The 112227-nt window shown below is 63.1% G+C and carries 106 protein-coding genes and 2 pseudogenes (1 of these 108 only partly in view); 37 read left to right on the top strand and 71 right to left on the bottom strand.

The annotated features are described in order from the left end of the window. The 18 genes from ACTHN9_RS02830 to ACTHN9_RS02745 all read right to left on the bottom strand — a co-directional run. On the bottom strand, nucleotides 1–876 hold the 5' portion of the coding sequence (locus tag ACTHN9_RS02830; RefSeq protein ID WP_440535227.1) for a hypothetical protein. It extends 111 nt beyond the left edge of the window; only the first 876 of its 987 coding nucleotides appear in the window; its start codon is at nucleotides 874–876; the stop codon falls past the left edge of the window. A 102-nt stretch (nucleotides 877–978) separates the two neighbouring features. Further along, the gene (locus tag ACTHN9_RS02825; protein WP_440535226.1) at nucleotides 979–2019 is read right to left on the bottom strand and encodes a hypothetical protein; all 1041 of its coding nucleotides are present in this window, start codon (nucleotides 2017–2019) and stop codon (nucleotides 979–981) included. A 267-nt stretch (nucleotides 2020–2286) separates the two neighbouring features. Beyond that, nucleotides 2287–2820, bottom strand: coding sequence for an inclusion body family protein (locus ACTHN9_RS02820; RefSeq protein ID WP_440535225.1), 534 nt, complete (start codon nucleotides 2818–2820; stop codon nucleotides 2287–2289). An 87-nt stretch (nucleotides 2821–2907) separates the two neighbouring features. Further along, nucleotides 2908–3462, bottom strand: a complete 555-nt coding sequence (locus ACTHN9_RS02815) for an AidA/PixA family protein (protein ID WP_440535224.1) — start codon at nucleotides 3460–3462, stop codon at nucleotides 2908–2910. A 71-nt stretch (nucleotides 3463–3533) separates the two neighbouring features. After that, on the bottom strand, nucleotides 3534–4181 hold the full coding sequence (locus ACTHN9_RS02810; protein WP_440535223.1) for an AidA/PixA family protein: 648 nt from the start codon (nucleotides 4179–4181) through the stop codon (nucleotides 3534–3536). After that, complete coding sequence (locus tag ACTHN9_RS02805; protein ID WP_440535222.1) at nucleotides 4151–4765, bottom strand: AidA/PixA family protein; 615 nt, start codon at nucleotides 4763–4765, stop codon at nucleotides 4151–4153. Before ACTHN9_RS02805 ends, ACTHN9_RS02810 begins: the two co-directional genes overlap by 31 nt. 48 nt (nucleotides 4766–4813) lie before the next feature. Further along, the gene (locus ACTHN9_RS02800) at nucleotides 4814–5386 is read right to left on the bottom strand and encodes an AidA/PixA family protein (protein ID WP_440535221.1); all 573 of its coding nucleotides are present in this window, start codon (nucleotides 5384–5386) and stop codon (nucleotides 4814–4816) included. 95 nt (nucleotides 5387–5481) lie between these two features. After that, on the bottom strand, nucleotides 5482–6039 hold the full coding sequence (locus tag ACTHN9_RS02795; protein ID WP_440535220.1) for an AidA/PixA family protein: 558 nt from the start codon (nucleotides 6037–6039) through the stop codon (nucleotides 5482–5484). A 160-nt stretch (nucleotides 6040–6199) separates the two neighbouring features. Further along, nucleotides 6200–6550: a hypothetical protein gene (locus tag ACTHN9_RS02790; protein WP_440535219.1), complete on the bottom strand. Its 351-nt coding sequence runs from the start codon at nucleotides 6548–6550 to the stop codon at nucleotides 6200–6202. A 34-nt stretch (nucleotides 6551–6584) separates the two neighbouring features. Beyond that, nucleotides 6585–7163: a flagellar transcriptional regulator FlhC gene (gene flhC / locus ACTHN9_RS02785; protein WP_440535218.1), complete on the bottom strand. Its 579-nt coding sequence runs from the start codon at nucleotides 7161–7163 to the stop codon at nucleotides 6585–6587. A 17-nt stretch (nucleotides 7164–7180) separates the two neighbouring features. Next, complete coding sequence (flhD, locus tag ACTHN9_RS02780; RefSeq protein WP_440535217.1) at nucleotides 7181–7501, bottom strand: flagellar transcriptional regulator FlhD; 321 nt, start codon at nucleotides 7499–7501, stop codon at nucleotides 7181–7183. 448 nt (nucleotides 7502–7949) lie between these two features. After that, a complete protein-coding gene (locus ACTHN9_RS02775) occupies nucleotides 7950–8102 on the bottom strand; it encodes a hypothetical protein (RefSeq protein WP_440535216.1) in 153 nt (50 codons plus the stop codon). Next, the gene (gene cydB, locus ACTHN9_RS02770) at nucleotides 8080–9081 is read right to left on the bottom strand and encodes a cytochrome d ubiquinol oxidase subunit II (protein WP_440535215.1); all 1002 of its coding nucleotides are present in this window, start codon (nucleotides 9079–9081) and stop codon (nucleotides 8080–8082) included. Before cydB ends, ACTHN9_RS02775 begins: the two co-directional genes overlap by 23 nt. Nucleotides 9082–9133: 52 nt before the next feature. Next, nucleotides 9134–10525, bottom strand: coding sequence for a cytochrome ubiquinol oxidase subunit I (locus ACTHN9_RS02765; RefSeq protein WP_440535214.1), 1392 nt, complete (start codon nucleotides 10523–10525; stop codon nucleotides 9134–9136). A 419-nt stretch (nucleotides 10526–10944) separates the two neighbouring features. Next, complete coding sequence (locus tag ACTHN9_RS02760; protein WP_440535213.1) at nucleotides 10945–11223, bottom strand: BrnA antitoxin family protein; 279 nt, start codon at nucleotides 11221–11223, stop codon at nucleotides 10945–10947. Then, nucleotides 11207–11500: a BrnT family toxin gene (locus tag ACTHN9_RS02755; protein WP_440535212.1), complete on the bottom strand. Its 294-nt coding sequence runs from the start codon at nucleotides 11498–11500 to the stop codon at nucleotides 11207–11209. The genes ACTHN9_RS02760 and ACTHN9_RS02755 overlap by 17 nt, the downstream gene beginning before the upstream one ends. A gap of 230 nt (nucleotides 11501–11730) precedes the next feature. Continuing rightward, the gene (treA, locus tag ACTHN9_RS02750; RefSeq protein WP_440535211.1) at nucleotides 11731–13365 is read right to left on the bottom strand and encodes an alpha,alpha-trehalase TreA; all 1635 of its coding nucleotides are present in this window, start codon (nucleotides 13363–13365) and stop codon (nucleotides 11731–11733) included. Nucleotides 13366–13807: 442 nt separating this feature from the next. Next, on the bottom strand, nucleotides 13808–14008 hold the full coding sequence (locus ACTHN9_RS02745) for a DUF3562 domain-containing protein (RefSeq protein ID WP_440535210.1): 201 nt from the start codon (nucleotides 14006–14008) through the stop codon (nucleotides 13808–13810). 576 nt (nucleotides 14009–14584) lie between these two features. On the opposite strand from ACTHN9_RS02745, the gene ACTHN9_RS02740 reads away from it, so the two are divergent. Together ACTHN9_RS02740 and ACTHN9_RS02735 are read left to right on the top strand one after the other, a co-directional pair. Continuing rightward, nucleotides 14585–14995: a response regulator gene (locus ACTHN9_RS02740; protein ID WP_440535209.1), complete on the top strand. Its 411-nt coding sequence runs from the start codon at nucleotides 14585–14587 to the stop codon at nucleotides 14993–14995. Nucleotides 14996–15247: 252 nt separating this feature from the next. Further along, entirely contained in the window at nucleotides 15248–16873 is a 1626-nt protein-coding gene (locus ACTHN9_RS02735; protein WP_440535208.1) for a PAS domain-containing hybrid sensor histidine kinase/response regulator, read from the top strand. A 32-nt stretch (nucleotides 16874–16905) separates the two neighbouring features. On the opposite strand, the gene ACTHN9_RS02730 is transcribed toward ACTHN9_RS02735, so the two are convergent. Beyond that, nucleotides 16906–17532, bottom strand: a complete 627-nt coding sequence (locus ACTHN9_RS02730; protein WP_440535207.1) for a glutathione S-transferase family protein — start codon at nucleotides 17530–17532, stop codon at nucleotides 16906–16908. Between the two features lie 106 nt (nucleotides 17533–17638). Between ACTHN9_RS02730 and ACTHN9_RS02725 the strand changes: the two genes are divergently transcribed. Beyond that, nucleotides 17639–19291, top strand: a complete 1653-nt coding sequence (locus tag ACTHN9_RS02725) for an ATP-binding domain-containing protein (protein WP_440535206.1) — start codon at nucleotides 17639–17641, stop codon at nucleotides 19289–19291. A gap of 571 nt (nucleotides 19292–19862) precedes the next feature. Next, nucleotides 19863–20159, top strand: coding sequence for a YodC family protein (locus ACTHN9_RS02720; protein ID WP_440535205.1), 297 nt, complete (start codon nucleotides 19863–19865; stop codon nucleotides 20157–20159). A gap of 62 nt (nucleotides 20160–20221) precedes the next feature. Here ACTHN9_RS02720 and ACTHN9_RS02715 read toward each other — a convergent pair whose 3' ends face one another. Continuing rightward, nucleotides 20222–20533 (bottom strand): superinfection immunity protein, encoded by a 312-nt coding sequence (locus ACTHN9_RS02715; protein ID WP_440535204.1) that lies wholly within the window; start codon nucleotides 20531–20533, stop codon nucleotides 20222–20224. A gap of 184 nt (nucleotides 20534–20717) precedes the next feature. Between ACTHN9_RS02715 and ACTHN9_RS02710 the strand changes: the two genes are divergently transcribed. Next, a complete protein-coding gene (locus ACTHN9_RS02710) occupies nucleotides 20718–22178 on the top strand; it encodes a M20 family metallopeptidase (protein WP_440535203.1) in 1461 nt (486 codons plus the stop codon). A gap of 93 nt (nucleotides 22179–22271) precedes the next feature. Further along, a complete protein-coding gene (locus ACTHN9_RS02705) occupies nucleotides 22272–22850 on the top strand; it encodes an NnrU family protein (protein WP_440535202.1) in 579 nt (192 codons plus the stop codon). A gap of 76 nt (nucleotides 22851–22926) precedes the next feature. Here the strand turns inward: ACTHN9_RS02705 and ACTHN9_RS02700 are convergent, their stop codons facing one another. The 3 genes from ACTHN9_RS02700 to ACTHN9_RS02690 form a co-directional block, all read right to left on the bottom strand. Further along, nucleotides 22927–23640, bottom strand: a complete 714-nt coding sequence (locus ACTHN9_RS02700; RefSeq protein WP_440535201.1) for a DUF2968 domain-containing protein — start codon at nucleotides 23638–23640, stop codon at nucleotides 22927–22929. 190 nt (nucleotides 23641–23830) lie between these two features. Continuing rightward, nucleotides 23831–25042 (bottom strand): winged helix-turn-helix domain-containing protein, encoded by a 1212-nt coding sequence (locus ACTHN9_RS02695; protein ID WP_440535200.1) that lies wholly within the window; start codon nucleotides 25040–25042, stop codon nucleotides 23831–23833. A gap of 89 nt (nucleotides 25043–25131) precedes the next feature. After that, a complete protein-coding gene (locus ACTHN9_RS02690; RefSeq protein ID WP_440535199.1) occupies nucleotides 25132–26373 on the bottom strand; it encodes an MFS transporter in 1242 nt (413 codons plus the stop codon). A 111-nt stretch (nucleotides 26374–26484) separates the two neighbouring features. On the opposite strand from ACTHN9_RS02690, the gene ACTHN9_RS02685 reads away from it, so the two are divergent. Then, entirely contained in the window at nucleotides 26485–27411 is a 927-nt protein-coding gene (locus tag ACTHN9_RS02685; protein WP_440535198.1) for a LysR substrate-binding domain-containing protein, read from the top strand. Here ACTHN9_RS02685 and ACTHN9_RS02680 read toward each other — a convergent pair. The 3 genes from ACTHN9_RS02680 to ACTHN9_RS02670 all read right to left on the bottom strand — a co-directional run bounded on the left by ACTHN9_RS02680 (nucleotide 27408) and on the right by ACTHN9_RS02670 (nucleotide 32953). Continuing rightward, entirely contained in the window at nucleotides 27408–28805 is a 1398-nt protein-coding gene (locus ACTHN9_RS02680) for an MFS transporter (protein WP_440535267.1), read from the bottom strand. The genes ACTHN9_RS02685 and ACTHN9_RS02680 overlap by 4 nt on opposite strands. 224 nt (nucleotides 28806–29029) lie before the next feature. Further along, complete coding sequence (locus tag ACTHN9_RS02675) at nucleotides 29030–30781, bottom strand: S53 family peptidase (RefSeq protein WP_440535266.1); 1752 nt, start codon at nucleotides 30779–30781, stop codon at nucleotides 29030–29032. 459 nt (nucleotides 30782–31240) lie between these two features. Beyond that, nucleotides 31241–32953, bottom strand: a complete 1713-nt coding sequence (locus tag ACTHN9_RS02670) for a S10 family peptidase (protein WP_440535197.1) — start codon at nucleotides 32951–32953, stop codon at nucleotides 31241–31243. 145 nt (nucleotides 32954–33098) lie between these two features. Between ACTHN9_RS02670 and ACTHN9_RS02665 the strand changes: the two genes are divergently transcribed. Further along, nucleotides 33099–34166: an AI-2E family transporter gene (locus ACTHN9_RS02665; RefSeq protein WP_440535196.1), complete on the top strand. Its 1068-nt coding sequence runs from the start codon at nucleotides 33099–33101 to the stop codon at nucleotides 34164–34166. Between the two features lie 57 nt (nucleotides 34167–34223). Here the strand turns inward: ACTHN9_RS02665 and opgC are convergent, their stop codons facing one another. The 4 genes from opgC to ltaE form a co-directional block, all read right to left on the bottom strand. Then, nucleotides 34224–35315, bottom strand: a complete 1092-nt coding sequence (opgC, locus tag ACTHN9_RS02660) for an OpgC domain-containing protein (protein WP_440535195.1) — start codon at nucleotides 35313–35315, stop codon at nucleotides 34224–34226. Nucleotides 35316–35561: 246 nt separating this feature from the next. Continuing rightward, the gene (locus tag ACTHN9_RS02655; protein ID WP_440535194.1) at nucleotides 35562–36467 is read right to left on the bottom strand and encodes an RNA polymerase sigma-70 factor; all 906 of its coding nucleotides are present in this window, start codon (nucleotides 36465–36467) and stop codon (nucleotides 35562–35564) included. Nucleotides 36468–36571: 104 nt separating this feature from the next. Continuing rightward, nucleotides 36572–37342: an arylamine N-acetyltransferase family protein gene (locus ACTHN9_RS02650; protein WP_440535193.1), complete on the bottom strand. Its 771-nt coding sequence runs from the start codon at nucleotides 37340–37342 to the stop codon at nucleotides 36572–36574. A gap of 66 nt (nucleotides 37343–37408) precedes the next feature. Next, nucleotides 37409–38440: a low-specificity L-threonine aldolase gene (gene ltaE / locus ACTHN9_RS02645; protein WP_440535192.1), complete on the bottom strand. Its 1032-nt coding sequence runs from the start codon at nucleotides 38438–38440 to the stop codon at nucleotides 37409–37411. A gap of 124 nt (nucleotides 38441–38564) precedes the next feature. Between ltaE and ACTHN9_RS02640 the strand changes: the two genes are divergently transcribed. Beyond that, nucleotides 38565–40073: a PLP-dependent aminotransferase family protein gene (locus ACTHN9_RS02640; RefSeq protein ID WP_440535191.1), complete on the top strand. Its 1509-nt coding sequence runs from the start codon at nucleotides 38565–38567 to the stop codon at nucleotides 40071–40073. A 3-nt stretch (nucleotides 40074–40076) separates the two neighbouring features. On the opposite strand, the gene ACTHN9_RS02635 is transcribed toward ACTHN9_RS02640, so the two are convergent. From ACTHN9_RS02635 to ACTHN9_RS02605, 7 genes are read right to left on the bottom strand one after another with little or no spacing between them, the layout of a single operon-like run. Next, entirely contained in the window at nucleotides 40077–41150 is a 1074-nt protein-coding gene (locus ACTHN9_RS02635; RefSeq protein WP_440535190.1) for a 2-aminoethylphosphonate aminotransferase, read from the bottom strand. Nucleotides 41151–41162: 12 nt separating this feature from the next. After that, nucleotides 41163–42335, bottom strand: coding sequence for a phosphonopyruvate decarboxylase (gene aepY, locus ACTHN9_RS02630; RefSeq protein ID WP_440535189.1), 1173 nt, complete (start codon nucleotides 42333–42335; stop codon nucleotides 41163–41165). Continuing rightward, nucleotides 42332–44029, bottom strand: coding sequence for a phosphoenolpyruvate mutase (aepX, locus tag ACTHN9_RS02625; RefSeq protein WP_440535188.1), 1698 nt, complete (start codon nucleotides 44027–44029; stop codon nucleotides 42332–42334). Before aepX ends, aepY begins: the two co-directional genes overlap by 4 nt. Beyond that, nucleotides 44026–44790, bottom strand: a complete 765-nt coding sequence (locus ACTHN9_RS02620; protein ID WP_440535187.1) for an NTP transferase domain-containing protein — start codon at nucleotides 44788–44790, stop codon at nucleotides 44026–44028. Before ACTHN9_RS02620 ends, aepX begins: the two co-directional genes overlap by 4 nt. Before the next feature lie 51 nt (nucleotides 44791–44841). Beyond that, nucleotides 44842–45846 carry a flippase-like domain-containing protein gene (locus ACTHN9_RS02615; protein ID WP_440535186.1) on the bottom strand — a complete coding sequence of 335 codons (1005 nt, stop codon included), beginning with the start codon at nucleotides 45844–45846 and terminating at the stop codon, nucleotides 44842–44844. Continuing rightward, on the bottom strand, nucleotides 45843–46679 hold the full coding sequence (locus ACTHN9_RS02610; protein WP_440535185.1) for a HalD/BesD family halogenase: 837 nt from the start codon (nucleotides 46677–46679) through the stop codon (nucleotides 45843–45845). Before ACTHN9_RS02610 ends, ACTHN9_RS02615 begins: the two co-directional genes overlap by 4 nt. Continuing rightward, nucleotides 46664–47353 carry a CDP-alcohol phosphatidyltransferase family protein gene (locus tag ACTHN9_RS02605; RefSeq protein WP_440535184.1) on the bottom strand — a complete coding sequence of 230 codons (690 nt, stop codon included), beginning with the start codon at nucleotides 47351–47353 and terminating at the stop codon, nucleotides 46664–46666. The genes ACTHN9_RS02610 and ACTHN9_RS02605 overlap by 16 nt, the downstream gene beginning before the upstream one ends. A 217-nt stretch (nucleotides 47354–47570) precedes the next feature. On the opposite strand from ACTHN9_RS02605, the gene ACTHN9_RS02600 reads away from it, so the two are divergent. From ACTHN9_RS02600 to ACTHN9_RS02590, 3 genes are all read left to right on the top strand, one after another. Beyond that, the gene (locus ACTHN9_RS02600; protein ID WP_440535183.1) at nucleotides 47571–48020 is read left to right on the top strand and encodes a hypothetical protein; all 450 of its coding nucleotides are present in this window, start codon (nucleotides 47571–47573) and stop codon (nucleotides 48018–48020) included. 351 nt (nucleotides 48021–48371) lie between these two features. After that, nucleotides 48372–49538, top strand: coding sequence for a porin (locus ACTHN9_RS02595; protein WP_440535182.1), 1167 nt, complete (start codon nucleotides 48372–48374; stop codon nucleotides 49536–49538). A gap of 195 nt (nucleotides 49539–49733) precedes the next feature. Next, the gene (locus ACTHN9_RS02590) at nucleotides 49734–50486 is read left to right on the top strand and encodes a 2-keto-4-pentenoate hydratase (protein ID WP_440535181.1); all 753 of its coding nucleotides are present in this window, start codon (nucleotides 49734–49736) and stop codon (nucleotides 50484–50486) included. A gap of 16 nt (nucleotides 50487–50502) precedes the next feature. Here ACTHN9_RS02590 and mdcH read toward each other — a convergent pair whose 3' ends face one another. The 8 genes from mdcH to ACTHN9_RS02550 all read right to left on the bottom strand — a co-directional run bounded on the left by mdcH (nucleotide 50503) and on the right by ACTHN9_RS02550 (nucleotide 57698). Continuing rightward, a complete protein-coding gene (mdcH, locus tag ACTHN9_RS02585; protein WP_440535265.1) occupies nucleotides 50503–51456 on the bottom strand; it encodes a malonate decarboxylase subunit epsilon in 954 nt (317 codons plus the stop codon). Beyond that, complete coding sequence (locus ACTHN9_RS02580) at nucleotides 51456–52139, bottom strand: malonate decarboxylase holo-ACP synthase (RefSeq protein WP_440535180.1); 684 nt, start codon at nucleotides 52137–52139, stop codon at nucleotides 51456–51458. The genes mdcH and ACTHN9_RS02580 overlap by 1 nt, the downstream gene beginning before the upstream one ends. 30 nt (nucleotides 52140–52169) lie before the next feature. Continuing rightward, complete coding sequence (gene mdcE / locus ACTHN9_RS02575) at nucleotides 52170–52991, bottom strand: biotin-independent malonate decarboxylase subunit gamma (protein ID WP_440535179.1); 822 nt, start codon at nucleotides 52989–52991, stop codon at nucleotides 52170–52172. Continuing rightward, a complete protein-coding gene (locus ACTHN9_RS02570) occupies nucleotides 52988–53929 on the bottom strand; it encodes a biotin-independent malonate decarboxylase subunit beta (RefSeq protein ID WP_440535178.1) in 942 nt (313 codons plus the stop codon). Before ACTHN9_RS02570 ends, mdcE begins: the two co-directional genes overlap by 4 nt. Next, the gene (locus ACTHN9_RS02565; protein ID WP_440535177.1) at nucleotides 53926–54237 is read right to left on the bottom strand and encodes a malonate decarboxylase subunit delta; all 312 of its coding nucleotides are present in this window, start codon (nucleotides 54235–54237) and stop codon (nucleotides 53926–53928) included. The genes ACTHN9_RS02570 and ACTHN9_RS02565 overlap by 4 nt, the downstream gene beginning before the upstream one ends. Next, nucleotides 54225–55079: a triphosphoribosyl-dephospho-CoA synthase gene (locus tag ACTHN9_RS02560; protein ID WP_440535264.1), complete on the bottom strand. Its 855-nt coding sequence runs from the start codon at nucleotides 55077–55079 to the stop codon at nucleotides 54225–54227. Before ACTHN9_RS02560 ends, ACTHN9_RS02565 begins: the two co-directional genes overlap by 13 nt. A 75-nt stretch (nucleotides 55080–55154) precedes the next feature. Then, complete coding sequence (gene mdcA, locus ACTHN9_RS02555) at nucleotides 55155–56816, bottom strand: malonate decarboxylase subunit alpha (protein ID WP_440535176.1); 1662 nt, start codon at nucleotides 56814–56816, stop codon at nucleotides 55155–55157. A 63-nt stretch (nucleotides 56817–56879) separates the two neighbouring features. Then, entirely contained in the window at nucleotides 56880–57698 is an 819-nt protein-coding gene (locus tag ACTHN9_RS02550; RefSeq protein ID WP_440535263.1) for a GntR family transcriptional regulator, read from the bottom strand. A gap of 149 nt (nucleotides 57699–57847) precedes the next feature. Here ACTHN9_RS02550 and ACTHN9_RS02545 point away from each other — a divergent pair, with 149 nt between their 5' ends. Beyond that, nucleotides 57848–59146, top strand: coding sequence for an MFS transporter (locus ACTHN9_RS02545; protein WP_440535175.1), 1299 nt, complete (start codon nucleotides 57848–57850; stop codon nucleotides 59144–59146). A gap of 175 nt (nucleotides 59147–59321) precedes the next feature. Here the strand turns inward: ACTHN9_RS02545 and ACTHN9_RS02540 are convergent, their stop codons facing one another. The 20 genes from ACTHN9_RS02540 to ACTHN9_RS02445 form a co-directional block, all read right to left on the bottom strand. After that, the gene (locus ACTHN9_RS02540) at nucleotides 59322–59894 is read right to left on the bottom strand and encodes a glycine zipper 2TM domain-containing protein (RefSeq protein WP_440535174.1); all 573 of its coding nucleotides are present in this window, start codon (nucleotides 59892–59894) and stop codon (nucleotides 59322–59324) included. 183 nt (nucleotides 59895–60077) lie between these two features. Beyond that, a complete protein-coding gene (locus ACTHN9_RS02535; protein WP_440535173.1) occupies nucleotides 60078–60392 on the bottom strand; it encodes a DUF4148 domain-containing protein in 315 nt (104 codons plus the stop codon). A 151-nt stretch (nucleotides 60393–60543) separates the two neighbouring features. Then, nucleotides 60544–62085: an SH3 domain-containing protein gene (locus tag ACTHN9_RS02530; protein WP_440535172.1), complete on the bottom strand. Its 1542-nt coding sequence runs from the start codon at nucleotides 62083–62085 to the stop codon at nucleotides 60544–60546. 181 nt (nucleotides 62086–62266) lie between these two features. Then, nucleotides 62267–63175, bottom strand: coding sequence for an ATP adenylyltransferase family protein (locus ACTHN9_RS02525; protein ID WP_440535171.1), 909 nt, complete (start codon nucleotides 63173–63175; stop codon nucleotides 62267–62269). A gap of 83 nt (nucleotides 63176–63258) precedes the next feature. Then, on the bottom strand, nucleotides 63259–63537 hold the full coding sequence (locus tag ACTHN9_RS02520; protein ID WP_440535170.1) for a hypothetical protein: 279 nt from the start codon (nucleotides 63535–63537) through the stop codon (nucleotides 63259–63261). A 64-nt stretch (nucleotides 63538–63601) separates the two neighbouring features. Further along, nucleotides 63602–64567 (bottom strand): type II secretion system F family protein, encoded by a 966-nt coding sequence (locus ACTHN9_RS02515; protein ID WP_440535169.1) that lies wholly within the window; start codon nucleotides 64565–64567, stop codon nucleotides 63602–63604. 41 nt (nucleotides 64568–64608) lie between these two features. Further along, nucleotides 64609–65586 (bottom strand): type II secretion system F family protein, encoded by a 978-nt coding sequence (locus ACTHN9_RS02510; RefSeq protein WP_440535168.1) that lies wholly within the window; start codon nucleotides 65584–65586, stop codon nucleotides 64609–64611. 49 nt (nucleotides 65587–65635) lie between these two features. Further along, complete coding sequence (locus tag ACTHN9_RS02505) at nucleotides 65636–67003, bottom strand: CpaF family protein (RefSeq protein ID WP_440535167.1); 1368 nt, start codon at nucleotides 67001–67003, stop codon at nucleotides 65636–65638. Between the two features lie 42 nt (nucleotides 67004–67045). Continuing rightward, nucleotides 67046–68257 carry an AAA family ATPase gene (locus ACTHN9_RS02500; RefSeq protein ID WP_440535166.1) on the bottom strand — a complete coding sequence of 404 codons (1212 nt, stop codon included), beginning with the start codon at nucleotides 68255–68257 and terminating at the stop codon, nucleotides 67046–67048. Between the two features lie 23 nt (nucleotides 68258–68280). Continuing rightward, on the bottom strand, nucleotides 68281–68745 hold the full coding sequence (locus ACTHN9_RS02495; protein WP_440535165.1) for a TadE/TadG family type IV pilus assembly protein: 465 nt from the start codon (nucleotides 68743–68745) through the stop codon (nucleotides 68281–68283). Further along, nucleotides 68742–69248, bottom strand: coding sequence for a TadE/TadG family type IV pilus assembly protein (locus ACTHN9_RS02490; RefSeq protein WP_440535262.1), 507 nt, complete (start codon nucleotides 69246–69248; stop codon nucleotides 68742–68744). Before ACTHN9_RS02490 ends, ACTHN9_RS02495 begins: the two co-directional genes overlap by 4 nt. Nucleotides 69249–69289: 41 nt before the next feature. Further along, nucleotides 69290–70531: a pilus assembly protein TadG-related protein gene (locus ACTHN9_RS02485; RefSeq protein WP_440535164.1), complete on the bottom strand. Its 1242-nt coding sequence runs from the start codon at nucleotides 70529–70531 to the stop codon at nucleotides 69290–69292. A 28-nt stretch (nucleotides 70532–70559) separates the two neighbouring features. Then, nucleotides 70560–70880: a hypothetical protein gene (locus tag ACTHN9_RS02480; protein ID WP_440535163.1), complete on the bottom strand. Its 321-nt coding sequence runs from the start codon at nucleotides 70878–70880 to the stop codon at nucleotides 70560–70562. A 22-nt stretch (nucleotides 70881–70902) separates the two neighbouring features. After that, on the bottom strand, nucleotides 70903–72717 hold the full coding sequence (locus ACTHN9_RS02475; RefSeq protein ID WP_440535162.1) for a type II and III secretion system protein family protein: 1815 nt from the start codon (nucleotides 72715–72717) through the stop codon (nucleotides 70903–70905). A 135-nt stretch (nucleotides 72718–72852) separates the two neighbouring features. Then, entirely contained in the window at nucleotides 72853–73695 is an 843-nt protein-coding gene (gene cpaB, locus ACTHN9_RS02470; RefSeq protein WP_440535161.1) for a Flp pilus assembly protein CpaB, read from the bottom strand. Between the two features lie 36 nt (nucleotides 73696–73731). After that, nucleotides 73732–75132 (bottom strand): ATP-binding protein, encoded by a 1401-nt coding sequence (locus ACTHN9_RS02465; RefSeq protein ID WP_440535160.1) that lies wholly within the window; start codon nucleotides 75130–75132, stop codon nucleotides 73732–73734. A gap of 93 nt (nucleotides 75133–75225) precedes the next feature. Further along, the gene (locus ACTHN9_RS02460; protein ID WP_440535261.1) at nucleotides 75226–75762 is read right to left on the bottom strand and encodes an A24 family peptidase; all 537 of its coding nucleotides are present in this window, start codon (nucleotides 75760–75762) and stop codon (nucleotides 75226–75228) included. Between the two features lie 78 nt (nucleotides 75763–75840). Further along, the gene (locus ACTHN9_RS02455; RefSeq protein ID WP_440535159.1) at nucleotides 75841–76071 is read right to left on the bottom strand and encodes a Flp family type IVb pilin; all 231 of its coding nucleotides are present in this window, start codon (nucleotides 76069–76071) and stop codon (nucleotides 75841–75843) included. A 136-nt stretch (nucleotides 76072–76207) separates the two neighbouring features. After that, nucleotides 76208–76378: a Flp family type IVb pilin gene (locus tag ACTHN9_RS02450; protein WP_440535158.1), complete on the bottom strand. Its 171-nt coding sequence runs from the start codon at nucleotides 76376–76378 to the stop codon at nucleotides 76208–76210. 107 nt (nucleotides 76379–76485) lie between these two features. Continuing rightward, nucleotides 76486–76656, bottom strand: coding sequence for a Flp family type IVb pilin (locus ACTHN9_RS02445; protein ID WP_440535157.1), 171 nt, complete (start codon nucleotides 76654–76656; stop codon nucleotides 76486–76488). 1074 nt (nucleotides 76657–77730) lie between these two features. Here ACTHN9_RS02445 and ACTHN9_RS02440 point away from each other — a divergent pair. The 8 genes and pseudogenes from ACTHN9_RS02440 to ACTHN9_RS02405 all read left to right on the top strand — a co-directional run bounded on the left by ACTHN9_RS02440 (nucleotide 77731) and on the right by ACTHN9_RS02405 (nucleotide 85746). Beyond that, nucleotides 77731–79065, top strand: coding sequence for a glycosyltransferase family 87 protein (locus tag ACTHN9_RS02440; RefSeq protein ID WP_440535156.1), 1335 nt, complete (start codon nucleotides 77731–77733; stop codon nucleotides 79063–79065). A gap of 1 nt (nucleotide 79066) precedes the next feature. Next, entirely contained in the window at nucleotides 79067–80122 is a 1056-nt protein-coding gene (locus tag ACTHN9_RS02435) for a glycosyltransferase family 2 protein (protein WP_440535155.1), read from the top strand. 35 nt (nucleotides 80123–80157) lie between these two features. Then, nucleotides 80158–80370: pseudogene (locus tag ACTHN9_RS02430) on the top strand (methyltransferase domain-containing protein); the annotation flags it as partial. 40 nt (nucleotides 80371–80410) lie between these two features. Next, entirely contained in the window at nucleotides 80411–80953 is a 543-nt protein-coding gene (locus tag ACTHN9_RS02425; RefSeq protein WP_440535154.1) for a GtrA family protein, read from the top strand. 9 nt (nucleotides 80954–80962) lie between these two features. Beyond that, on the top strand, nucleotides 80963–82198 hold the full coding sequence (locus ACTHN9_RS02420) for a glycosyltransferase family 87 protein (RefSeq protein ID WP_440535153.1): 1236 nt from the start codon (nucleotides 80963–80965) through the stop codon (nucleotides 82196–82198). 1184 nt (nucleotides 82199–83382) lie between these two features. Then, on the top strand, nucleotides 83383–84825 hold the full coding sequence (locus ACTHN9_RS02415) for a sigma 54-interacting transcriptional regulator (RefSeq protein WP_440535152.1): 1443 nt from the start codon (nucleotides 83383–83385) through the stop codon (nucleotides 84823–84825). Between the two features lie 127 nt (nucleotides 84826–84952). Next, entirely contained in the window at nucleotides 84953–85381 is a 429-nt protein-coding gene (locus ACTHN9_RS02410; protein WP_440535151.1) for a DoxX family protein, read from the top strand. A gap of 92 nt (nucleotides 85382–85473) precedes the next feature. Continuing rightward, entirely contained in the window at nucleotides 85474–85746 is a 273-nt protein-coding gene (locus ACTHN9_RS02405; protein WP_440535150.1) for a hypothetical protein, read from the top strand. A gap of 98 nt (nucleotides 85747–85844) precedes the next feature. On the opposite strand, the gene ACTHN9_RS02400 is transcribed toward ACTHN9_RS02405, so the two are convergent. After that, nucleotides 85845–87290 (bottom strand): MFS transporter, encoded by a 1446-nt coding sequence (locus ACTHN9_RS02400; protein ID WP_440535149.1) that lies wholly within the window; start codon nucleotides 87288–87290, stop codon nucleotides 85845–85847. A 567-nt stretch (nucleotides 87291–87857) separates the two neighbouring features. On the opposite strand from ACTHN9_RS02400, the gene ACTHN9_RS02395 reads away from it, so the two are divergent. From ACTHN9_RS02395 to ACTHN9_RS02370, 6 genes and pseudogenes are all read left to right on the top strand, one after another. Further along, nucleotides 87858–88172, top strand: a complete 315-nt coding sequence (locus ACTHN9_RS02395) for a hypothetical protein (RefSeq protein ID WP_440535148.1) — start codon at nucleotides 87858–87860, stop codon at nucleotides 88170–88172. A gap of 11 nt (nucleotides 88173–88183) precedes the next feature. Then, entirely contained in the window at nucleotides 88184–89827 is a 1644-nt protein-coding gene (locus tag ACTHN9_RS02390) for a DUF2334 domain-containing protein (protein WP_440535147.1), read from the top strand. 238 nt (nucleotides 89828–90065) lie between these two features. Then, nucleotides 90066–91280 carry a non-hydrolyzing UDP-N-acetylglucosamine 2-epimerase gene (wecB, locus tag ACTHN9_RS02385; RefSeq protein ID WP_440535146.1) on the top strand — a complete coding sequence of 405 codons (1215 nt, stop codon included), beginning with the start codon at nucleotides 90066–90068 and terminating at the stop codon, nucleotides 91278–91280. A gap of 108 nt (nucleotides 91281–91388) precedes the next feature. Continuing rightward, nucleotides 91389–93343, top strand: a pseudogene (locus tag ACTHN9_RS02380) (glycosyl transferase family protein). After that, the gene (locus ACTHN9_RS02375; protein WP_440535145.1) at nucleotides 93343–95034 is read left to right on the top strand and encodes an NfrA family protein; all 1692 of its coding nucleotides are present in this window, start codon (nucleotides 93343–93345) and stop codon (nucleotides 95032–95034) included. Before ACTHN9_RS02380 ends, ACTHN9_RS02375 begins: the two are co-directional and overlap by 1 nt. Before the next feature lie 36 nt (nucleotides 95035–95070). After that, nucleotides 95071–95958: a hypothetical protein gene (locus ACTHN9_RS02370; RefSeq protein ID WP_440535144.1), complete on the top strand. Its 888-nt coding sequence runs from the start codon at nucleotides 95071–95073 to the stop codon at nucleotides 95956–95958. Between the two features lie 10 nt (nucleotides 95959–95968). On the opposite strand, the gene ACTHN9_RS02365 is transcribed toward ACTHN9_RS02370, so the two are convergent. Together ACTHN9_RS02365 and ACTHN9_RS02360 are read right to left on the bottom strand one after the other, a co-directional pair. Then, nucleotides 95969–96877 carry a hypothetical protein gene (locus tag ACTHN9_RS02365; RefSeq protein WP_440535260.1) on the bottom strand — a complete coding sequence of 303 codons (909 nt, stop codon included), beginning with the start codon at nucleotides 96875–96877 and terminating at the stop codon, nucleotides 95969–95971. A gap of 329 nt (nucleotides 96878–97206) precedes the next feature. Then, a complete protein-coding gene (locus ACTHN9_RS02360; RefSeq protein ID WP_440535143.1) occupies nucleotides 97207–98112 on the bottom strand; it encodes a dihydrodipicolinate synthase family protein in 906 nt (301 codons plus the stop codon). Between the two features lie 203 nt (nucleotides 98113–98315). Between ACTHN9_RS02360 and ACTHN9_RS02355 the strand changes: the two genes are divergently transcribed. From ACTHN9_RS02355 to ACTHN9_RS02330, 6 genes are all read left to right on the top strand, one after another. Further along, on the top strand, nucleotides 98316–99302 hold the full coding sequence (locus ACTHN9_RS02355) for a 4-hydroxyproline epimerase (RefSeq protein ID WP_440535142.1): 987 nt from the start codon (nucleotides 98316–98318) through the stop codon (nucleotides 99300–99302). Then, nucleotides 99299–100429 carry an NAD(P)/FAD-dependent oxidoreductase gene (locus ACTHN9_RS02350; RefSeq protein ID WP_440535141.1) on the top strand — a complete coding sequence of 377 codons (1131 nt, stop codon included), beginning with the start codon at nucleotides 99299–99301 and terminating at the stop codon, nucleotides 100427–100429. Before ACTHN9_RS02355 ends, ACTHN9_RS02350 begins: the two co-directional genes overlap by 4 nt. After that, on the top strand, nucleotides 100419–100703 hold the full coding sequence (locus ACTHN9_RS02345; protein ID WP_440535140.1) for a 2Fe-2S iron-sulfur cluster-binding protein: 285 nt from the start codon (nucleotides 100419–100421) through the stop codon (nucleotides 100701–100703). The genes ACTHN9_RS02350 and ACTHN9_RS02345 overlap by 11 nt, the downstream gene beginning before the upstream one ends. Next, the gene (locus tag ACTHN9_RS02340; RefSeq protein WP_440535139.1) at nucleotides 100700–101980 is read left to right on the top strand and encodes an FAD-dependent oxidoreductase; all 1281 of its coding nucleotides are present in this window, start codon (nucleotides 100700–100702) and stop codon (nucleotides 101978–101980) included. The genes ACTHN9_RS02345 and ACTHN9_RS02340 overlap by 4 nt, the downstream gene beginning before the upstream one ends. 57 nt (nucleotides 101981–102037) lie before the next feature. Further along, nucleotides 102038–102808 (top strand): helix-turn-helix domain-containing protein, encoded by a 771-nt coding sequence (locus tag ACTHN9_RS02335; protein ID WP_440535138.1) that lies wholly within the window; start codon nucleotides 102038–102040, stop codon nucleotides 102806–102808. Between the two features lie 291 nt (nucleotides 102809–103099). Next, complete coding sequence (locus ACTHN9_RS02330) at nucleotides 103100–104566, top strand: hypothetical protein (protein ID WP_440535137.1); 1467 nt, start codon at nucleotides 103100–103102, stop codon at nucleotides 104564–104566. A gap of 28 nt (nucleotides 104567–104594) precedes the next feature. On the opposite strand, the gene ACTHN9_RS02325 is transcribed toward ACTHN9_RS02330, so the two are convergent. Further along, nucleotides 104595–105887 carry an NAD(P)/FAD-dependent oxidoreductase gene (locus ACTHN9_RS02325; protein WP_440535136.1) on the bottom strand — a complete coding sequence of 431 codons (1293 nt, stop codon included), beginning with the start codon at nucleotides 105885–105887 and terminating at the stop codon, nucleotides 104595–104597. 109 nt (nucleotides 105888–105996) lie between these two features. Continuing rightward, nucleotides 105997–106917, bottom strand: coding sequence for a class A beta-lactamase (bla, locus tag ACTHN9_RS02320; RefSeq protein WP_440535135.1), 921 nt, complete (start codon nucleotides 106915–106917; stop codon nucleotides 105997–105999). A gap of 105 nt (nucleotides 106918–107022) precedes the next feature. Here bla and gcvA point away from each other — a divergent pair, with 105 nt between their 5' ends. Continuing rightward, complete coding sequence (gene gcvA / locus ACTHN9_RS02315; RefSeq protein ID WP_440535134.1) at nucleotides 107023–107889, top strand: transcriptional regulator GcvA; 867 nt, start codon at nucleotides 107023–107025, stop codon at nucleotides 107887–107889. 13 nt (nucleotides 107890–107902) lie between these two features. On the opposite strand, the gene ACTHN9_RS02310 is transcribed toward gcvA, so the two are convergent. Beyond that, the gene (locus ACTHN9_RS02310) at nucleotides 107903–108817 is read right to left on the bottom strand and encodes a LysR substrate-binding domain-containing protein (protein WP_440535133.1); all 915 of its coding nucleotides are present in this window, start codon (nucleotides 108815–108817) and stop codon (nucleotides 107903–107905) included. A gap of 273 nt (nucleotides 108818–109090) precedes the next feature. On the opposite strand from ACTHN9_RS02310, the gene ACTHN9_RS02305 reads away from it, so the two are divergent. From ACTHN9_RS02305 to ACTHN9_RS02295, 3 genes are all read left to right on the top strand, one after another. Then, a complete protein-coding gene (locus ACTHN9_RS02305; RefSeq protein WP_440535259.1) occupies nucleotides 109091–110038 on the top strand; it encodes a DUF1338 domain-containing protein in 948 nt (315 codons plus the stop codon). A gap of 77 nt (nucleotides 110039–110115) precedes the next feature. Next, entirely contained in the window at nucleotides 110116–111357 is a 1242-nt protein-coding gene (locus ACTHN9_RS02300) for a PLP-dependent aminotransferase family protein (protein WP_440535132.1), read from the top strand. Nucleotides 111358–111495: 138 nt separating this feature from the next. After that, nucleotides 111496–112227: aldehyde dehydrogenase family protein (locus ACTHN9_RS02295; RefSeq protein ID WP_440535131.1), on the top strand; the 732-nt coding region annotated here is incomplete at its 3' end.

Here is a 112227-nt window from a genome sequence, read left to right as displayed (position 1 = left end):
CGAGGATTGCGGATAGCAGGCGTCGATCGCCTTCTGCATGAGCACCGTCAAGCTGCAAATCGACCTCATGATGTTGCCGAACTCGTCGCACAGGGGATTGGGACTCGGAGCCGGGCCGGGGCCGGGGATGGGGGTCGGGTTCGGGTTCGGAAGGGGGATCATCGACAAGTCGAGACGGGTCGCGGCGTCTATCCTGTCCGGATCTGTCCAGCCCTGCCACATGCTCGTCAGCACGGTGAACGCGCTGCTGTTCATAAACGTGCACTGGTACCGGCCGGTTTGCGGATCTTGTACGAGCATCCCGGGCGCGAGTGCGTTCGTCCCGTGAGAGAGGCTCGTCGGCCAGAAAACGTGCGTGCAGGCGAACTCCTTATGCGCTGGCATGTGTTCCAGCGGGTGAGGGATGACTTGCGGCCAGCCGGCCTTATCGATCCCCACCGCTGCGCTCAAGTGCACCGCACCCGTCAAGAGATCGGTCGTTTGTCCCTTGAGCGATACGTGCGCCTCGATCGGGTCGTGCGCATGGAGGGAGATCGTGCCCGCGTCTTCGATTGCCGCGCAGATGGTGCCCGAGAATCGCGGTGACTGGTTGTCCTGGGGCAACGGCAGAATGAAGTAGTTGCCTTGCATGCCGTGCGACCACTTCTTTTGTTTGAAGTTGTTGACCGCGCACTGGCCGCCTTTGAAGAAGATGAATTGCCCGATCGTATCGTCGCGACAAACGGCATCGAGGTCGCGGTCCATGCCCCAGGCCGCGAGTTCCGGCCAGATCGTACCGATCGGGAGGGTTTGCTGCACCTTTTGTGCGAAGTCGTCGACGATGATGCAGTCGCTTCCGCTGAATATACAGAGTAGTGTGCCGTCCGAGTTTGCCATTTTGTTTTCCTAGATCGGTACGCGAGGCTGAGCAAGCCACTGGCTCAGAGGGCTCCCGCCAGCCTCGAATCGTGATGTCGACGCAGATGCAAGGACAGGCGTCTATTTGCCTTGCGGGCGCACAGGCCCGGGCCCCACGATTACCGGGTTTCCGCCCGACTGTCCGTGGCATCCGCAGGGACGCTTTGTGCCCGAACTCGAGCATCCGTCGGGATACGGCTGCGTCGGCCAAGACGACTGCGGATAGCATGCGTCGATCGCTTTGTGCATCAGGACGGTCAAACTGCAGATCGTTTTCATGATGTTTCCGAGTTCGGCGCACAGCGGATTGGGCAGCACGGGGCCCGGCGGGAGCGGAATCGGATGCGGGATCGGCGTGGGCGCGGGGAGCGGAGTCGGCTTCGGATTCTCGTAAGACACCGGATCGGCGCGCGTTGCAGCTTGGATCGGATAGGCGTTGTCGTCGTATTCCGAATACAAGGTTTTCAGATGCATGGCGCCCGTTACCCCGGTAAAACCGGGCACGTTTCGCTGGTCGAACGTGAATTTGTACTGGCCGTCGCTCGTGTCGTGGACGATGAGGGCCCGCTCCAATTTATCGTCCCCGGCAGGACCGTAGGCCTTGAGTTCGGCCACCAGGGTGGAGGCGACCAACGTCTGGGTGTTCGTAAGCTGCCATCCGTCCTTGACGATGTCGCCGTATTCGTTGTTGAGCTGGACTTTGCCCGTGAAGGGGTCTTGCCCGGCGATTTTTCCGTTGACGAATTTCGTTCCCTTGTACAGCGCGTAGTATTCGTGCGCAACGCCGGTGCTGGCGGCGGTGAGGTCGCTGTAGAAGGCGTCGCTGTCGCCCGCCGGGAGATTGGACGCGGAGGCGTTGAAGTAGTCTTTTATCTTGCCCTGTATCCACTTCTTCGAGCTGTAATTAAAAAACGCGCATTCGTCATGCTTGAAAAATGCGACGGAGGTGTGCTCCGGGCAATAGTAGGCCGCATCCAACTGACTGTCCATGTTGTAGGTGGAAAGCGTCGGCCATAGTTCTTTGATTGCATAGACGTTCTGTAGTTTTGGCGCAAAATCGTCGATGATGAGACATTTGTCGTTGCTGAAAAGACAAAGCAAGGTACCGTCGGGCGCTGGCATTTTTGTTTCCTCGAAGATGTACTGTTGACGTGCGTGACGCAATCCGTCGGAATCGCCATGTGGGATTCTTTGTTTATTGAATTCGGTTTGGCTATGTCCGGAACGCGAACGGCAATGAGACGATGTTTTCGGGATTGCCGATCAAAGATAGCGGAAAATTGTTTTAAGAGGTGGGTGTTTCGTTACGGCAATCGACGAAAGAACTAGTCAGGGAATGGAGTATTCACTATTTGTAAATTGGCCTGAAACCATAGCGAAGACGGCCGTTCACTGAACCACGATTCCCGGATCCCAGGAGTAACAGCCATAGAGTGTCTGCTTCTCTCGATGACTATCGAGCCGGAAGACGGCAATGTGCAAGTAGAAGTATTCCGTGCCGACGTGACTTACTTTTGAGGCCAGGCTCACGAACGTGCTTGGCGAATGAGTGACGGCTAGCGCGCCCGCGCTGGGCACGTGCCTGACAGCGCCAGGAACCGTCACTGCGCTCGTCTGAAAATTGTCGAAGACGTAGTCGCTTGTTTTACCGGGCGGGTCCCAATGTTGGATGCGATACGCTATGACAGCGTCGTCCGAGTTGGCCGAGATCGACATCCCACGAAAACTCACCGTGTCGCCCTCCGTTGCCTTGACGATGAGATCCGCCGTCGCTTGCTTATCGACGAGATGGGTTGCCGCGCAGATCATATAGAGATCGTCGTGTGCGATCGTCGTGGGATTTGCCGGGTCCTTGCTCGGATTGAGATATGCCGTTTCCAAATGATGCGTGTCGACGACGACCAGAATGTTGATGTCCGACATGATTCGCTCCACGGGAGGTCGAAACAACGTGCAGACGATGCACCTGCACCAAGGTGAAGAATACGATTGGAAGTCGTGATGAAACGCCTAGCCCACTGCATATCGGTTCTTCCCGGGAATGTCGATGGCCGGGTCGAGCGAGAGTATGCCGACGCGGGTGCCCGTGCTGTCGAATACCGAAAAGGTAATCTTGTAGGTCACGTGTCCGGCGGCTTTGACCTGTGCCTCCATGCAAAAATCGTCGACTGTCTTTGCGACGATCTTGCCGTCCGCGAGCTGGACGGCGATGGAACTGCTGTTCGCCACCGGCTTGGCATCCGAGACGACGGTCGGGGCGTTAAACGTGAAGGGGTGGATGAAACACCGATGCTCGAAGCCGAGCGTTAGCCCGGCGACGCGAAAGCGAAGGTAATCGCCCGCATCGGCCTTAACGTCCAGGTAGTAGCCTCCCTCGTCGGCGGTTTCCCCCTGGCCGCGTACCCCGTAGGACGCTCCAAAATTCACGTCGCTCCAATCCGTGAGGAAGAAAATGTACTTTTGAAAATTTTCGAGGATAGTGACCTGAGATCCACTGATGGAATAACTTTTGTCGCTAAGAATGCCGCCGATGTCGGCGAACATCGTGACGTTGATCACCTTCATGCGCGACTCCTTCGAATGAGACACACGCCAGGGATTGTTGCTTCGATATGATCTATTCGGCGGAATCAATCTCAAGAAATGGAATAGGCGGACGCGCCGGGCCAACTCGCGTAAAGGTAGGTGGAAAATCCGCCGATTCGAGTGGCGTTGCTATCGAATATAGAGAAATGGATCGTACATTGATCCGTGCCCGTTTTGTCGCCAACGGTCAGTTCCCAGTAATCGTCGAAGGACTGCGCCGGTGCAGGCGCGCCGGTGGTCGCTTGCAGGGCTGCCGCAACGGCGTCGCACTTGTGGCCGGTGACGGTCACATTGGCGTAGTAGCACGTGATCGACTGAATGAAACATTGATACTTGAACCCGGCGCTCAGGGACTGAGTACGCAGCCTGATCTTGTCGTTAGCTTCGGCCCGGATGTTCAAGTTGACGCCACCTTGGAGGTTCAGATTGGAATTGGCGGTTCCGGGCCAATAGGGCCCGGCATTCAGATTGTCCCAACGGGTCAACCCGAATACGATGTCTTGGCCCGAGGTCGAGGCATCGTAGTAGGCATTCGGGCTATAGAATGAATCTTTGATAAGCCTTTCTATGTCGGCTATGTAGGTTACGTCGATATTCATGGTGGCCTCTCCAAAGGATGTCATGTCGGCACCGCGCTCGACGCGTTGCCGCCGCTTGCCGCCAAAGCCTAGGGTTGCACCATGTACCAGAGCGAACACACGAAGCTTCCACGAAGCGCGGCCTTGTCGTCGTAGATTCGAAATTTCATGTTGGCGGACGCTAATCCCGTTTGGATCGCCGTAAATTCCCAACAGTTGTCGATGAGCGGCACCGGTTTGACTTGATCGAGCGTGGCAACGGTTGGGTCGATAGCCGTGGAAGTCGATGTACGGCGTTCTTGTGTCGGCGGTGTGATGCAAAGGTCACCGCTGGCGATATCGATTTGCTCGATGAAGCACTGGTTGTCGCGCTGCAAGGCCAAGCTGGTCGTCCGTAGACGGAGAATATCGCCGACCTTGACGATGACGCGCAGATCGTTGCTGGCTTCTATTGCGTCTTGGTTGGTGGTTTTCGCGATGTTGTCTGCCGGAGCGAGTAAAAATAGGTAGGATCGGCCGCTGTATTTGAGCGCTATCCATGTGTCGTTGGCGGTGCCTTTATCGGTGCCGGCGTTGCCCGAGCCGGCGTTACCCGAGCCGGTACTCGCCGGCGTCGATTGTGTCGGTTGAGCGGGTTGCGTGCTGTGATCCTGAAGAATTTTTACGGGATCGAATACGACGGTGCAGTCGACGACGGTTGGCATGATGGCTCCGCTGAAATGTTGGCGTTGCGATAACGATTAACAGTCCGGTCACGTGATATACGGGTCGTGCGAAAAGATGCCTCGATGCGATCCATCGCTATCGACGATGGCGTACTGCACGTTGTAAGGTTGCCGAGTCGTGCCCACAACCACAGACTCCCACCAGTAATCGTCGGCGACTACCGGCGCCACGCGGCGCGGTGCGGTCGAGCCCGCGCCCGCCCCGACGCAGGCGTAGGTCACCCTTTCGATTCGCGGTTTAGGGGGCGTGACGAACTTCCAATCGGTCCAACCTTGTATCAGTGTTAACGACTGGAGATAGCATCGGTGCTGAAACGGCGACGATAGGCAAACTGCTCGCCATCGGATGATGTCGCCCACGTCGGGTTTGAGATTTAATGAATAGCCACCTTCTTGTTGATCTTGTACCCCTATCGGGTCCTCCATGTATGGGTCGAGATCGATGTCCTTATATTGATCGACGCTTGCCCAATAACTCATCAAGAACACGTAACCTCTTCCGGAATTCTTAAGGTCGACGGGGGTGTACCCATTGGGTTTGTGGTCTCGGAGGATGCTTTCTGCATCGACCACTACGAGTATCGGTATAGTTTTCGACATGGTTGATCCTTCGAGAACGATCGGCCGACAAGGCGAGCGCCTCGATTTTTTGGAGGTTCAGGTCGGTATGATAGGCGGCGATAATTTTCGGGCGATCAAGGATTGATCTTGATTTTCGATTGAAAACTATATCCGCCCAATCTGTGGGCTGTGTGATCGTAAATGGAGAAATTTAAAGTGAGGTTCACTGTGCCTGTACGTAGCATCGTCGCTTCATGGTAGTAGTCGGCTTCCGAGATGCGTAGATACTGAGTAAAAGGCGGCACTGCGGGATTCATGTCGGTTGAGCTGACCGAACGACAGACATCGTTCGGCTGTGTCATGCAATGGGGCGACGAGTCGGCGACGATTTGGTCGATGAAGCATTGATAGTCGCTCCGCCATCCCAAGGGTGTCGAGCGAAAACGGGCGACGTCGCCCACCGTGATGACAAGCTTGACGTCGTCGCCGCCTTCTTCCTCCTGATGGTCATGCGCTTGCTGCGCGCAGACCTCGCTTGCATCCGTGCTTTGTGCGATATCCGCGAAGGAAGTGACCGCGAATACGTAGCCGAGCCCATCGTTCTTGAGCGGGACGTATCCATCGGGGTTGCCGTGGTCCCTCATCACGGCGACGGGATCGATGGCGACCAGCGCATCGATGATTTTCGGCATTCCGCACTCCTCGCGAAGATATAACTTGGCTGGCGATCGGTAGCCGTAGTTTTACCGAAAACGTCACGTGATGGACGTACGAATCGCACGTGCAGTCAGGGCGTGCCGAGCGAATCTCACATGCTGACGATATCGTCGATTGACGCGCTTTTAACCGGCTTCATTTCCTGTCCGCGCGTGGCGATTCCGGTGCGGATCGTCGCCGAACGTCTCGGCCAGGCATTCGACGAAGCGGCGCACGCGCGCGGGAATGTGCCGCGTGCTGGGATACACCTGCTTGCAGGTCGAATTCGGCCGTACGGTAGCGGGGCAGCACTGTTGCGAGTTCGCCGCGCGAGAGCGTATCGCCGAACGCGAACGACGGGCCATAGGCGATCCCGCTGCCTGCCGGCGCCGCCGCCACGAGCATCTGCATATTGTTCGAGACGAGCCGGCACGGGCCGTCGATCGTATGGGCGCGGCCCCTCGTATCGACGAGCGTCCAATCGCCGGGCGAGACGGCATCCGTCACACGGCGAAAGGCGCGAAGCTAGGGGAGTGGGGTATCAAGCCGCGTGGGCGGCTTGCGCGGCTTGTGCCGCTTCGGCGTCGTGCTTGGCGGCGCTGGCGCGTTTGGTCTTGCCCGCGCGCGATGGCGGCTGGCACGCGCCGCAGACGACGTTGTTCTGGAGATCGTGCCGATGGGCCACGAACTTGCCGCCGCAGCGGCAGCACGGCGTCAGCTGCAAAATGTCCGCATCGAAAAAGCGCACGAGGGTCCAGGCGCGCGTCAGATCGAGTACGGGCTCGGCGTCGCTATGCTTGCAGTGCTCGAGATAAAGACGGTAGCCCTTCGTGAGCGCGTCGAGATGCGAACACCCGGCTTCATGCTTGAGGAAGACGTAGGTGTTGTAGAACAGCGAGGCATGGATGTTCGCGAGCCACGTCATATACCAATCGGCCGAGAACGGCAGCATGCCCTTCGGCGGCGACACGCCCTTGATCTCGCGGTACAAACGGATCATGCGATCGCGCGAGAGCGTCAGCTCGCTCTCGAGCACCTGCATGCGCGCCCCGAGTTCGATCAGCGCGATGGCGCGGAACACCTCTTGGGCATCTTCCGTCAGGCTCTTCTTCTGGACCATGGCGCGTTCCCGTCAATTCACGCGAACTGCTCGGCCGGCTGGCTGGCGAGCAAGATCGCAGTGTGCGTGGCGGCCACTTCGGCGTTCTTCGCGGTTTGCGTCAAAGCCGAGAGCATCGCATGGTCGTTGAAGCGAAAAAAGCACAAGAGCTGGTCGGAGGAAGCCAGCTTCACGCTTTGCGCGAGCGTTAGCCCGGCCAGCAGATCGGCCAACTCCGACGACAAGCCCAGGCGGAACATCCCGATGGCCTTGTCCTCGCGCAGCATGCGTTGCGCGAGCATGATGTACGACAAATTAATTTCGCGGATTGATTCCAGCGTCTCGCTGCTGCGGTCCATTTCTCACGTTTCCGAAGCCCCGTTGACCCGGTCCGGTATTTTCTACCGTGTAATTTTGTCGCTCGCGGGGACGTTATCGTTTGCGTTTCCCCGGTGCGCCCTTTGATACAGCTCGTTACAACTTGTAACACCACGGGGCCCATTCTAAGAACGGCTTTTACCGAAAGCAATCCCTTCCTAATAAAATGTAGGAAAAAAGCACTGTTAGGGTTTTCGGCAATTTTTTCACGTTCTTGTAACAAGAAAACTTGACCGATATCAATCAGGGGTTTGCCCGTAGAAAACGGGTGCGGAAGGGCGTTTTACATCGAAATGAAGGCGATTTGAAAGGATGGTGTTGTCGGCGAGTAAAAATTGCCATTCCTACCGATCGAGCAGGTCGAGGACCCTGTCGTCGGTCCCGGGCGTGAGCCGAGCCGATGCGCCCGGGCCGAATGCGGACGGCCCGCTACTTCGAGACGGCGAACAGCGTCGCGTTCATGAATAGCTTGAACGCTTCGCCGATCAGCACGGCGCTGCCCACGCCCATGCACCACAGCAAGACGAACCACACCCAGCTCGGTAGCGCCGCGCGCCGCTTAGTGGTAGTGATGCTCGCCATGGCGCACCTTTCCGCGAAAGACCCAATAGCCGAGCATGGTGTACGCCACGATGATCGGCAAGATCACCACGGCACCTGTCAGCGTGAACGTGAGGCTGCGCTCGGGCGCCGCCGCTTGCCAAAGCGTGACCGACGAGGGGATCGCGTACGGCCATAGCGTGGCGAGCAGGCCCGCGTAACCGAGCACGACGAAGCTCGTCGCCAGCACGAACGGCCGGGTATGGTGGCGATCGTTCGCGGCCCGGCGCATGAGGTAGGCGCAGATCGCGACGAGGAACGGGGCCGGCAGCATGCGGTGAAACCACTCGGCGCTGAACCAGCGTGCCGCGACGCCGGGTTCTTGCAACGGCGTCCAGATGCTGACCGCGACGATGAAGGCGATCAACACGAGCGTGAGCGGCCACACGAGCCGATGCAAGCGCCGTTGCAGGTCGTCCTCGGTTTTCGCGACGAGCCAGCAGCATCCGAGCAGGGCATACGTGGCGACGACACCGAGCCCCGTCAGCAGCGTAAAGGGTGTGAGCCAGCCGAATGCGTCGCCGGCGAACTCGCCGTTCGCAAGCGGGATACCTTGGACGAACGCGCCGAGCGAAATGCCTTGGAAGAACGCCGCGCCCGTGGAGCCTCCGATGAACGCGAGGTCCCACAAGTGCTTCGTGCGCGAGGCCTTGCCGCGAATCTCGAACGATACGCCCCGCAAGATCAAGCAAGCGAGCATCGCGACGAGCGGCAGATAGAGCGCCGACAGTACCGTCGCATACACGAGCGGGAACGCACCGAACAGCGCGGCGCCGCCGAGCACGAGCCAGGTCTCGTTGCCGTCCCAGACCGGCGCGACGGTGTTCATCATCAGATCCCGTTCGCGCTCGTCGGGAAAGAGGGGGAAGACGATTCCGATGCCGAGATCGAAGCCGTCGAGCACGACGTAAAAGAGCAGGCCGAGCGCAATGATCGCGGCCCAGACTAAGGTGACATCCATGGTAATCCTCGAATGACGAAAGGTAGGTATCGGTGGGCGTGTGTCGCGCCGGCTACGCCGTCGTCGCGGCGAGTTCGCGCCCGCCGCCGGGGTGCGACGCACGTGCGTCGTCGTCTGTCGGCGCGCGCTGGGGGCCGGCATGCATCAGCTTGAGCATGTAGTAGATGCCGGTGCCGAACACGAGGAAATACACGACGACGAACGTCATGAGCGAAATGCCCACCTGTTGCGTGCTGAGCGGCGATATCGCCTGCGACGTGCGCATAACGCCGTAGACGACCCATGGTTGGCGGCCTACTTCGGTGGTCACCCACCCGGCCAGCAGTGTGACGAAGCCGCTCGGACCCATTAGGAGTGCGAAACGATGGAACCAGCGCGTATCGTAGAGCCGGCCCCGGCGTTCCAGGACCCAGGCCGTGACGGCCAGCACGATCATGAGGATGCCGAGGCCGACCATGATGCGAAAGCTCCAGAAGACGACGGTCGAATTCGGGCGCTCGTCGCGCGGGAACGACTTCAGCCCGCGAATCTCGCCGTCCCACGTATGCGTGAGCAGCAGGCTGCCCAAATGCGGCACGGACAGCGCATAGCGCGTCGTTTCGGCTTGCATGTCGGGCAGGCCGAACAGATTCAGTGCGGTGCCGTTCGTTTCGGTATCCCAAAGCCCTTCGATCGCGGCGATTTTGGCGGGCTGGTAGCGCAGCGTGTTCAGGCCATGCTGATCGCCGACGAATGCCTGGAGCGGAGCCAGGGCGAGCAACATCCACATCGCCATCGAAAACATCTTCTTGACGGCCGGATCGCGCCGGCCCTTCAGCAAGTGCCAAGCACCGGCGGCAGCGACAACGAGCGCGGCCACGAGGAACGCGGCGAGCGTCATGTGAACGAGACGGTAGGGGAACGACGGATTGAAGACGATTTGGAACCAATCGAGCGGCACGGCGCGGCCGTCTTCGATCGCATAGCCTTGCGGCGTTTGCATCCAACTGTTCGAGGCCAGAATCCAAAAGGCCGACATCAACGTGCCGATCGCCACCGTGAGCGTGGCGGCGAAGTGCGCGCGCGGCCCAACGCGTTTCCAACCGAACAGCATGATGCCGAGAAAGCCGGCTTCGAGAAAGAAGGCCGTCATCACTTCATAGGTCAGCAGCGCACCCGTGATCGGCCCCGCGAATTTCGAGAAGCCGGCCCAATTCGTCCCGAATTCGTAGGCCATGACGACGCCCGACACGACGCCCATGCCGAATGCGACAGCGAAGATCTTCGACCAGAACAGGCACAAGTCCTTGTAGTAGGCTTTGCCGGTTTTGAGCCATCGCCATTCGAGCACGGCGATGAAGCTCGACAACCCGATACTGAGTGCGGGAAAGACGATGTGAAACGAAACGGTGAAGGCGAATTGAATGCGCGCAAGATCGAAGGCGCTGAACGGAGACGATTCCATAGCAAATACCAGTACCGGTGACGAGCGACGCGCGCCGGCCGTTGTCGACGCGCACTGCATGAGCAGCCGGTCGCAAGCGTAGATCAGCGAGGGAAAAAATGCTGCACCGCGTATCGAGTGCGGCATGCGCGCGCGGTGCGGCAATTTACCGTATCGACATGCGTTAACGCGCTGACGAAAAAGCGAAAAATCGGTGCGATGCAGCACGCGGCCGATGCGGCGCAAGGCGCCGTGTGCGGCAATAGACCGCGGCAGGGCGTGCGGCTAACTTGATGCAAGTCGGCTGCGACCGCGGCGCTCGAGTGGTCGCGCCGGGCCAGGTGCTCGTCGGGCCCGCGACGCGCGATCGTGAGGGATGCTGAAGGTTCGCGTTGACGGTATCGACGATGGATGGGCCGTTCGTGTCGTGACGGACCGCGCTATGCCAGGCGATGTTCGTCGAGCCACTCGCGCAGCGCATTGTTCATCCGGGTTTGCCACCCCTCGCCGGTCGTTCGGAACCGTTCGATGATGTCGGCATCGTAGCGCACCGTGAGTGCGACCTTCGGGTGCTCGAGCTTCGGCCTGCCGCCTCGCCGCTTCATTTGCGCGAACTGGACATCCGAGGGCACGAAGGTATCGGGATCGGCAGCGATGCCGCGTTCGATTGCCGCGTCTTCTTCGGGCGTCGGGATATACAGCTTAGGTTTGCTCGACATAACGTTTGACCTCTCTCGAATTTGCCTTGCGCAGGCTGATGACTCGGAATGTGCTGCCGCGCTGCGTAAACACCACGCAGTACAGATACCCCTCGATTTGCGTGTAGCCGATTTCGCGCAATTCGCCGTAATCGCGACGATCGTCCGGTGTACACCAGACCTGCGACCAGTCGATCGATTCGGCAAGCCTGAGCGATACGCCGTGCTTACCCCAGTTGGCTGCGCTCTTGGCCGGATCGAAGGTTGTACTGGCGGTTATTGTAGTTACGAAAAACATAGTACGCAAGCCTTATTTGTAGTGACGGAAACGGGCGGCTTGCGCGGAGTGCATTCCCGCGGCGCGCCGTGGGCGCGCGGTGCGCGGGTGGACTTCCGGCTTGGGAGCAGGCACGCGAAACCGCCGTGCCCGAGCATAGGCATCTCATTGGGGGCGTGGCGCCTGCGCGCGGCGACGTTGGCCGTCGGGCCGATGCAAGCCGCGCCGCCGCGCGCGAACGAAACCGGCCGTTATTCGCCCGGCGCGTACAGGTCGAGCAGCTTCAACGTGACGCCGTTGGTCCAGCCGAAGCCGTCCTGCAACGGATATTCGCCACCGCCGCCGCCGCCCGCATTCGGGCCTTCCACGACATATTTCTCGACGAGCTTTTGGTCCGATGCGTAGACTTGCTTCACGTCGGCGAGGAATCGGGTGCCGACTTCTTCGGCGAATCGACGATCCCCATAGTGCTCGGCACCTTTAATCGACAGCCAATGCAAAGGCGCCCAGCCATTCGGCGCGTCCCATTGCTGCCCGGTTTGGAGCGTTGTCGTCGCCAACCCGCGCGGCTCGAGCAACTGAGCGCGCACCGTGCGAATCGTTTCGACGGCGCGGTTGGGCCAAGCCGCGCGCACGGCAAGCGGGTACATGGCCGCGGCCGATACGCTGCCGCTCGGCTGGCCCGTGCGCCAATCGTAGTCGCCGTAATACCCCTTGGGATTCCACAAGTATCGATTGATCGCGTAAGCGCGCCGCTCGGCCTTTTGCACGTAATCGGCGGTGCAGCGGAACTCGCGCGAGAGCGCGCAGGCTTTGGCGATCGTCGCTTCCAGCGAGAACAGCAGGCTATTGAGATCGACGGGGACGATCGACGTGGTGCGGATCGTCGCGAGCGTTCGGCCGTCGCCGAGCCAGCGCGAACTGAAGTCCCAACCCGATTCGGCGGCGGCGCGCAGATCGCGATAGACCTCCTTCGGATCGCGGTTCGGTGCTTGCCTGGCCGTCGTGACGTCCTCGTAGTACGACTCGTCGCGCGGTGTGTCGCGCGCGTCCCAGTAGCGGTTCAACACCGTACCGTCCTGAAGTACGACGACGTTGCGCGTCGCCTGTCCGCGCGGCGTGGCGTCGGCGCCCTTCATCCAGTAGGCGTATTCCTTCTTCAGTTCGGGCAGATACTTTCGATAGACGCCGTCGCCCTCGGCCTTGGCGGCCAGTTGCACCATGAGGCCGAAGAAGGGCGGCTGCGAGCGGCTGAGATAGTAAGTGCGATTGCCGTTCGGGATATGACCGAACTGATCGATCTCGTAGGCGAAATCGTCGAGCATGTCGTCGACGAGGTCCTCGTTTCCCGATTCCTGCAGGCCTAGCATCGTGAAATAGGTGTCCCAGTAGTAGCCCTCGCGGAAACGTCCGCCGGGCACCACATAGGGCTTAGGTAATGGGATCAGCGAACTGTTGGGCGGCACGTCGGCGGCCGTCGTTGTGCGTGTGAGTTTCGGCCAAAGCCAATCGATATGCTCACGAAGCGTTTGCCCGCTAGGCGGCGTAATGACGGGCTCGCTGGGTAGGGTGAAGTGCGCGAGTACAAACTGCTTCAAGTCGAAATGGGGTAGGCCCTTCGATTGTTCGTACTGCTGAACGATCGCAGTGGGGTCGCCGTTGGGCACGGCATCGACGAACGTCTTCTGATCGGGAAAGATTTGCTGCATCTGAACGGCAACGAACAAGTCGCCGTAAAGTTCGGACGGCGGTGGCGGCAGCGTCGAGGCCGCTTCGGCGCGACAAAGCGACGATGCGGCCAGGCCTGCCAACAGCATCAGGCCGGCGATGCGGGACACGCGCGTGCGCGCCGTACCGGGACGATGGACAAGGGACGATTCGGACATGGCTCCTCCATGGAGTGGGATGGTTCGTTCTTGGTCCCCTCGTTTTCGATGCCGATCGACAGACGCCGCCCCCCCCCGCGGCGGTTCGGCGATTTTGCACACGCAGAAATCGAAAGAAAAATGGATGGGAAAATACTGGCGCCGCAAATGGAGTATTTCGATTTTGTTGCGGATGAGAATAGACGGTGTTGTCTATATGGCGATCGGTCGATGCATACGATAGTGAAACGATGCGAGGATCGATTGCGTTCGAGCCGGTAGGCGCAGTGGGACGCAAGCTGGCACGTCGAAATCGCGCTGGCTCGGAGGGCGTGGGAGCACCATCGGCGGCGGGCAGTGCGAACTGCCGCGGCGGCGATAAAACGAAGACACGGCAAAACGGCAGCAAAAACGGGAACGGCGCACCTATGCGGCACGCCGTCGCACGATTACATCGGAAGAATCAGTGGCGGTTTTGCCGGCGCTGGCTGCGCAGGTCTTCGCGCACGCGTTTGGTTACCAGGACAGGGAGGTAATCGGTGATGCGAGCGCCGTCGCTGAACGCTTGCCAGGTCTGGGAAACCATTGCCGATACGGTCTCGCGCGGGGCGCCGGTGTCGCTTGCGATCGACTGCACCAGCTCGTCCACGTTCGGTTGAGTCATCTTGGATCTCCGCGTGTGGGGCGAGGCGAATGAGTGCCGCGCACCTCCGGCTATTTAAGACGATCTCGGCCTTGATGCCAATTGAATTGGCCTATCGAAGCTGCGATGTTGCGTAGCAGGAGGAGGGCCGGCGGTCGGCCTGGCACCGATTCGGGGCGCGCCGACGCGATCGAACTCCCGGGGCACTCGCGCTAACGATCAGGCGCCCGGTGCATCCCTTCGAGCCCATTGCCTCCCTCGATCGCCCGGGCCGAATCTTGGATGCGAGGGGATGTCACGCTATCCGACGGCGAGCCGTCACGTAAAGGGTCGGGCCCAAGCGCGGCCAATGTCGCTTGCCAACCGGCTCGCTCGGACATTACACAGCCGCAATGCGCCAAACGGATGCCCTGCGCGTGTTCGTGGCTCGCGTAATGAAAGTCATCGTCGTAACTTGACATCGTGGTATCGTCCGCCCCGACTCCCGCCACGGCGTCTGCACGACGCCCGTCGGCCGGCCGAATTTCGCGTGCAACTTCCGCGAGGGTGAAACGGTCCGAGGAGCTGGCGTAGGTATCGATAGCGACAACGAATAGTATGAACGGACTGATGAGACTCGAACAGGTGACGGTGGTCGTCGTTGAGGACGACCCCTCCAGCAGAGAGTCGCTTGCAATGGTGCTGGAAGCCGAGGGGGCGCGGGTTGTGGCCGCGGCCGATGCCGAGGAGGGCGTGGAGGCGGCGTTGCGGATTGCGCCCGACGCCGTTATTTGCGACCTCGATTTGCCTGCCATGGACGGCTTTTACCTAATCCAGCGGCTACGCGACGACGAAATCCGTAACGACCGTCCCCCTGCCGTGGCGCTCGCCCTCACGGGTCACGCCGACGAAGCCTACCGCCTGCGAAGTATCGGCGAAGGGTTTCATCACTTCATGAGAAAGCCGGCCGAGCCCGAACGGCTCGTCGCGCTGCTTGCCGACGCCGTTGCGGCACGCGCGATCGGCTAGCGCCCCACGCGAGCCGCGGGCCACCGAAGTTTTTGCAAAAGCGATGTCAAAGTTGCTCGCGTAACGACCGATGCGGACGCGGCGTTTCGCTCGGGCGGGCTAACGCGGCGATGCCGTCCTGGCGGGACTTCGATCCGCTCGCGAACGCACTCGCCCGAGCAGGCGCAGCGCGCGCGTAGGCATGGGATGTGCTTTGAAGAATCCCCAGCGGCAACTCCATGTCGCATTTTCCAAAAACGAAACGCCGCCGTTATGCGTCCGGATAGCTTCGCCAGCGATAGCCAGGTTTTTTCGCCGCCACCCGAACCGGTGGTGACGTCCGAAGAACGTCTCCGGATTCTGCTCGAGTCCGTTCAGGACTACGCCATTTACTTGCTCGACGCGAACGGCTGCATCGTCAGCTGGAATAGCGGTGCCGAGAAGATCAAGGGCTACGCCGCGCAGGAGGTGCTGGGGCAGCATTTCTCGATGTTTTATCCGCCCGACGATGTCGCGAAAGGCACGCCGGAGGCCGAGCTTGCTACTGCCGCGCGCACAGGCCGCGTGGAAGACGAAGGCTGGCGCGTGCGCAAGGACGGCACGATGTTCTGGGCGAACGTGGTCATCACCGCAGTCTATGAAACGGACCCGGCGGGCCCCGCCGACCCGACACAGCGCGACGAGCCGCGGCTGCGCGGATTCGCGAAAGTCACGCGCGATATGACCGAACGCAAGCGGCTGCGCGAACTCGAAGCCGCGAGCCAGCACATGAATGAGTTTCTGGCGACGCTCGCGCATGAATTACGCAATCCCCTCGCGCCCGTCAGCAACGCGCTCAGCGTGATGATGCTGGAGCCGCTCGTCAGCCCGACGCTGCGGCAGTGCCGCGACATGATCGATCGACAGATTTCGCACCTGACCCGGCTCGTCGACGATCTACTCGATGCCGGCCGCGTGACGACCGGCAAGGTCGCGCTGCGCTTGGAGCCGGTAGAACTGTCGGACGTCGTGGTGCGGGCGATCGAGATGATTCGCCCACATGTCGCCTCGCGTCAGCAATCGGTCGAAGTGCGCGTGCCGCCGACGGGCATCGTCGTCAACGGCGACGGCACGCGGCTGGTGCAAGTCGTCCAAGGGCTGCTGAACAATGCGTCGAAGTTTTCCGAGCATGGCGGGCGAATTGGCGTCGAGATCGACAAGGTGGGCGCGTTCGCCCGCTTGCGCGTCTCCGATGAAGGCTGCGGCATCGACGCCGCGGCACTCGATTCGATCTTCGATTTGTTCGTCCAAGCCGATAATCGCTTCGAACGAAAGGAAAGCGGGCTGGGGATCGGACTGACGTTGTGCCGCTGGCTCGTGGAGATGCACGGCGGATCGATCGAAGCGACGAGCGATGGCCTTGGGCGCGGCGCCACCTTCACGGTGCGCTTGCCCTTGTTCGCCGTGCAGGACGCCGCCAACGACGAAGGCATGCGCGCCGATACGCGCGGCCGTGGCGAATCGGGAACGTTAGCGGTGCTCATTGTCGACGACAACTGCGATTCCGCGGACAGCATGGCGATGCTGCTGCGTATGAAGGGCCACCGCGTGCAGGTGGCGTACAGCGGCGCACAGGCACTCGACGCCGCCACCCGGGCGGAGCGGATCGACGTCGCGCTGATCGATCTGGCGATGCCGGGCGCCGACGGCTTTGCCGTTTTACGTCAGTTGAAATCGACGAAGGCGCTCGGCGATGCCTGCTTCGCGGCCATGACGGGATTCGGTCAAGAAAGCGACGTCGCGCGCTCGCTTGGTGAAGGCTTCGATTTGCATCTGACCAAACCCGTGCAACTGCCGCTGCTAGATGCGCTGCTCGAGCGAGCCGGAGAGCGGGCCGGAGAGCGGCGCGCTCAGTCGTGAAGCTTTGATGACGCTTCGACGCGCGTGCGGGCTCAAGTCAGAGGCAGATCGATGTACTTCTTGAAGCCGGCGCGCTGCGTGAGCCGCTGGTACCACCGCTCGAGGCTCGGCATCGGCGGCCGGTCGATGCCTTCGACGCCGAACCAGCGCTTAGCGAACGCACCCAGCACGATGTCGGCGATCGTGAACCGGTCGCCTTCGGGGTGAAAGCGCCCCTGCAGATGCCCGTCGAGCACTTTCCATCGCGCGATCAGCGTTTTCAGGTTGGCGGCGAGCGCTTCTTTATCGCGCTCGTCGGGCGGCGTGCGCACGAGCGTCAAGAACACGGGACGCTCCGCGGGCGCCAAGGTGGAGAGCGACCAATCGAGCCAGCGGTCGATGCTCGCGCGCAGTTGCGGGGCGGCGGGGTAGAGCGAACTCGACGCGCCGTATTGCATGGCAAGATAGCGCAGGATCGCATTCGACTCCCATAGCACGAACGAGCCGTCCACGAGCGTGGGGATTTGTCCGTTAGGATTGAGCGCCCGATAGTCGGGATCGTTGACGCGGCCGAACTGCAAGCCCGCATCGACGCGCTCGAACGGGAGGCCCAACTCGTCGCAGCACCACAGCAGCTTTTGTACATTGACCGAGTTGGCTCGTCCCCAAATCGTCAGCATTTGAACTTTCCTCCGGAAGAATGCGGTGTCGTCCAGGCATGGGCGGGTGCCGCGCGGTTTGTACAATACGCCGAATTCAAAACGTCAAAGCGAGGATTAACCCGCCATGGCACGCCTTATTCCCGACGATTGGAAGCATCTCGCCGCAACCGGCGCCGCCGAACGCGAACGCGAAACGCTGGCGCTGCTCGAGCAGGCGCTGCCCGACGGCTATACCGTCTATCACGGCGTGCATTGGACTCGCCTGAATCGGGCTTTCTCCGTATTCGGGGAAGCCGACTTCGTGATCGTGAGCCCCTCGGGGCGGTTGATGCTCGTCGAGCAAAAGGCCGGGTTCCTGCGTGAGACGCCGAAAGGTCTCGTGAAGGTGTACCTGCAGACGGAGCGCAATGTTTCGGTCGAACTGGCGCGGACGGTCGAAACGCTGCACCGGCGCTTCACGGCGGCGTTCGGCGCGGGAACGTACTGTATCGAAGCGCTGCTGTTTTGTCCCGACTACATGGTCAAAAACGCCGCGATCGCCGGGGTGCCGCCGGAAAGTATTGTCGATGCGACCCGCAAAGAGCGGCTGGTTTCCGCGATCTTGGCAGCGCTGCCCGCCGACGAGCCGAAGCTGCCCAGCGCCGCGAAGATCCATCATTTTCTGGCGGACGAATTGGCGCTGACGCCCGATACGAGCGCGCTGGTCGGGCAGGCGGGGACGCTCGTCACGCGCCTGTCGGGCGGCTTGGCGACATGGGCACGCAAGCTGACATTCTCGCCGTTTCGACTGCGTGTGATCGGAACGGCCGGTTCCGGCAAGACGCAATTGGCCGTGCAAGTGATGAAGGATGCGGCGGCGAACGGCAAGCGCGCGCTTTACGTGTGCTTCAACCGGCCGCTCGCCGACCACATCGCGCGTGTGGCGCCCGAGGGGGCGCGTGTCGCGAACTATCACCATTTGTGCGATTGGGTGGCGCGCGACGTCGGCGCCGTGCAGGATTTCCGCGCCCCCGACGTCTTCAAACGGCTAGAGGCGGCCTTTGCCGATGCGCCGATCGGGGATCGATGGATTTTCGATGTCCTGATCGTCGACGAAGGGCAAGACTTCCAGGAGTCATGGGTCGAGGCGCTGTCCCGGCTCGTCAAGCCGGACGGCGCTTGGTGGTGGTTGGAAGATCCCTTGCAAAACCTCTATATGCGCGATCCCGTCGCCCTGCCGGGGTGGACCGTGCTGACCGAAACGACGAACTACCGCAGCCCGCGCGACATCCTGGAATTCGTGCGCGAGAAAGTGGGCGCGGCGGTGCCTCGCGCATCGAACCTCGTCGCCGGCAGCCCGTTCGACGGCTCGCAGATCTCGATCGCTTCGTATGGCGAAACCCACGACGAGGCCGTGCTCGAAGCCACCAAGCGGGCGATCACGCAAGCGCTTTCTTTGGGCTTTCGCAAGCAGGACATCGCTGTGCTTTCGTTCCGGGGGCGGGAGGGATCGGCGCTGACCGCGCTCGAGCATTTGGGGCCGCATCGATTGCGCAGCTTCACGGGCAAGTACGATTTGTTCGGCAACCCGGAGTACCGCGACGGCGACGTGCTGCTCGAATCGATCTATCGGTTCAAGGGACAGTCGGCGCCGTGCGTGGTCTTGACCGAAGTCGACTTCGACACGTTCGACGAGCGCGCCGCGCGCAAGCTATTCGTCGGCGCCACGCGGGCCACGATGAAGCTGATCGTGGTGGGGTCCCGGCGAGCTTGCTCGATGTTGGGGATGCAAGGCTGAGGGCGCAGCGATTGTCTGACGATCGCTTGTTGGGCCGTCGCAGCCACCATGTCGAGATCGAAGGCGTCGGTTCGAAGATAAATCGGCCGACGCAGAAAACGTTTTCATTCGTAGTTGAGAATTCAATTGCCGATCCGTCTTCGAAGGGGCGTGATGCAATGCGCAATTGATCTCGATCAAAGCGATCCACGGTTTTTATTTTAACGTCTTGCTTTTTCTCCACGTCGTCGATTCGCCTCCTCCAGACATTCGTGAGGTAACGCACGGACGGCTGGACAGCCTTTCCCCGGTTTTAAAAAGTACGATTGTTGCATTTAGAAGGCTGTCCGTCCCTCAATAAATTGGAAAACGATTTCTCTCGACTTGGCTGCTCCAATTTGAAATTCCTTCTCCATGTTTTCCCCTAAAACCGCTTGTAGAATAAAAATTCTATTGTTAGTCTCTCCTTGACCTCGGGCGTATATCGAGGCGATGAATGAGCAAGCAGGTTCGTATTGACGGTCCGTTTGCTACCGCACAATTGACTTGCCGTTCCCTGCGGAACGGTTCGATGTTTCCCGACGGAGTACACATGTCGACCGCTACTCGTGACCTGGTTGAGCAGTTTTGCGTAGGCGATGTCGTCACGCTGAAGGCGGGCGGCTCGCGTATGACGGTAACGGCCGTTTGCGGCGATACCGTGCTGTGCCAATGGTTCGACGAATACGGCGAGTTTCGGCAAGCGGCGTTTGCGCTCGATGCACTGGGGCACGAGCCGCGCTCGATTTCACCGGGGCTCGTGCATGTGCGCCGTTACGCCGCCTCCATGGCGGGTTCGGTCGCGGCCAGCCTGCCGTTCGTCCAGGGCGTGCTAAAACCGGGCATGTGACGCACGGTGGCGACGCGTTCGCGAGAAGTTCGCGAGAAGTTCGCGAGAAGCGCCTGCGGCCCCTAGCGGCGAGCGCTGCCCTGCTTGGCCGCGCGCCGGTCCACGCGCGCCATCAGCGCGGAGGAAAAGGCCGCCATCCTGACTAGCCGGCGCTTGGCCGCCACGTCGCGCGCGAGGCCCGGCGGCGGATTCGGCACATGGGCCCAGACCAGCGCGAGCAGCCATCCCACGACCGTCCAACCCATGCACGCGTTGAAGAGCGCGAGCGTGAGGATGTCGTGGCGTTTGCGATGGTCCGCGATGATGGCCGGCAAAAAGTAAATCGCCAGCGCAAACACCACCTCGACGACTTGTAGGGCAATCCGATCCAGCATGATGCTCGCCTCGAGAGTGGGGTGTGACACATTGTCGCGCTTTCCGCGTTTCTTTGCTCGTCGGCTCATTCCTCGGCTTGTTCGTCTAGTCGTCGGCGCGCTCGCTTTCGCGCTCGCTGAGCTGGGGTTGCCCGCCCGGCAATCGGGACTATCATGTGCGCTTTCACTGCCAGAGCCGACCGCCATGACCGCCCTTGATGCGAAGCAGCAAAGCGCCTCGATCGATCGCTCCGCCTTGACCGAGTTCGTCGAGCGCAAATGGAACGACGAGATCGTGCCCGCGCTGACCGATTACATTGCGATCCCCGCCAAGAGCCCCGCATTCGACGCCGATTGGGCAAAACACGGATACCTCGAGCGCGTCGTCGCCGACGCGGCGACTTGGGCGCAAGCGCAGCGGGTCCAGGGTCTCAAGCTCGAGATCGTGCGTTTGCCGGGGCGCACGCCCGTGATCTTCTTCGAGACGCCGGCGACACGCTCGGGCAGTACCGAGACGGTGGTGCTCTATGGGCATCTGGATAAGCAGCCGGAGTTCGATGGTTGGCGTCGGGACCTCGGGCCGTGGACCCCCAAATTGGAGGACGGCAAGCTATATGGCCGCGGCGGTGCGGACGACGGCTACGCCATCTACGCCAGCATGACCGCGATTGCCGCGCTCGACGCGCAGGGGATCGAGCGGCCGCGCTGCGTCGGCCTCATCGAAACTTGCGAAGAATCGGGCAGCTACGATCTGCTTCCTTACGTCGATGCGCTGCGCGACCGGCTCGGCGAAGTCGGGCTGGTCGTTTGTCTCGATTCGGGGGCCGGCAACTACGACCAGCTTTGGTTGACCACTTCGCTACGCGGTCTCGTAGGCGGATCGCTCGAAGTGCAGGTGCTCGACGAAGGCGTGCATTCGGGCGGGTACGGCGGCATCGTCCCGTCGAGCTTTCGCATCATGCGGCAATTGTTCGAGCGGCTAGAGGACGCCGCCTCGGGCACTTTATTGCCCGCCGGTTTTCATTGCGACATTCCGGCGAGCCGGCTGGCGGAAGCCCGCAAGACGGCGGAGATCCTTGGCGACGAAGTGTGGAAAGCCTCGCCGTGGGCTTGCGGACAGGACGGCAAGCCCGTGTTGCCCGTCACCGCCGATCCCTATGAAGCCTTGCTCAATGCCACCTGGCGGCCGTCTTTGTCGGTGACGGGCGCCGAAGGGTTGCCCGCGCTCGCGAGTGCGGGCAACGTGCTGCGCCCGCGCACCGCATTCAAGCTGTCGCTGCGGTTGCCGGCACTCGTCGATGCGGCGCGCGCCGTCGCCGATCTGAAGGCGTTGCTCGAACTCGATCCGCCTTACAACGCGAAAGTGACGTTCAAGCCGGACGCGGCGGCCTACGGCTGGAATGCGCCCGAGCTGGCGCCTTGGCTTGCGACCGCCGTCAACGAGGCCTCGCGCGATCACTTCGGTGCCGACTGCGCGTTCATCGGTCAAGGCGGCACGATTCCGTTGATGAACGTCTTGCAGGCCGGATTCCCGAAGTCGCAGTTCGTCGTGTGCGGCGTGCTCGGCCCGAAATCCAACGCGCACGGTCCCAACGAATTTCTGCACGTGCCGTACGCGAAGAAGCTCACGGCCGCCATGGCCGAGGTGATCGCGGCAGCGCGCTGATTCGAAGGACGAGCGCGGCGCCCGCTGAAAAGAGGCGCCCGAGGGAGCACTGGCGGCACGGAACGACCAAGGACAATAACGAAGGAGTTCGACGTGGCGATACTGATTTTGGGCCTGCTCATTTTCATCGGCGTGCATTCGATTCGGCTCGTTTCGCCATCATGGCGCGATGCGCAAGTCGCGCGGCTCGGGGAGCATGGTTGGAAGGGCCTTTACGCGGTCGCCTCATTGGTCGGCTTCGTGCTGATCGTTTGGGGCTACGGCATGGCGCGGCGTACGCCGGTGGTGTTGTGGACGCCGCCGATGGGCATCCGCCATCTCACGGCGTTGCTCGTTGCCGTCGCGTTCGTATTGATCGTCGCCGCTTATATGCCCGGCAATCGCATCAAGCGCACGATCGGACATCCGATGCTGGTGGGCACGGCGATATGGGCGCTCGGCCATCTGCTGGCGAACGGAACGCTCAGTGCGATCGTCCTGTTCGGCGTCTTCCTGATTTGGGGGGCCGCCGGTGCGCTCATCTGCCGTGGCCGCGATCGGGCGGCCGGCGTGCGGTATCCCGACGGGACGCTATCGGGCGATACGAAAGTCGTCGTCGTGGGGCTGATCGCGTGGGCGCTCTTTGCCTTCGTGTTGCATCGCTGGCTGATCGGGATGAGTCCGTTTGCGTGACGGGGCCGGGCAAAGCATTGCCCGCGACGCTTCTCGTCGGACCCCGCATTCGCAGTTAAAAGCGCGCCGATTCGAACTACCCGTCGGCTCGCCGGCAATGGGGATGCGGAATCCGTTCGTTGCTCGACACGCGCAGTTGATGAACCTGCCGCAATGCTTTGTTCAACCGTGCCTGCGACGCGATTCGCTGCATTTCCAATTGAGCGACGTCTTTCTTTGCTTGCTGTTGGTAGGTGTTGACGAACTGCGTCTGCTCCGCGTGGCGTTCGAGATCGTGGCGTAACTGCTCCGCTTGGGCCTCCGAGGCCGCGACCATTGCCTCGATGCGCTCGTTGTGCGCCACCAGTTGAACTTGCCGCAATTCGACCTCGGCAAGCCGCATGGCCTGGTCTTCCAAATGCCGAAACGCGGCTTCCGCCGTATCGAATTCGGCCGCGTGCAGGGCACGCCAGAGCTTGCCGTCCTGAGAAAGCGTGATGTAGTACGACAGCTCGGCGCCGTGAAAGAACATGTCCACCGAATACGAAAACGTGTGCAGCGTCCTGACGAGCGTCAGCGCTCGACTCGCAGCCAATGTTTCGACCGTGGCAAGGTCGGCCGGTTGCGCCGACCGTGCGCTGCTGTGCGGCAGCACGGCGTTCAGGGGGCGCAGGGGCGAGACCGTCGGCGCACTCATCGGTCCCGCTTCATCGTGGGGTGCCGGATGCGAAGGCTCGACGGCGGCTGGACCCTCGCCCACGAGGGCGTCCTTGACTGTTTCGGCGGCAAACTTGTTCGTGTAGAGCTTCATGATCGATCTCCTGCGTGCGGGCAGCCCGAGGTCTGACGGATGCATGCAGTGCAGGGAGTAGCATGCGGCGTTCCCATTTGAACGCGCTGAACGCACCGAACGCACCGAACGCGCAAGTAGGCGCATTTCGCTGTCGATGAATTCGACGAATCGGGCGGCGAATCAAGCGGCGGATCGCGCAGCCGTTAGCTCACGGCGCCTGCTCGAGTGCCTGGGCGATCGCGGGCGGCGCCGATCCGACCGCCAGTTCCGGGGTACCGTGCCAATCGGCGCAGCGCAGGAACGCTCGGCGCAGATCCGCTAAGAGCGACGCCCCGATGCGCACACCCGGTTCGAGATGGATCGCTTTCAACTCGAAGATGCCCTGCGCGCGATGCGCTTTCGCATCGACACGCCCGATCAATCGTCCGCGATGAAGGATCGGCAAACAAAAGTAGCCGTACTTGCGCTTGGCGGCCGGCGTGTAGCACTCGATCGTGTAATCGAAGTCGAATAAGGCGGCCGCGCGCTTGCGGTCCCATACCACCGGATCGAACGGCGAGAGCACCGTCGTAACCGTGGAGCGCAAGCGCCCCTGCGCGGCGTCGTCGAGCAGCGGTGCCAATTCGATCGGGACGAACACGTCCTCTTTCCAGCCCTCCACTCGCGCGGCAATCGCCTCGCCGCGATCGGCCAACGCGTGAAGTTCGGCGGTGTATTTGCGGCGCTCGATCCGGTAGTAATCGGCGATCCAATCGGCGCGCGCGACGCCCAGCGCACGACACGTTCGCGCAACCAGGGTCGGCAGCACCGTATCGGGCGCGGGCAGATCGCGCGCATCGCGCCAATGCGGCAGCACCCGTTCGGCAACATCGTAGACGCGATGAAAATTGCGACGCTCGGCCACCATCAAATGGCCCAAGGTGAAGAGCACTTCGAGGTGGCGCTTTTCCGGCTTCCAATCCCACCAGCCGTTGCTCCGTCCCGCCGCCCGCTCGAAATCGGCAGCCCGCACGGGACCGTTCTTCCGCACATGCGCCAGCAGCCGGTCGATATCCTTTTGGTGACGCTGGTGCCAATCGGCGGCGTATTTCCATCCCATGTTGCTCGGATCGAGCATGCGATGGCGCATGAGCCCGTAATCCTCGATGGGCACGAAACACGCCTCGTGAGACCAGTATTCGAACAGACGCCCCTCGGCCAAGTGTTCGTCGAGCCATTGCGGGGGATAAGGTCCGATGCGGCTGAAGACGACGAGATACGGGCTGCGCGCGACAACGTGGATCGTGTCGATCTGCAATTGCGCCATGCGCTGAATCGCGGCGAGCACGTCTTGCTTGACGGCTTTGCGGCGCGGCGGGGAAAGGAGCCCTTGAGCGGCCAAATGAAGGGTACGGGCGGCGGCGATCGGAAGCGTCGTCATGAGCGGCGTGCAGTGGCGTGTAGGCTGCGTATCGTAGATCGATGCCGCAGCCTACACCGCCTTCGCCGATCGTGCAGGCAGGTGTCGGCTCAGCTGCGCGCCGGCCGCGGGAACAGCGGATAGACGGCCAGTGCAACCAAGCCGGCCACGAACCATACGACCGCCCACGAGCTGGCCGCCAGCAGATGAGGCAACAACAGCGGCACGATGAACAGGCCGACGTAGACGATCGCGTTGGCCATGCCGAGTGCGGTGCCGGCGCGGGCAGGGCCGGCCAGCGTGGCAAGCTCGGCGTAGGCGACGCCGTGCCACGCCGACACGCACACGCCGGCGAACACGATCGAGGCGACGACGACGGCGATCGACAGGGGATGCCCGCCTGCCACGGCTGCGGCTAAGGCGGCGAACGAGGCGGCCGCGACGAGCGTCGAGCCGCGCAGGTAGCCGCGCCGATTGCCGCGACGGTCGGTATGACGTCCGCTCCATACGCGCATGACCATGGCGCCGATTTGTATCGCAGCCATCGTGGCGCTGATGCCGGCGGTGCCCAGGCGCCCGAAGTCGTGCAAGAACACGGCGCCGAATGTCAGGACGGCGAGCTGCGGCATGCACAATGCGCCGATGCCGAGCGCGACGCGCCAGATTTGCCTGTCGCCCAGCGGGCCGCGTGGCGCGCGAGCGCCCGGCTTCGTCGCAGCGACGGCGTGAGGCGGCTCATGGAGCCAACGAATCGCGAAGGCGGCCGGCGCCGCGCACAGCAAGGCGAGGACGCTAAAGACGGCGGCGAAGCCGTGCGTCGAGGCGAGCCACGGCAGGAGCGACGCGCCGATCCCGCCGCCGAGCGGCACGGCCGTTTGCCGAATGCTCATGGCAACGCCGCGTTCCCCTTCGTTGAACCAACTCATGATGGCGCGGCCGCTCGACCCGTTGACGCTACCGCCGAGCAAGCCCACCAAGGCCATTGCCGCGGCAAGGAGCGGCAACGGTGGGACCGACCCGGCCGACGGCACGACGAACAGCGCCATCGAGCACAACGCGAGCGCCGTGGCGAGCAAGCCGGCGATCAACACCGGCCGGTCGCCGAAACGATCGGTCGCGACGCCCCACGGCAGTTCGGACAAGGCAATGCCGAGACCCGTCGCGCCAAGCGCAATGCCCAGTTGCGCATTGCCGAGGTGGTAGCCCGTGCGCATCCAAACCGCCGTCGTCGGAATGCCGGCCGCGGCCGCCGAGAAACCGGCATTCGCCGCGACGCCGACACCGAGCACTTTCCACCGATGCGAGGCGCCGAACACTCTAGCCGGTACCTTGACTGCATATTCCGCGTCCATTCGTTGCTCCCTTCGAGATTTGACGGACGCAGTCTCGCACTCTATGATCGTCCTGAAAATCGGATAATTTTGAATTGATCGTTCGAAATTTCAGGATGGTCTGGGGGCGAGATGAGTCAAACGAACTTCGACGTCGCGGCACTGCGCAGCTTCGTCACCGGAATGGATCTCGGCAGCTTCGCCAAGGCCGCCGATCGCGTGGGGCGCTCGACGTCCGCGGTCAGCGCGCAAATCCGCAAGCTGGAAGAGCAGGTCGGCGCCCCGCTGTTTCGCAAAGCGGGGCGGGGGCTCGGCCTGACCGATGCGGGCGAGGTCATGCTTCGCTACGCGCGCCGTCTCGTCGAGCTGAACGACGAGGCGGCCGTGGCGGCGCGCGGCACGGATCTGCAAGGCTGGGTACGCCTCGGGTTGCAGGAGGATTTCGGCGAGTCGCTGCTGGCCGACGTGCTGGGCCGCTTCGCGCGCGCGCATCCGAAGGTGCGGATCGAGGCGCGCGTGGCGCGCAATGCCGATCTGACCGAGCGGCTCGATGCGGGCGAACTCGACCTCGCGCTCGTCTGGGACGATCTCAACCTCTCGACGCGCGCGCGGCGTGCAGCCGGTGCGAGCATCGAAGTGGTCAAGGCACCGTTGTGCTGGATCGGATCCGATGCGTTGCAATGGTCTCCCGAGACGGGCGAGCCGCTGCCGCTCGTGCTCTTCGACGGAGCCTGCATGCTGTGCTCGCTGGCGACGGACGCGCTCGACCGAGCGGGCATCGCCTGGCGCGTGGCGCTGACGAGCCCCAGTCTCGCCGGCTTATGGGCCGCGGCCGCGGCGGGGCTTGGGTTGACGGTGCGCACAAACTACGGCCTGCCGCACACTGTGAGGACGCTTGCGCCGCCGGCTTTAGGCTTGCCGTCGCTGCCCTCGCTCGGGCTTTCGCTGCTGCGGGCATCGAGCGCGGCAACGCCGCCGGTCGAGCAACTGGCGACGATCGTGGTGGACGCGGTGCGCGGCTACGCGAGCGCGAGCGATGCGCCCCGCGTCGCGGCTTAGCCGCGCGTGCCGCGCGCGATTTCGTCGCCGGCGCCTGGCGCCAGCCGTCGCGTGATCGGAATCGACCCGAACGAAAACAATCCGACGACGACGAACGACGGCCAGAAATCCGACCACAACGCGTGCGCGTGGCCGTGCAGGTCCCGCGAAATTTGCAGGACGATCCCGCCGACAGTCACGCCGAGCCCGAGCGACATTTGCTGCACCACACTGCCGAGGCTCGTGGCGCGGCCGACGTCCTGGCTCGCGATTTCCGCGTAAATCATCGAGTTCAAGCTCGTGAATTGCAGGGCCGGGAAGAATCCGCCGAGCAACACGACGAGCCAGATCGCCCAGATCGGCGTGCCCGGAAAGAACGCGCCATAGGCGGCAATCGCGATGCCCGAAAACACGGCGTTGTAGATCAGCACCGTCCGAAAACCGAAGGTGCGCAGCACGGAGGACGTCAGCGAACGCATGAACATGCTGCCGAACGCCGACGCGCAGGTAATCGCCCCCGATTGAAACGCCGACATGCCGAGCCCTTCCTGCAAGGCGAGCGGCAGCAGAAAGGGTACGGCGCCAAGCCCGATCCGAAACATCGATCCGCCCAGCACGCTGGCGCGAAACGTGGGCACACTGAGCAATCGCAAATCGAGCACCGGCCGTTGCGCGCGCTGGGCGTACAGCACGTAAAGCGCGAGCAGCAGGGCCCCCGTGACGGTCATTTCGAAGGCGCTGCGATCGGAGACGATCGCGCTGCCGATCAGCGACAAGCCGAGCATGACGAGCGAGCCGCCGATGGCCGACAGCAAGAAGCCGAACCAATCGAGCGGACCGGGATGCGGCTCGTGCGTGTTGACGATATAGCGGTTCGTGAGATAAATGCCGAAGATGCCGACGGGCACGTTGATGAAAAAGATCAGCCGCCAGTGCAAGTAGGTTGTGATGAAGCCGCCGAGCAGCGGCGCCGCGGCCGGCGCGAACATGGCGGGCAGGCTCAGGTAATTCATGGCGCGCACGAACTCGGTTTTGGGCACGGCGCGAAAGATGATGATGCGGCCGACAGGGACCATCATCGCGCCGCCGATGCCCTGCAGGAAGCGGGCAAGCGTGAAGACGTGGAGCGAGTGCGCGAAGCCGCACAGGACCGAGCCGACCACGAAGATGCCGATTGCCGTGCGAAAGACGGTGCGCGCGCCGAAGCGGTCGGCCAGCCAGCCGCAGATCGGGATGAACACGCCGAGCCCGAGGACGTAGCTCGTGATGGCCACTTTCAATGCGATCGGATCGCTGCCGAAATCGCGGGCCATCGACGGCAGCGCCGTCACGATGATGTTGCCGTCGACGCTTTCCATGAACATGGCGCAAGCCACGATCAGCGGGGCGATGAAGGCTTTGATGGCGAGCGGCATGGGCAAGCGGCGCTGCAACGACGTGTCGTGGGCAAGGACGCAAAGCAACGATTATGCGCCGAGTTTTGTCGACGCGCCCGGTAAACGAGACGTTTGTTGCGCGCACAACGAAAACGCCGGTCCGGGGCGAGCAGCCCGGACCGGTTGCGGCGCGCACTGCCGCATGCCTGAGACGCTAGATGGCCAGGCTCATTGCGATCGCCCGGCAGGGGCTTCGCGTTCGATCATTGTCCGAACGAATGGCTGTTGACATACGACGCGAGATTCGACATCACGAAGCTGCCCCAGCCGGTCGGATAGTCCCAGCCTTTTGCGGCGTTGTAGCCGTCGCCCTGGTAGCCGTTGTTGCCCGACGTGACGTCGTGAACGAGCGAGGGCGTCGACGGCACGGCGCTATAGATGCTCGATGCGGGAAAGCCGAGCGAATTCGAATGAGCCGATTCGAGCCGCGCCCATAATCCGACGAAGATCGGCGAGGCGAGACTCGTACCGCCGATCTGCTGGATCTGACCATAGTTGTAGACGAGCGCGCCGGAGCTTTGCGCCGCGTCGAACGAAATATCGGGCACTGCCCGTCCCGTCGGCTTCGGGCTGACCGTCAGCGAACTTTGCCAAGACGGCACCGCTTCGACTTGGCTGATCCCGCCCGTCGATGCCCACAGCTTGCCGTTTCCGTCGAGCCCTTCGTTCCAGACCGTTTCGTTCGCCCAGCCGCCGCTCGTCGTCGAAAATAGCGTCGTGCCGCCCACCGCAATGACATTCGGCGACGAGGCCGGCCACGAGATCGAATACGTGCTGCCGTCCGGATAGCCTCGGTTGTTGCACTCGTAGGCGCCTTCGTCGCCCGAGGACACCGAGAAGGTTTGGCCTTGCGCCACCGCGGTCGCGAAGATTTGATCCTCGGCGGCGACCGTGCCGTCGGCTTGTGCATCGGTTTCGCACCAGCCGAGCGAGACGTTGACGACTTTGGCGGTGTTGTCGCTGACGGCCTGGTTGAAGGCTTGCGTCAGGCCGGTATTGCCGGAGGCGCCCGCGTCGGCTTCATAGAAGATCAGTTGATTCACGGCGCCGCCGGCGGCGCCGACGATGTCCTGGCTGTCGAGATCCCATTCGCCTTGGCCTTGCTGATCGTCGCTATAGTTGCCGTTCGGATCTCCCGTTTGCACCGCGGAGACGTTTACGGTGGCGAGATTGTTCGCCTGCGTGAACTGATTCAGATCCTGCGTGGCTTGACTGGCGCCGCCGATCGTGACGACCCCGACCGTCGTATTCGCGGCCGTCGCCAGATCGGCGGCGCCGTACAGCGTCGGCCATTCCGTCGGGTAGTGGCCCGTCTCCGTGCCGCTTGCCATCGTCTTCGCTTGCGTACGCGGGCCCCTGACGGCCATCGTGTGCGCGCGCGTGACGTTCTGCAACCCGAGCACCGACAACACCGTCCCCCCAAGGTGTTCCGGCACCTCGGCCGGTGCCGAGTTTGCGAACACTAAGCGATCGCCCTTGCGGAAATGCACGAGCGGCGTGTTGAATGCCGTCTTCACGGTGCCGGCCGTACCGTCGGCGGAAACCAAGAGGCGATTGTTCGATACGCGAACGTTCACGAAGCCGCTTTTGCGCAGATAGGTCACGACCTTTTGCACCTGAGCTTCAGTAGGCGCGAAATCGGCCAGGAACTTCCGCGGTGTGAGGAAGCGGTGGTACTGGCTATTGCCGCGCTCGTTGACCGCGTGACCGAGCGCCTTCAGCTTGGCGAAGTTGCGCACGCGCAGGCTGACCACGACGTGCGCGGCCTCGCCCGCCTTCGCTTGCGCTTGCGGGGTCGCGGCCAAGGTCCTCATTTGCTGCGGCGTGAGAAACGCTCTCGTTTCGGTGCCGACCCAGGTAGTCGGCACGCTAGCCGCGTGAGCGGGAAACGCGGCGACGACGAGCGGCAATACCCATGCCGCCGCGTGACGAATGCCTGGTACCGACCCCTTCATTTTGACTGTCGACTTCAATTTGACCTCCTAGGATTGCAACGCCAAGAGACGCCGTATCCGCGGGATAGCGGTGAGTCAACGGATTTCGAATTTTATGCCGTCTCGAGCCATCGTTTGGATTGTGGGTAAAAACGCTCAACGATTTATTGAGCACGATTAACCTAACAAGTCAAAAATATGGTCGTGTAGCTGTTAATAGTGGTAGTGGAAGTGGGGGTCTGTCCGTATTCGTGGAGCCTCGTAGGGTACGGTTCGGTTGGCGGCGGAAGGGAAGATCGGATTGCGTTCGCTCTACAGGGTGTTCTGTTAGTTTACTATGAAAAATAATAGAACCAAGGATCTCATTATATGGCTCATTGATACGGATTAATGTGCAAATTAAAGCGTATTGATGATTTGGTGGATTGTTGGTTATGTGCTGCGCGATGCATGCGGCTTATCTGCTGAAAAACGCGCCCGCTACCGGTTTACCGCGCTGTCGTAAAACCGATCCAAATCCGCTTTCAAAGCATGCAATGCCGAATCGTCGAGATAGATCATGTGTCCCGTGGCGTAGTAGGTGATCTGCAGGTTCTCGCGCAGCGATGGCGCCAGGCCCATATGCGCGAGGTCGTACTCGGTCGCGAAGAACGGCGTGGCCAGATCGAAATAGCCGTTTGCCGATAGCACCTTCAGGTGGGGATTGCGGCGCATCGCTTCGGCTAGGTCTGCCGCTGCGTACGGCACGCTGAGGGTCTCGCCCCACGACGAGCGATGCTTCCAATCCCAGGTGTCGAGCACGTGATCGTTGAACACTCGGTACGGTGCCTCGCTTGCGTAATAGAGGTCGCGCGCGAGATGCTCGTGAAAGGCCGCGTTGAAGGCGCTCGCAATGTACGCTTCCGCAGCGTCGTAGTTCGGCGATGATGAGCCGTCGTCGTAATCGATGCCTTCGAAGCGGCTATCGTAGCGCCCGACGCTGCGATCTTGCTCGAGCAGCAATTGCTTGCGGAAATGAGAGGGCGAGATGCGCAGCCGCACTTTCGCCACGTATTGCGGATCCAGGCCGGTGTACTGTGCGACGCGCGCGGCGATCGCATCGCGCTCCGCGTCGGGCAGCGCATCGCCCTCCGCGAGCGCCGCGGCGTAAGGCCCTGTCGCGAAGCGGCGCACTTCGTCCAAGAACGCCGGCAGGTCGGCGGGTTTCGTGGGGCCGAGCTTGTTGTGGTACCAAGCCGTCGCGGCATACGAAGGCAGATAGCGGACGGACATGAGGTCGAGGCCAGGCGCGCGCATGCCCGAATTGAGTACCGAGGAAAGCAGCACCACGCCGTTTAGCGACACTTCGTGCCCGCCTAGGCGGTAGGCCAGCATCGCCGCGCGCGCGGTGCCATACGATTCGCCGATCAGAAATTTCGGCGAATTCCAGCGGCCGTTGACGGTCAAGTAGCGATCGATGAACTGGACGAAGGCATCGAGGTCGCCGTCCACGCTCCAAAAGCGCTTACCGGCGCCATGGCCGACGATTTTCGAAAAGCCCGTGCCGACGGCATCCACGAACACGAGGTCGGTCTTGTCGAGTAACGAATCGGGGTTGTCGAGCAGCATATAGGGCGCAGGCGGCGTAGCCGATGGGCTCGCGGTATGGACGCGCTTCGGGCCGAACGAGCCCATCAGCAAGAATACGCTCGCGGCGCCGGGCCCCCCGTTGAAGAGGAACGTGACGGGGCGCGGCGAGCCGTGGCCGGCGGCGCCGTCGCTCCGGGCCGGCACCGTGTACGCAACGTAGAACATGCTCGCGTCCGGCTCGCCTTTGTCGTCGCGCAACAGCAGGTTGCCGGCCGTGGCGCGATAGTCGAGCCGGTGGCCGTCCAGGCGCAAAGCGTGCTTCGTGTCGATCGACGTTTCTTGCGGGACGGGCATTGCCGCAGTGCTCTGCACGCAGGAGGCCATGCCTAGCGGGCTGGCTGACACGGCTGCTGCTGCGCTCGTTTGCGATGCCGGCGACGGATGGCGGGCCGCCGTGGCGCTTTGGCCTACGTCGGGCTGATTTTCCACGGCATGCGCGATGGCGCTTGCGCCGAATCCGCTGACTAGCGCGAGTACGAGCCCGAACCGAAGCCCCTGCAACACGGTATTGACGGTATCGACGGTTTTGATGCTGAACCGCAAGTGAGCAAAGCTCGAGCGCATGGCCGCTCCGCAGATAAGGAGGATTCGATGAGGTCCGCCGACTTTTTTCGAAAGTATGAAGGGAAATCGATGACGGTGTAATGGGCGCCATGCGAACTTCTATAAGATGTCGGCGATCGATACCATTCTCGCAAGGGCGATTTTTATGCCGCTTCTTCCGCTTGCCACGAAAGATCCTGCCGACGCACGGCGCAGGCAGCGCATCGCAACGCTAGCGCTATACGCCGTCCTCGTGGCGCTGGCGTTGTGGGTCATTCACGCGTTCATCGAGCCGATCGTCTGGGCGCTCGTGATTGCGATCGTCGTATGGCCGCTGTTGCAGCGGCTCAGTTCGCCCAAGCAATCGTCGTTGCGCGCCAGCGCAATCGCGTTGGCGTTGACGACGGTGGTGGGCTTGTTCGTCGTCTTGCCCATCGTCGGCATCTTCACTCAGGTGCTGCACGAGACCCATCATTTAATGCAATGGGTGGCGGATGTCGAGCAAAACGGCATTGCCTTGCCGCAGTTCGCACAGCAACTGCCGTTCGGCAAACAGATTGCCGACTGGTGGCAGACCAACCTCGCACGCCCGCTGGAAGGCTCGCCCGCCATGCAACAGCTACGCGGCACCCATGTCGCCACGGCTGGCCGCCATTTCGGCTCGCTCGCGGTGAAAGGCATCGTCCATTTCGGCTTTATGTTGCTGACGCTGTTCGTGGTGTTGCGCACGGGGCCGCGCATGTCCGAGCAATTGGTGAAAGCCGTACGCGGCGTATTCGGCGCCGACGGCACGCACCTCGCGATACGTATGGCGGCGGCTGTGCGGAGCACCGTGACGGGGCTCGTCGTCGTCGGGCTCGGCGAGGGGGCTTTGATCGGTGTCTCGTATTTTGCGACGGGCTTGCCGCACGCGGCCGAACTGGGGCTTGTCACGGCTATTGCCGCCATGCTGCCGTTCTGCGCGCCGATCGCATTCGGCCTGGCGGCGCTATGGCTCTACGTTCATGGGCAGGCGGCGGGCGCATTGATCGTCTTGGCGACGGGCGGCGTGGTGGTGTTTCTCGCCGAGCACTTCGTGCGCCCCGGCTTGATCGGCAGTGCCACGCGGCTGCCGTTTCTGCTGGTGTTGTTCGGCATCCTCGGCGGCGCCGAGACGTTCGGCCTCATCGGTTTGTTCATCGGCCCAGCCTTGATGACGATTCTGACCGTGCTTTGGCGCGAGGCGTTGCGCTGAGCCGAGCCGAGTTCAGCTAGACCCGACCCGACGTTGCCGGCAGGTAGCCGGGCACTATCACGAAACCATGGCGGTCATGCGGATACCGGCCGGAACCTCGCGCAGCCGAACCGCGGCGATAAGCAAAACGATGGCGGCCGCATCCGCCGCCAGACCGAGGGGCACATGCAAGAGGCCGTCCGTGAACGTGTAGAGAACGGAATCGACAATGAGCGAAATGCTTGCGCCCGCGATGAACGAAGCGAGGCCGGCGCGTCCGATTCGGTTGATCCAGTCCGAGCGCCGCGCTAGCCAGCCGATCCAGCCGCGGCGCGTCATATCGGCCGCCAGCCACGCGATGGCGGCGAAATTGACGATACGCAGCCAACCGAGGTCGGGTTTCGAGGCGAAGGCGTGCCACTCGCTGGCGCCGCCAAGCTTGATGGCGGCGAGACAGAGCGCGATGCCGATGGCCGCTACGCTGAGCAGGCGGGCACCGGGCCGCGTTCGGATACGCTGATAGACCGGTTGGCAGCGCGCGAGCGCCCCGAGCACGAAGATGAATTGCCAGGCGAACGGATTGAATTTCCAGGATGCCCGATCGATCGAAGGCAGCCAATCGGCGCCGAGCCCGGCGGCACCCCATGCCGCCGCGCTCGCAACGAGCAATGGCCAGGGGTGGCGTCGCGCAAGCGGGACGACGATCGGCGTTGCGAGCGCGAATCCGATATACATCGGCAGCACCGAGGCGAGGTAGGGCTGGCGCTTGAACGATACGACGTCCCACAGCGTTTGCGCGGGCATGTCGAGGAGCGCCCGCAGATCGCGCGCCGCGAGATTGGGCGCATCGATGCGCAGTGCGGCGAATCCGGCGCTGATGACGAGCATCAATGCCGCCGTGACGAGGAAGCCGCGATACAGTTCGCCGGCGCGCTTCGCGAAGCGTCGCCGTGCGGCCTGCTCGTTGCGTTTCGCCGCAAGCGATAGATAGGCCGTGGCGGCCGCGTACCCACCTAGAAACACGAAAACATCCGCGGCGTCGCTAAATGCGTAGGAGTGCAAAGTAAACCGCGACAGGATGCTGCCGCCGATGTGATCGACGACGATCACGAGCATCACGAGACCGCGGAAGAAGTCGAGTTCGAGCAGGCGCGACGCAGGTGGGGGCATGAATTCTCGACGATGGAGCGAATCGCGAAGGAGACTCGGTTTAGGTTCGGCGTGATTGTAATGGAAAAGAAAGGTGTATCCGACGCTCAACCGAGTGGATCTTTCGGGGAAGCGCGACAAGCGGGAAAATTCTGCCCAGACCTTCTTCGGCGCCGGATTGCATAAGCTCGCGTTGAGCAGATTGCAGGCGGTGATCGTCACGATGACGAACCCCTCGAATCGCGCGTGTGACGGGCCGTTCGCGTGTTATCGCGCGAGCGACTGCGGAATGCGAGCGAGCTTATCCGGGTTGCGGATGACGTAGACGCCCGTGATCCGTTCGCCGTCGGTCGCGAACGCCATCGCCGATTCCAACTTGCCGTCCACATAGCGCAAGATGCCGGGTTCGCCGTTGACCTGCGCGTGGCGATAAACCATCTGGGGCCCGAAGCGCCGCCCCGTGACCCAGAACAGATTGGCGATGCGCAGCGCGCCATGCAGCACTTTGAAGATGGACGGGACCTTGCCGCCACCGTCGCCGACCAGTTCGACGTCGTCGGCCAACAACGCCTGGATGGCATCGCGCTGGCCCGATTGGGCGGCAGCCATGAATTTTTCGACGACGCGCCGATGCGCCTCGCGCGGCACGTCGAAACGCGTGCGCGTTTGCTGCAGCCGCTCGGCCGCGCGATGCACCATTTGCCGGCAGGCGGCTTCAGTTTTGCCGAGTAGCGACGCGATCTCGTCGTAGTCGTGGTCGAACACCTGGCGCAGCAAGAATGCGGCGCGCTCTTCTGCGGATAGCCGTTCGAGCACCCAAAGCAGCGCGATGGACAGATCGCTCGCCAGTTCGGCCGCGACTTCGGGCGTATGGTCGTCGGATGCCTCGACGAGCGGCTCGGGCAACCACTTGCCGATGTACGCTTCGCGCTCCGCTTTCGCCGCGCGCAGCCGGTCGATCGACAGCCGCGTGACGACGGTGACGAGCCACGCTTCGGCCGATTGCACGGCCGAGCGATCGGTATTTTGCTGCCAGCGCAGCCAGGCGTCTTGCACGACGTCTTCGGCGTCGGCACGCGTACCGAGCATGCGGTACGCCACCGAAAAGAGGCGGGGCCGGAGCGCGTCGAACGGATCGGGACCGGTGGATGCACGAGTGGAGTCGATCGACATATCGGTTTCTCGATGAGGTATCGGTCTAAAGGTTAGGCACGAATTCGTGCTTAACCCACCTCAGACGATCCACGCCGGCATTTTGTGACAGCGTGACCGGATCCTTAGCTCGCCATCTTCAATCCGAACTCCCGGGCGAGCACGTCGGCCAACTCGTTCGGCGCCACGGTCCGTTTTTCCGTCCGGCCATGCGCGACGATCTTCAAGCTGTCGCCGCCCAAGATCTTACGGCCGGCCTCCGTCATCAGAACGGCGACGGTCATTCGTACGAAGATCGCGTCGGGGTGCGTCGAATTCAGATAATTGGCCGGCACGAAATCCACCCATTCCTGCGGAGAAAGGTCGAACGCATATTGGTTCGTCCATTGCCCGTCGACTTTGGCGCGAAGCAGATAAAACCCGTCCTCGCCCAGGGTCAACATGAAGGTGTCGTCGTCCTGCGCGATTTCCTCGTCGAGGGCCGAGAGCCGCATCGGGGCGCGCATGCCGTAACTGCCGAAACCCAGATCGCACAGCCAGCGTTCGCCGTCCAGCGTGAGCACGAGCGCCATATGCGTGCGCGGCCGCCGCGCCGGGTAGAACATCGGCCGCGCCGCGACGAACCGATAGGAAATGCCGAGCGATTCGAGCGCCATCGCGAACAAGCCGTTCACTTCGTAGCAGTAGCCGCCGCGCTTGCGGCCGACGATTTTTTCGACGATCTCCTCCGGTACGAGCGAGACGATCTTGCCCGCTTGCACGTCGAGGTTTTCGAACGGCACGGAAAAGAGTTGGCGCCGCATCATGCGCGCGACCGTTTCGATGTCGGCTTTCGGCGTGCCCGTGTAGTCGATTCGATGAAGGTAGTCGGTCAAGGAAAAGTTATTGGCTTGCATAGGCATGGCCCCGTGTGAAATCGATGATCGAATGCTGCGTCCCATGACGTCGATTCGGCCCGCTCGTTATCGCTGCAGAAATTGCGCTGCGACCGAGAGCGCGTGCTCGACGGCTTGCGCATCGACGTCGAGGTGCGTGACCCAGCGCTGACGCGTGGCTCCGTACATAGAGACGACGCCGATCCCGTGCTGCGTGAGGTGAGCGGCGAGCGCGGGACCGACGGACGCTTCCACGCCCACGAACACGATGTTGGTATCGGGCGGCGTGACCGTGAGCCCCGGCAGCTTGGCCAGGCCTTCCGCAAGGGCGCGGGCATTCGCGTGATCTTGCGCGAGACGCTCGACGTTATGTTCGAGCGCGTAAAGACCGGCGGCGGCGAGGATCCCCGCTTGGCGCATGCCGCCACCGAGCATCTTGCGCAGACGGCGCGCACGCGCGATCGCCGCTTTGGCGCCGACCAGGACCGAGCCGACGGGGGCCCCGAGGCCCTTCGATAGGCAGACCGACACCGTATCGAACGGCTGCGCCAAGGTCGCGGCGGGCACGCCAAGCGCTACCGCCGCGTTCATGAGCCGGGCGCCGTCCAGATGGCACGACAGCCCATGCCGCTTGGCCAGTGCGGTCGCGGCTTGGACGTAGTCGGTCGGTAGGATCTTGCCGCCGATCGTATTTTCGAGCGCGAGCAAGCGCGTGCGTGCGAAGTGCGGATCGTCGGGTTTGATGGCCGCTTCGATATCGGCCAGCGCGATCGTTCCGTCCGGCGCGTTTTCGAGCGGTTGCGGCTGGATGCTGCCGAGCACGGCCGCGCCGCCGGCTTCCCAGCGATAGCAGTGCGCTTGCTGGCCGACGAGGTATTCATCGCCGCGCTCGCAATGCGTCATCAGCGCGATGAGATTCGATTGCGTGCCGGATGGAACGAACAAGCCGGCTTCTTTGCCGATCGCCTCTGCCACGCGCGCTTCGAGCCGCTTGACCGTGGGATCGTCGCCGAACACGTCGTCGCCTACTTCCGCCGCGGCCATCGCCGCGCGCATGCCAGCGCTCGGGCGCGTAACCGTATCGCTGCGAAAGTCGTATTTCAATGCTGCTGCTTCCATCTTCGATCTCCTATCCGTGGTGCTCGGTCAGTGCGGCCATCATCGCACGGCGGGTGCGGTGTCCCTATACACAACAGGGCCGAATCTGTTACATAACAGATTTCCGCGTTTTTGCCCGACCGCCATGGATTTCGCCGACGACGATACACCGCTCTACCTGCAATTGGCGCACTGGCTGCGCGACAGGATCGAGCAAGCGGCGATGGGCGAGGGCACGCGTTTGCCGTCCGTGCGCACGCTCGCGGCGCAGCGCGAGATCAGTGTGTCGACGGCGCTGCAGGCTTTGCGCTGGCTCGAGACGCGCGGCTATATCGAAGCGCGGCCGCGATCGGGGTATTTTGTCGCGAAGCGTGCCAGACGCGTCAAACGAGGCGCCGGTGCCGGCGAGCCGAAGGGGGCGGGCCCGAATCGATGGGCTCGGCCGGCGCCGGAACTGGACGCGCAGTCGCGCGATCATCTGGCGATCGCCGCCGCGCCGCCGCCCACCGCGGTGCGGCTCGATCTGGCTTCGGCGGAAACGGCGCTGTACCCCGTCGAGCGGTTCGGCGTGCTCTTGCGCCGGCTCGCCTATCAGCATCGCGATCTCGTCGGATCGCACGTACGCGGTACCGGGTACCCCGCGCTGCGTGCCCAGGTGGCGCGGCAGGCGATGCAGTACGCGTGCGAACTCGATCCGGACGAACTGGTCGTGACGAACGGATGCGTCGAAGCGTTGAACTTGGCGTTGCGAGCGGTCGCGCGGCCGGGCGACATCGTTGCCGTCGAATCGCCGACCTATTTCGTCTTGCTGCAGATGTTGCGTGCCCTCGAGATGCGCGTCTATCCGATACCGTGCAAGCCGCGCACGGGTATGGATATCGACGCGTTGAAGGAGGCGCTCGATCGCGGCGTGCCGATCAAAGCGGTGGTGACGGTGGCGAACGGCAACAACCCGCTCGGCAGCGTCCCGAGCGACACGCACAAGCGCATGCTCGTCGCCCTGTTGCGCGAGCACGATGTGCCGCTGATCGAGGACGACATTTTCGGGGATCTGTGTTTTGGCGAAACGCGGCCGCGGCCTGTGCGATCGTTCGACGATGGCCATGGGAACGTCTTGCTCTGCGGTGGGTTCTCGAAGAGCCTGGCGCCGGGGTTGCGCTTGGGCTGGATTGCCGGCGGGCGGTTTTCCGAGCGCGTGAAAGCCCTCAAGTACACGACGAGCATGGCGACGGCCGAGCTTCAGCAGGCGGCCGTGGCCGAATTGTTGGCCACCGGCGGCTATGCACTGCACTTGCGGCGGTTGAAGGCGGCGTTGCAACGCCAACAGCGGATGTTGCGTGAAGCGGTGCTGCGGTTCTTCCCGGTCGGGACGGAGGTCACGGATCCGGCCGGCGGCCTCGTGCTGTGGGCGAAGCTCCCCGCGATCGACGGCCGGCGGCGGAGCACCCGTGCGCTATTCGAGCAGGCGCGGGCCGAAGGGATTGGCTTTGCGCCGGGCCATCTGTTCGGCGAAGGCGAGGCGTTCGACGATTGTCTGCGGTTGAACGCAGGCAATCGGTGGACGAGCGAATTGGAACAGGCCGTGCAGCGGCTGGGGGGGCTGGCTAACGGCGACTGTACTGCAGCCTCGTCCGCCGACACGCGCGGTGCCTGACGCTCACCGCAACAGCGAATCGAACGCCTGCAGCAACCGTTCCATATCGGCAGCTTCGATATCCCCCATCGTCGACACGCGGAACAGTTGCTTCGACAAGCCTCCTTGCCCGGCGTACACGACGAACCCGTGCGCTTTCAACCCATCGTGCAGGGCTTCGTACGCGATGCCGGACGGCAACGCATACGAACGCAGCACGACCGACGATTGCTCAGGCGGCAGGATCGACGCCATCCCTCGCGAGGCAAGGCCGCTGCGCACCTGCTCGGCCAATGCCGCATACCGGGCATGCCGCGCGCAAACGCCGCCTTGTTCCTCGAACTCGCGCAGCGCCTCGACGAGCGCATAGTACGCATGCACCGAAGGCGTAAATGGCGTATTGCGCTGCGCTTGCAGCTTCGCTAGGCGGGCCAAATCGAGGTAGTAGGTACGGCTTGCCGCCTGCTCGATCGCGTGCTGTCGCGCCACCACGAACGATGCCCCCGGTACGCCGTGCAAGCACTTGTTGGCCGTTGCCGCGACGGCGGCGACGTTGGCGCCGTCGAAATCGATCGCCTCCGCACCGAAGCTGCTGACGGCATCGACCAGCAATGACACGCCACGGGCACGGCACACCGCGCCGAGCGCTTGCAAATCGTTGAGCCGCCCCGTCGTCGTTTCGTGATGCACGATCGCCACGTGCGAAAACGGCCCGCTTGCATCGAGACACGCTTCGATCCGCGCTAAATCGGGCGCTTGCATCCACTCATGAACGACGCTCTCGTACCCGATCCCATACTGCTTCGCGATATTCGCGATCCGTTCGCCATAAACGCCGTTCTGCACGACGAGCAGTTTGCCGCCCTGCGGCACGAGCGACGCGATCATACTCTCCACCGCGCCGGTTCCCGAGGCGGTCATTAGGACTGCCGACCATTCGTTCGGATCGAGGCGATAGACGTTAAGCAGTCGCGCTCGCGCTTCGTCCTGCAAATCGTAAAACTCGCTTTCGCGATGGCATAAGTCGGGCTGCAACAAGCTCTTGCGCACTCGCTCGGTCAGGGTGACGGGGCCGGGGTTCAGCAACAGCGTTTTCATCGTGGGGATTCCTCAAGCAGCGCCAATGTGGCGCATCAACCGCGCTTTGACATCGGCGGGGGAAATCGTCGGGCGGGGTAAGCCGTCGGGCGTGCCGCGGCGTATCGCCAGTCGTGCGAAGCGTGGGCCGGCGCGCGCCGTGTCGTCGGCCTGGCGCGCAAACAGCGTATCGACGAGCGAAAGGTCGTCGCCTTCGAGTGCGCGAGCATAGCCGCATGCCGCGGCCACGCCCGCGAACGAGACATGCGGCGAGACCGTGGCTTGTCCGCCCGTGGAATCGTGCGCGCCGTTATCGAGCAGCAGATGCGTGAGATTGCGTGGGCCATAGGCGCCGAGCGTCGCAAACGCACCCATCCGCATGAGCGCGGCACCGTCGCCGTCCAGCGCGACCACATGCAAATCGGGCCGCGCGAGCGCGAGCCCGAGCGCGAGCGGCGTGACGCATCCCATCGATCCGACCATATAGAGTTGATTTGCGCGATCGTTCAGCGCGTACAGTTCCCGCCCGCAAAATCCCGTCGATGCAAGGACGACCGTCGAATCGAGCGGCGTGTGAGCGATCGCGCGCTCGAGCGCTTCCCGCCGCGACGGCAGGCGATCGGGGGCCACCCCGCGCCAATCCGTTTCCGGCGTGCACGTCACGGCTCGCGGCGTGCTTGCGGCGTCGAGCGGGTAGGGCGAAACACTGCCCTTTTGCATCACCAGCGCGTACGGACGACCGGTTTTGTCCATATGCGCGACGGCCCGTGCGAGCGCCGGTTCGATGGCATCGGCGTCGCGCGGGAACGGTTCCCACGGGATTTCCATGGTCTCGAGCAGCGTCGGCGTGATCGGACCCATGAGCGCGTGCTGCGGCTCATCGGAGACACCGGGCTCGCCGCGCCACGTCACGATCAAGAGCTGCGGCAGCCGGAAGGTCCAGGTCAGCGACGTCAACGGGCTCACGGCGTTGCCGAGGCCGGAGTTTTGCATCATCGCGATGCCGCGTGTACCGTCTCGCGCACCGAGCGTCACGCCTGCGATCAGGGCGACTGCATCGCCCTCGTTCGCCGCGCTGACGTAATGCAGCGACGGATCTTGCAAGACATAGTTGATGAAGGGCGTGAGAAACGAGCAAGGCACGCCCGCATACCAGGTCAGTCCGCGGCGGCGGGCCGCTTCGACGAATTGGGTCGCTTCGATCATGGCGTACCGCCCTGACCGTTGCGACCGACGGCGAACGGCGTTTGCGCGTGCGCGAAATCGCTTGCGCGCCGGAAGTCTTCGAGGTCGTTGACGCCGCACCAATGGCCGTGCACGTATTGCACTTCGATCGCTTCGCCGGCATCGATGAGCGCGTTGATCAGCGTGGGGACGTCGAGCGCGTCGAAGTCGGGCTGCCTGCGCAGCTCCGCCAGCATCGTGCGCAATCGTTCGAGACCCTGTCCGCGCACGCTCAGCAAGCCGATCCATCGGCCGTCGGGCGGGGTGCCGCCCGGTTTGCCGCTATGGATGCGTCGCAGCAAGGTCTGATGGCCGAACAGGGCGCGATCGTCGGGCGCCGAGCAGTAGGCGAAATCGCGCACGCTTTGATTCGACGTATGCGGTTGCGACGAATCGACGACGACGGTGAACGGTGCATCGTTTTCCGCGAGATCGCGCAGGATATAGCTGCGAAAGAGCAGGTCGCCGTACGAGAGCAAGGTGTCCGTCGTCAGTTCGCCCGCATCCACGGCGCACGCGAGCGAGGCCAGCTCGCCTGTCTGCGCGTGCCGCTCGTTGACGACGAGCTTGATGCCGGTCGCGTCGATTGCATCGGCGCGGTAGCCGCCCACGACGGTGATGTCGTTGACGTCTTGCTTTTTGAAGGCATCGACGAGCCAGCGCAGCAGCGGTTTGCCCGCCACGGGCAGCATGACTTTGGGCCGCTCGGCCGTGACGGCTTCGAGCCCGCGCCCGCGGCTGGCGGCCAGCACGACGGCCGCGCCGGGTTTGCGCGAGGCGGATAAATAGAGGCGCTCGGCCGTGGTGTACTCGTCGGCGTCTTGCAGCCGGAAGATCTCTTCGACGCTGGCGATGCGCTCCTCGACATTGACGAGCGTTTCGCTATCGTGAATCTCCTTTGCGACGGCCTGCATCGAAGAAGCGGCGGCGCGCACGAGATGGTTCGCCCAGATGACGGTGCTGATCCCCGCTTTGCGGAACACTTCGGTCGGCGTGCTGTAGTACTTCGTCGGGACGATCACGAGCGGCGCGCGTCCCGCCCATTCGCGCGCGAACGCCAGGATTTCGTCGGGGCGCGACAGCTTGCTGTGGATGAGGATCGCGTCGGCGCCGGCGAGGCGATAGGCTTCCGCGCGATCGAGCGCCTCTTGCAGCCCCCAACCCGCGATCAGCGCTTCGACACGGGCGACGATCGAGAAATTCGGTTCGCACTGCGAATCTTTGCCGGCCTTGATCTTGCCGCAGAATTCGTCGATATCGGCCAGCGGCTGACGCTCGCCGCCGATGAAGCTGTTCGTCTTCGGGAATTGTTTGTCTTCGATGCAGACACCGGCAATACCGCGCTGTTCGAGCTTGCGCACGAGGCGCCGGACGTTGTTGAAGTTGCCGTAACCGGTATCGCCGTCGAGCAGGATCGGCAGGTCGCTCGCATCGGCCATGAATTCGAGCGTGTCGACGACTTGCGTCCAACTCGCCTCGTTGTTGTCGCGCACGCCGAACTGCGCGGAAATCGCGAGGCCGGATGCCCAGATCCCCTTGAATCCCGCCTCGCGCACGATGCGGGCCGATAAGCCGTTGTGTGCTTCCATCAAGAATTCGAGCTTGTCGCTCAAGAGCATGTCGCGCAACCGTTCGAAGCGCGAGCGCGTGGTCGTTCCCGGGGTGCGCGCGTTCATCGTGCGACCCCCGCCGATTGAGCGAGCCGCGGCAAGACGTCGTGTTCGGCGCGTGCGACGTCGCCCGGAAAGTCGATTTCGATCCACGGCAGGCCCGTGACATCGGCGACGTCATAGCGGCGCCCGCCCTCGAGCAGCAAGTCGCGCACCGCCTCTTCGTGCGGCATGTGCTCGCGACCGCTCGTCACGTAGCCTGCGACGATTTCGGCGAGCCGCCGCGCGGTGTCTTCGCGAAAGCGGAAAAAGCCGACGGATTCGCCGATCGTGTCGTACTGGAGCCCCACGGCCAACTGCTTACGCAACTCTACGGGCACGCCGTCTTGCAGGCACAGCTTCACGGGCTCGTCGCCCGTTTCGAAGTCGCGGTCGATCAGCAGCCGGTCGGTGCTCGGGCCTGCGACGAGCGCTTGCAAGATCGCCTCGTCGTAGAGCACGTCGGCGTCCATGAGCAGCACGTCGCCGCCGCGCGTCAATGCATCGGCCATCGTATGCACGGTGAGCACGCTGCCCAAGTCGTATCGCTCGTTCAGCACCGCCGAAGGACGCGGCTGCCAGCCGATGCGATCGAGTTCGGCGGCAATCTGCTCGGGCTGAAACCCGAGCGCCAGTTCGACTTCGTCCACGCCGAGCGCACGCAAGGCGCGCAAGTGGCGCTCGAGCAGCGTTACGCCTTGAAAGCGCAATAGACACTTCGGAAACTGCTGCTGGGGCGGTTGCTGCAGGCGCAGCCCTAGGCCCGCAGCGAGGATGATCGCTCGCATCTTCTTGTTCTCCTAGCAAAAGCCGCGACGCCGAGGTGGACGAATCTGGCGTCAATCGGTAAGCGGCAAGCCGGCCGTGCGCCGGCGTCGCCAATCTCGTTCGCTCCACTGCAAATAGACCATGCCCGGCAAACCGAGTGCCAGTTCGCGGGCGCGTTTGGCGAGCGATAACGCAAGCGCTGCATCGGGCGGAAGGCCCACGACAGGCGCCAGCAGCAAATAGCCGCCTTCTTGCGCGCCGAGCGATCCGGGGATCGCAAAGGCCGCGCCGCGTATCGCTTGTCCTACGCTTTCGAGCAGCAACGCATCGAGCCAGTTCACCGGGTGACCGATAAAAGCGAGCGCGAGCCACACTTCGCCGATGCCGACCGCCCACCCGGCGAAACTGAGGGCGAACGTCGCTGCGATCCGGCCGCGCGAGCGGTACAACTTGCGCACCGCCTCGTCGATCGCATCGGCGTGCGCGGCCGATGCGAGGGCGCCGTGCGGGCCGAAGAATTTGCCGACGAGGCGCGAGAATCGGCCGAACAGGCCGCGTTGCTGGACATAGTAAAAAGCGGCGAGCGCGACGGCGAGCACGGCGCTCGCCCCGAGCGCCGCAAGATGCAGGGCGTGGGTTGCCGCGGCGCTGCTTTCGGTGGAGAACGCGGCGAATGCCGTCAACCCGAGCAGCGCGAAAGCGATTTGGGCGGCCGATTGCATCGTCGTCGAAACGGTCACGGCCGCGGCTGCATCGTGCATGGGCGTGCCGCGCTGCGCCAAATGGCGGGCCATGAGGACAGGGCCGCCGATTTGGCCGGCCGGCAGCAAGCTATTGACCGATTCGCCCGCCCATCGGGCGCGCAGGGCATCGGCGAACGAAGCGGGCGCGGCAATGAGCACGGCAATCGCCGCCGCATCGATGACGAGCGGGAACAGATGAAACGCCGCGACGAGCGCGAGGCCCCAGCCGGCGGTCGCGAGGGCGCCCATGACGGCCCCCGCGCCCTGCCAAGCCAGCAATGCGATGAAAATCGCCGCGCCCAGCGATAAGAGAATGGCCGTCGTGCGTGTCATACGCCGTCTCGGCCGTCTCGGCCGCCCGGCGCTCGGGTGCTTCGGCGAAGGGAGCGGAAAACCTGGCGAAAGCCGAAATAGGCGATCGCATCTTTCATGTTGGAAACGAACCGGCGCCACGGGCGCATCCGCGCATCGGTCACGTATTCGAAGGTCAAGGACACGCGCATCTCGCCGGCTTTCGCGGGCGTAATGCGATGACGCAGCTTGTCGCCGTCGAACAGCACGATCGCGCCCGGCGGATACTGGATCGATCCCGCTACCGGTTGCGCGCCCGGTGTGCGCGTGTGCAGTTCGTAGTCGAGGCGGCAGGAGGATTCGTCGATCACGCCCAGCAGCAGCGTGTAACGCCGACCATCGTAATACGACGTATCGTAATGCCAGCCGATATGGTCGCCTTCGCGCGTGTAGTAATAGAGCGCGTAGGCGTGCGGGTCGTCGTCGGGCGAGGGCAGCAGCTTATCGCCCGTGACGGCCTCGAGCCAATCGATCAGAACGCGCGAGCGATAAAGCTCGGCGATATGCGGTGCGAGCCGGTCGATCGTGTGCCGGCTCACGCTGCCGCCCTGCTTGTGACCGGGGAGATAGTTACGGTTGACGGCCGGCACCAGCGCGTGTGCGCTCTCGGCGAGCCGCGCCGTGACGTCCGCGGGCAGGAATCGGTCTAGATACAGGAACGCGCCCTGGTGGGCGAATCGTTCGCGTAGCGTATGCGGATCGAGGCTGCGTATCGCGACGCCGAGCACGTCGTCGATCGGCGTATCGACTGGCCGCGCAACCGCCACCGCGGGGGCGGGCGCCTCCTCCAACCGCGCGTTCACCGTGACACCCATGCTTCGCTGGGCTGTTGCCGCGGCTCGCGCATGCGGCGCACAATCCGCCGATAGTCGAACGCCACCCAGAGCGCGAACAACGGCGCGCCGACCGACGCCGCGATAACGAACGGTTCGACTTGATGCGTGAGCGTAACGAGCGGTAATAGATAGAGAACGTCCTCGGTCTCGAAGCCGGCCGCGGACGCTTGTCGCGTGCCCGCTTTGCCCGCCATCGATTCAATGCGCATCCGTAGGTAAAAGATGAGCGCCACGGCGACACCGGCGATCGCGCCGAGCCAAGTGGGCTGCGCGTAGGGGCTATCGCCATGCACGAGCGCAACGCCGACGCCCATGCAGACGAACAATGCGATGGTGACGAACGCGTCGCTCGCCAAGTCGTAGAAGTGCCCGAATTTGCTCGACTTTCCGCTGATGCGGGCGAGTTCGCCGTCCGTGTGGTCGATGAAATTCGACAGGACGATCAGCAGGGCGCCGACATTCGTCGAAACGAATTCGCCGCGCGCGAGCGCGGCAGCGCCGGCCATGCCGACGGCAAGACGCACGGTGGTGAGGTGATTCGGCGTGACGCGCGAGGATTTGAGCGGAGTGACGAGACGGCGAGCAAGCCTAGCGTCCCAAGTGCGCGGCATGGGAGGGACGGCACGATGCGAAGGGTCGACGCGGTTGTCCATCCGCAAGAATATATACGCTTTTGCGCAGTGATGTCTTTCAGCTAGGCAGGCAGGCCGAAGGTCCGGGCGCAGCGCTGGCATCCCTTGGCCGGGCGAGCGTTCGCTAAACGCGGTAAAGTGCCGGGCTTTCGCCTAGAGTGCATTCGGCACGCTGCGTGCAACGCGCAAAAACCCAAATCGTGACCGGCTCGGCCGTTTCCCGAGCGTAATCGCCATCATGAATCGTTTCGTCCTTGCCCTCACTGTCGTTCTCTCTGCGGCTTCGTCCGTGCCGGCGTTCGCCGCGCCGCTGGACGAGCCGCTGCATTGCGACCGTCCCGCGCGCGATTTCATTGGCGCTTTGGAATCGCAAGGCTTGATCGACCCTCATCCGTCGCACGTCGAATCGAACTCGATCAACGCGTTCGATCCGACGCCTCACGCGGATTTGACGGCGTTCGGGTTTCATGTGTTCGCCATCGTCGGCTATCAGAAAGGCGATCCCCTGTTTCGACAGGGCGACGGCAAGCCGCTCGCCGATTCCGCTTACGGTGCCGTGGTGCTGGGTTCGACCGATAGCGTCAAGACAGCGGTCAGGGCCGGCGGCAGCTCGGCCATCGTCCACCATGTCGCACCGTTCGTCACGGCGATCTTCTGCCAGACTGACTCGGGCAAGCCGGCGGATTAACCGAAGCTTTCATTTTTATTTCGCCTCGACCGATATCCACCCGTGTGGCGGTGAATTCGGTAGTTCATTCTAAGGGTGAACCCTAGGCGACCAGTAGGTTGCGTAACGTTCTTGCCGATGCCTATCGGTAAGGAGAAATCATTGCCGTCCCAGTAGTTGGCAATAAGCAACGACGCAGGCCAAGTGCGCACCGGGCGATGGACTTGCCGATACGGTCGTGCAACCATCGTCTCCATTGCGTTGTCACGACGAACGGTGCGAGGAAGACCGAGTGCGGCCCGAAGCAGATAACTAGAATCGGGCCTGGCAAAGAAAGTCTTTCCAATCCATTCGCCGGCTTGGGAGCATTCAATGAAAAAACATATTTTTTTCCTAGCGGCGTCGACGGCTTTTGCCGCGCCCGCATTCGCGCAGAACAGTGTCACGCTGTACGGTTTGATCGACGAAGGCCTGAACTACACGAACAATGTCCGTGGCGGACACAATTACGAACTCGCGAGCGGGGACGCTCAGGGCAGCCGTTGGGGCTTGAAGGGCGCCGAGGATCTCGGCAACGGCCTGAAAGCCGTCTTCCAATTGGAGAATGGGTTCGACGTCAACTCGGGCCGCTTGGGGCAAGGCTCGCGCATGTTCGGCCGGCAGGCGTTCGTCGGCCTGTCGAGCGACGCCGGCACGGTCACGTTCGGGCGCCAGTACGACGCGGTCGTCGACTACCTCGCGCCGACGACGGCGAACGGCAACTGGGGCGGCTACTTGCTGTCGCATCCGTTCGATAACGACAACACGGATAACTCCTTCCGCGTCAACAATACGATCAAATACGCGAGCCCGAATTACGCCGGCCTGCAGTTCGGCGGGACCTACAGCTTCAGCAACGGCACCGGGTTCTCGAACAACCGGCAATATAGCCTCGGCGGGCAGTACCAGAACGGCGGATTGCTCGTTGCCGCGGCTTACTTGCAGGCGAACAATCCCGGGGTGACAACCGGCGGAGCGATCGCCGCGGACGACGCGAATTTCGTTTCGTCGCGCCTGCGTATTTTCGGCGGCGGCATCAATTACACGTTCGGCCCCGCCACGGCGGGCTTCGTCTATACGAATACGAACATCACCAATCCGACGAGCAATCCCTCGTATCTGACCTCGTTCGATTCGCTTTTACCCACCACCGGGCCGCTCGCCGGCGCGACGTTGAACGCATTGAAGTATCAAAACTTCGAAGTGAACGGCAAATATCAGCTCACGCCCGCGCTCTATATCGGCGCGCAGTACGTCTATACGGTGGAGAACTACGAGACGACGCTGGGTGGCGTGAAGCCGAAGATCCATACGTTCGGGTTGATGGTCGATTACAACCTTTCGAAGCGCACGGACGTCTACATCCAAGGGGCGTTCCAGAAGGTGGCCGGCGACAGTACCGGCTCTTCGCTCGATCATGCCTTCATACCGGGTACGGACGATGGCTCCAGTACGTCGAAGCAAGCGGTGGCGCGCGTCGGTATTCGACATAAGTTCTAAGAAGAATAAGTGGCGGCGCGCTTTTGCGCCGCGTGTTTTGCCTCGACCCATCCGTTGCCTGTGCACGGATGGGTTTTTATTTTCCTCGCTCTCCGGATATCGTCATGGAGAGGTGGCGCGCAACTTGCGTGGCGGCGTATTCTTGGCGGCGATTGGAACGGCAGGACGCGAACGATAAGGAGGCACAGGGACATCATGAGCAATGCACAAGAATTGGCCGCGCGGATCGTGCAAGCGCGCAGCACACGGACGCTGATCGACGCGGGCTCGGTCGAGTCGTGCAAGCCGGCGAGCGCCGACGAAGCGTATGTCGTCCAACAACTCGTGCTCGACAAATTGGGCGGGTGCGCGGGATACAAGATCGGAGCGGGATCGCCGAGCGCGGTGCCGCAATGCGCGCCGCTGCCTTCGACGCGCGTGTTCGGAGCGGCGGCGGGCATTCGCGGGGACGAGTATGCGCGTATCGGTCTAGAACTCGAGATCGCCTTCAGTTTCGCCGAGGACATCGACCATCGGCTGTCCGAGCAGGCGGACGAGGTGATCGATGCGATCGATACGATGTCGGTCGTCGTGGAGGTGGTCGATAGCCGGTTCGATGCTTGGCCGAACGTCGACCCGCTGCTGCAACTGGCCGATTTGCAAAACAACGGCGCGCTCGTGATCGGCGATAGCCTTCCTTACGATCGCGGCTTCGATTTCAGCGCGCCGCATGTCAGTTTTTACTGCGGTAGCCACGAAATTTTCCAAGGCGCGGCACGGCATCCGGCGGGCGATCCGCGACGCTTGATTGCATGGCTCGTGGCGCGCACGCTCGAGACGGGCCATTCGATCCCGGCGCGAACGGTCCTCACGACCGGATCTTATACGCCGCTTTATATGGCGACGGGGCCGGGAGTGGTGCGCGGTATGGTCGAAGGGATCGGGAAGGTCGAGTTCGAGATTCGGTAGAGAGGAGGCGCTCGGGTTACTGGCGTGCCCGCTCCCCAACCCGCCGCGCCACAACCTCGACGAAGCGATCGCCGGCGAACGATGCCGCCGCTAGCGCCGCGACGTCGGGATACGCCGCCCGTGCGATATCGGTCAGCACCTGTCCCGGCGGCGCTTCGACGAGCACCGTCGCGCCACGTTCCACGATCGTCGTCAACGCGTCGAACCACCTCACGGTGTAGCGCATGTTAGTCGCCAGGTCTTCGCGGATATCCTCGCCCCGATGCAGCGCGCGCGCCCGGCGATTGCCGACGTAGCCCTGCTGCGGTGCGCGAAACGATATCGTCGCCGCATAGTCACGGAGCGCATCCGATGCCGCGTTCAATAGTTCGCAGTGCGAAGGAACGCTGACGGCAAGGCGCTTCGCGCGATGCGCGCCCGCGGCGCTCGCCCGCTCGTTGAATTCCTCTAGGGCGGCGTCGGCGCCGGCAACGACGATTTGCCGAGGGGCGTTGACATTGGCGACGTACACGCGCGAGCCCGCGGCTTGCGCTGCCGTGTCGATCGCGGCCTCGATCAATGCCTCGACTTGCGCCTCCGTCAATCCCTCGATAGCCGAGAGGCCGTAGCCGCTCGGGTAGGCTCGCTCCATCAATTCGGCCCGCATCTTCACCATGCGCAGCGCATCCGCGAACGCGACCGATCCGCATCCAACTGCCGCGGCATAGGCGCCAACGGACAAGCCCGCATGCCATTGCGCCTCGATGCCGGCATCGGCAAGACGCCGGTGGATCGCCACGCCGGCTACGACAAGCGATATTTGAACGGCCACACTCGATTTGAGCGCATCGCTGGAATCGAGCGCGCCGACATCGAGCGACAAAGCATCCGAGGCTTCTTCGATCGTCGTGGCGACGACGGGATGCGGCGGCAATCGATGCAAAAAGCCGGCGCTCTGTGTGCCTTGACCCGGGTAGAGTAGCGCGAGCATCAGCGTGCGGCCTCGCACGGCAACGCGTCCGGTGCCCATGGATCCGCTACGAGACTCGGGCCCGATGCGCCGCGCACCATCACGCGCGGCTTGTCTTCGATCCATTCGTTGAGCGCCACCCCGCCGCAAGGGGTGTCGAGTTGCGCATCGATGCGCAGGCCAACCTCGCGCTCGACGCTTTCCAACCGGGCGCGCCACACACGCGCCTGCGCGCGAGACAGCGAGCTGGGCGTGCGAACGAGCAGATCGAGATCGCTGGTTTCCTTGACGATCGGTTGCCCGGTTGCAAGCTCGAAGCCGACGCTGCCGGTGGGTCCCCATACGAGCGAATCGAAACCGCCACATTCGACCATTCGACGAAGTGCCGCGAAGGCGCTAAGCGTTTCCCGCTGTGGGTCGATGCACCGGTGTGCGATGGCTTCCGGCGAATGAACGGACACGATGGCATCCATCGCCACGAAGGCGCCGTGGCGTTCGGATCGCGACGCGCCGCGAAAGCCGACGGCGACGAATCCCGGCGGCGCTTGACCCCGCCGCACCACGGCGAACGGCGCTTGCGCGAACGCGCCGGCCAACCACGGCGGCGGGTTCCCGGCCGGCGGGAGCGCGCGCAGCCGAAGCAGATCGTGTGGGCGGTACGCCGTAGCGCCTCGGAACGTCGCCGGATTCGAAGATGCTTGCATGTCTCTATCTTCGCCTCGCACGCTGCCTGGTTACACGGCGTCCCATTGCAGCGCCATGCGTTGGCGCACGTCGATCGATGCCGCCCGCGTCGCGCGCGCGGTATCCGATTCGAGCCGTCGATCGAGTGCGCGCGACCCGGCCCGCGCCGACGCCACGGCTTCGACGATCGCCGCGCGCACCCGGCCCACCTGTGCGTCGGTCGGCGCATCGGCATCGACGTCTTCGATCAGGCGATCGAGCAACCCTAGCTTGGCGAACCCGCCGGTGAGCGAATACGACATCGGCGTGATCGTGTCGCCGAGCGCATCGAGCGCTTCGACACAACGCCGCGTGACACGGGCCGCCGCTTCCTTGCCCATCGCGTGAACCATCGTGCCCGGCGCGTCGAGCGCGAGGATGCGATCGGCTTGGTAGCCGTGCGCGAGAAATGCGCCCGACATCGCGGGCCCGACGATCAACGCGACGATCGGATGCCCGGCGAGCCGCGCTTGAGCGTAAGCATCGACGGCGGCTGCGCAGGCGAGGTGGATGCCGAGCATTTCTTCTCGATACCCGTACGCTTGACTCTTCACGTCGACGATCGCGACGATAGGGCGCTTGCGGGCGGTGTGCGCATCGGCATTCATCGCATCGCGCACCGCCTGCGCGACGCGCCACCCCTGTTCGAGCCCGACGACGTTCTCTCGGGCGCGAGGAAAGCGATGCTCGGGGGCGGGGACGACGGCGATGAAACGCGCAGGCTCATCGCCTAACGAGGCGTCGGCGTACTGGACGGGCGCGTTCGTGGCCGTCTCGCCCGCGAGGGCGTGCAGCCATCGTTCACCGCGGGAGGAGGGCATCGTGTCGTTCATTCGGACTCCTTCGCGATTGCTTCCGCATGGATCGCCGCAGGTTCGGGGGCGGGCGCTCCGCCGCTGCCGAACAGCGCTCGCATGCCGGCAGGCGAGATCGTTTGGGGATCGACGCGCGCGAGGAGCGCCAGATAGCGGTCGACAGCCTCGGTACGGTGCACGGCCGGCACGCCGGAGGCAAACGCGGCGCGCACGGCGGCGCCGATTTCCTCGGCGTCGTCTTCCACTAGATGGTCGGCCAACCCCGTTGCGACGCGCTGCTCGCCGCCGATCAGTTCCCAGATATAGCGCCGATCGCTAGCATCGAGTTCGTCGATCCCGGCTTCCTGCTCGATGACCTCGGGGCCGTTCATCCCGAGCCGCCCCTGCCGCGTCATGATCAAACGCGTGCACAGTGCCGCGGCGAGCGACATGCCGCCGAAGCACCCGACCATCCCCGCGATGACGCCGACAACGGGCACGTGCCGTCGCAACGCCACGATGGCGGCTTGTATTTCGGCGATGACGGCAAGGCCGAGATTCGCTTCCTGCAGCCGCACGCCCCCGGTTTCGAAAATGACGACGGGCCGCACGATCCGGCCGCGTTCGCAATCCCGGCGCGCCAGTTCGAGCGCCGCGGCGATCTTGCTGCCCGAGACTTCGCCGATGCTTCCGCCTTGAAAGGCCGATTCGATCGCGCAGACGACGGCCGGCTCGCCGTCGATCGACCCGCGCGCGATGACCGCGCCGTCGTCGGCTTGGCAGACGATGCCTTGGAGCGGCAGCCACGGCGAGGTGAGCCGATCGAACGGGCCGAGCAATTCGCGAAACGTGCCGGCATCGAGCAAGCGCCGCGCGCGCTCGCGCGCTGTCAATTCGATGAAGCTCTCCCGTGCGACGAACGCGGGCGTCGCGTGCGAGCCTAGCGGATTCGGATAAGGATTCGTCCCTGCGCTCATGCGCTTTCTCCCGCGCCGCTATCCGAGCGCTCGGCCGCTTCGGCGAGGCGCAACGCGACGACGCCCGGCGTCGCGCCGAAGTCGTTGATTTCGATCGAGGCTGCCCCGTCGTAACGTGTGAAGAAGCGCTCGAGTACGCTTTTCCAAATGTGCGAATAGCCGTCGACGCTCGTCTTGACGACGACGCGCGCTTGCATCGTTTCGCTGGGGACGAGCAACACTTCCAAGTCGCCCGAGCCGACGACGCCCACATGCGCACGCGTCGCGACGGTGCGACGCGCCGGGAAGTCGAACGTCAGATGCTCCATAAGGTTGTTCCTCCATCGGCGCTCGGCGGCGCCAGCCTGTCGATGAAAAGGGTAGCCGCGAGCAGATCGGCGGCGCCGCCTGGGGATGCATTCAACGCCAGCAATCGCGATTCGAGACGCTCGAATGCGGCCTGTCCGCTCGGCGTCGAGATGCCGCCGAGCGACAAGACCTCCCGCGCCCCATGCTTGGCCGCGCTGAGCGCGGGGACGCCGGCGCGATGCAGAAGACAGGTATCGTCGAGCGTCGTCATGATGGCCAGCAGCGCATCGATGCGCGCGGCGTGCTCGGCCATGCCGCGATGTCGTGCGGCGCGCAACGCAGGCAAGCCGACTCGCAGCACGTGCGGGAACCCTTCCTGTGCTTCGCGCCGCGCGCCGCCCACGCCGTAGCGCGCACGCACGCGCGAGCCATGGGTGGCGACGAGCGGGGCGCCGTGATCCGGGAAGCACGCGATTTGCGCGCCGATCGAGCACAGGACATCCGCGACAGGTACCGGAGGTTGGGCAAGTTCGCTCGCGATCGTTGCGCCCGCAACCAATAAGCCGACGATCCAAATGGCGCCGCGATGCGCGTTACTGCCCTGCGTGGCATGCATCATGACCGCTTCGCCGTCGCGTCCGATCGCGGCGAGATCGGCGCGCAATGCGGCCGACGGCCGCTTGCCTTGCGAGGCGCGCGCGAGTGCCGCGAAGGTGGGCTCCAGCGAGTAGGCGGATCGCTCCATCACAGCCAGGCTCAAATCGCGATGCGCCCCGTTGCCGCGCCGATCGACGAGGGCCGGCTTCGGTGTGGCGTGCGCTTCTTCGATCAGTGCGTCGGTGGCGAAGCGGGCAAGCCGCATGGGCAGGTCGCTATAGGGCGGCGCCGCTCCCGGCTCGAAGCAGTGCGTTCGACGAACGGCTCGCGCGGACATGGATCACCAGCTCCGAAAGCGTGCCGGCGGCGTGTAGAGCCCGCCCGACCACGCGACGAGGTCATCGATGCTGCGCGCGGCCAGCAGTGCGCGCTTCGCCTGCGCGCGCCGGATACCGAGGTCTTCGGGATAAGCGACGATACCGCGGCGCCGCAATTCGGCGGTGCGCTCGGGTTTCGCGCGCAATCCGATCGGCGTCACGCCGGCCACGGCCGCGAGCGCTGCGCGCCGCTCTTCGATGCCTTCGGCTTTGTGCAGATAGGCGATGCCTTCCTCGGTCACGACGTGGCTGACATCGTCGCCGTAAATCATGACCGGCGCGATCGGCATGGCGCTCTTGCTACCGAGGGCGATCGCATCGAGTTCGTCGACGAACGTGGGCTCGCCCCCTTTCTTGTACGTCTCGGCGAGTTGAACGACGAGCTTATGACCGCGCGAGACGGGGCCGTCGGCTGCTTTCATCAATTTCAGCCACGCCTCGCTCGCGTGGCGGCGCCCACGCGGATCGTGACCCATGTTCGGCGCGCCGCCGAATCCGGCTAGGCGCCCGCGCGTCACCGTCGACGAATTCGCATCGGCATCGATTTGCAGCGTCGATCCGATGAAAAGATCGACGCCATACTGACCGGCCAGTTGGCACAACACGCGGTTCGACCGCAGGCTGCCGTCGCTGCCGGTGAAGAAGACATCGGGCCGCGCGGCGACATAGGCTTCCATGCCCACTTCGCTGCCGAAGCAATGGACGCTGTCCACCCATCCCGATTCGATCGCGGGAATGAGCGTGGGGTGGGGGTTGAGCGTCCAATTGCGGCAGATCTTCCCTTTCAGGCCGAGTTCGGCGCCGTAGGTGGGCAGGATCAGCTCGATCGCGGCCGTATCGAAGCCGATGCCGTGGTTGAGCGAGGTCACGCCATACGGTTCGTAGATGCCGCGAATGACCATCATCGCCGTGAGCACCTGTAAATCCCCGATATGGCGCGGATCGCGCGTGAACAAAGGTTCGACGGCGAAGGGACGATCGGCCTGGACGACGACGTCGACCCACGAGCCCGGAATGTCGACGCGCGGCAAGGTATCGACGATCTCGTTGACCTGGACGATGACGATGCCGTGTCGGAACGCCGCGGCTTCGGCGATCGTCGGCGTGTCTTCGGTATTCGGGCCGGTGTAGAGATTGCCGTGCCGATCGGCTTGCTGCGCGCAGAGCAGGGCCACGCGCGGCGTCAAGTCGACGAACATGCGCGCGTAGAGTTCGACGTAGGTATAGATCGCGCCGATCTCGAGCAGACCGTCTTCGAGCAGTTGCGCGACGCGCAGGCTCTGCGGCCCTGCGAATGAAAAGTCGACCTTGTGCGCGATGCCGCGTTCGAAGAGCGTCAGATGCTCGGGCCGGCTGATGCTCGAAATCAGCAAATGAACGCCGTTGACGATCTCGGGATCGACCCGCGCCAGCGAGCGCGAGAGGAAATCGGCTTGCTTCTGGTTATTGCCTTCTAGCGCGACGCGATCGCCCGGACGAATCAAGGCTTCGAGTGCATCGACGATACGCTCTCGCGGCAGGATGCCGTCTTCGAGCCAGGGCGACACGGCGGCGAGCCGCCTCGCTTTTTCGTCGCGCAAGGTGGTCCAGCTGCGCTGCACGCTCTGTTCGGTTGCGGAAGTCATCGGGCGAATCGACTCCTATACGTGGGACCGTGGGGCCGTGAGACGGTTGAAGGCCGTGTTGCGCTATCCGTTCGTGCGCCGAGCGCGCGGTTTCGGTGCGAGCATCGATGCCGCTGCGGAGCTCGACGCCGACGCCTTGCCGCGTTTGCGCGAGGCGGTGCCGGGCTCCGGCGCCTGTTCGCTGAGCAAACGGTGAAGGAGCTCGCCGGTACCGAGCAAGTGATCGGCAATGAGTTTCTGCGCGGCGGCGACATCCTTGCGACGGACGATCCGCATCAATTGGCCGTGCTCCTGATCCGATACGCGCTTGTGTTCGGGCAGGCCGAATTTGACGCGCAGATAGCGTTCGCCGCGCCGGTGCAGCACCTCGATCATTTCGATCAATTGCGGGCGGCCGGCGGGCGCATAAAGGCTCATGTGAAACGCCTCGTTGCGCGACACATAGCGCGCCGGGTCGCGTTCGCGTTCCGCCGCCTCGAACAGCGATTGCGCCTCGCGCAACGATTCCTCGGTGTGATTCGGAATCGCGAGCGTGATGGCCAGGCCTTCCAGCGCGGCGCGGATTTCATAGATTTCCCGTGCTTCGTCGGCCGAGAGCGGCGCGACGGTGGCGCCCTTGTGCACCTCGACCTTCGTCCACCCTTCGCTTTCGAGTTGCCGCAGCGCCTCGCGCACTGGAATCGCGCTGACCGAAAAATGCCGTGCCACGGCGTCCTGGCGAAGCGGTGCGCCCGGCGGCAAACGGCCGTCGACGATCGCTGCGCGCAGCGCGTCCGCCACCATGCGCGAGGCGCTCGTGCGCGGCGCGACAGCGACCGCCGCAAGCGGCAAGCCCGGCTCGGAGGCGGGTTCTAAGGGAAAACGATTCGTTGCGTCGTCGATCATCATGGTCGATATTATATACAAAATATTCGATCTAAAAATCGGGCAAACCCGAGGCTCAACAGGGTCCGAGGCGGGCGCGGCCATTCGCATGCGTCCCCCCAGTCGTCAGACATCCGTAGTCCTAACCGCTTCACCGGAGGAGTCACATGAGTTCTATGACAGACAGCGCGCGTGCCGCGCGACGACGTACGCCGCTCAATCGCTCGCAGATAGCCGGGTTCTGGGGGGCGTGGGCGGGATGGACGCTCGATGGGATGGATTCGTTCATTTATGCGCTGGTGCTCACGCCGGCATTGACGGAGCTGTTGCCGCACTCGGGGTTTGCCGCGACGCCCGCCAATGTCGGCTTAGCGGGATCGATCTTGTTCGCGCTGTTTTTGGTCGGCTGGGGGCTCTCGTTCATTTGGGGGCCGTTGGCCGATCGGTTCGGTCGAACGAAAGTATTGGCGGGCACGATCTTTATGTTTGCGATCTTCACGGGTCTTTCCGCCACCGCTCACTCGGTCTACCAACTGGGCATCTATCGTTTCCTGGCTGGCGTCGGTATCGGCGGCGAATGGGCATTGGCCGGCACCTACGTGGCGGAGTCGTGGCCCGAGGACAGGCGAAAAATGGGTGCCGGGTATTTGCAGACGGGTTATTACGCCGGGTTCTTCCTGGCGGCCGCTTTGAACTACACGGTGGGTGTGCACTTCGGATGGCGGGCGATGTTCCTGACGGGGGCGGTGCCCGTCGTCGTCGCGATTCTCGTGCTGTTGCGCGTGAAGGAGCCCGACACGTGGAAGCGGGCCGAGGCGCGCGCCGTGCAGACGAAACCATTGGCCGAGATCTTCGGGCCCGGTTACCGTCGCCGTACCTGGGTGGCCTGCGTGCTGCTGACGATCGCCATCGTTGGGCTATGGGCCGGTGCCGTTTATGAACCGTCTGCCGTCATTCAACTCGCGCTGAAGTCGGGCATGGATAAGGCGGGGGCAATCAAAACGGCTTCATTGGCGACCGGTCTGCTCTCCATCGGAACGATCCTCGGCTGCTTGGCGCTGCCGCCGCTCGCCGAGCGGATCGGACGTAAGAAGACGCTCGCCGTCTATTTCGCGGGCATGGCCGTTTCGATCCTCGGCAGCTTCGGCTGGGCGTTTTATCTGCCGAATGGATTGGCGCCGTTCATCGCCTGGCTGTTCGCACTCGGATTTTTCGGGGGCAATTTCGCGCTGTTCAGCCTCTGGCTGCCGGAGCAGTTCGAGACGCGCGTTCGTGCGACGGCCTTTGCATTTTGCACGTCATTCGGCCGGTTTATCGGTGCGGGCGTGAACTTTCTGCTGGGTGCAGCCGTGCTTCAGACGCATACGCTGGGCTTGCCGGTTGCGTTGACGGCAGTGGTGTTCGTGCTCGGCCTGTTCGTGATTCCGTTCGCGCCGGAAACGCGCGGAGAGGTGTTGCCGCAGTAGGTCGGTCTCGTCGTGGCTGCGTCGGCGCGACCAGGACTGCGCGTTGCCGATCGCCCCAATGAAGGCTGCTTCGTTGGGGCGATTGTCGTGTACCTAGGTATTCGTACTGAAGGCACTTGCGGGCCGGCCGACTTCTAACTTTTCGGCGCCGCTTTAGCGCCGCTTCAGTCGCGCTTTAGTATCGCGAGATCTGATTGCCGTCGATGCGCACGCGGTCGCCCGGCCGCAAATCGCCTGGCGTTTGCATGTCGAACGCGCGCATGGTGCCGTCGCTCAGTTGGACATCGACGCGGTAGCCGGAGGGCTGCCCCATGTTTTGTCCGATCTGATTGCCGGCCACGGCGCCGCCGAGCGCGCCGATGACGGTGGCCGCGTCGCGTCCATGTCCGCGGCCGATCTGGTTGCCGAGCACGCCGCCCACCACCGCGCCGACGACGGTGCCCGCCACGCCCGAAGGGCTCGTGGCGCCGCCGATCGGGCGGATGCCTGCGATCGTGCCGTATTGCTCGCCATAGCCGCCGGGTTGTTGACCGTAGGCGGGCTCGGGCTGCGGCTCATAGGCCGGTTGCGGCGGCGGGGCGTAGGCCGGTTGTGCGTAAGTGGGTTGCGAGTAAGCGGGCTGAGCGTATTGCGGTTGCGCGCCATACGTTCCGTACGGCCCCGGCGCGACGCAGCCGGTGAGCGTCGACGCGGACAACGCGACGAGCGGAACGAGGAGAAGGGTGCGGGTTAGCGTGGGGCGTTTCATGGTGTTTCGCGTATCGATTTAGGGGCTCGCAACGCGCGATGAAGCATTGCGGGTCGGAGTATAAGGAAAGCCTAATCGGCTGTACGCGAGGGCGGGGTAACAGTATGTAAAGTCTGTTGCCGCACGGGAATATGCCTTCGGCCCCGCTCCAGGGCCGGCGTGTCATCGCTTCTTTCTAACGAGTCAATTCGATTGGGTGGGCCGGCACTCCGTCTGGTACCAGTAGTCGACTAGGCGCTGCGCTGCCTGCAGATCGTCCGGGTAGTAGGGATCGTCGAACAACGGCGACGGATCGTACCCGGCTTCCCTGAGCGCGGCGATTTCGCTCGCGTTGCGCTCGCGGGTGAGCGGCTCGTGGTGTCGAAGCGCGGTGAGATCGCTGCATTGGGTTGGCGTGAGATGCGCGCGCGGGCCCGGCTGGACGCTGCTCATGACGCAGCCGGTGAGGGAGAGCGCGAGTACGCACGACAATGATGGAAGCTTGAGTATTGATTTCATGTAGTTCGTCCTGTCGGATGCGCGTCCGATCGGGCGCGTGGCGACGCGAAAAATCGTTTTTCAGCGATAAGCATGCCATGATTTTAGGGGCGATTCGCGCGCAACGGTGGGCCCCTCATTGCAGGCGCGCGATCCGTAAGCCGCCCACCGCTCAACTCGCCGGATTCTCCTCGCTAGCCGGCGGCGTCGCGCCGCTCGGCACGCCGAGCACGCTGATCTGAAAGGTGTGCGTGGCCGCAAGCGAATGGAGCCTCGGGTCTTCGGGAATCTTCAGCAGCAGCGGAAAAATCACCGAGCCGCCGATCACCGACCGGCGGCTGTTGTGATCCGCCGAGAGCCCCCAAATGTCCTGATAGACGAGCGGCACGGTGCGCCCGTCGCGCGTCGTGCTACCCAGATAGAGCATGACGTGGCCGCCGATATAAATCAGCGTCCGCATCGGCTTGCCGTGCTCGATCAAATAATCGAGCCGTTGTTCGGGCGTTTGCGACGTTAAGTCGGTCATCTCGCCGGCCGTCATCTGCGCCGACGAATGGCGCGGCAACCAAACGCCGAACGCCGCGAAGATGCTCTGCAATTCGGAAGAGCAGTCGTTGTAGAAATTCATGTTGCCCCAGCCGTAGGGGCGGCCGATCAGCGCTTTGATCAGCATGGCCAAATGATGCGGCGTCGCGGCGATCGGGGCGGGGGCAATGGCCGTATCGGGCAATTGTGCTTGCCGGATGACCGCGCGGCCGTCGATCTCGCGAGCGGGGACCAGGACGGCAAATTCGCGTGCGCTGGCTGCCGGCGTTCCCGGATAGGGCGTGATCGGCAACATGGTCCCCGCCGTCGCATTGAATCGAAACGTGCCGCGCGCATCGCTCACCGGCGTCGACGCGGCAATCACCACGCCCCAGCCATCATCGGGGCGACCGGCCCAGGTGGAAACGAACGCATCGTCGACGAACCCCACCCCGCTCGCCTGTACCCAGCCTTGCACGTCGGGCGTCTGCACGTAGTCCCACGCACCGTCGATGCTATGACCCAGCACATAGAGCGGCGTACCGGGGCGGATCGACGAAATTTGCAGGTTGTCGAAGGGATAGCCCTGACCCGCGAGCCGGTGCGAATAGAACGAGGGATCCATCGTCGGCAATTCGCGCACGAGCAGCGCATCGGTCGCAATGGCTCGCGCGTTTGGCACGTAGTGGGGCGCTTTGGCGAACTGCTGCACGTTCATGTTGCGCTCGATGTCGTCGATCCAGGCTTCCGTGTGCGGGCGGAAGTTCTGTCCATATCCGATCGTGCGCGGCGACTTGCCTTCATTGTCGTAGCTGCCGATGCGCCGCAACTGCAGATCGACGATGTCGGCGCCGCCCTGACCGTATAGGCGATTCGCGATGAAGGCCGGATTCCACGGCGACGCGTTGTGCTCGCCGGTGCCGAAATAGCGCGCCAGATAGGCGCGCCAATGCGCGTGCTGCTCCGCTGGGCTCAAAAATGGGGTGTCGTAAGTGGCGCTCGCCGGGTCGATCCAATGGTCGACGTTTTGGTCGTAGTCGGCCATGGGAAACAAGCCGACCGGATCGACGTAAGCGTGTTGCGGGGCCGGCGGGGTTGCGGCGCAGGCGGCGAGGGCCAACGCGAGGGAGGCAAACGCGACGCGAACGAACCATAGAGGCTGCTTCTTCGAGGCGGCAAGGACTGACATCGAGTGGATCGTCGTTCGAGAGATAACGGGTAACCCCATTATGATAAAGCTTGTCGCAAACGGCCTTCGCTGGCGCAAAGCCGGCCAAAGGCCAATTTCGCCCGCCGCACCACATTGTGATAAGAAACTCGCGAATCGCGTAAGGGGAAACCGATTCGGCAAACGAGCGACCGTCTCGCCGCTAGGCGATATCGACGCGCGGCAGTCCGACGCGGCGCAAGAGCGCCATCGGCCCGATATGCCGCAACGTTTCGAGTTGCTGCGCGTCGCGCACGAACAGCGAGCCTGCAAAGCCCAACGAATTGACGGCGATGCCGTCCGCCTTCTCGGCGCTGCGCGGCACGAGCAGCATCCATCCTGGCGTCACGAGCAAGTTGTAGGGCGCGCACTGGTGCGCACGGCCGCCGACATCGACCGCCGATAGCCCCACCGCATCGAGCAAGAGGCGATAACGCTGCAGGGCCTGCGTCGCCGCTTGCGCCAAGGGTACAGGCGTTAGCCGGGCGAACGCGTGGCGAAACGGCAGCCCCGGCAACGTCCCGACCGAACCTTCGAAGGTTGCGGCTTCGATCAGCGGGTCGATCGGCAGCGCTTGCCCAGCGTCGCCTAGCGGCAGCGGCACGATTTGCAAATGCTTATGCGGTTGACTCGCTCCCGCCTCGCGTCCGCCATTGTAAAAGCCGAGCCCGTCGAACGCCGACAGGCAAGCGAACCAGGCCGTGAAATCGTCCAGATCGAGCAGCGCTTGCTGCGGTTCGAATGCGCGCGTCACGATCAGCAAGTGATGATCGATGACGTTGAACTTGTTGAGCAGCGCGAAATGCGTCGCCGAAAGATCGGCGACAAACAGGTCTGGGTCGTGCGGGAGGAAGGGATCGACGAACGGCTGCGGCGACGATGGCGGCGCGCTCGGTTTGCGAAGCAAACTCGTGACTTGCCGGACGACGAAGCGCACGCCGCTGTCGGCGAGCGTCGCTTGTACCGTTTCGATGGGACGCAGGGCGCCGCATTCGAGCGCGCGGGCCGTTTGCGCGACGATGGCGGGCCAGAGCGTGCCGGCTATACCAGGCTTTAGGGGGCGAGTGGACATGGGCGATGTCGATGGCATGACCGCCGCTTGCGGGGCCGGCGGCGCGACACGGTGCGCTCGATGGGCGATGGGCCGGGCCGGCCTTACTCGCCGAACAGGCTGCGGATGTCTTTCGTATCGTCGGCGTCGGACAGGTTGTATTCGGCCCGCACGGCCGTGAGCACCTCGTCGACGAATCGCTCGTACCCCACCGCATTGCCGAAATGCTTCATCGTCCAATTGCAGCCGCTTGCGTCGGGCGCTTGTTTTTGGGGACGCGGCACCCGAATCTTCGCGCCGTCTTCCACGATCTCGTGAATACGATGAAGACGGCGGCTCACTTCGTCCTGCAACTGCGAAGCGTTGCGCGTTTTACGGATCATGTCGTGCTCCTCGTTCAAGGTTGCACGACAGTCTACGACACGCGCCGCTTCCTTGGGAGCGCGCTTATATGCCTGTGCCGTTCATGATCGGCAACAGCACCCGGTAGACCTGAATGATTGCCGGCCCCAGCAACACCACGAACATCGCCGGAAAGATGCAGAAACACAGCGGCAGCAGCAATTTCAAAGCGATCTTCGCTGCCTGCTCCTCGGCGCGCATTTGGCGGCGCGTGCGCAACGTGTCGGAAAGCACACGCAACGAATCGCCGATACTCGTGCCGAATCGTTCGGCCTGAATGAGCATCGTGCAGAACGATTCGATATCTTCCACGCCGGTGCGTAAAGCGAGGTTACGCAGCGCTTGTTCCTTGGAGAAGCCCGAGCGCAATTCGAGCAGCATCAATTGAAGCTCGCTCGCCACAATCGGGCTGCGCAGCTCGATCTCGTCGGCTACCTTCAACATGGCGGCGTCTAGCCCCAAGCCGGCCTCGACGCAAACGGTCAGCAGATCGATCGCATCGGGAAAATCCTCGAAGATGGCGAGCTTGCGGGCGGCCACGCGGCGCTTGAGCACCCAGTTCGGCAGGTAGTAGCCGAATGCCCCGAGCAAAAGCAGGGCGCCGATCAGCTGGACTGGGGTAGTCGATAACGTGCTGGTGGCCAGCCAGGGCAACGCGATCAGCGGCAGCGTCAGCGCCAGTGCGGTCTTGGCCGCAAAATAGACAGCGGCTGCGTGAGGCGATCGCCAGCCGGCATTCATCAGTTGCAGCCGCAATGCCGACTTTTCCCAGTTCTCTTTGGGAATCGATAGCTTCGCAATAGGCCCCGAAATGGTCGCGATCTTCTCGAGCCATGCCGAGCCCGGCGATTGCGCGTCGGAAGGCAGCGTCGTTTGCGGCCCGCCGGCCTGTTGGATGCGCTTGCGCATGTCGCGTGGCGCGAAGAAGATCATCGCGCCGAATGCGCCGGCGAACACGATGACGAAAAGGCCAATCAGCAAAACGAAGTTCGTCGTATTGGGCGAATCCATGACACCCCCTTATAACAGCGTCGCGGCGAGTGCTCGCGCACTCACACACGGATCTTGATAATCTTGCGCATCCACATCACGCCCGACACCATCATGACCGCCATGGCGGCGAGCATTTTTTGGCCGATCGGATCCTGCCAAAGCACGGGGAGAAATTGCGGGTTGAACATCATGACGGCCCCGCCGGTCACGAACGGAAGCAGCGCAAGCACCCAGGCGGACAATTTGCCTTCCGCCGCCAGGACGCGCACCTTGTCGAACAGCTTGAACCGCTCGCGGATCAGCAAACCGATACCGTCGAGCACCTCCGCCAGATTGCCGCCCGTTTCGCGCTGAATCAGCACGGCGATGACGAAATATCGCAAATCGCGGATCGGCACCCGATTGGCCAGATTGAGCAACGCCTCGTTCAAGGGCACGCCGTAATTGATTTCATCGAAGGTGATCCGAAATTCGCCGCCCATCGGTTCCGCGAATTCCGCACTCACCATGCCGATGGCGCTGGCAAACGAGTGCCCAGCACGCAGCGCGCGGCTCAGCGTATCCGCGACGTCGGGTAGCTGCTTTTCGAGCTTGTGCATCCGCTTGTTGCGAAGCCGAACGACGCGTAGGTAGGGAAGGGCGCCCGCCAGCAGCGCGGCAACAGGGGCCGCTGCCTCGGGCACAGGCAAAAAGCTCATGAGCGCGAAGGCGCCGACCGCCATGATCAAGCCCGCGATGCCCAATTTCGACACGGTCGTGCGCGCCCCGGATTGCTGAAGCAAAAGGTCGAGCGACCTCGCCCGCGGCATCTGCATCATCAGATTGTCGAAGAAGCTGGCGTCCTTCAACAGGTCGTCTTTCAGGATCGACAAACGCTCCTTGTTCACATGGCCGCCCGCGGACAATGCACGGATCCGAGAGTCGATACGCTTGGCCGCGACGCCATGACGGCTGTTCCACCAGATGTAGATGGCCTCGAACGCTAGCACGACGGCGACGAACATCAAGACGATAAAGGCATAGAAGATCGAATCCATGCGAGTCTCCTGGGTTCCGATAGATAAGAGCGCGGGCCTGGCCGTCTCGCTACGTGGTTTCGAATCGCCGCGCGGGATCGTAGAGGTGATCGGGAAGGCTGATCCCGAACGCTTGCAATCGCTCGACGAATTTCGGCCGCACGCCGGTCGCGGAAAAATAACCGCGTACGTTCCCGTTCGAATCGACCCCCGTGCGCTTGAAGGCGAAAATCTCCTGCATATTGATGACTTCGCCCTCCATCCCAGTCAGTTCCTGGATGCTGACAATCTTGCGCCGGCCGTCATTGAGCCGCGTCGCCTGTATGACGACGTGAATCGCCGATGCGATCTGCTGACGCATCGTCTTCGGCGGCAGCGACATGCCGGCCATGTTGATCATGTTTTCCAGCCGCGTGAGCGCGTCGCGCGGGGTATTTGCATGGATCGTCGCGAGCGACCCTTCATGGCCCGTATTCATGGCCGCGAGCATGTCGAGCGCTTCCGCACCGCGCACTTCGCCGAGGATGATCCGGTCCGGGCGCATCCGCAGCGCGTTGCGCACGAGGGTGCGTTGCGTGATCTCGCCGCGGCCCTCGATATTGGGCGGGCGCGTTTCGAGCCTCGCCACGTGCGGCTGGCGAAGCTGAAGTTCCGCCGCGTCCTCGATCGTGATGATGCGCTCGTCTGTCGGAATGAAGCCCGACAAGATATTGAGCAGCGTCGTCTTGCCGCTGCCGGTGCCGCCCGATATCAGAATGTTGACCTTGGCCCGCGCCAGCGCGTCGAGCAGATCGGCCATGGGCGGGGTCAGCGTCTGCAGCTCGATGAGATCCTTCACCTGCAGCGGATTGACCGCGAAGCGCCGGATCGATACAAGCGGCCCATCCACGGCCGAGGGCGGGATAATGGCATTGACGCGCGATCCATCCGGCAGCCGCGCATCGACCATCGGGCTCGATTCGTCGATACGCCGCCCGACGCGCGATACGATCTTCTCGATCACTTTCATCAGGTGCGCGTCGTCGTAAAACGTGACGTCGGTCAGTTCGAGGCGTCCTTTGCGTTCGACGTACGTTTGTTGAAACGTATTGACGAGAATGTCGGAAATGCTTGGGTCGCGCAGCAGTGTTTCCAGCGGACCGAATCCGAACATTTCGTCGTAGACGTCGACGACGAGTTGCTTGCGCTCGAAATCGTTGGCCGGCGCCCGTTCCTCTTCGAGGATCCGCATGATCAGTGCGGTGAGTTCCTGGCGAACGAGATCGGGCGATAGGCGCGAGATGCGTTCGAGTTCGACGCGCTCGAGCACCAGCGCATGGACCTCGCGCTTGAGCTTCTGATAGGCGCCGCGGGCCATGCCGTTGTGCGAGCTTCCTACTGCGTTGCGTTCATTGAGCGGCTGCACGAGTTGACTGGAAATTTGCTCACGTAGCGACATGGTGTTCTCCCCGATCCGTATGCGTTTCTGTATCTGTATCCGTTACATGGACGTCTTGAGCTTAGGGGCGGCCAGGCGGCTGAAGAAACCCGAGCGCCGTGCCTCGGTTTCCTTGTGCCCTTGCGTAGAGGCCGTCGCTCCCTTGGCGATCTCTTCCGCGAATTGCTGCAAGCCGCGCGCGATGCCGCTCTTGCGGTTGACTTCGAAGACGGGCAGGCCGTGATTCACCGCCTCGGTCACCACTTCGTTGTCTTCGGGCAGCACGAGATGAGGCGACATATCGAGGACCTCTTGGATCGCCGCCTTTTCGCGTTCCGCGTGGCGCGTATATCGGTTCAGCAGCAGGCGCAGATTCGGATGCGGATAGCCGAGCGACGTCAGAATTTCCTGGAGACGGCGGCCGGCGCGGGCGTACAGCATGCCGGGCTGCAACACCACATGGATTTCGTCGCTGCGGTCGAGCGCAACGATCGAAAGCTGATTGATGGACTGCCCGAGATCGAAGATGACGAAGTCGTAGCGAGGCGCGGCGACGCCGAGCATCCATTCGAGTCGGTCGCTTTGGACTTCGGCCGCCTTGATGGGATCGCCCGCGCCGGCCAGGAGATGAAACGTGTCGCTTACATGCATGAGGCTCGCGTCGAGGAACGCCGAATCCATGCGCTCGATATTTCCGCACACTTGCGGCAGCGTGGAAGGGGCGTTTTCGCTCGAGAGAAGAAACGATGCATCGCCGTACAGTTGATTGAGATCGACGAGCAGGACGCGTTTCTTTTGAAACGCGGAGAGCGCATGCGCCACGTTGCAGGCGATGAAGGTCGTACCCACGCCGCCCTTGCACGACATAAAGGACAAGACGCGCGTGACATGGCCGCCCTGCAGTACGCGGTTTTCTTCGACGCGATGCAGTGCTTCGCACAGCGCGTGTTTCTCGAGCGGCCAGCGCAAAATATCGCGCACGCCCGCGCGCATCGCTTCGATCAGCGTCTGCTGCGATGTGTCGGGCGTCAGCAAGATGCAGGTCAGCCGCGTGAGACGCTGGCATAGATTCGCGATGACGGGTAATTGCGCCTCCTGTAGCGTGGCCGCATCGACGATCAGCACGTCGAATGACTCCAGGCTGTCTCCGCGCTCAGCCAACTGCGCGGGCGTGCCCACGATGCGCGTCGTCCTATAGCTGCCGCATTCGCCGATGTGGCGTGCGATCTGGGCAAGCCGCGAGGCGTCGCTTGAAATGCTGAGGATATCGATCATGATTTTCTGCCCGAGCTATCGAATTATTGACATACGGTGCCGCCCGTCGACGACGCGAGACTTTCGCGCGGCAACGTGGTCGTAAGCGGCGGCATGGTGAGCGTGACCGGAACGAACGGGATCATCGTCTTGACGCTCACGTTGGTGACGCTGACGGTCACGAAGGTGCAAGTACTGCGCGCCGTGGCCGGATCGGAATCGCATCCCGACGGGGTGTAGGCGAGCGCCACGTTCGACGAGGCGAGCAAAGGCAGCAACCCGGTGATCCTAGATTTGATGACCGATGCATCGGCATCGCAGACAGCGGCGGTGCGCGCACCGAGTCGCACGGCTTCGCTTGCGGTATTCCAGTAAAAGAGCACGCGACCGAACTCGAGGATGCCGACCAGCAGGGTGCAAAACAGTGCGGCAACAATCGCAAATTCGACCATGGCCGCGCCGCGCTGTTTGCGCTGCCGGCAGGCGAAAGAGTGGGTGCGCGGCTTCATGATGCTTGCCTCATCACGGTGAAGATGTTGCCGAAGACGAGCCCCTGCAGATTGAAGAACGTCTCGATCGGCGTGTACGGATAACCTTTGATCTTCACTTCGACGAGGTTGACGCTGCCCGTCGGCGATCCGTTGGACGCGCCGTTATTCGTGTCGTAGGTCGCGACACCCGAGAATTGCGGCGGGTCGGAGGCATCGGTGCAACCGGCGGTATGCGACGCGTCGCAGACAACGACCATCGATGTCGTCAACCCGTTGACGAGCGGCGTTGCCGTGCTGCTCGGGCAGGTTGCGTTGCCGTAGACAGCGAGACATTGGGCGCTAGCGATCGGGTAGGCGGGATCCGTCGGCAGGTACGCCGATAGAAAACGCGTTGCATCGCGTGTCGCCTTGGTCAGCGCTTCGTACTGGTAGATTGCGTGGCCGAATTCGGCCACGCCCAAGGCGAGCAACAGGAGCGGGACGACGACGATGGCGAATTCCACCATCGCTGCGCCGCGCATGCGTTTAGGGGTGGGGCGGTGGCTTCTCATGGTCGCCTCGCTTATTGAACCAACACGGGAACGAGCGGGCCGACCGAGGTACCGTCACCGGGAATCCCGGCCGTCGCGCACGGCACGCTTGCGTCGGTCGACTTTCCTTCGTATTCGAGGTGAACCGGGTCGCCGGCCTTGTCCATCGGATCGAGCATCAACACGCAATCCCACCAAGCGATGTTCGCCTTGTGGCCGCTCAGCAACTGGGTGCAATCCACTTCAGGGGCGAGAGCAAGCCGCCGGTCGGCGCCGGCCGAATAAGTCGTCCCGGACGAGGAGCCACTCACCGTGAAACCAAAAGCCGCGTCCCCCTGATAGGGTGTGAATGTCGAACGCTTGGTGACGAAATCGCTATAAACGTTGTTTCCGGACGAATTTAAAGTCGAATAGGCATATCCGGTGAAATCCGGCGTGTCGGCCGATTGCGCATAGGGATTCGCATAGATGCCGAAGCGCGAGTTCCAAGCACCGGTGTCCGTGATCTTGTTGCCCGGCGAGCCGACGCTCGAACCGGCTGCCGGCAGCGCGCAGAAGTTGCCGGTCAGCTCATTCTTGATGGAAACCGCGTTGTTGCTGCCGTCGAGCGCTGCCCAGCCAAAATTGCCCGGCCCGTAGGCGGGCGGCGAGCCGGCTTTGGACAAGATCCATTGGCCCTTTGTATAGCTCTCGCCGGCTACCGGCGGACTCACCTCTGTGCCCGCCTGGCAGACGAACACGGGAATGGCACAGGTGGTTTGAGCGGGGCTGATCGTGGCGACGGCCACGGTCGATACTGAAGCGTTGGCCACCGAGTTGCCCGGCAGCACGTTCAGCACCTGGGCGAACCAGTTGGAAATATTCGCTAACGACGTCGTGCATTTGGCGTACTTCATCGTTGACGGTTTGGCCACCGAGCCCTTCGGCAGGAACGGATTGCTCAGCGAATCGCTGAACGTCACATTGCTGTCCGTTGCCAGCTGTACCTGCGTGCTTTGAAAGAACACGCGGTTGAGGCTGCCGGCCGCGATGCCGGCCGCCTCCGATACCGAGAGGTTGATCGTGGCGCCCGTGAGATCGCGAACCGCGGCCAGTGCGCAGGCGTCCGCACTGTTTTGCAACTCGCTTCTCACGACGTAGAGCTTGCCGAGATCGAGCGCGAGCCCGACGACCCCGATCAGCACCGCAAGGGACAACGCGACGATGACCGCCACCGCGCCGCCTTGAGTGCGTCGAGTCCTGCGTGGTATGCCTGATTTCCATTGGCGACGCATGATGACTTCTCCCCCTCGATATGTTGGTTCACTGACCTCCGCCGCCACCGCCGCCGCCGGTGCCGACACCGATCATGAGCGGCGTGAACGTCGGAGGCGGTGTTTCGAACGACTTCTGATACTGGCCCATCGCGGAATCGGCGGCCTTGCCGTCGATCCCCGCTGTCGACGGGTGATGAGTGCCCGCATCGGGATCGATGACTTGCGCTTGCGTCACGGTTCTGACCGCTTCCCCGAAGTGCGCGTCCCAGATCGGCGTACTCGTCATGCAGCCGCCGAGCGCGGCGCAGGCTGGGGCCGCGACGATAAGGAGTGCCCGGCGTGCGAAAAGATACTGATTGAGTTTCATGAGATTCCCCTTGGCTCAAGCGTTACTGCTTGGCTGAATCGTTCGATTCTTTCGACATCGCGAGCTCGCCGCGCTTGTCCGCTGCATCCAGGCGCGCGGCCGTGACATCGGCGGTCGGCACGGGTTGGGAGACGGCCGGTGAAGGCGATGGCGCGGACGATGTCGACTCCGTTTCGCTGGGCGCGACCGCTGCCGGCGGCTGCGTCGTCGAACTTGACGGCGGAGCGCTCGGTGCCGGCGTGGTGCCCGCCGGTGCGGCAAGCTGCTGCGTCGATTGGCTCGTCGGTGCCGCCGACGTGTTCGGCGCGGTAGCGGCGCTCGTGCGCCGCTTGGCGCCACGGCCTTCCATGTTGCCGGTGGCGTAGATGTCCACCTCGTTCGGTTGCGTGAAGCTGTCCGTCGGCAACGGCAGGTTCGGGTTCGCCATCGGCTTGACGAGGTGCGGCGTGATGATGAACACGAGTTCGGTGCGGTCCTGCTGGAAGTTCGTGCTGCGCATCAGTGCGCCGATAACCGGCACCTCGCCTAGCCCCGGGAACGCCTTCAAACTGCCGGTGATGTTGTTCCCGATGAGGCCGCCGATCGCGAACGATTCGCCGTCGTTCATCTGTACCGTCGTTGCAGCGCGGCGCGTGGTGATGAGCGGGAGGATCGACGTCGCATTCACGCCGGTCGCAGACACCGCAACGCCGGTGGGCGACAGGTCCGATACCTCCGGCGCCACTTTCAGATTGATCCGGCCGTTGGCGAGCACCGTCGGCGTAAACTTCAGGCCCACGCCGAACTCCTCTTCCTGCAGCGTGATCGTGTTCGAACCGCCTGTGCTCGTTTGCGGGATGGGGATGAACACGCGGCCGCCGGCGAGGAATGACGCTTCCTGGCCGCTGACCGTCACGAGGTTGGGCTCGGCGAGGATCTTGGTGAGCTGGTCATCCTTTTGTGCGTCGATTTCTCCCGCGAACGGCAGCCTGTTGGCTTTGCTGGCCGCAATGGCGGACTGTGCGCCGCTCAGCAAGCTGCTGACCAGGGCACCCGTCCAGCTGCCGAAGCCACCTTGAAGGTTAAGCGACGAACCCATCTTATTGACGAGGGTCTTCGCCACCTCCGCCACTTTGACTTCGAGCATGACTTGCTGCGGCGAATCGACCGTCATCATGTTGAGCACGCCCGTCGATCCGCCGGACGTCGAAACCTGCTGAGTCGACGAGGCGCCGCCTACGTTCGATGTGCTCGATTGCGATTGCTGGGTAGGCTGCGACGCGGCGTAGGCCGTGGCGATTTGTACCACCTGTTGGGCGGCCGGCGCATTCGAGACATTCCCCGACAGCACGAGATTGCCCGCCGCGGTCGTGACGCGAATGCCGCGCTCGTTGGGCATCAATTGCCTCAACGTATGCTGCAAGCCGTCCGCGTCGACGCCAACCATGACGTCGATCATCTGGCAGGCGCCGCTACGGCCCTGGATGATCATGTTGGTGGTACCGACGGACATGCCGACGATATAGAGCGTGCGTGGCGAAACCAGCGTCGCCTGAGCCACGACCGGATTGCCGATCGTTCGCGCGGTTGTGGCTTCCTCGAGCGGAACGAGGGTAGACTTGCCTACCGGCACGACGACGTTCGCGCCTTCGCGCACTTCGCCGGTGCAGCTTGGGCCCCGCAGCGGCTGTGCGGCTGGCGCTGCTGCTTTCGGGTCCGCAGCGGCCCGGAAAGGCTCCTTGGCGATGGCGGGCTGCGCGCAAATCACGCCGGCCGTGACGAGTGCCGCGAACAGCGCGCTGCGGCTCTTGCAGCGCCGCGGGCCTCGGCCCGAATTGAACTTTGTTCTCGTATCCATTTGGTGATACCCCCCGGTTACCGATATCGGCGATACCTGTACTTCGTTGATTGATGCTGTCGTGTTTTTTGCGTTTATTTGTGCATGTGCTTGTCATGCGCACGCCGGTCCCTCACGTGCGCACGACATTCACCGCTAAAAGCATTCCTCGCTGCCTGTTACGCCCGACAGAACGCCAATGCAATCGCGTTTGGCGCGCGGGGCAGGCCGGGCTTCCACATAGCGCACACGGGTGGTCTTGGCCGGTGCGGCTGCCGGCGCGGGCGCCGATGCTGCGACGGGAAGACCGAGCAGGGTGAGCTTGGTCGCGCCCTTCGTGGCGAGCTGGTCTTTATCCACTTGATTGCGCAGGACGAGCGATAACGTGCCGACGCTGCGTGCGAGGTCGAGCTTTTCCGCCTGGTCGGGCGACACTTGAAGCGTGACCGCGTTGACGACTTTCGGCTGCGTGTCGTCGCGGCTCACCTGCTGTGCGACGGCCAACACCAGAATCTTTTCGAGCACGATCTTCGAAATGCTCTGCTGGTCGCCCTTTCCGGGCTCTTGCGTGTTGACGATGACGTCGACATAGTTGCCCGGCAGCGCGAAGCCCGCCACGCCCACCACGTCGTTCACGCGCACGGTGATGGCGCGGTCGCCTTTGTCGATCACGGCGGACAGGCCGCCTTTCGTGCCGATCGGCGCGAGCTTCGTTTCGAGCACCGGCTCCCCGCGAGCGAGACTCGTGCGCAGCACGCGTCCATCCAGCGATTTCATATCCGTGAACGAGCCCGGCGGCACGCTGCCGCTCGGCCAGTTGACGATGCGGACCATGTTGACGTTGAGCGGCTGGCCGAGATTGATGTCGTCCCTCGCGACTGCAACGGGTGTCAGCGCACTCGACGAGGTGTGGATGAGCCACCGGGACGCAAAGATGACGGCGGCAAGGCCGGCGATCATCGCCAACGCCAGCATGGTGAGAGCGCGACTATTTTTCATGGCAAGACTCCTCGTGGATCAAGAGACGAACGCGGTTCAACGCGCCGCCAGTCGTTTATCGGGCTGCTTCATGGCGGGCGGATGAGGCCCGTTGCGACTTCCGACATCGCCGAAATAGCTCTGCCATGCCTCGAGGAGCCCGTCCTCGGTCACTTCGCGCGCGGCGCCGCGATATTCCGCGGAAGCCGCAAGCAGGTGGAGCAGGTCGCGCGGGTAGCACGCGAGAAATGGCTTGTTCGTTGCCATATGCAGGTCGTGCAGCAAGTAATCGAATGCCGGCTGCGGCATCTTGTAGCCGATCGATGCACAGCACGCGTCGAAGACGGCGCGGTAGTCGTCGATCGAAAGCGGGCCGATTTGAAGCTTCGAGCCCAGGCGCCGGAGGAAGGCTTCGTCGCCGATCTGCGCCGGGTCGAGGTTGCTCGAGAACACGGGCCACACGTCGAACGGTGCCGTAAAGCGTGTGCCGGACTGCAGCGTGAAGAGATCGATGCCGCGATCGAGCGGCATGATCCAGCGGTTGAGCAGTTCGTGCGCCGCTACACGCTGACGCCCTAGATCGTCGACGATGTATAGGCCCATGTTCGCCTTCAGGTGCGGCGGCGCTTGGTAGAAGCCTGCGTTGACGTCGTAGCGTAGATCCAGCCCTTCGAGCGTCAGCTCGCCGCCGGAGATGATGACCGGCCGGCGGCATAGGCGCCACCGCTTGTCGCCGATAGCGTTCTGGGCGGCGGAGGAGGCCTCTTGATGGACGAGAGGATCGAAAAGCTGCACGATCTCGCCGCCGATAAAAAGCGCGTAGGGAATCGGTACATCGCCGCGCAGCAGTTTGCCGAGCCGTTCGGCGATGAACGTCTTGCCGCTGCCGGCGGGCCCGTACATCAGCAGAGGCCGTCCCGCATTGAGCGAGGCTGCGGCGCTATCGAGCAGAGCATGGTTGACCCGTACTTCGCCGAATGCGGCATGGACATCGGCTTGCGTAATGCGCTGCTTACGGACCGAATGCTCGCGTACGACTTCGGCGTATTGCTCGAACGCGATGGGCGCGGGGCCGCAGTAGCTGCAGCGGGCCAACTCGTCGGCGGCGAGCGTGCGGCCGGCCTCGGTCAGACGCATCGTCACATCGATATCGGTCGCGCCACGGTGCGTGATCTCCGCGAGATGCTCGCGCACGAGGAACTGGAGCACATCTTCCAAGACGGCAATGGGCAGCCGGTGGCGCTCGGACAAATCGGAGAACGTCGATTTGCCGTTCAGCAGCGTGGATTTGAGAATGAGACGGCCGACGAACGTGGGCGGCAAGCCGGTGTCTTCCAGTGTGCGCGGTGCGCGCAGCCCAGCCGGCGCCGCCTCGGTATTGCGCGCGCGCAGGACCGGCGGCTCAGGCAGGCGCGTGATGTGCGCCGAGCTGCCCTGTTCGATGTTGTGTCCGTCCATGTCCAACCCCCGGATAGTTATCGGTTGGAATGCAGCCGTGAACGACGGTGTGCACCCCATTGCTTGTCTCGTACTGCGTTTGCCTATTGGTCCTTAGACCGCCGACATAAAAAGCACGACCAACGTGCCGGCGGCAATGGAGACGCCATAGGGCAAGGTCCCGACTGACTTGATACCGGACGAAACGCCCGCTCCGTCTTGTTGCAAACGCCAGCCGCCGTGTGCGAGGGACCAAAGATTCAACAGAAACTGCTGCATGCGGCCGCGCAAGAGCGTCCAGGCGATCGACCACACGCCGCCGATGATGAAGGACACCAGCGCAACATAGAGAATCATCGTGGGGCCGACCCATGCGCCGATCATGGCGAGCAGCTTGACGTCGCCGGCCCCGGTTGCGCGGAGCAGGTACAACGGAATTAGGAGGGCAAAGCCGGTCAGGGCACCTGCCAACGCATCGCCCAAACCCGTCACAGGCCCGAGAAGGAATGCCTGAACCATGAACGCGGCAACGAGGCCCATCGCGATCAACGGATTCGGGATGCGACGGCAAACGATATCCGTGCTCGCGGTCAAAATGACCAGTCCTACCACGAGAGGCGGGATCGGTTGTGGCGGTAGGGGTAGGGTCAACATCAAGAACCTCGGTCCGGTTGGTTGGCTTGCAGTGGTCGCTCGGATCGCGCGCTTGAACTGCGCTCAAACCTGCTTTCAAAAATCGTTGGCGACGGTGTTATAGACAGTGTTCAGCTTCGAGCCGATCGATGAAATGGTTGCCACGCATACGAGCGCGATCAGCATCACCATGAATGCGTACTCGACCATCGTTGCAGCGCTGTCGTCGCGGAGAAAGGCGCTTGCCTTATCGATCGCGCGGGAGCGTTGCGCAGGGCCAATTAGGGCCCGCACGATGGGGCGTCGAAAGAAGATATTTGCGTTCACGGTCCACTCCTTCGGCACGTTGCCATTGAGTACGTGGGTGTTTGGAGAAAAACGAACGAACGCTCGGGGAGCGGGTCCGTTCGTCTTGCCACAGTGCATTCGCGATCACCTTGAAACGTGTCTGTATCACCGCGGATCAAAGATCGTTGCTGATCGTGGTGAACATCCCGTTCGCACCCGTGCCGATCGCGGCAACGGCGACGATACATACGACCGCGATGAGTGCGAGCATGAGTGCATACTCGACCATGGTGGCGCCGTCCTCGTCGCGCATGAAGCGCTGTGCCCGCGTGAGAAAGCTTTGCATTTGTCACTCCCCTGTCAAAAGAGACCTGGCGGTTTCGACCAATTGAAAACCTACCCCTCGGAAGATGGCGGACGAGCCGGCTTAGCGGCTCGGTCCGCCGAAGTCCATCAAAGGTCGGTCGCGATATTGCCGAACAATGTGTTCGCTCTGGTGCCGATCAAGCCGACAGACGCGATACAGACGACGGCGATGAGGGCGAGCATGAGTGCGTACTCGACCATCGTGGCGCCGTCTTCGTCGCGAAGGAAACGCTTTGCTTGGTTGATGATGGTTTGCATTTTCTGAGTCTCCATGACATACAGAGTGACAAAGCCCTCGCCGGGATTGGCTTCGGGAAGGTACTGCTAGAGGTACTGCTGGAAAAAACCTGGGCCATCGGTCGGCCGACGGATACGTGCGTGAACCGGTCGAAGCTCGGGTGTCGCGAATAGGGATTCATGCAGCGCGATGCCGTGCATGAAGCGCAGAAGAGGCAGGGCCCACGCACAATGGCGCTCTGCCGTAAGCGCATGGCGGACAATGCGCTCGATGCGTGCGGCTCCTCTCGTCGTTGCGACAGGAGATACACCGTGTCGGTCCGTGGTACGCATGCTGATCCCCCCCGGGTGTTCAGCGCTTTGCTCCGGCATCCGGTCTAGCCCGATGCCAACGTGTCAGTCGGCGATTCACCTCGGTCCCTGCCGCATTCCCGCCATCCGGATGGGTGGCGGGAACGGGAAGGTCCTCCCCTCGGACTACGCCCATTTGTGGTTCTTCAGCTCGTTCTTTGTCGAGTGGTCCGAATCACTGGGTCGTCATGTCGTCGACTGCGCGGCTACCAAGGCAAGGTCCAGACCAGCGTCCGCAATCCTTTGATTTGCAACGGTTCCGGCAAATCGTGCCGCCGTGCGTCACGCGGTTTTTGGACTGACTGTCTCAGGTGTGCGACAAACGAGAGGTGTTTTCGAGGTTGGGCGTATCCAATCGTGCGACGCGCGGACTGCTCATGGTTCTCATGCAGGCCCGATTTGCTGGAGTCGAGGCGGATGGATGTGAATGCCCATCATCCTTCGCGCGTATGGCAGTCCGCCCGGGGACGGGGTTGCCGGAAGTGTATCGATGTTGAAACGTGCCGCCGCGAGCGATGGATTCCCGCGCCGGAAGGCGGGCGTGCGCTACCGCACGTACCCGCACGATGCTTCGCATCGCCAAGGGGAAAACTCTCTTGAAAGCCCATTTCGTTTCTGCCAACAATGGGCCAAGCGATTCGCACACGAACTATCCGGAGCGAAATCGCGCTATACGAACCAAAAGAAAAACCGATAGGGACCGGCTCACCGCATTTCGGGTGATGGCCACACTAGGCGAAAGACATGTACTGTTCGGGTCGGGGGAAGCGCGGCGGCGACCGCCGCGCGCGCGGCTGGTTGACGCAGAGCCGGTTGCTGCTCTACAGCTGCGTCATGATCGCGATCTACGCCATCATGCTGAGCGCCTGGGCGTGGACCACGGACGGTTTCCATCGGTCGGATGTCGCTCGCCCGGGCATCGACTTCGCCGTGTTCTGGGTGGCGTCGCACGTCGTGCTGCACGGTTCGCCGTGGCAAGTGTATAACCACCTCGCGTTCGCCAAGGCCGAAGCGCTGCTCCTGCCCGGCATGCAGTCGAGCCACTTTCTACCCTGGCTCTATCCACCGGCGTTCCTGTTCGTCGTCGCCCCTCTTGCATTGCTTCCGTTCGCGCTCTCCTATCTGTTGTTCATCGGCGTCGGTGCACTGCTGTTCACCGTTGCGGCATTGCGCGTGTCGGGGCTCGGCCGGACGATCGGAAATCCGCGCCTGGCCGCTCTGTTCGTGGTGGGTTCCCCGAGCGTATTCGTCGCCGCGCTGGCGGGGCAGAACTCATTGCTGACCGCGGCGTTCGCTGCGCTGGCCGTGTATTGGGTGGATCGCAAACCGGTACTCGCCGGTCTGTGTATCGGCCTGCTCGCGATCAAGCCGCAGATGGCGATCGTGTTTCCTTTCGTGTTGATCGCGGCAGGGGCTTGGCGAGCTTTTTTGGCTGCCGCGCTCAGCGCGTTGGCGATTACCGTGGTTGGTCTGCTCGCGGCTGGGGGGGAGGCGGCGCACTTGTTCCTTCTCAACGCGGATATCCAGCGCAGCGTCGTCATTCAACATTATTTTCATTTCTGGTTGGCCTCCCCAACGACATTTGCCGCGCTTCGCTTGAACGGCGTCGGAATCGCGCTCGCCGAGTGTGGGCAGGCGTGGGTGGCGGTCGCCGCCATCGCGATTGCGTGTCGCGTCTGGAGAAGAACGACTGACGCCCGACTGCGCTGTTCGGTTCTGGTCATTTCGACATTGATCGCCAATCCTTACGTTTGGCACTACGAGCTGACGTGGCTCGGCATCGCGCTGGCATGCCTCGCATCGCTAGGGTTCGAGGAGGGCTGGCTTTGGGCGGAACAAGAGGTGCTGGGATTGGCGTGGTTGTTGCCGTTCTACGAGTACTTCAACCCACATTTGAATCTGCCTCAGGTCGGCCCGATCGTCTTGCTGTGCGCGTTGTTGACCGTACCGCGGCGCTTGCGTGCGACGGCGGCAGGCGTGTTTTTACGGAAAGAAGAGAGCATCGCAGCGGGACGGGTCGCTCGCGATGGCCAATATGGTGTCAATGCGGCAGAACAGAGCTTGAATAGCGGGGGCTAACATGGACGCACCTACCGGAAGACCATTGATTTCGCTGGTGGTCCCGTTTTATAACGAAGTTGATACGGTCGACGGGTTCTTCGCCACGATCGTGCCGCTTCTCGAGGCGATGGAATCGATCAGATTCGAGATCGTCTGCATCAACGACGGCAGCACCGACGGCACGCTCGACAAGCTCGTGCGCGTCGTGACGAACGACAAGCGCATCCGCGTACTCGACTTCTCGCGCAACTTCGGCAAGGAGGCTGCACTGACAGCCGGTATCGAGGAAGCGTCGGGCGCCGCCGTGATCCCTATCGATGCCGACTTGCAGGATCCGCCCGGTCTCATTCCGGTCATGATCGACCATTGGCTGAAAGGGGCGGAGGTCGTCGCCGCGAAAAGAAGCGACCGGGCTTGCGATACGTTTCTGAAACGGACGACTGCCGCGCTCTACTATCGCGTCCATAACGCGCTCTCCGAGGTCAAGCTGCCCGAAAACGTCGGCGACTTCCGCTTGATGGACCGCGCGGTCGTCAATGCGTTGTTGAGCCTGCCCGAACGCCACCGCTTCATGAAAGGGCTCTTCGCATGGGTCGGTTTTCGTACGGTGATCGTCGAGTATCAGCGCGAACCGCGTACAGCGGGTAAATCGAAGTTCTCCGGATGGCGCCTTTGGAACTTCGCCCTCGAGGGCATCACGAGCTTCAGCACGGTACCGCTGCGCAGTTGGACCTATATCGGGCTTGCGATGGCGGCGCTCGCATTCTGCTATGGCGGGACGATCGTCGGGCGCACGCTCCTGTTCGGCAATCCCGTACCGGGATACGCGTCGCTGCTTTCGATCATGCTCTTCTTGGGCGGGATCGAACTGGTCGGCATCGGCGTGGTGGGCGAGTATGTCGGGCGCATCTACGACGAAACCAAAGAACGTCCGATCTATATTGTGCGGCGGCGCTATCAAGCGAGCGAAAACGTCAGCACGTTGCCCGCGCGCCGCGGCGAAACGGGCGCGCGCAACGTCACGACGCTGCACGTCGCTCGCAGGCGCGCGATGGATGCGCGGATGGGCCGTTGATCGGGGAGGAATGCGCGATGTCACCGGAAGCTCGCTTCTCGGACTGTCTGGAACACATATCGGACGACGTCGGTGCGCTAAGGGGCATGCATGCGCTGCTAGCGGCGGGTGGATCGATTGTGGTGACGGTCCCGGCCTGTCAATGGTTGTGGAGCGCGCACGACGAGTTTCTTCGTCATCGTCGCCGCTACCATCGCACCTCTTTAAAGAGGTGCGCACGGGCAGCGGGGTATCGCATCATACGCTCCCCTTTGGGGTCTCGTTGCTTGCCGTATTGAAGGCGGAATCATGAAAGTCGACCCGAACGGCGCGTCGGAAGATGCCCCGAGTCGTATAGTGGCTCGCGAGCTGCCTCGTGCGGCTAAGGCCCTACTGAGACCGTTCGCACATGCGTCGGTCCGCTATTTACTCGTCGGGTGCACGAACACGGCGGTCGGCTTCACGGTGATCTGGGTTGCGCTGCGCTGCTTCGGGCTCGGCAATGTCGCTGCGAACATTGCCGGGTACTCGGTTGGGTTCCTATGGAGCTTTGCGCTCAATCGAAAGTGGACGTTCTACCACCAGGGCGCCGTCGGCTCCTCTTTGCTGCGTTACCTGCTAGTGACGCTCCTCGCCTATGGGCTGAACCTGCTGGTGGTGATCGTGGCCGAGCGTTGCTTGATCCGAGGCAGTCTATTCGTGCAGTTCGATGGGATGCTGACCTACTCCGCGGCTGCCTATGTCGGGGCGCGGTATTACGTCTTCCCAGGCGGTTCGGGCCCAACGCGCACTGTCTTGGCGTCCGCGGGATTGAAGCATTCAAACAGGGGTCAAGGCCCATGGGGCCTGTGAAGGAACGACATGAGACAGCTCCCTCAGCCGTGGCTATTTCGGATCGCGTTGTGCTCGTGCGTGATTCTGGCCATTGAACTTGCTTTCACGTCCAGCCTTGCGTGGAGCACATTCACGCGGTCCGGGGCGCCGCAAGCGGGATTTGGAATCGATTTTTCCGTGTTCTGGAGTGCGGCGGTAGTGGCGCTTGCGCACGGTCCCTCAGCCGTATTCGATCAAAGTCTCTTAATGACGGTCGAGCGAACCGTCCGATCGGGAGCGCTGTTCGCAGGCACCAGCGGACCGTGGCTGTACCCGCCTACCTTTCTTCTTTTTCTCCTGCCGCTGGGGATGATGCCATTGAACGTCGCACTGACCGCGTTCAGCTTCGTTGGGGCGGCAGCCTATCTTCGGGCGATGTGGGCGACGGTGCGCCGCGCGGGACCGCTAGCGCTTTGTCCGGTAGCGGCATTCCCTGGCCTTTGGCTTGCGCTCTGTTACGGACAGAACTCCCTGCTGACCGCGGCCGCGGCTGCGGCGGCGCTCGTATCGATCCCTACTCGGCCGATATTGGCCGGCATCTTCATTGGGCTGCTGAGCGTGAAGCCTCAACTCGCGTTGATCTTTCCGTTGGCATTGATCTGCGCGCGGCAGTGGCGCTGCATCGTGTCCGCAGCGGCGTGTTCGTTGCTCCTATGGGGCGTCAGCGTGGTCTTGCTTGGCGCCGATATGCTGCCGGCTTGGGTGCACACGGTCTCCTGGTTTAAGCACACCTGGATCGAACATAACTCCGAGATATGGCGCGGGATGCCGACGATTTACGCCACCGCCCGAAGTGCGGGGGCATCGGCTCGGATGGCATACGGACTACAGGGAGTGGTCGCGATACCCGCCTGCGCGGTGACGGCATGGCTTTGGAGGGGGAGCGCCCGATACGAGTTGAAAGCCGCGGCATTGTGTTGCTGCACGCTGGTCGCCCAACCGTATCTGCTCTATTACGATCTCGCGTGGCTAGCCATCCCCATCGCGTTCATTGGCGTGGATTTGTACCGGCATTCGGGGCGCGGCTTCGAGTGGCTCTCGCTGCTTGCCGCGTGGGCGATGCCCTTGCAGTCCGTCGCGGCGACGATGACTCCTGGGGTGGGCCAGTGGGCTCCAGCGGTGCTGGTATGGCTGCTGTTCCTGATTGTCCGCAGGCATGGACGGCAGGCGTTGCAACCGGCGAAGCAGGGCAACGTCAGTGGGTACGATCGCCTAGTGTCTTGAACGTTCGGCGATGATAAGCAGACACGCCGCAAGATCGGATTTAGGCCAACCGCGCTTGTCGCGCACGACCGCGTTCCTGATGTCCTTCGAGGTGTCGCCGCCGTCGCCTCATGCGAGCGGCAGCGACACCGAAGGAGCCCCGCTGCGGGAAACGCGATGCGCCACGTCGTGTCGGCCCTCGGGTGGGTAGTGCTCGTGGCTGTCGTGCGTTGCCTGCGGGCGAAACGATGCAAGGGGCGTGCCAATCCGGCCGAAATGCTGCTATTTCAATGGTCCTCGTCGCGTTGGTGCGCGTGCCGAACGGCTGCTGCGTCCTCTTTGTTGCAGGGCTGCTACACGCCTAGGCGCCTCAAAATAGCGCGCAAAGCCCGCTATCGCCGTTCGCAGGCTAATCCACTGTGGCACGAAGGCAATAAAGCGGCGTCGTCGATGTTTCGGAAACGAATAGGATGACTATAGGCCGACATAACGGTTGAATTGGTTGACGAAACCAATTCGATGTCTATACGGCGCATGTTTCATTTAGGCGTTAAATCACCTCCAATACACAGGCCATTGAAGGCATTAGAAGCGATTGCGAAGAACGCGCCTTGCGGAGCACAGAATTTCCGCGTCGCAGCAATCCAGGCAAAACATACGAGGAATCGCGGGCGTTCCCGCGAGGAACTGTAAGGAAACAATGGATGCGCAGGCTCCAGAACACGTCATTTTTACCGGGTGCACGCTCGAAATCTCCGGCATCGGCGGGGGCTGGATGCCAGTGCGACGCTACATTACAAGGAACGAGCGGCGGCGCACATGAATCGGTAAGAAATGCCGCGACTTGGTGTTCGGCCTAATGGCGTTTTTTCCTATAGTAATTCGTAAGGTAGGGGGCTATGTTGCAATGCATAACGAAATAAACGCGCAACAGGCATCAGGCGCGACGCTTTTGAGAGATTCCGAGGTGGGGGCGTGTGTTCGGTACGATGACTCGGCCGGAGGCAACCGAGCGTCGTGGCCAATGCATGCTAATGCGCGATGGTGGGCATTGCCGAATGAGACGGCGTGCCGATGTGGTTTCGGATGGGGTTTGCCGACGTAACGACTCGGCGCAAAAACACTGATCGAAATCAAAAATGGCTTCGATGCGACGGGGTACGTTGACCGAGGACACTCGCGTATCGATTCGGGGGCAACACAACATGACTAACATTTTTAATCCGCTGCACGCAGAACGTACCGTTCTTCTCGTCTCGCTCAAGCCGGACACGGATTGTGTCGACTGGCTCGTGGCGGCGGGCTGGCACGTCGTTCACGCGAAGACGCCACAACAAGTTCAGCGGACGCTCGAGCGCGGTGCGATTCATGTCGGCCTCGTGCAATTGCCGGTTGCCTGCAGCTCGCAACAGTTGGCCGAACTCGAATCGTGCATCTCGGGTAACGATGTCGCTTGGATCGCCGAGGTGCGGCCCGGGCAGGCCGAAGACCCATCGATTCGCCGATTCATTCTCGACTTCTGCTTCGATTTCGTCACTCTGCCTTGCAACGACGAGCGGCTGACCATTCTGATGGGCCACGCCGACGGCCTCTGGTCGTTGCGCGACACGGCCAACCACGCGAAGCCGATGGCGGTGAGCAGTGCGATGATCGGGCAATGCGAAGCGATGCAGCAGCTCAATCGCGGCGTCGATAAATGCGCCCGCAACGAAGCGCCGGTTTTCATCGCCGGGGAATCGGGTACGGGCAAGGAACTGACCGCCCGCGCGATTCACGACCGTTCCGGTCGCGCCAAAGAACCCTTCGTCGCCATCAATTGCGCGGCGATCCCGCCTACGTTGCTGCAATCGGAATTGTTCGGTCATGAGCGCGGCGCATTCACGGGCGCGCTGCAACGCAAGATCGGCCGCATCGAAGCGGCAGCGGGCGGGACGCTCTTCCTCGACGAAATCGGCGACATGCCGCACGAATGCCAAGCGGTGCTGCTGCGCTTCTTGCAGGAAGGCACGATCGAACGGCTCGGCGGCACCGGCCCGATCAAAGTCGACGTCCGCATCGTTTCCGCTACGCACGTGGATTTGATGGCGGCGATCGACGCGGGCCGCTTCCGGATGGATCTTTACCATCGGTTGTGCGTGCTGCGCTTGGACGAGCCGCCGTTGCGCGAGCGTGGCGGCGACATCAAGCTGCTCGCGCAGCATGCGCTCGAACTCTATCGCCGCGACGGAGCCCGCAAGATCCGCGGCTTCTCGAGCGATGCGATCTCGGCGATATTCAACTATAGCTGGCCGGGCAACGTGCGCGAGTTGATCAATTGCGTGCGCCGCGCGGTCGTGATGGCGGAAGGGCGATTTATCACGTCGTCGGATATGGGACTGCCCGGCGTGGAAACGAAGTGCGGTCGGACCCTGGCCGAGATTCGCTGCGATGCGGAGCGTGCCGCCGTGCGCGACGCTCTTGCGCGCCATGCTTACAGTTTGTCGAGCGCCGCAATCGAACTGGGCATTTCGCGTGCAACGCTGTATAGGCTGCTCAATTCGAGCGGGCTGCGCGACGAATCGCCTTCGCCGCGCGCCGCACGCGGTGTGCCCGAGCACGACCCGGCCGGCGATTCGCCACGGCACGGTGTCGAACAGATGGCGCGATAGGCACGCGTTCGGTGAGCGCCAACCCGTTCGGCGCTTGGAAAACCGCGCCGTAGCGCATATCCTGACCTTCGACGTCCGCGCGCCGCGAGGCGCGCGATTTTATTTCGGGACTCGGAGGACTAGATACATGACGCGTGCCGTCGATTCGGGAATCATTCTCATTGCACGTTTGGCGCTCTCGGTGCTCTTTCTTTGGTCGGGCGTGATGAAGCTGCTCGGCTATGGCGCCTTCGTCGGCTACCTGCAGGCGAAGGGCGTACCGTTCGTGCAAATCGCCGCGGCGGTTGCCACGGCGATCGAGGTGATAGGCGGCATTCTCCTCGTCGTCGGCTTCATGATTCGTCCGCTCGGCCTGCTCATGGCGGTCTACACCATTGCAACGGCGATCCTGGGCCACGATTTTTGGAACGTCGCGGATGCTGCACTTCAGCACGACATGGTGATTCATTTCTGGAAAAACGTGGGTATCGCGGGCGGCTTTCTGCTGCTGTACGTCACGGGTGCCGGCGGCGCCAGCATCGACGCGGCGCGTGCCCCGAGGCGCTCTTCGCTTTGATCGGGCCGGCTAGGCGCATCCGCTTGGGCGCCAGCGCGCACGTTACTTGCTTGCCTTCGGCGAAGGACGTGCGCGAGAAGGAGGGCTTGCCGATGATTCAAAGTTTCGAGCAACAAATCGACGGACGCACCATGCAGTTTTGCGCCAGCTTGGGCGAAGGCGAATCCAAACATCGCGTCATCATCAGCCGCGACGATTCCGCCGAAACGCTCGTGGTATTCGACGCCTCGGGCCTGATCGGATCGTTGAAGGCAGAGATGGCTGCCCCCGAGCAATTGATCGCCGACGCGATTCACAAGGCCCGCGACGAAGGACTCATCGAGCGGGCGATCGATACCGGAGCAATTCAGAACGCCACGCTTTAGTTGCTTGAGCGTCGATTCGATTGCGTTGGCTCGGCAGTTCGACGGTGCGGCCGATCGGCCTCGACGAGGTCGATCGGTTCGCTCGCTCGTGCGCGTGCTTATCGGCCGGCGCTCGAGCGTTCCGTTTCGCCCGCGACGCCTTCCCTGGCGTGTGCGTCGGGATGAACCAGGCTCGCGAGCAGCAGGCCGACGACCAACAGCGCCGCCGCAATCGCCGCCGATATCCGCATGCCCGAGACGACGGCGGCCGCGCCGGCGCCGCTCGCGAGCGCACCGAACGCCGCGACGCCCACTGCACCGCCTGCTTGTCGGGCCGTATTGAGGAGGGCGGATGCCGTGCCCGCGCGCTTATGCTCGACCGAGGCGAGCACGGCGGTCGTCATCGCGGGCACGGCCAGGCCCATCCCGGCGGGGATCAACAGGAACGGGACGAGCATGGCGACGATCGGCGTGCGTGCCTGTATGAGCGGCAGCAGCCCATAGCCCACCGCGCCGATGACGGCACCGATCATCATCGGCCGGCGCGGCCCATAGCGCGAGACGACCCATCCGCTGACGACGTTCGAGACGAGGAAGCCCCCGGTGAGCGGCAAGAATGTGAGGCCGGCTTGCAACGGCGTCTCGCCGCGTGCGCGTTGCAAGAATAGGCTCAACACGAAGACGGTGCCGTAGTAAGCCATATTCACGCAAACCCCGAACACGACGGCCGCGCTGAACGTTCGATCTTTGAGCAATGCAAGCGGCACCATCGGCGCACGGCTTTTGCCTTCGACGAAAACGAAGGCGAACGCTGCGCATGCGGCCGCGATGAACGCGCCGACGATCAGCGGGTGAGCGAGGCCAAGCGGACGCAGCTCGATCACCGCACCCGTAAATGCAGTCAACGCGACGATGGCGATCAGCTGACCGGGCAGATCGATTCCCACGGGCCGGTGCGCATGCGCCGCCTCGTCGTCGTAGCGAGGAATCCACACGAGCGCGGCGGCGAGGCCCGCAAGGCAAAGCGGGACGTTGACGAGAAAGATGCTGCGCCACCCCCAGGCAGCGATTAGGAAACCGCCGAGCACGGGGCCCGCGGCGATGGCGATAGCGCCCGAAGCGGTCCACAACCCGACGGCCCGCGCGCGCAGACGCGGATCGTGGCTGCAGGCGCGATTGAGCAGCGCCAGCGAATTGGGCAGCATGGCGGCCGCGCTGATACCTTGAGCGGCGCGCGCCGCGACGAGGGCTTGCGCATTTGGCGCGAGCCCGCACGCAAGCGAGGCGGTGCCGAACAGCACGAGACCCGCTGCGAACAAGCGCCGGGCGCCGTAGCGATCGCCGAGTACGCCCCCCGACAGCATCAAGACAGCGAATGCAAGCGTGTAGGCGTCGACGATCCACTGCAGAACGGCGATGGGGGCCTGCAACTGCGAGCCAATGCTCGGCAACGCGATATTGACGATGGTCACATCGAGTTGGGTGACGACGAAGGCCACGCTGACGGTCGCGAGGACGCGTGCGACGGCGGGCGTAAAGGCAGGGGATGAGGTGGATGAGTTCATGCGCACCATGTTAGCAACGCGTCCTAACCGATGTTTCGCAGTTCGACGAAACGTCGAATGCGATGCGGGGCGGCAAGCGCATTGGCACTTGGCGAACGATTCGCTCATGGAGGGGCAGCAACCGCCGTGCCGGCCGATTCTGCCGGCGTGCGTGGTTCCAATGCAAAAGAGGGCGTTCGAGCTGGACTTTCTACACCCTGCTAGCACCGGCCGACGAATTGTCGTCATATGAAATCGGGCGCAAGTTCATTAGGCTTAGGCAACGTTGATAATTTCTGAATAAGAAATTATCAAAATATCAACTGCGCTAACACGGCGGCGGCGCAAATCAGTGTGCGCGCCCCGACACTTTCAATAGATTTCATCGCGCGCGGTCGCGCTTAACCGTGCATGCTAATAACGCAGGGTAACGGATTACGTACGAACCCCCTTCGTCGTATCCGGCCCGTGCTGACCCACATGGACGCGTCTCCGAGATGTTCCCCCGAACATCGCGGCGGTCCGCTGCACCCTCAAAACCCGTTCGCTCCCTGGACCACGCAGGCAGGCGAACAAAAGGAGCCGGCTATGCCTGTTCACTACCTCTGCGCCCGTCGTCGCCGATTCGTCCCGTTGGCGATCTCCGCGGTTTTAACTGTCGTGTTTTCCAGCGGCTTGGCGATGAATGAAGCCAAGGCGCAAAGCACGAACAATAACAATGCGAAGGGCCCGAATCCGGCCACCAGTTACAAGGTGCCGCCGCGGCCCATTCTTTCCGGACATTTTCAGATTCAGCCCGGCATGTCGAAGAAGGACTGGACCGACGCCTATAAAGAAACGGGGCGTCCCAAGTTCAACCTCAACACCGTCAAACGCGTAGGCGGCACGGTCGAACGCGACTAGGGAGACCCAAGATGAAAAAGTTCATTCTCATCCTGGCCCTGGTGGCCGGGTTCGCACAGCTTGCCGTGCCGGTGAGCGCACGCGCGCAAGCCACGACGGCGAGCACGTTGATTCTGTACGACAACCCCCAAAACGATCCCTATTCCAAGCTCGGTTTGATCTACGCGATCATGCTGCGCAATCTACTCGGGCATTTCAACACGACGGTCACGATCGAGCCGGTCCAGAACTACACGGCCGGCCAAATCGGCAGTACCACGGCGACGTTCTATTTGGGCGACTACTACAACAACCCGCTGCCCACCGCGTTCATGAACGATGTGATGACGGCCAAGAATACCGTTGTCTGGTTCAAGTACAACCTCTGGGAAGTGGCTTGGAATAACGCTTATACGTTCACCCAGACCTACGGTATCAACTTCCTCGGTTTGGCGGGTCTAAACTCGGCGCCTTCTTCGAGCAACCCCAATCCGGGCTTCTACGATACGGTGACCTACAAGGGTCTGCCGATGGTCAAGTACTACGCGTACGACGCATCGACCGGTACCGTGAATGCGGATCCGGATGTGGGCCTGACGTCGGTCGCCAATGCGGCGCTGGCGCAATCGCTGGTCACGATCACGAACAGCCAAACGGGCGCCACCGCGCCTTACGTGATCCGCTCGGGCAACTTCTGGTACTTCGCCGACGATCCGTTCTCGTACATAGGCCCGACCGACCGGTACCTCGTGATCTGCGACATGCTGCACGACATTCTCAATACCGGCGCGCCGGTCAATCATCGCGCACTGGTTCGGCTCGAAGATCTCGACGCCTACACCACGACCGCTTCGATGAAGCAACTGAGCGACTACCTATACAGCTCGAAGATTCCGTTCACGATGGCGACGATCCCGCTCTACACGGATCCGAACGGCTACTACAACGGCGGCGTGCCCGAGACGATTCACCTCGCGCAAGCGACTGGGCTGAAATCCGCGCTCAATTACGCGCTCCCGCGGGGCGGCTCTATCGTCATGCACGGCTACACGCACCAATACGATTCGACACCTAACCTGCAGAACGCCGTATCGGGCAACGACTACGAGTTCTGGTACATGGTGCAGAACCGGCCCGTCGACGAGGATTCCGTGCAGTGGGCCGAAGGGCGGATGGCGGATGGCTTGGCGGAGTTCAAGAACAACGGCTACAAGGTCGCGGGCTGGGGCGCACCGCAATACCAGATGTCGCCGCTCGCCTCTCAAGCCGCGGCTGCCGAGTTCCCGACATCGTTCCAACGTGCGGTCTATTACACCTCGGCAAACCCCCAGATCGGCACCGGCGCGGCGAACCAGGATTTCTCGGCCGGGCAGTTCTTCCCGTACATCATCAACAAGGACTACTACGGGGAACGCATCATTCCGGAAAACCTGGGCAGCATCCAATACAACATCTGCAATATCGACCCGTTCTCTTGCGTCGCCTATACCTGGCAGCAGGTTTTGCAGAACGCGCAGTATGCGGCTGTCGTGCGCGATGGTTTCGCCTCGCTGTTCTTCCACCCGTACTGGCTCGAACCCGATTTGAATCTGCCCGCCATGAGCGACTTCAAGAGCCTGATTTCGGGCATCACCAACCTTGGCTACAAGTGGGTCGACGGTACGACGGCCAAGTAACGACAACCGAGAGAGTTTGACTTCGATCATGCGAGCGCGTCTTCGGCGTGCTCGCGCGAGGCCGAACGCCGCACTCGCGCGAAAGCTATGAGGTGGCTCCCACAGACATTGCAAGCACCGAACTCCTACGCTCTGACTGCAAGCTTTTTGCAAGCATGAGGCAAGCAAGCGACAACGTACTGGCGCGGGCATCGATGCCCGCTAGAGATCGGTATTTGCCAAATCAGCGGGGAAAGAGATGAAGAAGGTTTTAACGGTATTCGGTACGCGCCCAGAGGCGATCAAGATGGCGCCGCTCGTTCAAGCGCTGGCCGACGAGGAAGGCATTTGCGCGAAGGTGTGCGTCACCGCGCAGCACCGCCAAATGCTGGACCAGGTGTTGGAGTTGTTCGAGATCGTGCCCGACTACGATCTCGATTTGATGCGTGAAGGACAATCGCTCGGCGATCTCACGTCGGGCATTTTGCAATCGATCGGCACTGTCTACGACGATTGGCAACCCGACGCCGTGCTCGTCCACGGCGATACGACGACGACGCTCGCCGCGAGTTTGGCGGCGTTCTATCGGTACATTCCGGTGGGGCACGTGGAAGCGGGGCTGCGCACGGGCAATGTATGGTCGCCGTGGCCGGAAGAGTTGAACCGGCGTGTCACCGATGCCGTTTCGTCATGGCTTTTTGCGCCGACGGAGCAGGCGAGGCACAACTTGTTTAGCGAAGGCGCGCCGGCTTCTCAGGTGATGTTGACGGGCAATACGGTGATCGACGCATTGGTGCGGGTCAAGCGCAAGCTCGATCACGACACGAAACTCGCGGACAGCATCGCCGCTCGTTATCCGTTTCTCGATGCCTCGCGCCGGCTGATTCTGATCACCGGGCACCGCCGAGAAAGTTTCGGCGATCCGTTCAAACACTTCTGCGAGGCATTGCGGCAGATCGCCGTGAAATACGACGACGTTCAGCTCGTCTACCCCGTTCACTTGAATCCGAACGTCCGCGCACCGGTGAACGCGGTGCTCCGCGATCAACCCAACGTCCATTTGATCGAGCCGCAGGACTACTTGCCGTTCGTCTATTTGATGTCGAAGGCCTATCTGATCATTACGGATTCGGGCGGCATTCAAGAGGAAGCGCCGGCGCTCGGCAAGCCCGTGCTCGTCACGCGCGAGACGACGGAACGGCCGGAAGCCGTGCGCGCGGGTACCGCGAGGCTGGTCGGTACGCATACCGAACGTATCGTGTCCGAGGTGCGCCAACTGCTGGACGACCGAAGCCAATACATGGCCATGGCGCACGCCAACAATCCCTATGGCGACGGCCATGCAAGCGAGCGAATAGTCGACGGATTGATGAGCGTGCCCGCGGCGGTCGGATCGATGAACCACGCGACACCGCATCCCCTGCCGTTGCATAACGCAATCGCTTCCGGATTACATGCATTGCGTTCGGCGTGAGCTGTGTGTGACCTGCGCATGACCTGCGATCAGTGTGGGACGACGAACGGTCGCCGTCCCGCATTCATCGCACGATGCTTGGGCAGGGTCAACGAGCGTTGCTAGAAAATGCACGAGATATCGGTGTGGGGATCCTATATAGACGGGTTGAACGCAGTCGCAATGGCGACGGCGATCATCATTTTTATTAGCACGTTGGACGACCTGTTTCTCGACTGTTGCTACTGGCTATTCGAAATCAGACGCATGCTGCGCGGCGAATCGAGCGCGAGCGTCGATGCGCAGGCGCTGCGCGATCTCGACGAGCAGTACTTGGCGATCATGGTACCGGCGTGGAAGGAGTACGACGTCATCGCCAAAATGATCGAAAACACCTTGGCGACGATGGAGTACGAGCATTACGTCATCTTCGCCGGTACCTACCACAACGATGCGGAAACGACGGCCGAGGTCGAGCGGATGGTACGACGCCATCCGGGCCGCGTCGTACGTGCCACGGTGCTCAACGATGGGCCGACTTGCAAGGCCGACTGCTTGAATTGGATCATCGGCGCCATTCGCCGCTATGAAACGACCCATCACCTCCAATTCGCGGGCGTCATCATGCACGACTGCGAAGACGTGATTCATCCGATCGAACTCAAGTACTTCAATTACGCGATCGTCGATCACGATCTCGTCCAGTTGCCGGTGTTGTCGCTGCCGCGAAAATGGAACGAGTTCGTCGCCGGCACGTACATGGACGACTTCAGCGAAACGCATCAAAAGGATATCCCGTCCCGGCAACTGTTGACGGGCATCGTCCCGGGCGCAGGCGTAGCGTCATGTTACAGCCGCCGTGCGATCGAAACCGTCTCCGTCGAGCGCGGCGGCAAGCCGTTCAATACGTCGACGCTGACCGAGGACTACGATTTCAGCTTTCGCCTGCGCGAACTCGGCATGAAAGAGATGTTCGCGCGGTTTCCTATCGCCGAAGTCGTGCGGGAGAAAGTGAGGCGGCATCGGCGGCGCGCCGCGAGCGCACGCAACCTGCTTGCGACGCGCGAATATTTCCCGAGTACGCTGCGCACGGCCTATCGCCAGCGGACGCGCTGGATTTTAGGCATCTCGTTCCAAGGGTGGCAGCAACTCGGCTGGCGGGGCAGTTGGCGCGACCGCTATATGTTCTTTCGCGATCGCAAGGGAATGGTCACGTCGCTCATCTCGATCGTGGCGTATGCCGTGCTGATCAACTACCTGGCATTGGCAGGATTGCGCGCGGCGGGACTTGCGCCGCCGGGCGCGGCGGGCGAGGGGCTGGTGAGCGGTTCTCTTGCGCCGCTGCTGGCGGCCAACACCGTCATGCTCGCGCTGCGACTGAGCGAGCGCTTTTACTTCGTCGCGAAGCTGAACGGCGCATTGCAAGGCGCGCTGTCGTTGCCGCGCATGTTCGTCAACAACCTGATCAACTTTTTGGCGGTCTCCCGCGCGTGGCGCATCTTTATCAACCACCTCATCACGGGCAAACCCATCGCATGGGATAAGACGAGTCACACCTACTTGTCGAACGATCAACTCGGCAAAGCGAGACGCAAGCTGGGCGAGATTCTCGTCGAATGGGGCGTCGTCACGCTCGCACAGATCGAGGCGTGTCTTGCGCGCCAAGCCGAATGCGGCAGGCGGCTCGGCGAGTTGTTGCTCGAAGCCGAAGCCGTCGGCGCGGAACGCTCGCTGATGCGCTCGCCGAGCAGGCCGAATTGCCGCGCGTGAGCCTCGCCAATGTCGCGGCCGGGCATTTCAAAGCGGCCTTCGCACTCGAGCTACAACAAACCTATCGGGCCGTGCCGTTTTCGACGGCCGACGACGGCACCTTGAACGTTGCCGTCGGCAGTCCCCTCACGGAAGACGAGCGCGAGACCGTCAAGCGTGCCGCGGGCTGCAACGTCGCGTACTTCGTGGCAAACGATGCGGAAATCGCGGCCGAACTCGCGCGTCACGCGCGGCGCGCGGACCTCGATCGGGACGCCGGCACCGCATCGCAAGCGAGCTGCGTCGTACCGTCGGCCAAACCGGGGGAATCCTGATGAAACGCGCACGATCGAAGCGAACGAGGCGCCTTCGGGCGATCGTCCGCACGGGCGGGCTTGCGGCGATAGCCGCACTCGCGCTTTACGCGAACGCGGCCTTGGCCCAGCCGCAAAAGCTGACGCCGCGGGCGTATCGGCTCGCCGATGCCGCGTACAAGGCGATCGCGGCGGGCGATCTGCCGCAGGCGGAGACCTACGTATCGCGCGCGTTGAAAGTGCAGCCTTCGAACATGCAGCTCGGACTGCTGCTGCTCGACGTCTATCTCCGCGAGGGCAAGATCGAAGAGGCCGATAGGCAGGCCAACGGACTCCTTGCCCGCTATCCCGACGACGGCAACGTACTCGCACAACACGGCTTCTTGGAACAAAGGCAGCAGCGTTACGAGCAAGCGATCGGCGATTTTTCGGCGGCACTCGATAAGGGCTCGTGGAACGCTGCTCAGCAACGCAACTTGCGGCTTGCGTGGGCCGATAGCGCGTTGATGGCGCACGAGCCCGATCAGGCAGGCAAGGCACTTAGCCCGATCGAGAACGACCCCGACGTGGCGGTGCAATTGCGCGTGGCCCAACTGCGTCTACGCAACGGCGATCGCAAGGGCGCGCTCGCGGCGGCACAACTTGCGCAAGCCAATGCGGTAACCGACGACGATAAGAAGAGCGCGGCCGCTTTGATCGGCTTCGCCCAGCAAAGCGAGCCCGATCCGCGCGATGAGCAAGCGCAAAAGACGCTGCAACAAGCCTACGATCTACTGCGAGAGAACAAGGACAACGATGCGCTCGCGGCATTTCAAAAGGGGTTTGAACTCGGGGGAGGCAAGGCGGGCAACTATGCCGACGCGGGCTATGCGGCCAAGCGCTTGGGCGAGAACGACGAGGCAGTCAAGTTGTTCGAAGCAAGCCTAGACGCGGACGACCATGAGCATGCATTCGACGATCAGCGGCGCTTCGGCTATCGCCGCGAGGTGCAGCAGCTCGAACGAACGTGGGGGTTCGTCGTCAGCTTGCCTTATCAAGTGTCGGCGTTTTCGTATCAAGGCACTGTGAGCGTCTTGCAGCCCGGTATCGAAGCGTATTGGCAGCCGCCGAAGATCGGCAATCGAAACGGGCGGCTGTTTCAGTTCTTCGTGCGAGGCTACGGCACGGCCTACGACGGATCGGGCAACGTGACCGGTTTGCCGACGCTGCAGGGATCCGTCGGTGCGCGTTATAAACCGCTTGTCGATCAGAATCTCGTTCTGAGTGGCGAACGCTTGGTGCGATTAGGCAGTCTTTCGCAAAACGATTGGCTCTTGCGTTTCGGTTATTCATCCGAAGCGGGTAATGATTTGCGCGTCACCGAACCGAGCTGGCGAGCGTGGCAAGTCTATGCGGAGGCGGACTACTTCCTTCACCAAGGGCGTTACGTTTTGTATTCTCAGTTACGATACGGACACACTTGGTCGATCCCTCAAATCAGCGACCATCTGACGGTTTACCCGCACGTCGCACTGATTTTTGATCGCGACAGCCGGGAACAAAATCAAACGGCAATCAGTATCGGCCCTGGCGTGCAGTTTCGTTTTTGGTTCAGGGAAAGCCGATATAGCGCGCCGGCGAGCTATGCCGACTTGACGGTGCAGTACCACATTCCGCTGACGTCGGCGGCGCGTGCGCGCGGGGTCGCCGCGCAGTTGACGCTGTGGTACTGACGGCGTGCCGTACCGTGCCGGGTATCGGAGGCGGTTATGTGGCAAGGCATGAGCCGGCGTTGCGCGATTCGAGTGGCGGTGCTGAGCGTGAGTTGTGCCGTCACCGCGTTGACCGCTGCGTGCGCGGATATGCCCAACGATAGCCACGCGCAGGGCGTCGTCTGGCAGGTCGACAATGCCACGGCCAACCCGGTAGGCGAATGGCAACTGCTTGGTGTGCGGGCGTTACTGGTGCAATGGACGGTGGTCGACGACACGGCATTCGTGCCCGACGCCGGCTTGCCTACGGCGGCGAATATGCCGGACTGGGCCCGCATCGGCCGGGAGCCTTGGGCGCGCGATGTGATTCTTGGGCTGGCGGGCGATGCCGACGAAAGGCGCGCACGCGCCGATATCGACAAACTGGTTAGCGAGTCGCTGAGCGTGGCGCGTATCGCGTTGCCGTTGCACGTGACCGGCTACTACTTTCCCGTCGAAGTGGATCCCACCTGGGCCGATGCGCCGAAGCTCGCTTCACTGTTGCGAACGTTGCCGCGGCCTTTATGGATTTCGGTGTACGACCGCTCGAACATCGGCGGCACGGCTTTGGCCGATTGGCTCGCATCGTGGCTGCCGCCCGATATCGGTGTGTTCTTTCAAGACGGTTGCGGGGTCTACGCGCGGGGACCATCGATTGCGCGCGACTATCTCGATGCGCTGTCGGCCCGGTTGGGCGGCGACCGCGTGCGCGTCATCGCCGAGGCGTTTCGCCCGAGCGAGCACGGCGGCTTTCGTGCGGCGAGCGCCGACGAGTTGCGGGCGCAACTCGCGGCGTATCGCGGCTATTCGACCTACCTGTTCGACGGGCCGCATTACGTGTCGAACGACTTGGCCAGAACCTTGGCGCCCCGCGCCGCGGCGCGGCACGGGACGAGCCCTCGATGAAGGCGACGCATCACTGGGGGGCTTTCAGCGGAAGAATGGTATTGCGAAGCAGTTGGAAGTACTGGCTCGTCGAATAGGGCAGCATTTGCTCGACGTAATTCCACCAGAAGAAGCCGCCGATGAACTTCGGATCGTTCAGCGTATCGACCATCGGGTAGTACGTCTTGATCAGGTTGGACTGAACCGACCAGGGCGCCGATGTGCTCGACGTGCCGATTTCGCCGAAGCCGACCTTGGCGTTGGGGAACAGCGATTCCAGCGCGGCGAAGTCGTTCTTCCACGACGGAGCCAGATCCGGGCAATCCTGATACGGGTAGTAGCTGAACAGCGCATAGTCGGCGCCGTTACGCACCGTCGACGACAAGAACTGGGTCGGCCACGTGCGCCAGTTGTCCATCGGCAGTTCCCAGCAATTGTTGCCGGAGGGATCCTGGTTGTAGTACATCGTTACGGCCACCTTGCCGCCGGCGCTCTTCACGACGTTGTAGGCCGATTGAACCATCTGACCGATTTGTTGCTCTTCGGTCGTGGCCGTCGACGTCGGGCCGGTCGGATCGTTGCGCAACCATTCGCCGTTGATCTCGTTCGCGATTTCCCACACGTCGACATTCGAGCCGAGCGTCGAGACGAGTTCTTGCGCGCGGGCCGTGTAGGTCGACAGATCCGTCGGGAAATAATACGAATCGTACATTTCGCCCATCACGTAGGCGTACTGATGGAGCTTGACGATGTAGGGGTAGTAGTCGGCCGCCGACGTACCCGGATCGAACACGACGCGCACGGTCGGGCGGTAGGGAAGATTTTGCAAGGACGCGATGATCGCGTTGAACTTGGTCAGATCGTCGAGCGTCACGCCGTAAATGGGGGCTTTCGGCGTTTCGACCTGCGCGTGCGCGGATTGTGCGAGCGGCAGGAACATGGCGCAACCGATGAGCGCGGAACCGGCTAGTTTTGAGAGGAATTTAAATCGTCTGAACGTCACGTTTCTTCCTTGGGTTGGGTGGAGGAAGCGCGATGTTACATGGAAATAAATGCTAATTATCGGACGATAGAGGGTAATTCGTGTGAAGAAGAGTGTGATGGTTTTGTTGTGCGCGCAACCGTTTGCGCGTCGAATCGGGCCGTGAAGACGGCGTTTTAAAACGAGACTTTGGCGTTTCGAGCGGACCCGAAAGGCGTAAAGAAGGAAGCGGCCTTAATAGCCGCTTCAGCAGAATGGATTTTAAAACTACGGTTTAAGGCGACGGTTTAGAGGGTCGGCAATGAAGGCCGCGATTCAATAGTATTCCTAATCAACCGCTCCACCGCCTCGCGTTCTTCGCCGACGAGCGGCAGCCGCGGCGGACGAACGGGTTCGGTGCCCAAGCCGACGATCGCTTCGGCGAGCTTGATGTTCTGCACGAGCTTGGGCGAGACATCGAGCGCGAGCAGCGGTGCGAACCAGCGATAGATCGTGCGTGCTTCCTCGATTCGCCCTGCCTGCAGTAGTCGATAAATCGCGACGGTTTCGTGCGGAAACGCACAGACGAGCCCGGCGACCCAGCCGTGCGCGCCCATGAGGATTGCTTCCATCGCGAGGTTGTCGACCCCGCAGAAGATCGCGTAACGGTCTCCCGTCGCATTGATCAAATCGGTCACGCGCCGAACGTCGCCGCACGATTCCTTGATCGCGACGATCTTCGGTTCGTCGGCGATTTCCTTGAACATGTCGGGCGTCATATCGACGCCGTAAGCCAGCGGATTGTTGTACACCATGATCGGCAATGCGCTTGCGTTTGCGACCATACGGAAGTGGTTGATCGTCTCGCGCCGATCGGACAGGTAACGCAGGCCGGGCAACACCATGTAGCCGCTAGCGCCGTGTTTCGCACCGCGCTCCGCTTGGCGGCATCCTTCGAGCGTGCTGTCTTCGGCGATCGTCAACAGCACGGGCACGCGGCCGCGCGACGCATCGACGGCGATATCGAGCACGTCGAGTTTTTCATCGAGCGAGAGCGTGGACGCTTCGCCGAGCGAGCCGCAGACGATGATGCCGTCCACGCCGGCATCGATTTGCGCTTCTATGTTCTTCTTGGTCCACGCGCGGTCTATGCTGAAATCTTCGTGAAACTTGGTCGTGACGGCGGGCATGACGCCTTGCCAAACTGGTGCCATTTGCTTTCTCCGGAAGCGGTCGATGAGATCAATGCGAGGGCAGTTTAGGCTGGCGACACCCGTGGCGTCTTGCGCCGTTCGCGCATGCGCGATGACGATTTCGGCATAATCGGCGCGCGCGGCCGGGGTGGCGCGGGAGTATGCCGAAATCGGCATGCGCCGCGCGCACCGGCGCCAAGACGCGACGGCCGCGCCTGCCTACCATGACCCCCATGAAAACCCTCCACTTCATCGATTCCCATACAGGCGGAGAACCGACGCGGCTCGTGATCGCGGGCGGCCCCGACCTCGGGCGCGGCCCGCTCGCCGAGCGGCTCGAAATCTTGCGGACGCGGCACGACGATTGGCGTGCGAGCGTGGTAACGGAGCCGCGCGGATCGGACGTCGTCGTCGGCGCGCTGCTGTGCGAACCGTTCGATTCGAGCTGTGCCGCGGGCGTCATTTTCTTCAACAACGTCGGCTATCTCGGGATGTGCGGGCACGGCACGATCGGCCTCGTCGCTTCGCTCGCGTACATGGGACAGCTCGCTCCCGGGCGTCATCGCATCGAGACGCCGGTCGGTATCGTCGAAGCGACGCTGAACGACGATCGCAGCGTATCGGTGCGCAACGTACCCGCTTATCGTTACCGGCACGAGGTATCGGTCGACGTGCCCGGTGTGGGGCAACTCACAGGCGACATCGCATGGGGCGGCAATTGGTTCTTTCTCGTCGCCGACCATGGACGCATGCTCGAACCGTCGCGCATCGCCGAATTGACGGCGTTCACGCACGAGATTCGAGAGGCCCTGATCGCACAAGGGATCACAGGTGCCGACGGCGCGTTGATCGATCACATCGAACTGTTCGCAGCGAGCGGCGCGGCCGGCATCGATAGCCGCAACTTCGTGCTGTGCCCCGGCGATGCGTACGATCGCTCGCCGTGCGGCACCGGTACGAGTGCGAAGCTCGCGTGTCTCGCCGCCGATGGCAAACTCGCGGCCGGTGCCGCGTGGCACCAAGAGAGCATCGTCGGCAGCGTATTCGAGGGGCAATATGCACCGCTCGATTCGACGCAAGGCCTGCCGCCCGGCGCGCGCGCGATCGTTCCGACGATCACGGGCCGCGCGTACGTGATGGCCGAAGGCAAGCTCCTGTTCGATGCGGACGATCCGTTCGCCCTGGGCATACCCAGCACGCGTCCGGCATGAGCGTCGATGCCGTCGTCGTCGGTGCCGGTATCGTCGGTGCGGCCTGCGCCGCCGAACTCGCGGCGCAAGGCATGACCGTCGAAGTGATCGATGCGTCGGGTATCGGCGGCGGCGCGACGGCGGCCGGGATGGGCCACATCGTCGTGATGAACGAAACGCCTGCCGAACTCGCGTTGAGCCGCTATTCGCGCGAGCTTTGGCTGGCGCTCGGGCCGTCGTTGCGCGCAGCCGACGCCTTTTCGCGGTGCGGCACGTTGTGGGTGGCGGCCGATGCCGAGGAATGGGACGCGGCGCGCGACTTGCAGCGCGCGTTCGCCACTCAGGACGTCGAAGCCGAACTGCTGGATTCGGCAACGCTGCGCGAGTGCGAGCCGGCGTTGGCCGCACCGATGGCCGGGGGGCTGCTCGTGCCGGACGATTCGATCGTCTATGCGCCACGTGCCGCGCAGTGGCTACTCGAGCATTCGTTAGGAGCCCGAAACATACGCGTTCGATTGGGGGCGGAGGCGACGGCGCTCGAGCGCGGCGCGATCCGGCTGGCGAGCGGCGAGACGATCGCCTGCGGATCGATCGTCGTCGCGAACGGCCTCAGTGCGCAACGGCTCATACCCGCATTGCCGATCGCGCCGAAGAAGGGGCATCTGTTGATCACCGATCGTTACCCCGGCTATCTCCATCATCAAGTGCTGGAACTCGGCTATATCAAGAGCGCACACCAGACGCACGGCGCCTCGGTCGCGTTCAACGCGCAGCCTCGTCCGACGGGGCAGGTGTTGCTCGGCTCGTCGCGTCAGTTCGATACGCTCGATCCCGCGACCGAGTGGTCCGTGTTGGCGCGCATGTTGGCGCGTGCGGCGCGCTATCTGCCGGCACTGCCTTCGATGAATGCCATTCGAGCATGGACGGGCTTTCGCGCGGCGACGCCCGATGGTTTGCCCCTCATCGGCCCGGCCGGCGATGGCTTACCGGACGTATGGGTGGCGGCGGGGCACGAAGGGCTCGGCGTCACGACTTCGCTTGCGACGGCGAAAGTATTGAGTGCGCACATGTTCGGTACGGCAGCGGCGATCGATATGGCGCCCTACCGTGTCGACCGATTTGCGACGGAGGCACACCATGAAGCATGACGCGGCGGATCGCGAAAGCGCGCGCGTGACCGTCACGATCGACGGTATCCCACTCGACGTGCCGGCCTACACGACGGCGGCGGCCGCGGTCGTGCGCCGGTACGGCGTTCGCGGTACGCGCCTTTCGGTGAGTGGGCAACCGCGCGCAGCGCTTTGCGGCATGGGCGTATGTCAGGAGTGTCGAATGACCATCGACGAGGTCGCGCATGTCTTGGCGTGCCAAACGATCTGTCGCGACGGCATGACGATTCGTACGGAAGGCTCGCCCGCATGAAAGCGACGTTCGATTTGGTCATCGTCGGGGCAGGGCCGGCGGGTTTGGCCGCTGCGCGAGCCGCGGCGGGGGCCGGTGGCGGTCTAACGATCGCCGTGGTCGACGACAATCCGCGCGCGGGCGGCCAGGTATGGCGTCAGGGGCCGGGTGCCGCACAACCCGATGCGCTGCGCGAGGCGTTGGCCGGGCTCGATGCGAAACCGAACGTGACGCTCTTTAGCGGCGCCAAGGTATCGGCGCTGGCCGAGGCGAACGCATTGTCGGTCGAATCGGCCGAACACGGCGGAATAACGCTTTCGTTCGGACAACTGATCATCGCAGCGGGTGCGCGCGAGCGGTTGTTGCCGTTCGATGGATGGACGTTGCCCGGCGTGACGGGCGCAGGTGGACTGCAGGCGCTGATCAAAGGCGGCGTGCCGGTTCGCGGCGAGCGCATCGTGGTGGCTGGAAGCGGCCCCTTGCTCATCGCCGCGTTGGCCACGGCGCGTGCGGCCGGCGCGCGCGTGCTCGCGATTGTCGAGCAGGCGCCGCGGCGGGCCATTCTGTCGTTCGGGCTGTCGCTCGGCGTCACACCGTCGAAACTCTGGCAGGCGCTTCGATTGACGCGCGGATTTGCGGGTACGTCGTATTGGCTCGACAGCATCGTCGTACGAGCGCTGGGAGACGAACGTGTCGAAGCGGCAGTCGTGCGCCGTGGCGGGCGCGAAGTCACGCTCGAATGCGATCGTATCGCCTGTGGATATGGGCTCGTGCCCAACGTCGCGCTCGCACAAACGATGGGATGCAGGGTTGCGCGCGGCGCAATCGAAGTCGACGAGCGGCAGCGTACATCGGTGCCCGGTGTGTGGGCCGCCGGCGAATGCACGGGCATCGGAGGGATGGAACTTGCTCGGGCGGAAGGCGAAATCGCCGGGCTCGCGGCCAGCGGTCAACCGGTGCCCGTTCGACTCGTCCACGAGCGGGCGCGTTGGCGGCGCTTCGCCGCGCGTGTGGCCCGCTCGTTCGAGTTGAGCGCCTCGGCGCGCGCATGGCCTAGTGCCGAGACGATCCTATGCCGATGCGAGGACGTGCCGTTCGGCGACGTGTCGCCGCATGCCACTTGGCGCGATGCCAAGCTCCATACGCGGTGCGGGATGGGCCCGTGTCAGGGACGTCTGTGCGGTGCGGCGGCGCAGACGTATTTCGGCTGGGATGCGGCCACGCCGAGACCGCCGCTTGCGCCGACACGCATCGGCGCGTTGCTTTGCACGCAAGCGCAGGACAACGCTCCCCTATAATCGAGGCGCTTTGCGCGGCGCATAGTCCAGCCGCGCCACTTTTCGCGCCTCGCGACGATGCTACCGACGATCTCCTTGCCGATCATGCCTGCCGCCGAAACGCTAGCCGATATGCTGCCGTACTATGCGCAGCTCGAACCGGTGCTCGATGCGCTGCCCGACCTGGTCTTCTTCGTCAAGGATCGCGACGCACGCTACGCGCTCGTCAATCGCACGTTGGCAACGCGCTGCGGGTGCAAAGACAAGCGCGGGATCGTCGGCAAGACGACCGAAGAGGTATTTCCCTCGCGCTTCGGCGCCGCCTACTTGGAGCAGGACCAATCGATTATCAACGGCGGCGCGGCGATGATCGATCAGCTCGAATTGCATCTCTATCCCGGGCGTCAGCCGGGCTGGTGCTTGACCTCGAAGGTGCCGCTCTTCAACGCGGCGGGACAGGTGGTCGGCATCGCGGGCGCATCGCGCGATCTGAAAGCGAACGAACGCACGCACCCGGCTTATTCGAAATTGGCCGAGGTCGTTCAGTACATTCAGGAAAATTACGTGCAGCCGCTGAATTTGACGCATCTTGCGTCGATGGCCGGCATGTCCGTTGCCCAGCTGGAACGATATTTTCATAAGGTCTTTCATTTGACGCCACGCCAAGTGTTGCTGAAGACACGGCTCGATGCGGCCACCGCGCTACTTGCATCGGACGACAAGGTGACCGACGTCGCGGCGCTTTGCGGGTATACGGATCACAGCGCGTTTACACGCCAATTCAAGGCGACGGTGGGCGTTACGCCTAGCGAATACCGCATGTTGCTGCACGGCGCCTTGTCTCGGTAAGGCTGTGCATGGCATGAAAGCCTACGTTCGCGCGGCGTGCGAGGTTAAATAGCGTCGAAACCGAATGGCACTCAGGCACGAACTTCTGGCGGATTTGGCTGGCGCGTAAACGCGACTGCGGCTTGACGCTCGGGAGCCGCTGCACGATAGTGGGCCACTGGTTCGATTCGACTAACGATGTCATGCTCATGCTTTCCCATCGAATCGAGCGGTTAATCGCGCTCGCACGCACGAGCGCTCACTCGAAGCGAGGCGCAACATCTGCCTCGTCCGTACGTTAGGAGTACGGACATGCGCGATCAAACCGCTCGCGAGCCGAAATTTCCGGCGGCTTGCGCCCGCTGTGGCGGCCGGATTTCGGAACCCGTTACTTTCTGTCCGCACTGCGGCGCGCACGCGCGCTTCGCACTGGCCGGCGATGCGCCGCATGCCAGCGAGCCTGCTCGTGCCGACCAAGCCGCGCATGCCAGCCAAGCTGGGCATGCCAGCCAAGCTGGGCATGCCGGTCGCGCGCGGCAGGAGCCGCACGGCGCGGCGGCATTCACGCGGCCCGCACCCACAGTACCGCCCTACGATTTCGAAGGCGATCTGGATCCGCCTTGGCCCGGGCCGCCCACGCCGCTATTCGCTTCGCCCGACGGCGATCCCTACGGCCAAGTGCACGCGCCGGGCTTGCGCGGCGAGCGGCAATGGGGCTTGAAATGGGGAACGGCGCTGGTCGTCGGGGCGTTCGTCGTGCTTTACGGCGGCGCGGTAGCGGTGCATCGGTACGACGGGGTCTTGCCCTTACCGCAATCGTCTTCGTCGAAATCCGCGGAAGGGGCGATCGCGTCGAATGGCAGCGGTTCGAACTTCGCTGCTCCGTCGAGCGGAAATGCCACATCTAGTAGCAATAGCAACGGGTCGAGCAACAATGCGCCGCCGCCACCTGCTCCGGTTGCGGAGAATGCGGCGCCTGCGGCCGATGCGAACCGCCAGCGCGCGCAACCGACCGGTTCGCCTTCGCTGAGCATGCCGTCGAATACGTCGCCATCGAATGGGACGACTTCGTATGGCTCGGCGGCAAACGACGCGGCGGGCAACAGTGCGCCGCCGACGCCGCCGACGCCGCAGAAGACAGACGAATCGCGGTCGTCCGATACGTCCGTCGCTCAAGTGCCGCCGGCAGCAGCCACTGTGCAAGCGCCGCCGGGTGCGGCGCCCACGCAGGCGCAACCTCAAGCGTCTCCGAGCACCGCGCAGGCGCAGACGCCTCGTGCCACCGCTCCCACGCGAAGCCGTGCGCAGTCGGCCGAAGCGCGCAGCAGCATCAACGCCGCGGTGGTGGCCAACGCCGCGGAGCGGCAATCGCGCCGTTCGCAGTCCGAGGCCCGCGAGCCGGCGCAGTTTGGCCGTGCGGCCGCCGCCCGCGCTGTAGAGAACGCGCAAGCGCAGCTCGCGAAAAGCGATCTCAGAGGCGCGCGTGGATCGCTCGCCCGGGCGTTGGCGGCCGACCCGAACAACGGCGAGGCGCTTTCCTTGCGCGATCAATTGCTCGCACGCGAACAGGAGCGCGATGCGTCGTTGAGCGCGGCGCACGCGTGCGTCGTTCAATCGCGCTGGAATTGCGTGTGGCACAACGCCGGCAAGGCCCTGGCGGTCGATGCGAGCAGCACCGAGGCGAAGGCGCTCGTGGATCGCGCGATCGTCGAATCGGGTGCCGCGACGACACCCGCAGGGCCGGGGCCCGACAACGTCCAAGTGCCGATGGTTCAGTAGCGCGCGGCCGAGCGTGGCTGCGCCGCGCTTACCGGCGCAGGCGTTCGGCCAGTGCGTCCTGGGCGATCTTCGTCAGATAGGTGAGTTCGGCTGCCGCGAGCCCCAGCACGCCGTGCGTGGGTTCGAGGCCGAAGCGAGCGAACGGGGCGGGGATCGGCCGTCCTTCGCCGATCGCCGCCGCGAGCAGCTCGCCCGCGGCTGTCGTCGGCGTCACGCCGTGTCCGCCGAAGCCGACGGCATGCCACACGCCATCGCCGCATTGACCGATCTGCGGCATCTTATGGCGCGCGTAGCTCATGAGACCGCCCCAAGCATAATCGAGGCGAATGCCCTTCAGTTGCGGATAGACGCGCAGCAGGTCGCGCATCAAGCGTGTCGCGATTGCCCGCGGGTTGCGCTCGAAGATCGAAATACGTCCGCCCCAAAGAATGCGCGTGTCTCGCAACGCCCGGTAATAGTCGAACGAGAACCGCGTGTCGTAGACGGCCGAGCCGCAATCGATGGCATCCGCCAGGCGCGGACCGAGCGGTTCGGTGGCGACGACATACGTAGCGATCGGTAACACGGCGCGCTCCACCGGACGATAAACGCCGCGTGCATAGCCTCCGCCCACCATCACCACGTGGCGCGCTTCGATCGATCCATTCGTCGTGCTAACTAAATACCGATCGTGTTCGCGCTCGCGTGCGATCGCGAGCGCCGCGCTCCGCTCGTAAATGCGCACGCCGGCGTCCGTCAACGCCTTCGCAATTCCCAATGCATATTTGAGCGGATGGAAATGGAAGCCGTTTCGCTCGAGCAGTCCGCCGTGATACCGGTCCGTTTTCAGGCGTTCGCTTAGGGCGCTTTTCGAGATCGGCTCCCAATCGACGCCGAACGAGGTGCGCATCAGTTCACGTTGCGCGGCGAGGCGCTCCGGTTGGCCGAACCAATCGGCGAGAATCACGCCTGCGTCGACGACATCGCACTCGATCGCATGGCGAGCGATGCGCGCGCGGATCAATTCGAGCGCATCGAGCGTCAGCCGATAAAGCGCGCGCGCGTCCGTCGGCCCCAATACGCGCAGCATGTCCGCGCATTCGAGGCTGTAGCCGCCGAACACGAAGCCGCCGTTGCGACCGGAGGCGCCGAAGCCCACGCGCTGCGCTTCGAGGATGACGATGTCGCGCATGCCGCGTTCCACGAGTCCCAGCGCCGTGGCCAGCCCTGCAAAGCCGCCGCCGACGATGCAGACCGAGGCTTGCTCGCGCGCAGTGCACAGCGAGGGGCGCGCGGGGCGTTCGACGGTGGCTTCGTAGAAGCTCGATGCTGCTGTTTGCATGGCAAGGCCCTCGTTTAAAGTCATTCGATGCGCCGTCTCGCGACGCGTTGATTGTTATCGTCGCGCGAGTCCTGCGATTCGCGCGGCCCCCGCCTGTCCGCTCGCATCGTTATGCCAGGTGCCGTGAGACGGTCCGGGCGACCTCGGCAATCGCGGCCTCCCGAGCGCGATCCGTCGCATCGGTCTCGGTCAAGTACACCGTCACGAGGATCGGCGCGCGCTCTTCCGGCCAAAGCACCCCGATGTCGTTGGTCGCGCCGCGCTCGCCCGTGCCGGTCTTGTCGGCGACGCGCCACCCGTTGGGGACGCCGGCGCGAAGGCGCGCGTCGCCGGTGCGGTTGCCGACGCCCCACGCCAAGAGCCGCGCGCGCGACGCCGGCGATAGCGCATCGCCGAGCAAGACCTTATGCATGCTGCCGAGCATCGCGAGGGGTGTCGTGGTGTCCCGCAAGTCGCCGGGGATAGCCGTATTCAACGACGGTTCGGTCCGGTCCAAGCGCGTGACAGTATCGCCCAATCGCCTCATGAACGCGGTGACCCCCGCGGGGCCGCCGATCGTCTCCAGCAGCAGATTCGCCGCCGTGTTGTCGCTCAACGTGACGGACGCGCTGCACAGTTCGGCGATGCTCATTCCGGGCTCGCCGACGTGGCGCATCGTGACCGGTGCATAGTGTTCGAGCCGATCCGGGCCGAAGACGATGCGACGTTCGAGGTTTTCCTCGCGGCGATCGACGCGCGCCAAAATGGCGGCGGCCAGCATGAGCTTGAACGTGCTGCACATGGCGAAACGTTCGTCGGCGCGATAGCCGGCCTTAAGGCCCGTCTCCAAATCGTGAATCGCCACGCCCAGTCGTCCGTCGACGCCGCGCTCGATCGAAGCCAGTTCCGCTCGGATCGCGCCCGCCCGAGCATCGAGCCGGGCCGGACGTTTCGGCGAGTCGCTTCGGCCGCGGACCTCGGCCAACACGGGAGTCGATAGGCCAGCTATGATCCCGCCGAGTGCGGTCCCGATGAATCGTCTTCTTTGCATCTTGTTGGCTCCGTGGAAAGAGGCATGAATATCGCGTTTTCCGCCTCTCGGGACAATCGACGATAATTTTTCAGACGCAATACTATTTCTTATAGGTCCACGAGGATGGCCAGACATCTGCCGCTCAATGCGTTGCGCGCATTCGAATCGTCGGCGCGCCATTTGAGCTTCACGCGTGCGGCGCGCGAGCTGAACGTGACGCAGGCCGCCGTCAGTCAGCAGGTCCGGGTGCTCGAGGAACGGCTCGGCGCGCGGCTTTTCAAACGCCTGCCGCGCGGGCTCGGCATGACGGACGAGGGGCAGGCGTTACTGCCCGTTGTTTCCGATGCGTTCGGCCGGATCGATGCGGTGCTCAAGCAATTCGAAGGCGGGCATTTTCATGAGGTGCTGACCGTGGGCGTCGTCGGCACGTTTGCGGTCGGTTGGTTGATGCCGCGCTTGAGCCGGTTTCGTGCCACGCATCCGTTCGTGGAGTTGCGGCTGTTGACGCATAACAATCTCGTCGATTTCGCGGCGGAAGGCTTCGATTTCGCGATTCGCTTCGGCGACGGCAATTGGCCCGGCACGCAGGCCGCCGCCTTGCTCGAGGCGCCGCTGACGGCACTGTGCGCGCCCGATGTGGCCGAGCGGCTCGAGGCGCCGCGCGATCTCGCCGCCGAAACGCTGCTGCGTTCGTATCGCGCCGACGAATGGGCCTTATGGTTGGCGGCGGCGGGTTTGCCGGCCGGGGCGGTTCGCGGGCCCGTATTCGATTCGTCGCGGCTCATGGTGGAGGCGGCCATGCTGGGCGCGGGCGTGGCGTTGGCGCCGGCCCGCATGTTCGAGCGCGAACTGCAATCGGGACGGCTCGTGCGCCCGTTCGACATCGAGGTGCAAACGGGCAGCTACTGGCTCACGTGGCTCAAGTCCAAGCGGATGCCCCCCGCCATGCAAGCGTTTCGCGACTGGATCGTCGAGCAAGCCGCCGCCTAGCATTTTGAATCCCTCACGCGGGCTCGCCGGCGTGCACCTGCGGCACGAGCGACATGAGCCATTGCGAGAGCGCCACGAACGGCTCGTCGTTCGCGACCGCATCGGGGGCGACCAAATAGTAGCCCGCATCGCTGGCAAGCGGCATGTCGAGCGCCACGGCGAGCCGTCCCGATGCGAGTTCGTCGGCGATCAAGATCTCGGGCACCAGCGCAACGCCCATCCCCGCCAGCGCCGCGCTCGAGAGCATGGTGAACAGTTCGTACCGTGGCCCGCGTACCGCGCGAGCATCGTCGCCGAAGCCATGGGCGCGGAACCAGTCGCGCCAAGCATCGGGCCGCGTGGACAAATGCAGCAGCGGCATATCGACTAAGCGCTCGCGCGTGAGCGGCGCGCAATCGGCCGTGAGCGCGGGGCTGCACACCGGCACGGCCCGTCCCTCCCTGAACAGCAGCGCGCCCTGGGTGCCGGGCCAAACCGTGCGGCCAAAATAAATCGCGGCATCGAACGGCGAATCGCTGAACAAGAAGGGCTCCGTGCGAATCGAGAGATTGATCGTGATGTCGGGCCGCAGCGCGCGAAATTGCGGCAGGCGCGGAATCAACCATTGACTCGCGAAGGTCGGTACGACGGCGAGTTCGAGCACGCGACCGATGCCGCGCTGGGCCATGAGTTCGAGCGTATCGCGCTCGATGCGCTCGAGACTCTTGCGAATTTGCGCGGCGTAGTGGCGTCCGTGCGGCGTCAGCACGACCCGCTTCTTGATGCGCAGGAACAAGGCGACACCGAGCCGATTCTCGAGCGAGGCGACTTGCCGGCAAACGGCGCTTTGCGTGAGCGCGAGTTCGTCGGCTGCGCGCGTGAAGCTCTCGTGCCGCGCCGCCGCTTCGAATACTTGCAGCGCGGCAAGATTGGGGATGCCTTTTCTCATCGTGACGTCGCGCTCGCGCAAGGGCAGCTTAGGCGAGAGTTGGTGCGTTTTTGGAATGAAGTCGTGAGTTTAAATCAATTGTGACGCGCTGGCTCGGCGGCGACAATGCGTACCGATCGACGGGGTGCCAAACCGGGTAGGACATCTACCCCTACGCGCACTAGCGACGTGCCGCGCCAAACGTAAACGAGGAACGATGCGATGAACAGCAATCTCGACGCCATGCTGAACGCCGCCTGCGGCGCGAGCGCTGCCGAGCAGTTGGTGAAATTGATGAATATTCCACCTTCGATGGCACGCAGCGAGGCAGGGATCGTGACGCGCGCCGAATTGGCGCAGGCGCTCAACATGGCGCTGTTCGCCGATTTGCTCGAACGCGTGCCGACGGGCCGCGCCTATACCGAGGACGTCGTGCGCGAGGGTGCTCGCGTGCAGTTCGACCACGGCGCGCTGCGCACGGTGCGTTGGGCGCACTGCGGCGCCTTGCCCCCGGGAGAAGCCGCGTTCACGCGCATCCTGAAGCCGCTTGGCTATCGCTTGAACGGTACGTATCCGCTCGACCGGATCAAGATGACGGGGCGCTCGTACGCGCACCTCAATGCGCCCGAGCACATCGCTCAATTCTTTGTCAGCGAGCTGCATCCCGAGCGCTTCTCGCACGCGTTTCGACAGGCGGTCACGAATGTCGTCGGATCGTCGGTGGATCCGCTGACGCCGCAAGCGGTCGCGTGGCTCGCGGAACTCGAGCGCGATGCGTCGTTGCCGCTCGCCGATGCCTGCACGTTGCTACCCATTCTCGTACGCTGCTTCGATCGGCAACACATCGAGCCGCGCTTGACCGATTACCAGACGCTGCTCGCCGAATCCGCCGAGATGGCGTGGATCGCCACGGAAGGCAACGCGTTCAACCATGCGACCGATCGCGTGTCCGACGTGTTTGCCGTGGCCGACACGCAGCGCGCTTTGGGTCGGCCGATCAAGGAACGGGTCGAGGTGTCGAAGTCGGGGCGGGTCAAGCAAACGGCGTTTCAAGCCGATCCGGTCGTGCGCGTGTTTCGCGCCGACGACGGCACGCAGGTACGCCGCGAGGTGCCGGGCTCGTTCTACGAGTTCATCACGCGCGACACCTATGCGGACGAGGCGAGCGGGCGCGTCGCGCTCGATTTGGGCTTCGATGCGGGCAACGCGACCGGCATCTTCAAAATGACCGCGGCGGCGTGATCGAAGACGACACGCCCGCCTGTCTCCCGCTGCCACTCCCTCAGCGCGATCGAAGCGATCGAACGGAAAGGAATGCGATGACGTCTTGTACTACGGTCCGCCCCGAGGGGCCGGAGGAAGCCTACGCGTTCGCGGCGCCGTTTCGCGCGCCGCAAGGCTCGCCGATCCGAGAATTGTTCAAGTACGTGGGCCGTCCCGGCATGATTTCGTTCGCGGGCGGCTATCCGTCGAAGGATTTGTTCGATCGCGAAGGCCTTGCGCGCGCGCTCGACGCGGCATACCGCAGCGACCCGATCGCCTGCCTGCAATATGGCGACACGGCCGGCTCGCCGCTGTTGCGCCGATCGCTGGCCCGGCTCATGGCGGCGCGAGAAGTGAATTGCAGCGCCGACGATATCGTCGTGACGACAGGCTCGCAGCAAGGGTTCGATTTGCTGTTGCGCACGCTGATCGCGCCCGGCGATACGGCGCTCATCGAAGAACCCGCTTATCCAGCCGCCATTCAAGCGCTGCGGCTGGCCGGCGCGAATATCGTCACGGTGCGCACCGATGGCGATGGGATCGACGTCGACGCGTTGGCGGCGCAACTCGATGCTTGGCCGCAGGCGTGCCGGCCTAAGCTGCTCTACACCGTCCCCACCTTCGCGAACCCGACCGGCGCGACGCTCCCGCGCGCAAGGCGCGAAGCGTTGGTACGCTTGGCGACGCAACACCGGATCGTATTGATCGAAGACGACCCGTACGGCGAACTACGCTTTGCCGGCACACCGGTGCCGCCGATCCTGGCACTGGCCGATGCTTGCCCGGGCGGGCGCGATTGGGTCGTGTATTTCGGCAGTCTGTCGAAGATCGTCGCACCGGGCTTGCGCATCGGCTGGGCCATCGCGCCGGCGCCGATCGCGCGCAGAATGATCGTCGCCAAGCAAACGAGCGATTTGTGCACGTCGCCGCTATCGCAAGAGACGGCCCGCCATTATCTCGACAGCGCAAGCCTCGAATCGCATCTGCGCTCGATCGTCGGTGCCTATCGTTCGCGTTGCGAGGCGATGCTCAAGGCGCTGACGCATTTCGCGCCGAACGAGGTGATCTGCTCGGCGCCCCAAGGCGGCATGTTCGTCTGGGCCCGGCTGACCGGCGGACGCGATGCCGCCGACGTGCTCAAACGCGCGATCGAGCGTAACGTGATGTTTGTTCCGGGTCATGCGTTCTACGTGCGGGAAGCCGATGCGAGCAGCTTGCGCCTATCGTTCGCGGCGCCGAACGAAGCGGAAGCTTTCGAAGGCGCGCGCCGGCTCGCGTCGGCGCTCTCGCAGACATAGCGCGGCCGAGGTGCCCGCGCTTGCGCATACCGCGCGAACGCGTTTCAATCGCTGGGCGACGGCGTTTCGCTCAACCCTTGCGACGAAACGCCTCAGACGAATTTTGACGAAGTAACTCGACACATTAAAGAGGACGTGATGGTAGTCAACGATATTCTCGCAGCGCTCAACGTCGATCTTTCCCCCTTGAAGGGCGATGCCCTGACGGCGCGTTCGCCGCGCGACGGCGCAACGCTCGCCACGCTGGCCGTCGATTCGGCCGCGAGCGCCGAGCGCAAGATCGATCGCGCCCACGCCGCCTTCTTGAAATGGCGCACCGTGCCGGCGCCGTTGCGCGGCGAACTCGTCCGCGTGTTCGGCAATGTATTGCGCGAGCACAAGGACGCGCTCGGCCGCCTCGTGACGCTCGAAGCGGGCAAGATCCGCTCGGAAGGGCTCGGCGAAGTGCAGGAAATGATCGACATTTGCGATTTCGCGGTCGGTCTGTCGCGCCAGCTTTACGGCCTGACGATCGCCTCCGAGCGCCCCGGGCACCGGATGATGGAAACGTGGCATCCGCTTGGCGTGTGCGGCGTGATCTCGGCTTTCAACTTTCCCGTGGCCGTCTGGGCATGGAACGCCGCGCTCGCTTTCGTTTGCGGCGATTCGGTGGTGTGGAAACCGTCGGAAAAAACGCCCCTCACGGCCATCGCCTGCCAGGCGCTGTTCGAGCAAGCCGTCCGCGAATTCGACCGAGCGCATCCGGGCGTTGCGCCCGAGGGCTTGGCGCAACTGATCGTCGGCGGCCGCGAGGTGGGCGAAGCGCTGACACATTCGCATAAAGTGCCGCTCGTCAGCGCGACGGGCAGCGTGCGGATGGGCATCGAAGTG

It is taken from the genome of Trinickia sp. (assembly GCF_051953405.1).
Taxonomy (GTDB): Bacteria; Pseudomonadota; Gammaproteobacteria; order Burkholderiales; family Burkholderiaceae; genus Trinickia.
This window is presented reverse-complemented; position numbering and strand designations above follow the sequence as displayed.

What these genes read in the sequence shown, in the direction of transcription:
- ACTHN9_RS02530 (WP_440535172.1), bottom strand. Translation starts at nt 62,085, where the DNA reads ATGTCAGTCCTTGCCGCCTCGAAGAAGCAGCCTCTATGGTTCGTTCGC.
- treA (WP_440535211.1), bottom strand. Translation starts at nt 13,365, where the DNA reads ATGTCCGAATCGTCCCTTGTCCATCGTCCCGGTACGGCGCGCACGCGC.
- ACTHN9_RS02525 (WP_440535171.1), bottom strand. Translation starts at nt 63,175, where the DNA reads ATGTCCACTCGCCCCCTAAAGCCTGGTATAGCCGGCACGCTCTGGCCC.
- ACTHN9_RS02510 (WP_440535168.1), bottom strand. Translation starts at nt 65,586, where the DNA reads ATGGATTCGATCTTCTATGCCTTTATCGTCTTGATGTTCGTCGCCGTC.
- ACTHN9_RS02355 (WP_440535142.1), top strand. Translation starts at nt 98,316, where the DNA reads ATGACCCCCATGAAAACCCTCCACTTCATCGATTCCCATACAGGCGGA.
- ACTHN9_RS02300 (WP_440535132.1), top strand. Translation starts at nt 110,116, where the DNA reads ATGACGTCTTGTACTACGGTCCGCCCCGAGGGGCCGGAGGAAGCCTAC.
- ACTHN9_RS02615 (WP_440535186.1), bottom strand. Translation starts at nt 45,846, where the DNA reads ATGACACGCACGACGGCCATTCTCTTATCGCTGGGCGCGGCGATTTTC.
- ACTHN9_RS02310 (WP_440535133.1), bottom strand. Translation starts at nt 108,817, where the DNA reads ATGAGAAAAGGCATCCCCAATCTTGCCGCGCTGCAAGTATTCGAAGCG.
- ACTHN9_RS02405 (WP_440535150.1), top strand. Translation starts at nt 85,474, where the DNA reads ATGATTCAAAGTTTCGAGCAACAAATCGACGGACGCACCATGCAGTTT.
- ACTHN9_RS02700 (WP_440535201.1), bottom strand. Translation starts at nt 23,640, where the DNA reads ATGAAGCTCTACACGAACAAGTTTGCCGCCGAAACAGTCAAGGACGCC.
- ACTHN9_RS02610 (WP_440535185.1), bottom strand. Translation starts at nt 46,679, where the DNA reads ATGGGTGTCACGGTGAACGCGCGGTTGGAGGAGGCGCCCGCCCCCGCG.
- ACTHN9_RS02755 (WP_440535212.1), bottom strand. Translation starts at nt 11,500, where the DNA reads ATGTTTTTCGTAACTACAATAACCGCCAGTACAACCTTCGATCCGGCC.
- ACTHN9_RS02435 (WP_440535155.1), top strand. Translation starts at nt 79,067, where the DNA reads ATGGACGCACCTACCGGAAGACCATTGATTTCGCTGGTGGTCCCGTTT.
- ACTHN9_RS02775 (WP_440535216.1), bottom strand. Translation starts at nt 8,102, where the DNA reads ATGGCGAGCATCACTACCACTAAGCGGCGCGCGGCGCTACCGAGCTGG.
- ACTHN9_RS02490 (WP_440535262.1), bottom strand. Translation starts at nt 69,248, where the DNA reads ATGCGCGGCGCAGCGATGGTGGAATTCGCCATCGTCGTCGTCCCGCTC.
- ACTHN9_RS02400 (WP_440535149.1), bottom strand. Translation starts at nt 87,290, where the DNA reads ATGAACTCATCCACCTCATCCCCTGCCTTTACGCCCGCCGTCGCACGC.
- ACTHN9_RS02570 (WP_440535178.1), bottom strand. Translation starts at nt 53,929, where the DNA reads ATGAGCGCAGGGACGAATCCTTATCCGAATCCGCTAGGCTCGCACGCG.
- flhD (WP_440535217.1), bottom strand. Translation starts at nt 7,501, where the DNA reads ATGGACCGCAGCAGCGAGACGCTGGAATCAATCCGCGAAATTAATTTG.
- ACTHN9_RS02580 (WP_440535180.1), bottom strand. Translation starts at nt 52,139, where the DNA reads ATGCAAGCATCTTCGAATCCGGCGACGTTCCGAGGCGCTACGGCGTAC.
- ACTHN9_RS02800 (WP_440535221.1), bottom strand. Translation starts at nt 5,386, where the DNA reads ATGTCGAAAACTATACCGATACTCGTAGTGGTCGATGCAGAAAGCATC.
- ACTHN9_RS02335 (WP_440535138.1), top strand. Translation starts at nt 102,038, where the DNA reads ATGCTACCGACGATCTCCTTGCCGATCATGCCTGCCGCCGAAACGCTA.
- ACTHN9_RS02365 (WP_440535260.1), bottom strand. Translation starts at nt 96,877, where the DNA reads ATGTTCCTGCCGCTCGCACAATCCGCGCACGCGCAGGTCGAAACGCCG.
- ACTHN9_RS02815 (WP_440535224.1), bottom strand. Translation starts at nt 3,462, where the DNA reads ATGAAGGTGATCAACGTCACGATGTTCGCCGACATCGGCGGCATTCTT.
- ACTHN9_RS02590 (WP_440535181.1), top strand. Translation starts at nt 49,734, where the DNA reads ATGAGCAATGCACAAGAATTGGCCGCGCGGATCGTGCAAGCGCGCAGC.
- ACTHN9_RS02395 (WP_440535148.1), top strand. Translation starts at nt 87,858, where the DNA reads ATGCCTGTTCACTACCTCTGCGCCCGTCGTCGCCGATTCGTCCCGTTG.
- ACTHN9_RS02540 (WP_440535174.1), bottom strand. Translation starts at nt 59,894, where the DNA reads ATGAAACGCCCCACGCTAACCCGCACCCTTCTCCTCGTTCCGCTCGTC.
- ACTHN9_RS02545 (WP_440535175.1), top strand. Translation starts at nt 57,848, where the DNA reads ATGAGTTCTATGACAGACAGCGCGCGTGCCGCGCGACGACGTACGCCG.
- ACTHN9_RS02720 (WP_440535205.1), top strand. Translation starts at nt 19,863, where the DNA reads ATGTCGACCGCTACTCGTGACCTGGTTGAGCAGTTTTGCGTAGGCGAT.
- ACTHN9_RS02500 (WP_440535166.1), bottom strand. Translation starts at nt 68,257, where the DNA reads ATGATCGATATCCTCAGCATTTCAAGCGACGCCTCGCGGCTTGCCCAG.
- ACTHN9_RS02425 (WP_440535154.1), top strand. Translation starts at nt 80,411, where the DNA reads ATGAAAGTCGACCCGAACGGCGCGTCGGAAGATGCCCCGAGTCGTATA.
- ACTHN9_RS02665 (WP_440535196.1), top strand. Translation starts at nt 33,099, where the DNA reads ATGCCGCTTCTTCCGCTTGCCACGAAAGATCCTGCCGACGCACGGCGC.
- ACTHN9_RS02805 (WP_440535222.1), bottom strand. Translation starts at nt 4,765, where the DNA reads ATGCCAACCGTCGTCGACTGCACCGTCGTATTCGATCCCGTAAAAATT.
- ACTHN9_RS02710 (WP_440535203.1), top strand. Translation starts at nt 20,718, where the DNA reads ATGACCGCCCTTGATGCGAAGCAGCAAAGCGCCTCGATCGATCGCTCC.
- ACTHN9_RS02745 (WP_440535210.1), bottom strand. Translation starts at nt 14,008, where the DNA reads ATGACTCAACCGAACGTGGACGAGCTGGTGCAGTCGATCGCAAGCGAC.
- ACTHN9_RS02820 (WP_440535225.1), bottom strand. Translation starts at nt 2,820, where the DNA reads ATGTCGGACATCAACATTCTGGTCGTCGTCGACACGCATCATTTGGAA.
- ACTHN9_RS02765 (WP_440535214.1), bottom strand. Translation starts at nt 10,525, where the DNA reads ATGGAATCGTCTCCGTTCAGCGCCTTCGATCTTGCGCGCATTCAATTC.
- ACTHN9_RS02340 (WP_440535139.1), top strand. Translation starts at nt 100,700, where the DNA reads ATGAAAGCGACGTTCGATTTGGTCATCGTCGGGGCAGGGCCGGCGGGT.
- ACTHN9_RS02480 (WP_440535163.1), bottom strand. Translation starts at nt 70,880, where the DNA reads ATGAAACTCAATCAGTATCTTTTCGCACGCCGGGCACTCCTTATCGTC.
- opgC (WP_440535195.1), bottom strand. Translation starts at nt 35,315, where the DNA reads ATGCCCCCACCTGCGTCGCGCCTGCTCGAACTCGACTTCTTCCGCGGT.
- ACTHN9_RS02465 (WP_440535160.1), bottom strand. Translation starts at nt 75,132, where the DNA reads ATGGACGGACACAACATCGAACAGGGCAGCTCGGCGCACATCACGCGC.
- flhC (WP_440535218.1), bottom strand. Translation starts at nt 7,163, where the DNA reads ATGGTCCAGAAGAAGAGCCTGACGGAAGATGCCCAAGAGGTGTTCCGC.
- ACTHN9_RS02725 (WP_440535206.1), top strand. Translation starts at nt 17,639, where the DNA reads ATGGCACGCCTTATTCCCGACGATTGGAAGCATCTCGCCGCAACCGGC.
- aepY (WP_440535189.1), bottom strand. Translation starts at nt 42,335, where the DNA reads ATGATCGAAGCGACCCAATTCGTCGAAGCGGCCCGCCGCCGCGGACTG.
- ACTHN9_RS02685 (WP_440535198.1), top strand. Translation starts at nt 26,485, where the DNA reads ATGAGTCAAACGAACTTCGACGTCGCGGCACTGCGCAGCTTCGTCACC.
- bla (WP_440535135.1), bottom strand. Translation starts at nt 106,917, where the DNA reads ATGCAAAGAAGACGATTCATCGGGACCGCACTCGGCGGGATCATAGCT.
- ACTHN9_RS02730 (WP_440535207.1), bottom strand. Translation starts at nt 17,532, where the DNA reads ATGCTGACGATTTGGGGACGAGCCAACTCGGTCAATGTACAAAAGCTG.
- ACTHN9_RS02485 (WP_440535164.1), bottom strand. Translation starts at nt 70,531, where the DNA reads ATGCGTCGCCAATGGAAATCAGGCATACCACGCAGGACTCGACGCACT.
- ACTHN9_RS02760 (WP_440535213.1), bottom strand. Translation starts at nt 11,223, where the DNA reads ATGTCGAGCAAACCTAAGCTGTATATCCCGACGCCCGAAGAAGACGCG.
- ACTHN9_RS02640 (WP_440535191.1), top strand. Translation starts at nt 38,565, where the DNA reads ATGGATTTCGCCGACGACGATACACCGCTCTACCTGCAATTGGCGCAC.
- ACTHN9_RS02520 (WP_440535170.1), bottom strand. Translation starts at nt 63,537, where the DNA reads ATGATCCGTAAAACGCGCAACGCTTCGCAGTTGCAGGACGAAGTGAGC.
- ACTHN9_RS02390 (WP_440535147.1), top strand. Translation starts at nt 88,184, where the DNA reads ATGAAAAAGTTCATTCTCATCCTGGCCCTGGTGGCCGGGTTCGCACAG.
- ACTHN9_RS02505 (WP_440535167.1), bottom strand. Translation starts at nt 67,003, where the DNA reads ATGTCGCTACGTGAGCAAATTTCCAGTCAACTCGTGCAGCCGCTCAAT.
- ACTHN9_RS02445 (WP_440535157.1), bottom strand. Translation starts at nt 76,656, where the DNA reads ATGCAAACCATCATCAACCAAGCAAAGCGTTTCCTTCGCGACGAAGAC.
- ACTHN9_RS02330 (WP_440535137.1), top strand. Translation starts at nt 103,100, where the DNA reads ATGCGCGATCAAACCGCTCGCGAGCCGAAATTTCCGGCGGCTTGCGCC.
- ACTHN9_RS02595 (WP_440535182.1), top strand. Translation starts at nt 48,372, where the DNA reads ATGAAAAAACATATTTTTTTCCTAGCGGCGTCGACGGCTTTTGCCGCG.
- ACTHN9_RS02440 (WP_440535156.1), top strand. Translation starts at nt 77,731, where the DNA reads ATGTACTGTTCGGGTCGGGGGAAGCGCGGCGGCGACCGCCGCGCGCGC.
- ACTHN9_RS02535 (WP_440535173.1), bottom strand. Translation starts at nt 60,392, where the DNA reads ATGAAATCAATACTCAAGCTTCCATCATTGTCGTGCGTACTCGCGCTC.
- ACTHN9_RS02420 (WP_440535153.1), top strand. Translation starts at nt 80,963, where the DNA reads ATGAGACAGCTCCCTCAGCCGTGGCTATTTCGGATCGCGTTGTGCTCG.
- mdcA (WP_440535176.1), bottom strand. Translation starts at nt 56,816, where the DNA reads ATGACTTCCGCAACCGAACAGAGCGTGCAGCGCAGCTGGACCACCTTG.
- ACTHN9_RS02360 (WP_440535143.1), bottom strand. Translation starts at nt 98,112, where the DNA reads ATGGCACCAGTTTGGCAAGGCGTCATGCCCGCCGTCACGACCAAGTTT.
- ACTHN9_RS02795 (WP_440535220.1), bottom strand. Translation starts at nt 6,039, where the DNA reads ATGCCGAAAATCATCGATGCGCTGGTCGCCATCGATCCCGTCGCCGTG.
- ACTHN9_RS02600 (WP_440535183.1), top strand. Translation starts at nt 47,571, where the DNA reads ATGAATCGTTTCGTCCTTGCCCTCACTGTCGTTCTCTCTGCGGCTTCG.
- ACTHN9_RS02450 (WP_440535158.1), bottom strand. Translation starts at nt 76,378, where the DNA reads ATGCAAAGCTTTCTCACGCGGGCACAGCGCTTCATGCGCGACGAGGAC.
- aepX (WP_440535188.1), bottom strand. Translation starts at nt 44,029, where the DNA reads ATGAACGCGCGCACCCCGGGAACGACCACGCGCTCGCGCTTCGAACGG.
- ACTHN9_RS02675 (WP_440535266.1), bottom strand. Translation starts at nt 30,781, where the DNA reads ATGAAGGGGTCGGTACCAGGCATTCGTCACGCGGCGGCATGGGTATTG.
- ACTHN9_RS02715 (WP_440535204.1), bottom strand. Translation starts at nt 20,533, where the DNA reads ATGCTGGATCGGATTGCCCTACAAGTCGTCGAGGTGGTGTTTGCGCTG.
- ACTHN9_RS02740 (WP_440535209.1), top strand. Translation starts at nt 14,585, where the DNA reads ATGAACGGACTGATGAGACTCGAACAGGTGACGGTGGTCGTCGTTGAG.
- ACTHN9_RS02515 (WP_440535169.1), bottom strand. Translation starts at nt 64,567, where the DNA reads ATGGATTCGCCCAATACGACGAACTTCGTTTTGCTGATTGGCCTTTTC.
- ACTHN9_RS02350 (WP_440535141.1), top strand. Translation starts at nt 99,299, where the DNA reads ATGAGCGTCGATGCCGTCGTCGTCGGTGCCGGTATCGTCGGTGCGGCC.
- ACTHN9_RS02475 (WP_440535162.1), bottom strand. Translation starts at nt 72,717, where the DNA reads ATGGATACGAGAACAAAGTTCAATTCGGGCCGAGGCCCGCGGCGCTGC.
- ACTHN9_RS02680 (WP_440535267.1), bottom strand. Translation starts at nt 28,805, where the DNA reads ATGCCGCTCGCCATCAAAGCCTTCATCGCCCCGCTGATCGTGGCTTGC.
- ACTHN9_RS02415 (WP_440535152.1), top strand. Translation starts at nt 83,383, where the DNA reads ATGACTAACATTTTTAATCCGCTGCACGCAGAACGTACCGTTCTTCTC.
- ACTHN9_RS02410 (WP_440535151.1), top strand. Translation starts at nt 84,953, where the DNA reads ATGACGCGTGCCGTCGATTCGGGAATCATTCTCATTGCACGTTTGGCG.
- ACTHN9_RS02605 (WP_440535184.1), bottom strand. Translation starts at nt 47,353, where the DNA reads ATGGACAACCGCGTCGACCCTTCGCATCGTGCCGTCCCTCCCATGCCG.
- ltaE (WP_440535192.1), bottom strand. Translation starts at nt 38,440, where the DNA reads ATGGAAGCAGCAGCATTGAAATACGACTTTCGCAGCGATACGGTTACG.
- ACTHN9_RS02560 (WP_440535264.1), bottom strand. Translation starts at nt 55,079, where the DNA reads ATGCGGCTTGCCCGCTTCGCCACCGACGCACTGATCGAAGAAGCGCAC.
- ACTHN9_RS02650 (WP_440535193.1), bottom strand. Translation starts at nt 37,342, where the DNA reads ATGCAAGCCAATAACTTTTCCTTGACCGACTACCTTCATCGAATCGAC.
- cpaB (WP_440535161.1), bottom strand. Translation starts at nt 73,695, where the DNA reads ATGAAAAATAGTCGCGCTCTCACCATGCTGGCGTTGGCGATGATCGCC.
- gcvA (WP_440535134.1), top strand. Translation starts at nt 107,023, where the DNA reads ATGGCCAGACATCTGCCGCTCAATGCGTTGCGCGCATTCGAATCGTCG.
- wecB (WP_440535146.1), top strand. Translation starts at nt 90,066, where the DNA reads ATGAAGAAGGTTTTAACGGTATTCGGTACGCGCCCAGAGGCGATCAAG.
- ACTHN9_RS02325 (WP_440535136.1), bottom strand. Translation starts at nt 105,887, where the DNA reads ATGCAAACAGCAGCATCGAGCTTCTACGAAGCCACCGTCGAACGCCCC.
- cydB (WP_440535215.1), bottom strand. Translation starts at nt 9,081, where the DNA reads ATGGATGTCACCTTAGTCTGGGCCGCGATCATTGCGCTCGGCCTGCTC.
- ACTHN9_RS02670 (WP_440535197.1), bottom strand. Translation starts at nt 32,953, where the DNA reads ATGCGCTCGAGCTTTGCTCACTTGCGGTTCAGCATCAAAACCGTCGAT.
- ACTHN9_RS02305 (WP_440535259.1), top strand. Translation starts at nt 109,091, where the DNA reads ATGAATATTCCACCTTCGATGGCACGCAGCGAGGCAGGGATCGTGACG.
- ACTHN9_RS02370 (WP_440535144.1), top strand. Translation starts at nt 95,071, where the DNA reads ATGTGGCAAGGCATGAGCCGGCGTTGCGCGATTCGAGTGGCGGTGCTG.
- ACTHN9_RS02345 (WP_440535140.1), top strand. Translation starts at nt 100,419, where the DNA reads ATGAAGCATGACGCGGCGGATCGCGAAAGCGCGCGCGTGACCGTCACG.
- ACTHN9_RS02635 (WP_440535190.1), bottom strand. Translation starts at nt 41,150, where the DNA reads ATGAAAACGCTGTTGCTGAACCCCGGCCCCGTCACCCTGACCGAGCGA.
- ACTHN9_RS02375 (WP_440535145.1), top strand. Translation starts at nt 93,343, where the DNA reads ATGAAACGCGCACGATCGAAGCGAACGAGGCGCCTTCGGGCGATCGTC.
- ACTHN9_RS02565 (WP_440535177.1), bottom strand. Translation starts at nt 54,237, where the DNA reads ATGGAGCATCTGACGTTCGACTTCCCGGCGCGTCGCACCGTCGCGACG.
- ACTHN9_RS02655 (WP_440535194.1), bottom strand. Translation starts at nt 36,467, where the DNA reads ATGTCGATCGACTCCACTCGTGCATCCACCGGTCCCGATCCGTTCGAC.
- ACTHN9_RS02495 (WP_440535165.1), bottom strand. Translation starts at nt 68,745, where the DNA reads ATGAAGCCGCGCACCCACTCTTTCGCCTGCCGGCAGCGCAAACAGCGC.
- ACTHN9_RS02690 (WP_440535199.1), bottom strand. Translation starts at nt 26,373, where the DNA reads ATGGACGCGGAATATGCAGTCAAGGTACCGGCTAGAGTGTTCGGCGCC.
- mdcE (WP_440535179.1), bottom strand. Translation starts at nt 52,991, where the DNA reads ATGAACGACACGATGCCCTCCTCCCGCGGTGAACGATGGCTGCACGCC.
- ACTHN9_RS02735 (WP_440535208.1), top strand. Translation starts at nt 15,248, where the DNA reads ATGCGTCCGGATAGCTTCGCCAGCGATAGCCAGGTTTTTTCGCCGCCA.
- ACTHN9_RS02620 (WP_440535187.1), bottom strand. Translation starts at nt 44,790, where the DNA reads ATGCGAGCGATCATCCTCGCTGCGGGCCTAGGGCTGCGCCTGCAGCAA.
- ACTHN9_RS02695 (WP_440535200.1), bottom strand. Translation starts at nt 25,042, where the DNA reads ATGACGACGCTTCCGATCGCCGCCGCCCGTACCCTTCATTTGGCCGCT.
- mdcH (WP_440535265.1), bottom strand. Translation starts at nt 51,456, where the DNA reads ATGCTCGCGCTACTCTACCCGGGTCAAGGCACACAGAGCGCCGGCTTT.
- ACTHN9_RS02825 (WP_440535226.1), bottom strand. Translation starts at nt 2,019, where the DNA reads ATGCCAGCGCCCGACGGTACCTTGCTTTGTCTTTTCAGCAACGACAAA.